Genomic DNA, 115,343 nt, shown 5'->3' on the forward strand with positions numbered 1-115,343 from the left:
TGACCTCCATCAAAGCAAAACTCAAACCAAGAGTGGGTGAACGGACCCCGGAAGGTAGGAGAAGGCTGCGGGTTGGTTCCGCAGCTGGGTTTCCCTGGCTGCGGACCAAACCTCGCCTACTTGCGGATCAGTGAGGTTTCGGTGAAGCCCCCCGGCGCCACATAGACCTTGTCGCCGCTGCGCCCCTTCCCCTTACCCTGCCCCTTGCCGTCAGAGGTCGCGCCACGGTCATGGCCCGTGCTCCCCGGCACAGCGACCGGTTGGCCGGCTGCGTCGTAGGCGTGCTGTTCCAATCGGTATTCGCGGGGTACGACCACCGGGTGCAGCGACTTCTTGTCGGCGGCGCTGACAAAGATGGTTGACTCCCCCGCCGGTCCATCGACGGTCACTGACGAGATCAGTGGCTGGAGCAGCAGCGCATCGATCGATGCTGCGCCGTCGACGACGGCGTTGACGCTGCGTTCCCCACCCTTCAGTTCCCGGTCGAGGCTGAACGGCTGCAGAAGCCCCGGCGCGTCGGTGATGCCCTGCTCCCCCGCCCCGCCGTTGGGGGTAGTGCCGAGCTTCCGTTTCCCCGACCAGCCGGTGGTCCCTGCGTCCCCGATAGTCCTGTTCACGACCGGGTACACGTTGCGATCCTGCTCGTGCACGGTAACCGGGATGCGCAGGCGTGCTCCGGTGTTGAGCTGCGCATACGCGCCACCCGAGATGTTGGCTTCACCGGTCCACGCGGATTCGGCGGTGACCATGGTGCCGTCGCCCTTGATGGTCCCGGTTTCAGCTTCGACCACTGTGAGCCCGTCGGTGGCTACCGTCTGGTCGATCCCCAGGGCCGCTTCCTTAAGCTCGGGGTTGGCATCGAGCACCAGCATGGAGAGTAGACCGTGGATGGTCGATTCTGCCCCCGAGTTGTAATTCACGGTCCCGTCCGCCTGCACGCCGTCGAACGTCACTCCGGTCGCCGGGTTGTAGGTGGGCTCACCGCTGCGGTTGGCACCGAAGTACCATCCGCCCATCACCGCCGCCAGCTCGTACAGGCCGGTGGCGCCGGTCGCTTCCGCGGTCGACACCAGGCTTTGCAGCCGCGAATCGACGCCGTAGGCGATCTGCACCCGCTCCGACGGCGTGGGAGTCCACGCGTTGTCCGGTCCGCCCGCGGTGATCAATTGCGCGGTGAACCCGGCAGTGTCCTGCACTGCAGCGTCGGCAAGGTCGGGGCGACCCAGTACCACCGACGCGTCAGCGACGGCGGCCGGAGCCATGCCGCCCCACGCATGCCAGAACGTCTGGGACTTGGTCCATGGGAGGATGGCCCCGAACGGCCAGGTCTGGGTGTCCCCCGATGACATCTCAGCAATACCCTCGGTGAGCTGGGACAGGGCGGTCCTCGCCACCGCGTCGGACGGCTCGGCGCCCACATACGCCGACAGGCCAAGCACTGCCTCAGCCGATGAGTCGGCGCCCTGGGCGATCAGCCAGGCGGGGACGCGGACACCGTCGGCCATTTCATACTGACCGTATTGGCCCAGCGACTGGCGGTTCAGCGCGTCCAGCGAAAGGTGCAGCCGCTCCTGCAGAAACGCGGCGAACTCGGGGTCTGCTTCGCTGAACGCCGCGTACCCTTCGCCGAGGGCCCACACCGTGCGGGCCACCCAGTAGGACTCAGCCGAATCGCTGGGATCCGGGAGTTCGATGGGCTCGGCGCTAGGGTTCAGGTCACCGTCGGTCTGCTGCCACAGCACCACGTTGCCGGCATTGGGGCCGTCAGTGGTCTGCAGGTAGGCCAGCGATCGTAGAGTCTGGAAGGCCAATTCTCGGCTGGCCTCGCTTCCGGTCTGCTGCCAGTGCCGGAGGTAGACGACGGCGGTGCGTGAAATGTCGTCGGCGTTGTAGGCACCCTGGCTCCAGTCACCTTCGGCGTCGAGGTTACCGCCGCCGATCTTTCGGTAAGTGCCGTCATCGTTCCGGTCCGCGTACGTCCACGGCGCCAGCGCCGTGGACTGCTCATCGGCGCGGTAGGTGCTATGCCCCTCAATGTCAGGCACCGGCACCTCCGCCAGCAGCCAGTCCAGGTGGGAGGTGTTGGTGAGCGGTGCGGATCCGGCGGCCGCTGACGGAGCCGGAAGAGTCAACGACGGCCCAGCGACCCCTGCGCCACCCGGCACTGCAGAGACCGGCGCTATTCCGACGCCGAGCACTGCAAGGGTGACGCCCGCTGCCAGGCATGGGATGCGCACTCCCCTGCCGGTCATGATGCGACCCGATCGAGGCGGGCCACACCGATTTTGGAGTCAGCCATGCCGTAGAAGACGAACAGCTGCCCGTCGATCTCCTCGATGGCTGTCGGGAAGACCACATTCGGCACGATGCCCGACTTCTCCTCAGCGGTTTCGGGGGCCAGCAGGGGTTCGCGGCTGCGGGCAATCACGATCGACGGGTCATCCGCCGAAAGAATCATCGCCGCCGCCGAGTAGTTGACCTTCTGCTGGTGGTCGAACGCCGATTTTTCCAGTGCCCCGGCCACGCCGTGGTGGATGATGAGCCAGCCTTCGTCGATCCGCAAGGGCGGCGGGCCACCACCGATTTTCAGTTCTTCGAACTCGAACTCGCTCATCGCGACGAGGGTGTGCTTGCCCATGTGAACCAGGTTGCGGATGTCTCTCTCGACGTCCTCGACTGACACGTAGGAGATCCAGATTCCGGGCCGGTTGTCCGTGATCCCGGCGGGCAGGTGCTCGCCCTCGCCCTCGCGGATCCAGCCAAGGTCCCACATGGGGCGGTGCAGGAGCGCATAGGAGGGGACGCCGTCGGGGTCGTTGACCGGCTCAGGGAAAAACACGCCGTCCTTATTCGGGAACAGGTTGAGGTCCATGGACAGCTCGGCCTTGTATTCGAAGAAGCAGGGGCCGAGCCGCTGCCAGGACCGCAGATCGGTGGAATGTGCGAAGGCCATCCGGGGACCCATGGGTCCGTAGGCAACGTAGGTCATCAGGTGCAGGCCGAGCGAGGGCACCCAGGTGGTGCGGGGGTCCTCGGTGCCTGAATTGTTGGTGCCGCGTTCCCAGCCTTCGTCCGGACTTAGGACCACGCCCATCCGGTCGACGCCGGTGGGCACCCCGTTCTCGATCACAATCTTGGCTAGCCCGACCCGGGACACGTTGCCCTTCGAGACCAGCCGGGGCAGCAGGTACAGCTCGCCGTCCGGGCCGCGGCCGCTGGCAGGGTTGAGCACTCCCTCGGCCTCCAGGTCGTTGCCTTCCTCTGGGCTCATGATGACGCCCGCCCGGGTCAGCGTGAACGGCACGGTGGGCAGCACGGTGGTTTGCGTGGTGGTGGTTTGCGAAGTCATTGGTGGTTAACCCTTTGCGCTTGATCCGATATTGGTGGAAATGAACTGGCGTTGGAAGAAAATGAAGAGTGCGACGGCGGGCGCCGCGAGCACGCACGCGCCGGCCAGGATGGCACCGAACGGGTTGGCGGCGGTTGCCGCAACGTTGGAGATGTAATTGGCGAGGGACACGGCCAGCGGCTGAAAATCGGTGTCCTTGGTGACCAGGAACGGCCACAGGAATTCGTTCCACGGCCCGATGAACGTGAGCAGTACAGCCGTCACGATGGCTGGCCGCACCAGGGGGACGGCAATCTGGGTGAGGATGCGCAGCTCGCTGGCCCCGTCGATCCGCGCCGCCTCAAACAGCGAAGCGGGCAACTGGAGGAAGTACTGCCTGAAGACGAACACGGCGGTGGAGTTGATGGCGAACGGCAGGATCATGCCCAGATAGCTGTCCGCCAGACCATAGTCACGCACAATCAGCACGTACAGGGGAATGAGCAGCAGCTGAAACGGGACAATCTGGACCAGCAGCAACAGGCCAAACACCATCCCGCGTCCGCGGAACTGCATCTGCGCCAGGGCATACCCGACCGGGATGCCGAACAGGACGGTGCAGAGGATCACCCCACCGGTGAAGATCCCCGAATTGATCAGGCCCCGCACCAGGCTGATCGACTCGTTGATCAACACATAATTCTGTCCGGTGATGTTCCCGAAGTTGGGGAAGGCGCCGGCCACTGAGGTGTCGGGTTGGGTCTGGAGTGACCCAATGAACATGTAGTAGAACGGGAACAGGAACACGAAGGCGCCCACCGCCAGCAGCAGGAAACTGAACGGGCGCAGTGCCCGCTGCTTCGCGGTCGAGGATTTTCGGTCCTGCTCTACTGGGTCAGCGGCAGGGTCGACGAGCGGTGGAACCGCCGCCGACTGGGTTGATTGGAAGTCCTTGGCCATCTCAATCGTCCTTTCCGCTGATAAAGCGGCGTTGCACCAGTGCCAGCAGCAGCACACCGATCACCAGGATGACGCCCAGCGCCGCGGCAGTATCCGGGTTGCCCTGGAGGATTCCCTGCTGGTACATCAGGAACACGGGCGACGTCGATGCGCCGTCCGGCCCGCCGCCACCAGTGAGGAGGTAGGGCTCGGTGAACAGGTTCGCACCCGTAATGGTGGCGAGCAGTGTGACCAGGAACGTGGCTGGCCTGACACTGGGAATGGTGATGCTGAAGAACTGCCGCACCTTCCCGGCACCATCAACCGACGCCGACTCGTACAGTTCCTCGGGGACGTTCTGGAGCGCGGCAAGGTAGAGCAGGATCGAGAATCCCAGCTGCTTCCAGGTCACATACAACGCCACGGTCGGCATGGCCAGGCCGGAGTTGACGAGCCAGGACGGGTCCGGTGCCAACGGGCCGAAAATCGAGTTGACCAGCCCGTCCTGTGCGAAGAGGAACAGCCATACCCCGACGACGGCGACGCTCGCTGTCACGTATGGAACGTAATAGCTGACCCTGAAGAAGGTGCGAAGCCGGGTGACCCGGTTCAGCGCGTTGGCGAGGACCAGCGAGAGCACCACCGTCAGGGGGACGTTGATGATCAGGAACACGCCAACGTTGACGAAAGAGCGCCCGACGTCCGGATCAGTGAGCACCGCTGCGTAGTTGTCGAACCCAACGAATGGTCGGTCGACAGCCACGCCGGGTGCGGTGAAGAAGAAGTCGTGGAATGAAATGTAGACGGCGTACCCCAGGGGAAACGCGAGCACCGCGAAAATGAAAAGTACATACGGTGCACTGAACGCGATTCCGAGGGGTTGGCGTCCCAGCGGTCTGTTGCGCCGGCGGGGGGCAGGATCCGGGCTGGTGCCCGGATCCCGCGACGTACCGACGGTGGATGAAGTAGTCACCGTCGGTCCGTCTACTCTTCGGAAGCGAGGCTGGAGATCTCTTCAGCGGCCGCGGTGAAGGCGTCGTCGACTGTCTCGTTGCCGAAGATCACCGAGGCACCATAGGCGTCACGGAAGGTCTGCCAGATTTCGACGGAGTTGGGCACGTTCGGGACCTCGACTGCCCGTGACGCCTGGTCGGCGAACTCGGTGTAGGCGGGGTTGGCGTCGAAATACTCGGAGTAGGCTTCAGTCAGATCGGCGCGGATGGGCATCTGGCCGGTCGCCTCAAGCAGCGCCCCGTCCTGTTCTTCACTAGTGGCGAACTTCATCAGGTCCCACGCGGTCTGCTTGTTGTCACAGGCCGAATAAATCGCCATGTTCTTGGCGTCGGAGAACGTGTGGCTCTCATCCCCCTCGGCGAGGCCGGGGACCGGCGCGGTCCCCCAGTTCACGTCGTCGCCATAGACCGGGATGGCCCAGGGGCCGGAGATCGCGATTGCTGCTTTCCCGTCCACGAACGAGTCACCGGTGTACGCCTCCTGAGAGGAGAGACCCTCCTCGTACATGCTTTGCCACATCCCGGCGACGGCTTTGCCCTCGTCGGTGTTGAAGGCTGCTTCGCCGTCGACCACCAGCTGAGACCCACCGGTGGCAGCGGCGAAGAAGGGGTAGAAGTCGAACCAGGATTGGTAGAACTCACCTGCGGGCGAGGGCCACATCGCGTAGTCGGCGGCACCCGATTCAACGAGGGTGCGGGAGGTTTCCAGAAGCTCGTCCTGGGTGCCCAGCGCCGGGTTCTCGGGGTCAAGCCCCGCCTCTTCGAACATGTCCTTGTTGTAGTACAGCACCACGGGGTTGGATTTCCACGGCAGCTGGTAGTACTGCCCATCCGCTGACTTGTACTGCTCCGCGACCTCACCGCTGCGGGATTCGACGTACTCGACTCCGTCCTCGAAGGTATCCAGCGGGACCAGCCCGCCCATCTCCTCGAACTGCGGGACGGCCACCGGAGCCGTGTTCATCACGATGCAGGGGGCGTTGCCGGCGGTGATCGCCGCGGCGATCACCTCCTCTGAGCTGGTACCGGCAGGGATCTCCTGCGCGGTGACCTCCTGATCGGGGTTGTCTGCGTTCCAGGCCTCGACCATCGATTCTCCCCAGGCAACTTCCTGCTGGTTGTTCGAATACCAGATGGTGATCGGGCCGCTGGTCAGCTCTCCGTCCCCGGCGGCGTCGCCCCCGCTGCCGCCGCAGGCTGCGAGGCCGAGACCCATCATGGCTGTGGCCGTGATGGCCAGTGCTCTCTTGGTGTATCGCGTCATTGCGTTTTCTCCTAGATCACTTTCACTTGCGTTGGATGCGTTACTTACTGCCGGAGGAACTCCGGTTGTGGGGCGCCGCGGTGGATCCGCGGGTAATAAGTTTGGGGGCGGGCAGGACGACGTCGGCGCCGTCGTGAGTGCCCTCGAGCTGGTTGAGCAGAACCTGTGCCGCGGAGCTGCCCCACAGGAGCGGGTCGCTGCCGATGCTGGTCAGTGCGGGGTTGAGGTACTGGGCGTACTCGGTGTTGTCATAACCGGTGACCGACAGGTCATCGGGGATCCGCAACCCCTGCTGCTGGGCGTAGGCCTGCCCGGCGGTGGCCATGATGTCGTTGGCGTAGACGATCGCAGTTGGTGCGTTGTCGCGGGCAAGCAGGTCAGCTGTCGCCGCGACCCCCTCGGTCGCACCAAAGTCCGCTTCAATGAACAGGTCGGCTTCCAACCCGTTGAGCTTGAGGGTGTTGGCCCAGGCGTTGCGGCGGCTCAGTCCATGAATGTAATGCTGTGTTCCACCGACATGGGCAATCCTGGTGTGACCCAGATCGACGAGGTGCTGAACGGCGTGACTGATCCCCTCGGTGTCGTCCATGCAGACGGCCGGGAAGGGTGAGGGCGTGTCCGGTCTGTTCAGGGTGACTGCCGCGAGTCCCAGTTCCAGCAGCAACGCGATGCGGGAGTCATCCGTGCGCATGTCGCTGAGGATCACACCGTCCACCCGACCCTCATGTGCCAGCCGCCGATAGCTGGCCTCCTCGGACCCCGTCTGGGTGGCCACGGTGAGGACCAGCGAATAGCCGCTGTCCGCGAGGGTGGTCTCAATCCCCGCGATGAAGGATGGGAAAAACGGGTCGGTCCCGAGCAGCCGCGGATTACGGGCCACCACCAGGCCGAGGGCGTAGGCCTTCGACGAGGACAGCGATCGGGCCCGCAGGCTCGGTGTCCAGCCCAGTGCGGCGGCGGTGCTGAGAATGCGGCGTCGAGTATCCTCGCTGACCCCCGCCTGCCCATTCAATGCATAGGACACGGCGCCTTTGCTCACGCCAGCAGCCCGGGCTACGTCGCTGATCGTTACCGGCATCCCTGTCGCCATCCTTGTCTCGTGGTGGGGCTAACAACCAGTTATTAGAGGGGTGATCCCCATCACTTAACCGGTTAAGTAAACTTAACTAAACCGGTTCAGTGACCGATAGTCAAGGAAGTTTTCGAGTTTTGAGGAATTCAAGCGGTCGGAACAGCAATCTTGCCGACCGCCGGGGCGAATAACACTTGAAGCCATCACGTCCAGCAATGATCAAAATCGTCCGGGAACTGATCCAGGACGTTGACCGAACGAGGCGAAACGGGCCCTGATCGAGATGCTGGGGATCTTCGCCTGCTGGGTGGACGCCAGGATTCTTGCGGAGGGCGTGGAACGTTCAGAAGAACTGGATACCCTGGTCAGTCTCGGCGAGCCAGCCCTAGCGGGCCCTAGCTGTCGGAGCCGAGCGGCCCCTCCGGCTCGGAGATGAAGCCCTGCTCCACCATGAAGTCGAAAGCGACGTCCGCGGGTTCTTCGCCCTCGACGTCGACCCGCAGGTTCATGGCCCGTAGCGCCTCGTCGGTCAGGGTCGGGGCAATTGCACCGAAGACGTCCTCCAGTCCAGGGTGCGCCTCAAGGGTTTCCGTGTAGAAAACCGGTGCCGCGTTGTAGGCGGGGAAGAAGCCGAGATCGTCTTCGAGGACCGTGAGATCGAGCGCGTCGATCCGCCCATCTGTGGCAAATACTTCACCGAAGTTGCAATCGCCGTTATCGGTAGCGGTGTAGACGGCGCCCGTATCGAAAATGCTGATGTTGTCATCGGGGACGCCGTCCGCTTGACCCCGCTCCATCCCGTAGTGGGCGAGCATGGGGTTCATGCCATCCGGGCGCGAGTTGAACTCCGCCTCGACGCAGAAGGTCCTTTCCTCCACCGGCAGTTCGGCGATTTCGGAGATGGTGCTGATGCCGCCGAGCTCCTCGACGGCCTCGCTGCGTACCGCGATCGCGTAGGTGTTGTTCAGGGGCGCGGTGTCCCCCCAGGTCAACCCGTTCTTTAGATCAGCCTCGTAGACTGCGGCGAACTGCTCCTCCTGGTTGGGGAACCCTTCGCTCATGCCAAGGTAGGTGAGCCACGCGGTTCCCGTGTACTCCCAGACCATGTCGGCCTGACCGGCGAGCACCAACTCACGCACGGGCTGGCTGCCGGGAACGTTGGTGAGGTCGGTGACATCGAATCCTGCCGCCTGGCCGGCGAGGACGGCAATCTTGCCGAGGATCAGCTGTTCGGTGAAGTTCTTGGAGGTGACGGTCAGGGGTTCGCCGTCGACAATTTCCGTAATGCTGCCAGGACCCGCAGCAGGGACGTAGGAGGTGGCTGGTTGCAGACCGCAACCGGTGGCCAGCAGCCCCGCGGACAGGACTGCCGCGGCACCGGCGGCACGCCGCAGCACCCGCCGGGGCAGGGCGCAGTTGGGTGGTGTGGTGCTGGGAAGCATCAGAGTCCTTTCGGGCGGGCGACATGTTCGACAACGCGCCCAATCCAGTCGACCAGAAGGGCCAGGAGTGCCACCAGGACCGAGCCCACAACGAGGACGCTGACCAGGTTGAGGTTCACTCCGGTGATGATGAGAATCCCCAGCCCACCGCCGTTGATGAATGCCGCGAGTGCGGCGGTGCCCACGAGGAGCACCAGTGCGGTGCGGATACCTGCGAGCATGACGGGGACAGCCAGCGGCAGCTCCACTTTGAACAGGACCGCTGCGGCGCTCATCCCCATGCCCCGGCCGGCCTCGACGAGACGCTCATCAACCTGGTTGAGGCCAACCATCGTGTTCCGGAGAACGGGCAGCAGAGCGTAGAGGACCAGCGCGATGATGGCGGCGTCGAAGCCGAATCCCTGCCACGAAGCAAGGAGCACAATCAACCCGATGGCCGGGGCCGCCTGCCCAATATTGACGACGGCGAGCACCGGACCGGTGAGCCGCCGGAACGGCCCGCGGGTCAACAGGATACCGAGCGGGATGGCAATTACCAGCACGATAACCGCTGACACAGCCGTCAGGGCAAGGTGTTCAAGCGTGTAGCCGAGCAGTGAGTCTGGGTTGAGGGTGTTGAGTTCGGTCTCCGACAGGTCAGCGGTCAGCGCCCAGATGATCAGCGCGGCAAGCGCCGCCAGGATGCCGGCGAGCTGATAGACCAGCGGACGCCAGGAGGGCCCGGCGATATCCGCTTCGGCGGCGACGGCCAGGGGATTCTGGGCTGGTGCGGCAGCGCTCACTGGCCGGATCCCGTAGCCGGACGGGACGGCTCGCCGTCGCCGACGGCGCCATCCTGCCCCTCAACTGCCTGCAGCGTCCCGGTGTTGACGCCTACCGGGCGCCCAGAGGAATGTGCTGAGCGGGCATGGGCGTGGGCGCGACCGATCGCGTCCATGATCGTTTCGACGTCGATCACACCGAGGAAGGTGTCGCGTTTCCCGGTCACCAGCGCGGCGCCAGCGCTGGAGACCAGCATGGTGTCCAGCGCATCGTTGAGCGTCGCCCGGTCGCCGACGACGGGGAGTTTGGCATCCCAGTCGTCGCTGACCCGGTCGATCCGGGTCAGCTGGCGGCGGGTGAGCCACTGGATTGGGCGGTTTTTCTCGTCGACGATGACGGCATGGTCGTGCTGTGCCTGGTCGAGCCGTGAGAGTACGTCGCTGGCGAGGTCGCCACTAGTGGCGACAACCGCCTCGGCAAGGTCCACCTCATTGACGCGGGTCAGCGTGAGCTGCTTCAGCCCGGCACCTGACCCAATGAAGTTTTCGACGAACTCGTTGGCGGGGTTCGCGAGAATCCGTTCAGGAGTGTCGTACTGCACCAGCTGCGCGCCGTCGGTGAAGATGGCAATCCAGTCGCCGAGCTTCACCGCTTCGTCGAAGTCGTGGGTGACGCAGACGATGGTTTTCTGCAGCTCCGCCTGAATATTCAGGAGCTCATCCTGCAGCCGCTGCCGGGTGATCGGGTCCACGGCGCCGAACGGCTCATCCATCAGCAGCACGGGTGGGTCTGCGGCCAGTGCACGTGCTACGCCGACGCGCTGCTGCTGCCCGCCGGAAAGCTCCTTGGGGAAGCGGTCCCGATACTGGGCGGGATCCAGGGAGACCAGTTCCAGCAGTTCATCGACCCGCGCGGCGATCTTCTCTTTGCTCCAGCCGAGCATTTTCGGCACAATACCGATGTTCGTGGCGACACTCATGTGCGGGAACAGTCCACCGGCCTGAATGACGTAGCCGATCCGGCGCCGGAGGTTGTCCCCGTTAATGTCGGTGACGTCGTCGTCGTCGAGGACGATCCGTCCTTCGGTGGGCTCGATGAGCCGGTTGATCATCTTGAGTGTCGTGGTCTTGCCGCAGCCGGACGGGCCCACCAGCATGACGATCTTGCCTGCCGGGATTTCCAGGGTGAGACCGTCGACGGCCGGGGCATCCTGGCCCGGATAATGCTTGGTGACCTTGTCCAACAGGATGCTGGCCCCGGTAATACCGGAAGGTCCGGACTTCCCGGTGTTGTCGGTTGCGGTGGAAAGGGTCTCAGACACGGATACCTCGCGGGGTGGTTAGTCGGCCGAGGCCGATGAGCAGGACGTCGAGCACAAGGGCAAGAATGATGACGGCGATGACGCCGGTGGCAACTGATTCCAGCGCGTTGGCGCCGCCCAACCGGGAGAGCCCGGAGAAAATAAAGCCGCCGAGGCCGGGGCCGAGCGCGTAGGCGGTAATCGCGGCGATGCCCATCACCATCTGGGCAGACACCCGGATGCCGGCCAGGATCACCGGCCAGGCCAGTGGTAGTTCCACCTGCAGCAGGGTGCGGAACCGGCTCATGCCGATCCCCCGGGCCGATTCGACGATCGAGTTGTCAATCCCGGTCAACCCCACCACGGCATTCCGGAGGATCGGGAGCGCGGCGAAGAAGGACACAACAATGACGGCGGGAGTCACCCCGAAACCGAAGGGCGCGATCATCAGCCCGATGAAGGCGAATGACGGGATGGTGAGACCTACCGCTGAAACGCTGTTCGCAATCGACCTGAAGGTGCTGCTGCGGTAAACCAGCGCCGCGATGCCCACCGCGATCACGGTCCCGAGAATCAGGCACTGGACAACCAGGGAAAAGTGCTGCCAGCTGGCGAACAGGATTTGAGGCAGCCGGTCTCCAAAGAAATCCAACAAATCAATACCCTCTTCACATTGGTTACGTGTCAGCCTGCAGGCAAAATTCCGGAAAAGTCCGAGGCACGGTGAATTGGCCTCTTTTACACCCTACGCACAGCAACATTAAGGAACCGTCACGCAGCGGTCACGATTGGCCTTCAATATTAATGTGACCTGGCTCACTTTATCAGCACCGTGAGTTTCTTTCTGGCAGCTCCGTCTTAGGGACAGGTGCACTTGACGTGAGGGCACCCGTTTGACCGGAACATTGACTGATATCGATCAAGGAGCCACCTCATGACTACTCAGCCCCAGGACAAGACCCAGGCTTCCAAGCCGACCACCGCGACCGTCGTCGGGAAGAGCCCGAATGACGATGGCCGCGGCACCACTGCCATCGCCGACAACGTTGTTGCGAAAATCGCTGGCATCGCCGTTCACGATATTCCGGGCGTTTACGCCGTGGGTGGCGGGGCCGCCCGCGCTCTCGGTTCCATCCGTGACGCGATGGGCCAGAAGGACCACACCCAGGGTATTTCCGTCGAGGTCGGCCAGACCCAGGTTGCCGTCGACATCACCCTGGTCGTCGAGTATCCGCACCCGCTCAAGGAGGTCGCCGGCCAGGTTCGCGACGCCATCTACTCGGCCGTTGAGGACATCGTGGGCATGGAGGTCACCGAGGTAAACGTGACAGTCACCGATATCCACGTCCCCGGCGATGACATCGATGACGACGACGACGCCCAGACCGCACCAGCAGAATCGCGCGTCTCATGAGCCCGACTACCACCGGCATCGCCGTCGGCGCCACCCTCGCGTTGACTGCACTGATCTTCGGCTTCTGGGGTTTCGTCCTGGTGGCACTGTTCATGGCGATCGGCGCCTTCCTCGGCCGCACTGCGGAGGGGAAGCTTGACCTTGGCTCGGTGCTCGATGCCCTGCGGGGCAGGCGCTCCTCCTCATGACCGCGGCGACCCCGGCCAAGGCAAACCCTGCCCGGGCCACCCCGGCCGGGCTTAACGGGACCGGACGTAACGGGCACACCCGCGTCACGAAGGCCGCGCTGACCCACACCACCGAAGCCGTCGTCGCTGAGGTCTTTGGCGTCCCGCGCCGGGACGTGCGGGTCAGCCTGGCCGACGACGGCGGCGCCCTCGGGATGGCCGTGTCGGTTCCACTGCCCGCGCCCACCCTCCTCCAGGCTGCGCGGAACCCGCAGGCGGTAGAGCAGGGCGGAGGGACACTGTTCGAACGGGCCGAGAATGCCCGCTCGAGGATCCGGGCAGCAGCCTCTCGGGTGACCGGGTCGGAGGTGGGCCGGATCGACATCCGACTCACCGGCATCCACCCACCAGCGGAACGGAAACTGGCATGAGCGAACTGCTGCACACCCGGCGGCTCCTGCGCCGTGAGACCCATTCCTCCCGTGCTGGCGCATCGGTGACAGCCGCCGTCGTTGGCCTCCTGGGCTTGGCCTGGCTGGGAACCGAGGCTGTGTTGTCCCTGCTGGATCAGCCTCCGCTGGTCGCGAATCCTCCGTCGATGCTTCAGTGGGCGGCGGACCTGCCGGAGTCGACGCTCCCCTGGGGCCTGGCAGCAGCCGGCATCGGTTTGGCTCTCATCGGGTTGGTGCTTCTGCTGGTCGCCGTGACACCAGGGACCAAGGCGTTGCACGTGGTCGACCAGGACCGGACGGCTGTTGTCGTCGACTCGGAGGTGATCGCTGCCGCAGTGTCGCGGCGCACCCGGCAAGAGGCCGGACTGGATCCGGATCAGGTGTCCACCCGCGTCGACCGGCGACGCATCACGGTGGACGTCCGACCGACCAGCGGGTCGCCCCTCGATGAAACGACCATCCGGTCGGCCGTCGAGGATGAGCTGTCGGGATACGGGCTTCGTCCGGAGCCGACGGTTAGGATCAACATCAGGCACGAAGGAGCGTTGGGCATATGAGTTCCACACACCGCTGGTTGAACCGCACGCTGCTCGCTGTCCTTGGACTGATACTGGTGGCCGTCGGCGCGCTGACCGCCGCGGCGGGCCTCGTGCCGGACGTTGCCGAGGCCTGGACCTCGATCGGCGCCACGGCGATCAACGGGCTCCCTGCCCTGTTGGCGTCCGCACCCCTGACCGCCGACACCAGTTGGTGGACCATCGCCGCGCTGGCGCTGGTCGTGGTGTGCGCTGCCCTGCTCATCGGGTGGATCGCTTCCCAGGGCGGCGGGCGGACCAGCACCGTGGGACGGCAAGGATCCGCAATGGGCAACACCACCGTAGAAACCTCGCTGGTGGCCGACGCGCTGCGGACCGCCCTGGAAGAAAACGGCCAGATCCTCGCCGTTGCGGTGTCCTCCTGGCGGGTGCGTCGCCAAACCGGCCTGCGGGTCAGGGTTCAGCCACGCCGTGGCGCCTCCCCGGGCGCCGTGGTCGCAGCAGCCAACGAAGCCATCGCCGGATTGGACACGCTGCTCGGCGAACGGATCCCCGTTCTGGTCAGTGTGCAGACCGGCGCCAGGACCCGGTTCACCCGCACCCGGAGAGTCGATTGACGGTCCCTGACCGTCCACGTCTCAACCTCGACGATGCGGCGGATTCGTTCCTGGTGGAGCGGGCCTCCGACGGCGACGTGTCCTCTTTCGAATCGCTCGCCCGACGCTACGGGCCACTAATGCGCGGGTATGCGCGCCGCCTTACCGGGTCGACGACTGACGCCGACGACGCGGTGCAGGAAACCCTCCTCCAGGCCTGGAACCAGCTCGGCAAACTGCAGGACGGCTCGGCCGTGAAGCCGTGGCTGATGCGGATTTGCGGCCGCAAAAGCATCGATCTGATCCGGAAGCGCAAGAACACGGTCAACCTCGACGACGTCGAACCGTTTGACCGCGGGCCCGGTCCCGAGCGGGCAGTCGAGCAGGACACCCAGATGCGTTCCCTGGTGGAAGCCCTGAAAAGGCTTCCACTGGAGCAACGGCAATGTTGGGTGCTGAAGGAAATGGGCGGGCAATCCTACGAGGACATTGCCAAGACGATGGACACCACGACCGACAGCGTTCGCGGTCGGCTGTCGCGAGCACGCACCACCCTGATGAAGGAAATGGAGGACTGGCGATGAATAACGAGCTCCCTGACCCCGGTTGTGGCCATAGCCTCGACGAGCTTGAAGAATACCTGCGGACCGGACAGTCCGCGGCCGAGCAACACTACCTGCGGTGCCCCGAGTGCCAGGCCGGGCTGGCGGGGCTTCGCTCCCTGCAGCGCCTCAGCGGTCAGCTTGCGGCAGCTGACACCGAGCAGGCCGGATCGGCTGACGAGCCGTGGCTGCAATCGATCCTTGGCAATCTCCGGTTGGAAATGCGTTCCGGCCGGAGCATTCCACTGTCCAGCGAATATCCCGAGGACGCCTTCTTCGAAACCGAGGGGAGCCTGCTGGCTCTCATCCGGCGAATTGGTGACGACGTCGACGGCGCAACCATCGGCAAATGCCGGCTGCACGGCGACATCACCACCCCTGGCGCCGACGTCATGATCGAAGTGAACGTGACAGCCTTCTTCGGCTACCCACTACCGGCGATGATCGATTCCCTCCGATCGAGGATCGCGGCGATGATCAGCACCCATTCAGAACTCAACCTCACGTCGGTCGACGTGACGGTAACCGACGTCCACGAGCATTTCAGCCCAGCCCCGAAGGGAGCGGTGAATGAATAAGAACCAACTAGCCCTTCGCGTCCAGGAGATCATTACTGGGGTGGAAGGAGTCGCTGGCCTGTATCCGGCGCGGTCGGCCGTGCTCGCCGGTATCGCGAGCACCCTCGGCGCCAACGAAACGGTGGTCGCCGTCGACACAGCCGATTCCGGGCTGGTCATCAGGGCACGGATTGCAGCGCTGACGGGCGCCCCGGCACCCCGGCTGGTCCGCGACGTGGCCGCCGCGGTCCGGGCGGAGCTGGGCGGTCTTGCCGGTGACGCCCGGGCGGGCTCGGTGGGCTCGGCGGGCTCGGCGGAGTCAGTGGAGTCGGTGACCTCGGTGGGGCCGGTGAGTTCAGTAGAGATCACCGTGTGCGGCTTCACCGACGTCCGGTTTTCCTAGCGTCCGGTTTTCCTAGCGGCCGGTCCCCCGGCGCTGCAGTCCCCAGCCAGAAACGGCGACCGGAGCCAGAAACCCCGGGGTCAGCTCCCGAAGAGAGGCGCGACGGCGCCGACCAACTGGTTGATGCCGAGCACAATGAACAGCAAGGCGACGACGGCGAGAGCGATATTGGTGTGGAGCTTGTTCGCGTACTTCCTGGGGATCCGCTTCCCATTCAGCAGTCCGAGCAGGGTGACGGCGAGGAACGGCATGAACAGTGAACCGAGGACACCGTACGCCAGGATCAGCCCAATCGGCTGACCCAGCGCAAACAGGATCATCGGCGGGAAAGTCAGCCACAGGACGTAGAACCTGAAGTATTTGCCGCCCACCCGGGTGTCGGGGTGGCCCGACTCTTTGCCCCGGATATTGCCCCAGAAATCGGCGAACATCAGTGACACACCGTTCCAGACGCCGATGATCGACGAGAACGATGCCGCCCAGAACCCAACCAGGAAGCCGATTCCGACGACGTCGCCGTACTCCTCGCGGAGAACCGTGGACAGGTCGAGCAGCCCCTCATCGCCGGCGCTGAGGCTCACTCCGGCGGAGCGGACCACTTCGGCGCCAACAATCAGCATGGCGATGACGAAAATGCCGGTCATCACGTAAGCCATCGAGTTGTCGATGCGCATAACCTTCATCCACTTGGGCGTGTACCAACCCTTTTCACGCAACCAGTAGCCGTAGGCAGCGAGCGTGATGGTCCCGCCGACACCGCCGGCGAGCGCCAGTGTGTACAGCAACCCACCCTCGGGAATGATCGGCACCAGTCCGGTCACCATCTCGGGGAGGTTAGGTGCCGCGATAATGGCCAGGCCCACCACGGTGACGAACATGATGCCCACCAGGGCTGCCGTGATCTTTTCGAAGGTGGCATACCGACCAAACCAGACCATCACGAACCCGGCCAGGCCCATGACGATGGCCCAGACCCAGAGGGGGAAGACCGGGAACAGCGCGGCGAGGGGCAGCGCCGCACTCGACATGGCCGTAGCCCCGTAGACGAAGCCCCAAATCATGATGTAGGGCCCGAAGTACCAGGTGGTCCACTTACCGAGCGAACGCCAGCCTTCGAAGATGGTGTAACCGGTGGCCAGCGTGAACCGTCCTGCGCCCTCCACCAGAATGATCTTGAGGAACACGCCGAGAATGACCGCCCATAGGAGGCCGTAGCCGTAGCGGGATCCCGCTACCAGGGTGGCGACCATGTCGGCGGCGCCAACACCGGTGGCAGCAACCACCAGCCCTGGTCCAACAATTTTCCACTTGGCGGGTTTGCCGCCGTCGTCGTCGACGCGGTCCGAATGGTTCAGCTTCTCACCCGACCCGTCGCGGGTGGCGGCAGACGCATGACCTTGAGATACGGGTCCGTGGTTGGGCTTCTCAGGGGGCATTTCGCCGGACATCGAAGTTCCTTCTGGGTTGGAGGCTAGTAGCTCGCGCCGTCGGCGTTCGAGCCCTAGGTATCCTCTCACGGTTGAGGTGACAGGCAGTGAGCTTACCCACATAGACGGGGGACGGTATCCCTTTTATTTGGTGCATGCAGTGCAATCAATGCATGCACTTTTGGATGGGGAAATGCATGCATCGCATGCACTGCATGCACGATTTGAAAAGGAGACACCCATGCCGAACATCACGCTTCGCCAAATAGAGCCCGCGGTAGTAGACCAGATTAAGGTGATAGCAGCGCAAAACGGCCGGTCAATGCAACAGGAACTGCGGCTGCTGGTGAACCGATTCGCCAGCCTACCGGCCGAGTCCCGGCAGGCACTCACTCCCCTGGCCGCTTTACAGGTGCCGGAGTGGTACGCGAAGCTCTGGAACATCCGTCTGGACATTGGCTCGGTTCCCGATGCCGCACTGCCGCAGCGGAGGTCCCCCTTCCGGCGACTGGAACTCAAACAACCCGAGCTCAAACAACCCGAGCCGAAACAGTTCGAAAGCAGTCAATCCACGCTGAACCGAGCGGCCTCCATGCAACCCGCTCCACACGAGTGGAGGGCCGAATCGTGAGCATTCTCGACTCGGACGTTCTTCTCGCACTCATTCGCTCGACCGAGGATGACGGTGTTGTCGAGTTTGTGAAGCAGTTTCCGTCTCGACCTCAAACAACCGCACTCGCTATTGCGGAAGTGACAGCCGCTATTTATGCGGCCACAGATCCCCGGCTGCGGTCGATCCGGGATCGGGCCTTGCATGATCTGCTGCGGGGGCTGCTGCATCGGCGAGTGCTCCCTCTGGACGCCGACAGTGCCATAATCCTGGCGAAGCTTGCGACGACGAAGAATGCGGCCGGGTCCTACTATCCCCTGGGCGTGCTTATTCAGGCGGCGATTTCCCGCCAGTTCATGATGCCGCTCGTCACGGGGCGTGCCGGTGACTACCAAGGGCTCGATCTTGAGCTTCATCCGCTCATCCTCGATCCGGTTCCCGCCCCCGATCCTGTCCCTGTCCCTGTCCCTGTACTTGCCCCTGTCTCCGCTTCTGACCGTCGACCCCCAGGTGCCGGCGGCACCGGCTGAGTGCCGTTGGGTTCCAGCTAGTGTTGGACCATGGACTCTCCTATTGAAAATTACCTCAAGCGCATTCATCGGGAGATCGCCGAGCTGAAGGATGGTAAGCCCTACAGCACCATCCCCGCAATGGCCAATGTCGATCCGAACAACTTCGGCATCTGCCTCACCACGGTTGACGGCTATATCTATGAGGTGGGAGACACCCGGGACGAGTTCAGCATCCAGTCCATCTCCAAGCCCTTCACCTACGGGCTGGCACTCGCCGACCTGGGGATGGAAGCTGTTGATGAGAAGGTCGACGTCGAACCCTCCGGCGATTCGTTCAACGAAATTTCCCTCGCCGAGGGCACCGGGCGGCCCTCCAACGCCATGATCAACGCTGGCGCCCTGACTGCTACCTCCCTGATCAAAGGGTCGGGCGGCAACGGACGGTTCAAGCGCATCCTCAACACCTATTCGGCGTTCGCCGGGCGACAGCTGAGCGTCAACACCGAAATCTACGAGTCCGAACTCAAGCACGGGCACCGCAACCGCGCGCTGGCCCACCTGCTGCGCTCGTTCAACATCATTGAGGACGATCCCACCCCGGTGATCGAGGACTACTTCCGCCAGTGCTCGGTCCTGGTGAACTGTCTCGACCTCTCGGTGATGGCCGCCACCCTGGCCAACAGTGGCCGCAACCCGCTCACCGGCCGTCAGGTGATGGAGATCGGCCCGATCGAACGGGTTCTGTCGGTGATGACCACCTGCGGCATGTACGACGACGCCGGGTCGTGGATCAGCACCGTCGGGATGCCCGCTAAGAGCGGAGTCGCCGGCGGCACCATCGCCGTCCTGCCCGGCCAGGTGGGACTCGCCGTCTACTCCCCTCCCCTGGACGAACACGGCAGCAGTGTCCGCGGCATGGCCACGAGCCAGCGCCTGTCCCGGGATATGGAACTGCACTTCGTCAGGGCCGCCCGCACCGGCAAGTCCGCGATCCGGTCCACCTACGACATTTCGGCATCACCGTCGGGCATCCGCCGCAACGACGAGGCGATGGACATCCTCCGGGACAACGGTCACCGCGCCCGCGTGATCGAACTCAACGGCGACCTGCTCTTCGCTGGCACCGAGTCGATGATCCGTGAGCTGAGCTCCCTCGACCAGACCATAGAGTTCATCATCCTCGACCTCCGCCGGGTCGACGAAGTCGCCGACGTCTCCCTGCGGCTGCTGGCCGAAGCCCGGGAGAACCTGGTCAGCGAAGGCAGGGAACTGGTGCTGATTGACAGCGACGGGGCCCTCGCCGACACCTTCGAGGACGTGGACCGTGAGGTTCCCACTTTCGACACACGGACCGCCGCGGTCGAGTGGTGCGAGGACCAACTCATTGCCGCCTACGGCGATAACCTCTTCCTCCCAACGCTGGTCAAGGTCACCGACTGCCCGGCTTTGAGCCCGCTGACCAGCGAGGACGCCTCGGCTCTCGCCGGTCGCATGGAAGAGCGCGAGTACGACGACGGGCACGTGATCCGCCGGGTCGGCCAGCGGTTCGGCGGCGTGTTCTTCATCCTGTCCGGAAAAATCACCACCTCGGTCCCCGGTCCCACCGGCGGTCGGGTGCGCCTGACCACCCTGAGCGCTGGCATGACGTTCGGTGAACTCGCACTCGGCAGCGACGACCGCCAGGAGACCACGGTGAAGGCTGAGGGCGGGGTCAAGGTCATGGTGCTCACCGCCGACGTAATTAGCCAGCTCGAATCCGAGGACCCGCGGCTCGCCGTCGAGCTCTGGAAGGCCCTGACCCGCGATGCGTACACCCGCGTGGACCTATACCTGCGGGAGACGGCCGTCCGCGTCCGCGACTAGGAAGCTAACTACCTTCAGTGCTGTCTTTATCGGCCGCGGGCTGGCGCAGCGCACGGTTCGCCCAACCGTCCGTGGAGCCGATTACCTGCCAGACTAAAGGCATGATCCTCGTTGCCCGACACACCAATGTCAGCTCATCCTCTTGCCGGCGAACCGGGGTGCAGCGGTGAGCGCCCGGTTCGAGGAACTCGACTGGCGCAAGACCCGGCTGGGTGAGATCAGCCTCCGACGGCGTTGGGACCCCACCTTCGAAAAGGAGGTCTACGAGGTCAAGCTCGACGACGACTTCCTCATGTCGAGCCTCTTCACCGTCGCCGAGATTGAGCTCACCGAGCTGGCTCTTGCCGAGCTGCCGGAGGACGGGCTCGACGTCGTCGTCGGTGGCCTGGGTCTCGGCTACACAGCTCAGGCGGTACTCGACAGCCCGCGTGCACGGTCGCTCCTGATCGTCGAGGCGCTCGGCGAGGTTATCGAGTGGCACCAGACCGGGCTGATTCCGGCCGGGAAGACGCTGACCGCGGACCCGCGGTGCCGTTACGTCCACGGCGACTTTTTCGCGCTGGCGGCATCGGCGGAAGGATTCGATCCCGAGGCCCCGGCGAGGCTGTTCCACGCGGTGATCCTCGACGTCGACCATTCCCCCCGGCACGTCCTCCACCCCAGCCACTCACCGTTTTACGATCCGGCCGGCACGCGGCGGCTGGCCGGGCACCTGCACCCGGGTGGGATTTTCGCGCTCTGGTCCAATGACCCGCCCGACGACGAGTACCTGGCCGTCCTCGGCGAGGTGTTCACCGAGGTACGCGCCGACGTCGTCAGCTTTGATAACCCGCTGCAGGGCAGGGACTCGACCAACACCGTGTATCTGGGCCGCAAACCCCGATAACGTCGCGCACCCCGGTTCCGACTACAGCCTGGCGATCCGTTCAATGTCTTCGCGGAATTCCTGCGCCACGGACGCCGACACGGTGGTCCGCGTTTCGGCGATCGCCGACAGGTAGTCCTCGCTGGACGGACCCGGGGCTGGCGTGCCACCGTCGACCGCGCCGAACACCGCCTGCTCCAGGGCCCGCTGGGACGCCTTGCGGGCAGCGAATTCAATGTCGGCCGGCGAGAATCCGTCGGACGACTTGACCAACTGGACGATGTCGACCTCTGCTGCCACCTCGGACGGGATGTAGCGCTGCCAGATGGCGTGGCGGGCGTCGTCGTCGGGCAGCCCGATGGGGATGACGTAGTCGAAGCGCCCGTGCCGGAGGAACGCCGTGTCGAGCGCCCGGATGAAGTTCGTGGCGCACACCAGCAGCCGGCCGGGCCGTTCCCTGAAGGCGGGAATGATCTTGAGCAGTTCGTTGGTCACACCCTGCAACGGCGACGGCGGCTCCCCCTGGCGCTGGGCGGCGATCTCCTCGACCTCGTCAATGAAGACCACCGCGTGTTCGAGTTCGGCGATCTCGAGGAAGGTCTCCCGCAGTGCACCCGCGAGGCCCTTGGAGTCAGCGGCGAGCCGCGAGGGGAACACCTCGACGAAGGGCCACTCCAACCGTGACGCAATCGCCTTGGCGAAGGTGGTCTTGCCGGTTCCGGGCGGGCCAAACAGCATCACCGCACGCGGCGGCACCACCCCGTACTGCTCGGCCAGGTCGGGGTTGGCCAGCGGCAGGACCAACCGGCGTTCGAGCAGTTCCTTCTCGCGTTGCATGCCGCCCACGTTGTTCCACAGGTTCCGCGGCATCAACCGTCCGCCGAGTTCGCTGAGCAGGCCCATTTCCTGGCGTTGCACGGGAATGTCACGTTCGAAGTACCTCAGGTGCTTCCGGTCCTGGAATCCCGAGTTGAGGAGGGCAGCCACCCGGTGTTCGGCGTCGGGCACCAGGGTGGAGAGCTTGGTCAGGCCGTGCGGTGCCATCCTGCCCTCGATGGCGGCGAGCAGCGCACTGCCGATCCCGTGGTTCCGCCAACCCTCGTCGATGGCGAAAAAGACAATCCAGCCCTGGTCGTGCGCGGCGCGGGCCACCGCGGTGCCGACCACCGTTTCACCGTGAACGGCGACGACGGCGTGATCCTTCTGGCAGGAGGCGAGGACCTCAGCGAGCGCGTACACCGGTTCGACGCCGGCGCTGCGGGATTCCTCCCACAGGTGGAGGATCGCGTCCATGTCAGCAGAGTGAAAGTCCCTGATTCTCCAGCCGGTCATACGGGTGACTCCTTTGTCGTGTGCTGATCGTGTCGGATGCGAAACGTGCAGTGCGCTGATCATGACACACCGCTGGACGGCACCGGAGATTGTGACTGTCTGAGGCGGCTGCCATGATGCTGTGATGCGCCTCGACCGTTTCCCCCTCCGGCGGGTCACTGCCCATCCGGCGTCCGAACTGGAGCAGGGGAGCTGGCCGGCCAACCTGCCGCCCGTGGCGCAACTATTGGACGACGGGATGACGCTCGGCTCCGCCACAGTCCTGGTCGGCGAGAATGGCTCGGGCAAATCGACGCTGGTCGAGGCGATTGCGTTGGCCTTCGGGCTGTCGCCCGAGGGCGGGTCGACCGGTGCGCGTCACTCAACCCGGCCGTCCGAGTCGGAACTGTCGGATCACCTCCAGCTGGTCCGGAACCCGGGCGCCAGCAAGCGAGGCTATTTCCTGCGGGCCGAGACCATGCACGGGTTCTTCACCTATCTGGAGCAGAATCCCGGCCGGTCGGGCAACGACACCCGGTTCCATTCGATGTCACACGGGGAGTCGTTCCTCGAACTCGCGGTGGACCGGTTTCGTGGACCAGGCCTGTGGGTGCTGGATGAGCCGGAATCGGCGTTGTCCTTCGGCGGTTGTCTGGCTTTGCTCGGGATCCTGAAAGAACTCCTCGCCGACGGGAAATCCCAGGTGCTCCTCTCCACCCACTCCCCTCTCCTCGCTGCCCTTCCCGGCGCCACAATCCTCGAGCTCGGGCCCTGGGGGTTCCGCGAGATGCACTGGGACGAACTGGATCTGACAGTCAACTGGCGTAGCTTCATGAACGCGCCCGACCGGTATCTTCGCCAGCTCTGAAACCGACGGCGGTCCGATAGGCTCTTGAATATGCGTCTACACCACCCCAAGCGCCTCGTCGGCTTCGCCAGCACCGTCGTCGGAAGAGCTGCGATGGTGCTCGGGGCTTTGCAGGCGGTCGTCGCCGCAACACTGGTGGTTATTGACGCGGTCGAGAAGAAGATCAGAACCAAACGTGAGGGATTCCCCAAGCCGGGGACCTTCGACGGTCACGTCGCCGGGTCGGCGACCACCGTCTTCACCTACGGCGAAGATCTTTACGAAGCGATGCTCGAGGCAATCCGATCTGCCGAGCACCAAATCCTGATGGAGACCTACATCTGGAAGGGCGACGCCGTCGGCCACACCTTCCGTGACGCCCTGAACGAGGCGGCAGCGCGGGGCGTGAAGGTGCATGTCATTTACGACGGCTTCGCGAACCTGGTGGTGCGGCCATCCTTTTACTCGTTCCACCCCGATGTGCAAGTCTTCCGGTTCCCGGTCCTGCGGCCGTCAATCCTTTTCACCAACATTCGCGGCACCGGGTTTGACCACCGCAAGCTCCTGGTCGTTGATGAGCGGATCGGATTTGTCGGCGGCTACAACATCGGCAGCCTGTACGCCACGAAGTGGCGGGACACCCACCTGCGGATTGTCGGGCCGTCAGTCTGGGATCTGCGCGAAGCCTTTGTCAGCGTCTGGAACATGGCCACCACACGGTCCCGACAACCCCTGGACGACACCAGTGCCGGCTTCTGGGAGCCCCGCCTCCGGGCAGTCAACAACATCCCCGCCAACCTGGTGTTCCCGATTCGCGGCGTCTACCTGGATGCAATAAATCGAGCCAAGGACCACATTTACATCACCACCGCCTACTTCATTCCCGATCAGCAGATTCTGAACGCCCTGCTGCGGGCCAGTAAACGCGGTGTTGACGTCCGCGTGATCCTGCCAGAGGAATCAAACCATGTGCTTTCTGACTGGTTGTCCCGCGGCTTCTATTCATCACTGCTGGAGAACGGCATCCAGATCCTGCTCTATCAGAACGCCATGATCCATGCGAAGACGGCGACCGTGGACGGGCAATGGTCGACAGTCGGCACCGCCAACATTGACCGGTTGAGCCTGACCGGCAACTATGAGATCAACCTGGAGATCTTCGACGAGGGGCTGGCACACAACATGGAGCAGATCTTCGCGATCGACAGTGGCAACAGCCGGATTCTCACGATTAAGGAATGGGAGCGACGGCACCTTGTGGCCCGAGTCAGCGAGGCGATCCTCGCTCCCCTCCGCCCGCTCCTCTAGCGACGGTCAGCGGGAAAAACCGTGGGGGCCAGTCTCAGGGGGTGGCGAAGCGGTCCAGATATCCCACCCGGGACTGGTGGACGTGCCCGGCCATCAGCCGTTCGGCGTCGACCGGGTTCCCGGCGTCGATCGCTGCCATGATCAGCCGGTGCTCGCCCCACGACTGCTTCCCCCGATGATCGACGTCCGTGGCGTAAAGCCATTCGATCTTGCCGGAAATCTGGCGCAGCAGGGCCGTCAATGAGGCGCTGCCGCTGAGATCGGCGATCCCCAGATGGAAGCGGATGTTCAGCTCGGGCAGCACCTTGAGGTTGCCCTCCGCCACGGCCTGGTCGCCGTCGTCGAGCAGGTCGGCGAGCAACCTGCGGGTCTTCCACCACTCGACGCTGGGCTCGCCCGCACTGAACTGGGCCAACGCCCGCCGCGCCGCACGCCGCGCGGTGGCAGCCTCGAGCGCTTCACGGACGGCGAAGAGATCGTCGGCGTCGTCCACCGGGATTTCCGACACCGTCGATCCGGCGTACGGCCTGGAATCAACGAAACCCTCAGCCTCCAGCGCACGCAGCGCCTCCCGGACAGGGATGCGGGAGACCCCGTACTTGGCGGCGAGCGCCGCCTCGGTCACGCGGGTGCCAGGGCGCAGGGACCCGAAGATGATGTCATGCCGGATTTCGTCCTGCACCCGCTGTTTCGGGGCAGGATCGACCGACTCTGGCTCAGGCGGCAAGAGCGGCACCGCGGATCGCTGCCGGCAGTTCCCGTGCGCCCCGCAGCTTAGCGTCCTGCCGCATAGCCTTGTGCTCCTCTGGGGTTGGCGGCGGCCTTCAGTACACCGGTTGCGGGGTCGCTCACAACCGAGGAGATGCGGCCGAGCGCCCAGTCGCCGGCCCTGGTCACCACGTGGCCGCGGCCTTCCAGATCGGAGATGATGTCGTCACCGAGGCGATCCTCCACCACGGCTCCCCCGGGTTCCCAGGTTCGGGGGAAGAAGGATCCGGGGATGGACGTGGTGTGCAGCGAGGGAGCGTCGATGGCCTGTTGTGGTGAGTAGCCGCCGACGATGGTGCGCAGAATGTAGAGCAGCTGCCACTGGTCCTGCTGGTCGCCGCCGGGTGATCCGAGCGCCACCACCGGGACGCTGTCCTTGAGGATCAGGGTCGGAGTCAAGGTGGTGCGGGGGCGTTTGCCGGGGCGCAGGGTCGACGGCGCACCGTCCTCCAGCCAGGTCATCTGTAACCGTGAGCCCAGGCAGAAGCCGAGTTCGGGGATGGTCGGCGAGGACTGCAGCCAGCCACCGGACGGCGTGGCGGAGACCATGTTGCCCCACTGGTCGACGACGTCGATGTGGCAGGTGTCGCCGCGGGTCTCACCGCTGCGGGAGACGGTCGGCTCGCCGACGCCCGCCATTGCGCCCACCCCGGCCAAAGCCGGTGCCGTGTATTCGGTGCGCAGCGGCGGGATGAAGGGTTCGCGCCCCGGGACGGTGCCGGGCCTGAACTCCGTCGACGCCCGGTCGGTGATCAGCGCCCGGCGCTGGGCTGAGTATTCCTCGGACAGCAGGTAATCCAGCGGAACGTCGGCGTCACCGTAGTAGGCCTCCCGATCATCGATCGCGAGCTTCTGCGCCTCGAGGATGGTGTGGGCGCCGAGCGCAGTGGACGGGTCCAGGTGCTCGTCGTCGTACCCGGCGAGGATGGCGAGGGTCTGCAGCAGGGCGGGTCCCTGCCCCCAGGCCCCGGTTTTCGCGATCGTGTGGCCGCGGAACTCGAAGGTGGTAGCGGGCTCGTAGGTGGCCTGGCAACCGGCGAAGTCCTCGAGGCTCATCACCCCGGCATGGTCGGTGCCGGACGAGTGGCGGTGCGGCTGCGCGGTGAAGGCGACGGCGGCCTGCGCCACGAAACCCTCGCTCCATTCGCGGCGGGCAGCATCAATGCGCTCCTCGCGGGTGGCGTCGGGCGCACCGGCAGCCACCAACCGGTCCAGCACTGCCGCGTAGGCCTCGTTCTTGATCATTTCTCCGGCCGCGGGGGCCGTGCCCTCAGGCATCCAGAGCGCTGCCGACGTGGGCCAGTGCTCGTTGAAGAGGTCAGCGACCGCTGAAATCGTCGCCCCCACCCGACCGACAATAGGGTGCCCGTTCCGGGCGTAGCCGATGGCGAAGTGCAGGACGTCGCCGAGCTCCCAGGTGCCGTGGTCACGGAGCAGCAGGAACCAGGCGTCGACGGCGGCGGGTACGGCTGCGGCGAGCGCACCGGAGCCTGGCACCAGTTCCAGACCCTCGGAGAGGTAGTGCTCGCGGGTGGCGGCGGCTGGGGCCGGGCCCTGCCCCATCAGGACGATGGGCTCGGACGGGTTTGCCGCCGTCGCAAACACGCCGGTCATATCCCCACCCGGGCCATTGAGGTGCGGCTCTACGACGTGGAGCACAAATGCGCTGGCGACGGCGGCGTCGAACGCGTTGCCCCCACGCTCGAGCACTGCCTGCGCCGAGGCGGTGGCCAGCCAGTGGGTGGAAGCGGTCATCCCGAAGGTGCCCTCAAGAGTGGGCCGGGTGGTGAAGGAAGCGGGCTGGGTATAGGTCATCGAGGTCCTTTTCGGTTCGTTGAGCGGGTCCGTGGACTGGGTTGGGGTCTTGATGGGTCCGGGTGCGTCACGCAGCCCGCTTCCACAAGCGACCGATTGCATACAACAATAGGCAGAAAGGTACATTTTGTATACAGGCCGACGGTGATGCGACGGTCCATCGACCCCTGGAGGATCCAATGAAGCGGCACCCCGTCTCCACCGACCGACTCCACCTATGGCTCATGCTGACGCTCACCTTTTCCACCGGGGTGGTGGACGCGGTGGGTTTCCTCGGTCTCGATCAGGTCTTCACCGGCAACATGACCGGCAACGTCGTTCTGCTGGGCATGGCCATCGCAGGCGGCAGCGATCTCCCGGTCCTTCGCCCGGCCCTGGCCCTGCTCTTCTTCATGGTTGGCGCCGTCATTGGCGGGCGCGTGTTGCGCACGGCATCCGAGGGTTGGAGCGGACGAACATCGGCAACCTTCCTGCTGGTGGCAGGGCTGACCGGGGGCCTGGCCCTGTTCACCGCCCTGGTCGACGTCACCGCCGACCACCTACTGGGCAGTATCACCACCAGCACCCTCGCCCTCGCGATGGGTATTCAGGCCGCGACGGCGAAACGCCTCAAGGTCGCCGAAATCACCACGGTGGTGGTGACCTCCACCATTACCGGGTTGGCCTCGGATTCGCGCCTCGCCGGTGGAAAGAGCCCGTTTTGGGTGCGCCGCGCACTCGCGATCTCACTGATTCTGCTCGGCGCCCTCGTGGGGGCGGCAGCGCTTCAACTAGACCTCTGGGTCGGCATCGCCCTCTCGGCGGTCCTGTCCGCTGTGGTGACCCTGATCGGCCAGCTCCGTTACCGCAAGGACAGGCGAGCCGCGGCGAACGAGCGGGAGCTGGAGCCTGCAGCCGCCGGGTAGCAAATTCTGGATCCTGCCAGTTCCGACTCTCCCACCGGATCCTGCCAGTTCCGACTCTCCCACCGGTCTGCCCTGGTCACTGGGATAATCTAGATAATCCCACTGACCGACCTCGACCGGTGGGATTTCTGCAGGTCCGGCGCCGTTGTAGGCTCGACTTTTAGGGTAGTTCGACCGGTTCGAGAAGGGTTCTGACGTGAGCGAAGGTAAATCTCCTCGGGGGACTGTACTGATTGCTGGATGCGGCGATCTGGGGACCGAGGCCGGGCTGAGATTCGCCGCGGCGGGGTACCGGGTGATCGGATGGCGGAGGTCAGCCGACAAGCTCCCGGCGGAAATTGCGGGCATCCCGGTGGATCTGACCGGCGAGTTGCCGCCGCTTCCCGCCGACACCCGCATTGTGGTGCTGGCGACCGCCGCGGACGGCCGTACCGAGGACGCTTACCGCGCGGCTTATCTCACTGCTACCGGCAACGTGCTGGACGCGCTGGACCGTGCTGGCATCGACGCGCAAGTGCTGCTGGTCTCGTCCACCGCCGTATACGGCGGCGACGAGGGCGAGTGGGTGGACGAATCGACTCCCGTGGCGCCCGGCACTGCAACGGCGAAAATCCTGGCCAGCACGGAGGAGCTGCTGCGTGACCGGCGACCGGCGGCCATCATCTTGCGGCTGTCAGGGATCTACGGTCCGGGCCGGACCCGGCTGATCGACCAACTGTCCTCCGGCACCGCGGTCCTGCCGCAGGAGGTCCAGTGGACCAACCGGATCCACCGCGATGATGCGGCGGCGGCCATCGTGCACCTGACCACCCAGGTCGGCGAGCCGGGTCCGGTCTATATCGGCGTCGACAATGAGCCGGTCGACCAGGGCGAGGTCCTTGAGTTTCTTGCCGCCCAACTGGGCGTGCCCACACCCCAGGTGGGGCCGGCGTCGACGTCGCGGACCGGAAGCAAGCGCCTGAGCAATGCGGCATTGACCGCCACGGGGTTCACTTTCACCTACCCCACGTTCCGGGAGGGGTACCTGGCCGTCCTCAATGGGGACGGAGTCAGGCACCCCTAGCCGTCCGCCTAGTGGACTGCCGGCACGCCGGCGCCGTCGATGGGGGCGTCGGCAGCATCAACGGGTGCCTCTTCGGGCTTCCGGATGAAGAACGCGGCAATCACGGCCAACATGAACACGATCGCGCCGCCTAAGAAGGCAGCCTGAATGCCGCCCGCCTCGGCAGCAACCTCGGAGGCACCGCCGTCGAGCAGGGCAGATGCCTGGATGGTCATCACCGAGATGAACAGCGCGGTGCCCGCTGCACCGGCGAGCTGCTGGACGGTGCCGACAATCGCGCTGCCATGGGAATAGAGCTGCGGCCGGACCGATCCCAGGGCCGAGGTCAACAGCGGCGTGAACATCAGGGCGAGGCCGATGCTCAGGAAAACGTGAGCCACCATCACCATCAAGAAGGGAGTGGTTTCGCTGAGCATCGTCAACCCCCAGAACACCAGGCTGACGAGGATCGCGCCGGGCACCACCAGGATGCGGGGTCCGCGCTTGTCGAAGATGCGCCCCACCACCGGGCCGAGCAGACCCATGGTCAGCCCGCCCGGGAACAGCAGCAGGCCCGCCACCACCGGTGACAGTCCCAGCACGTTCTGGACGTACAGGGGCAGCAGGATGATGGTGCCGAACAATGCCATCATGCTGACGGAGATCACCAGGATGGAGATGGTGAAGGTGCGGGACGTGAACGTTCGCAGGTCCAGCAGGGCGCGGTCGGCGCGCTGCAAGCTGCGCTGGCGGAGGATGAAGAAGACCAGCGCTACGCCGCCGACGACGAGGGGCAGCCAGGGGGGAACCGGTCCGCCGCCCTCGGCTGCTTCACCGAACTGGCTGAGGCCGTAAATGATGCCGCCGAACGCCAGGGCGGAAAGCATTACCGAGAGGACGTCGATGGGCAGGCGCCGCGGTGTGGTGACGTTTTGAATGCGGGTGGCGCCGAGAATCAGCGAGCCGACGGCGATGGGCAGGACCAGCCAGAAGAGCCAGCGCCAGTCCAGCACGCTCAGGATCAGGCCGGAGACGGTGGGGCCGATGGCCGGGGCCACGGAGATCACGATCGCGATGTTGCCCATGGTGCGCCCGCGTGAGGCAGGCGGGACCAGGGTCATCACGGTGGTCATCAGCAGCGGCATCATGATGGCGGTTCCGCTCGCCTGGATGATCCGACCGACCAGCAGGACCTCGAAGCCCGGCGCCAGCGCGGACACCAGGGTGCCGAGGCTGAAGAGGGACATGGCGGCCATGAAGACTGGGCGGGTGTGGAACCGCTGCAGCAGGAACCCGGTGACCGGGATGACCACTGCCATGGTGAGCATGAACGCGGTAGTCAGCCACTGGCCGGCGCTGACGGTGATGCCGAGGTCCACGGTCAGCGACTGCAGTGCCACGCTCATGATGGTCTCGTTGAGGATCACCACGAAGGCGGATACGAGGAGCAGCGAGATGACGAGCTTGTTGCGTTTGGCCTCCGCAGCGTCTTCCCGGCTCCCGGCCGGCTGGCGCTCGGTCGGCTGGCTCGCAGCTGGCTGGTTCTCAACCGGCTGGTTCTCGACCGGCTGGCTCGCAGCGGAGGGCGGGGCACTATGAGACACAGAAATTCCTTTGACGTGGTGTGGGAGGAGCAGATCCTAATAGCCGCAACGCACGAAAGAAGAGAATCTATTCCGCAGGAGAAAAGGTCGGGGTGCCGCGGTCAGCTGTCAGCACCAGAGGTTGGCACGTACCCGAGCGCCTTATCCACCCGGTGCGGCAACGGCTTTCCCGCATACCAGGTCAGGAAATTGTCTTCGAACTGGCGGGCCAGATCCTGCAGCCAGGAATCGGCGTCGCTGGCCATGTGAGGGGAGATGAGCACCTGGTCCATCCCCCAGAGCGGGCTGGCCGGAGGGAGGGGCTCGACTGCGAAGGTGTCCAGGACCGCTCCGGCGATGCCGCCGTCGTCGAGCGCCCGCACCAGCGCCGCCTCGTCGACGAGGCGGCCGCGCCCCACATTGATCAGAACCGCGGTTGGTGCCATCGCGGCGAGCACTTCGGCGCTGACCATCCCCTCTGTCTGGGCGGTCAGCGGGGCCACGAGGACGAGATAGTCGTAGGCGCCGACCACCGCCGTGAGGTGTGAGCTGCTGTGGACGGTGCCGAAGTCGGGGTCGCCGGTCCGTGCCACTCTGCCGGCGCCGTCGACGTCGGCGCCCGCCGCGCTCAGGAGTCGCGCAGTGCACCGGCCAATGCTTCCCGTTCCCACGATCAGGACCCGCGCGCCGGCGATGTTGCGGGTGGTTCGCCGGCCCCAGACCCGGTTGTGCTGTAGGTCGCGGGTCTGGCCGAAGTCCTTGGCGGAAAACAGCATGGCGCCGAGCACGTACTCGGCCATCGGAAGGTCAAACACGCCGTGCGCATTCGTTACTGTGACAGCGGATTCGATCAGGCCGGGGAAAAGGAGCTTGTCGACGCCGGCCGCTGCGACGTGCAGCCACGTCAAGGAATCGGCGTGTTCCCAGGCCGGCTCGACCGCGCCGGAGAAGAAGTCCCAGAGGTAAAGCACATCGGCTCCGCGGAGCGCCATCGGCAGGCCGGCTGCATCGGTTTCTCGAAGCTCCGCCAGCGCCGCAACCCGCTCCAGTCCGACCACCGGGCGGTCCCCCACGAGCACTGTCACAACGGGCTTGCGGCCGGACCGGTCGAAGAAGTTCATGCTCAGAATCCTCCCACGGCCGGCCTTCATGAGACTGCCCCGCTTTACTTGCTTGAATCCATGAGGTTGCATGTGTAGTCAGCGTTCGGGTGCCCGGACGCTCCCATCGGGAGGATACACCGTGACAACGCCGTCAACCGAACAGCCATCAAGCGAACAAGAGGTCGATACCTCGACTGCACCCGGCATGCTGGAGCCTGCCGAGGACCGACGGGTGCTGATGCGGAAACGGATCGGGCTGGTGGCCGGCGTCGTCGTCGCCATCATCATGTATCTGACCCTGCCAGCCGACCTTGAGCAGCCCGCCAGGGTGACCGCCGCCATCGCCGCCCTGATGGCGCTGTGGTGGATGACCGAGGCCATCCCGTTGGCCGCGACAGCGCTGCTGCCCCTGGTCCTCTTCCCGATTCTGAACGTGTCCACCATTGATGAGGTGGCACCGCCCTACGCCAACCCCATCATCTTCCTGTTTATGGGCGGGTTCCTTTTGGCCCTCGCGCTCCAGCGGTGGAACCTGCACCGGCGGATTGCGCTCGCGACCGTCCTCCTGGTCGGTACCAAGCCGAGCCAGCTCATCGGCGGTTTCATGATCGCCACCGGATTCCTGAGTATGTGGGTCTCCAACACCGCCACAGCCGTGATGATGCTGCCCATCGGCATCTCGGTTCTCACCCTGGTGGCAACCGTCAGTGACGGCAAGCCACCGAAGCGGTTCGGTATCGCGTTGATGCTGGGCATCGCCTACTCGGCGTCGATCGGTTCGCTCGGCACCATTATCGGCACCCCACCCAATGCACTCATGGTCGGCTACCTGGCCGAGACCCACGACATTCAGGTGGGCTTCGGCCAGTGGATGCTGGTCGGCGTGCCAATGTCCGTGGTGTTCATGTTCATTGCCTGGTTCCTCCTCACCCAGGTCATCTACAAGCCTGAGATCAAGGAGATCCCGGGCGGGCGCCAGCTGATCCGGGATGAGTACAAGAAGCTCGGCGCGATGAACACCGGTGAGAAGCAGGTCGGCGTGATCTTCGTGCTGGCAGCGGCTGCCTGGATCAGTGTCCCCCTGCTGTGGCCGGGATCGAACATTGCAGACGCCGTTATCGCCATGGTGGTCGCTGTCCTGCTGTTCGTGATCCCAGCGAATATCAAGAAGGGCGTGCCCCTGCTGGACTGGGCCAGTGCAAGGGCGCTGCCCTGGGACATCCTGCTGTTGTTCGGCGGAGGCCTCGCACTCTCGGCGCAGTTCACCGCCACCGGTCTGAGCGCCTGGGTTGGCACGCAGGTGGCCGGACTCGATGTGCTGCCGCTGGTCCTGATCATCGCCATCGTGGCTGGCATCGTGCTGCTGCTGACCGAGCTCACCAGTAACACGGCCACCGCCGCTGCGTTCCTGCCGCTGATCGGTGGGGTCGCCGTCGGGCTCGGCGTGGATCCGATGCTACTGGTGATCCCCGTGGCGATCGCTGCGACCTGCGCGTTCATGCTGCCGGTTGCGACGCCGCCCAACGCCATCGCGTATTCCTCCGGCCATGTCGAGATTGCCCACATGCTCAAGGCCGGCATCTGGTTGAACCTCATTGCGCTGGTGTTGACCACCATCACCACGATGACGCTGGCGGCCTGGGTCTTCGGGCTCGTGTACTAGGTCTTTTCCAGGCCGTTAAAGGAAGCTCAGGATCTCGTCCAATACGTCCGCCGGTGCTTCCTCGGGCAGGTAGTGGCCGGCGTCGAGCGCCCGGCCGGTCGCGTTGGGGGCCAGTTCGCGCCACAATGCCAGCGGATCGAACTGCTTGCCGACCACCCCGTGCTTCCCCCACAGCACCCGAAGCGGGGTGCTGATGTGCAGATTGCTGGCCCGGTCGTGGCGGTCATGCTCGAGGTCAATGGTCGACGACGCCCGATAGTCTTCGCACATCGCGTGAACTGCGCCGGGCCGGGAGAGGGCAGCAACGTACTGGTCGAGAACATCCCGCGGAAAGGGGGCGAGGCCCGCATACCTGCTTCCCATCAGATTCTCGATGTAGGCGCGCGGGTTGGCCTCTATGAGCGACTCCGGCAACGGCTGCGGCTGGATGAGGAAAAACCAGTGGAAATAAGCCTCGGCAAAGGCTCTATCGGTTGCTTCATACATGTCGAGGGTGGGGGCGATGTCCAGGAGCATTGCTGCGGTCACCAGGTCCGGGTGGTCGGTGAGCAGCCGGTGGGCCACCCGTGCACCGCGGTCATGGGCGCAGACCGCAAACTGCCGGAATCCGCGCTCAGCGCCGAAATGCTGCATCAGGAGCGCTTGGTCTCGGGCCATCGTGCGCTTGCTGTAGGTCTGGTGCTCCGGGTCGCTGGCCGGAATTCCCGAGGAACCGTAGCCGCGCAGGTCAGGCATCACCACGGTGTAGCGCTCGGTCAGCCGGTCGGCAATCTTGTGCCACATCACGTGAGATTCGGGATGCCCGTGCAGCAGCAGCAGCGCCGGCTTGGGTTCATCCGTGGGGCGGGAGATCCTGCCCGCAATGTCGACGCCGTCAACCGTCGTCGCGAATTCCGTAAAAGCCTCAAACATGCAGCTACTCTAACTTCTCGGCGGAGGGGTCGGGGTTAAAGGCAACTGACCGCCGGGGTCTCCCCCAGCGGTCAGTTGCCTTTAACCTATTTACTTTGCGGGAACCGGGAAGCGGTCCCAGACCCGGTGCTTGGACAGCAGCTCGGTCAGCGTGGTGAGCACTGGCGTCGCGTCGCCGACGACGACGCCTGGCGCCTCGGGGTTGATGGCGCTTGCCTGCAACACCGAGGCAACGTCGCCGACGCCGCCGATGGCCTTCGAATGCCTGAACGCCTCGGAGAGAAGCAGTGCGACACGGGGGTCGATAGTCACGCCCGGTGACCCGGCCTTGGCGTCCCGGCTATTGGCAGCGTCGTCGCCCGGGGTTGCCGCGCCGGCCACGATCAGCGCGTCGAACTCGGTGGATCGGGCGGTGAGGTAGGTCCGCTGGACGACCAGTCCGCCGTCGAGCTTGCCGCCCTTGGGAGCGATGATCAACGGAACCATTCCGGCGTCGTTGATCAGTGAGCTGAGCCTGGCGACGGCGGTGACGTCGCTGTTGGCGTCGGCGATCACACCGATGATCCGGCCCTCAACAGGCCAGGTGCCGCCGATCTGCGAAACCGTGGGGCTCGGCTCGTGATCCTCGACCTGTTCGATGGGTGCGGGTGCTGCCAGGCCGAGACCGTTGGCCACCTCGGCGCACAGACGCTCGTCGATGTTGGCGAGGTTCTGCAGCTGCCGGACGCGCAGGTTCTCTTCGTACACTTTTCCCAGTTCGAAGGTGTACGCGGAGATGACGTGATCCTGTTCCAGCGGGGTGAGGGACTTGAAGAACATCCGCACCTGGCTGAAGTGATCTTCGAACGTGGCCGGATTCTCGCGTACCTTGCGCGACGCCGGAAGTTCCTGCGGCACGTCGATGTAGGCGCTCATGTCCTCACCGGCGAGGAACGGGCAACCGCCGTCGAGCGAGTTCGGCCGGTACGGCGCCACTCCCCCATGGACTGCGGTCTGGTGCATGCCGTCGCGGAGCATGTCATTGACGGGAGCATGCGGCCGGTTGATCGGCAGCTGGGCGAAGTTTGGTCCACCGAGCCGGCTGATCTGGGTATCGATGTAGGAGAACAGCCGACCCTGCAGCAGGGGATCATTCGTGACGTCGATGCCCGACACCAGGTGACCCGGGTGGAACGCGATCTGCTCGGTCTCAGCGAAGTAGTTGGTCGGATTTGCGTTCAGTGTCATCGTTCCGATGATCTGCACGGGAGCCAACTCTTCGGGGACAAACTTGGTGGGGTCGAGCAGGTCGATTCCCTCGAACATCTCGTCTTCGGTGTCCGGGAAGGTCTGGATGCCCAGGTCCCACTGCGGGAAGGCACCGGCCTCAATGGAATCCGCCAGGTCGCGGCGGTGGAAGTCGGGGTCCATCCCGTTGATGATCTGGGCTTCTTCCCATACCAGGGAGTGGACGCCCTGTTTCGGCTTCCAGTGGATTTTCACCAGGGTGGTTTCGCCTGCCGCGTTCTGCAGCCGGAAGGTGTGGACGCCGAAGCCTTCCATCGTCCGGTAGGAGCGGGGAATGCCGCGATCGGACATGTTCCACATGGTGTGCGCCTGCGCTTCACTGTGCAGGGAGACAAAATCCCAGAACGTGTCGTGGGCGCTTTGGGCCTGGGGGATTTCACGGTCCGGGTGCGGCTTGGCTGCGTGGACGACGTCGGGAAACTTGATCGAGTCCTGGATGAAGAACACCGGAATGTTGTTTCCCACGAGGTCGTAGGTGCCCTCATCGGTGTAGAACTTGGTGGCGAAGCCACGGGTGTCACGCACCGCGTCAGCCGAACCGCGTGAGCCGAGCACCGTGGAGAATCGCACGAAGACTGGCGTCTCGACGTCCTTGGCGAGGAAGCCAGCCTTCGTGACTCCTGCTGCGGCACCGTTGGCCACAAAGGTTCCGTGAGCGCCAGCCCCGCGGGCGTGAACGACACGCTCGGGGATGCGCTCGTGGTCGAAGTGGGTGATCTTTTCACGCAGATGGTGGTCCTGGAGCAGTACCGGCCCACGTGGACCCGCCTTGAGGGAGTGATCGGTATCGGCGACCCGGGCGCCCTGGGCAGTGGTGAGGAACCGACCGCTCTGCGAATTGACGGTCTTGGCAGCGCCGGTGGGGGTACCAGTCGGTGACACAGTCTCGGGCGCATCCTGATCAGGCTTGGGCGGGAGCGGCTCGCGAGGATCCACCGGCTCAGCCAGGCTCGGCGCCTCAACCGACGGCGCACCAGGAATAGGGGGGTTGGTGATGGGGGAATTCTTCTCAGACATCGATTGCTCCAGACACTCGGGTAGCGCAGAGTTCCTGTCGCTACCCTGTCAGCCTACACGTAATACTAAGTAGGCTTCATATATAAGTGGGCGCTACACCGGGGTGAAAACCCCGACGGTTTCCGCTCCTTTGCGTCGGATCTGTTGCACTAGCCAGTCCATCAGCAGGCGGCCCGCCGAGGGGTGGGTGGCCTCGGGATCGTGCTGCAAAGCGTGCCAGCGCATCACATCCTCGTTGGCGGGACTGTCGTCGAGTAGCCCAGTGAGAGGACAGGCTGCCAGCGGACGCGGATGCGGCGCACCCAGCCGGGCGAACTGCCAATGGTAGGCCAACCCGCCCAGGTAGGTTCGCGGCGCATTCGGCTGCACGTCGAGGGTGAAGCCGCGTGCCCAGCCGGCAGCCTCCACGGCGGGCAGCGGCCGGGTGAGGTAGTACCCCTGCCCCAGCGGCGCGCCGAGGACGACGGCGGCCTCGGTGATCCCGAGATCCTCCAACCCCTCAATGGCGACGTTCATTTCGAAATCACGGCCCATCTGGATGAGGGACGCAATCATGCTCAGCGTCTCCACAGGCTTCCTGCGGATCTCGGTGAGCAGCTCGCGATCCAGCTTGATGGCGCTGAAGGGGAGCACCGACAGTCGTTTCAGGCTGCTGTGGCCGGCGCCGAGGTCATCCATGGCCAGCCCGACACCGAGGCCCACGAGCTGATCCAGGGCATCGCGCTGCACCTCCCACTCCAGGGTCTGTGATTCAAGCAACTCGAGACCCAACCGGTTCGGGGCAATATTATGGCGCTCCAGAGCGTCACGCACCAGAGTGAGACAGTCCGGATTCAGGAGCGTGCTCGGGGGAAGGTTCACCGAGATGTTCGCCTGCAGCCCTTCCCCATCCCAGGTGGCGACCCAGCCGAGCGCCTGATCAAGCATCCCGACAAAGAGCAGGTCAAGCTCATTTTTGGTCAGATAGGGAAGGAACTCGCCGGGCGAAGCAATCCGCCCGTCGGCCATCCGCAGCCGGGCCAACGCCTCAAACAGGTGCACCGACCCATCTCGGAGGTCAACCACCGGTTGCATGAACGCCTCGAGCCTCCCTGAGTGCAACCGCTCCCGGTAACTGTCGATGACGCTGCTATCCGGCCGCCCGCCGACGCCAGTCACGCCCGCTGCCAGATAATTCAGGTCGGACCCCAATCCGGCCTCCGGTTCAGCAGCAGCCAGCGTCCACCACCGGTCACGGTTGCTCTTCAACTTCTTCGACTGATACAACGCTTCATCGGCATTCCGCAGCAACGACGCCATGTCGCACCCATCGCGGGGATACAACGCGAGCCCCATGCTCATCCCCACCCTGATGCTTCTCCCATTGACGTTGAACGGCCGTTCCACCGCATCGTGCAGCGAATCCAGGATTCCAGCGAGCACTACCGGCGCCGCCGCGCGGTCAATGTCCTTCACCAGGAGAATGAATTCGTCGCCGCCCATCCGGCCGAGAAAATCGCCGTCGCGCAATATGGCCTGCATGCGCACAGCCCATTCTTTGAGGACGTGGTCCCCAGCTTCGTGGCCGAATGCGTTGTTGACGGCGCGGAAGTCGTCAAGGTCGATCATGCCTACGGCTGCCGTGACCTTGGTGTGGTCGCCCCGGGCGAACACGTCCTGGAACCGTTCGGTGAGCGCCACCCGGTTTGGCAGCCCTGTCACCTGATCATGCATCGCCTGGAACCGCAGTTGCTCGTTCAGGGCAATCCGCGTGTTGATGTCCCGTTGGACGCTGGCATAGTGGGCGACCCGACCGTCGGCGTCGCGCAGCGGGACCACGCTCAGGTCATTCCAAAATGCTGACCCGTCCTTGCGGTAGTTAAGGATTTCCCCGCGGAAGGGCTCCCCCGCGGCCAGTGCCGTCCTCATGACCCGTTTGGTCTCAGGATCAGATCCAGGCCCCTGCAGCAACCGGCAGTTCAGCCCCACCACATCCTCAGGGCTGTATCCAGTAATAGTGGTGAAGAACTGCGAAACGTGGACGATGTTCTGGCTGGCATCGGTGATTAGTGTGACCTCGGAGGTAGCTGCGTGGGCCTGCGCAAACAGCGACTCGGGCAATACCTCACCCTCGAACCGAGGTTCCCATTTGGTCGCCATTGAACTCATCCCCTAGTGTGCTTCGTTACTCCGACGTCGCACGCCAACGAACGTTTGGCGGCCCAGTCTTACGGTGGGCGATCCGTTTCCCCAGATCAATTCCTCTAGAGGAATGGTAGCGGCAATTGTGAGAGGTAGATCACCACGGTTACATTGGGCCAGACCCACCCGCGCTGAGGAAGGACACCGTGAGCGATCGGAAGCAATCCGAACACCCCCTGACCGAGGCTGCCGCTCACCTGTATGCCCTCCCCCTCGAAGAGTTCACCGCCGAACGCAACGCGCGGGCGAAAAGCGCCGATGACAAGCTGCTATCCGGTCAGATCAGGCGGCTCCCCAAACCTTCGATGGCAGCGTGGCTGGTCAACATGCTCGTCCAACACCGCCGGGACGCCGTTGACGAGGCCCTTGAGCTGGGGATGGCTCTGCGCAATGCCCAGGAAGAGCTAGATCAGAAACGGATGAAGGAACTCGGACAGCAGCGGCAGCGGCTACTCAGCGGGCTGGGCACGGTGGGCCTCTCGCTCGCGAAAGAACTCGGCCATGGTGTCAGCGCCACGGTCGCAGCCGAAGTGGAGCAGACGTTCCGTGCCGCCATGACCGACGCGGATGCCGCCGCCGCGGTGTCCACCGGGCGGCTTCTGCGCGTCCTGAGCGCCAGCGGCTGGGACGCCGTCGACCTCGAAGGTGCTGTGGGAGGGCCGTTTGAGCAGGCTAGCACCGCCACCGGCAGGGCCGGGGTTGGGAAGATCACCGCCGGAGAGAACGGGGTCGACGAGGAGCGCATCGACAGCGCGCGCACCGCACTGGAGGACGCCGAGCGCACTCTGGCGGAGGCCGACGACGACGCCGAGGACGCGGAACGCAGGATCGACAAGTTCCAGGACCGCCGTACCGGGTTGTCCACAGAGATTGAGGACCTGCAGCACCGTCTCGCCGAGTTGAGGGCAGACCTCAAGTCACTCGACCACCAGATCGACGACGCCGAACAGGAACAGTCGGCCGCGGTCCGCGCCGTCCGTGATGCGCAGCGCGCCGTGGACAGCGCCCGACGGCGGTTGGACAAGCTCCTCTGAGGCGGCACGGGGCAGGCCGGGATCCTTGCATCATTCGTAGTGCAGGGCCAGACTACGAGCATCCGCCACCTACCCCACCCTGGAGGTCCCGCCATGTCAGCAATAGCCACCTGCCTCTGGTTTGATGCACAGGCCGAGGAGGCAGCGAAATTCTACGTTTCGCTGCTCGACAATTCCCGGATCACCGATGTCTCGCGGTTTGGCGACAACGGCCCGCAGCCGGACGGCACGGCGATAATGGTGCAGTTTGAGCTGGACGGAGTCGCCTTTCAGGCCCTGAACGGTGGACCACAGTTTGCCTTCACCGAAGCGGTCTCGCTCTCGGTCAGCACCACGTCGCAGAAGGAGACCGACCGGCTGTGGGACGCGCTGACAGCAGATGGGGGTGAGGAATCGATGTGTGGGTGGTTGAAGGACAGGTATGGGTTGGCCTGGCAGATTGTCCCCGCCCGGCTCGGCGAGCTCCTGTCCGGAGCTGATGCCGAGGGAAGCGCCAGGGCCATGCATACGATGCTGAAAATGCGGAAGATCGACATAGGGGTACTCGAACGCGCCTACCTCGGCTAACGGCGCTCGGCAACGGATCTGTCCCGCCACCAGTTGACCGTTGCCGCCGCTGCTTCAGGCAACGGGGTGGGGGTCAGCCCCAACCGCTGCTCCGACGCTGTGGAGTCCATGATGAAGGGGTGCTCCGTCTGGTACAGCAGTTCCGTCAGCTCGCGCATCAAGGGCTGCACCCGTCCGAGTACCCGAACAAACCAGCCCGGCACCGCGACGACGTTGGGGGTCGGCACGCCCGCGGCCTTGGCGAAGGCGGCGACCAGTTGCCGTTGGGTGCTCGCGCGCAGGGTCGGCGCGTGCAACACCGTGTTCCACACCCGCTCGTCGCGGGCCGCGGTGATCAATGCGGCTGCGAGATCGGGGACGTAGGTGAAGGAATGCGGGGTGTCTGCGCTCCCGATCACGCTGATCCGCCGGCTGGCAATCACCCGGGGCACCACCCGCTCACCCATTTGGGACTGCAGCACCCGGGGGCCGAAAAAGTCGGCCGAGACAACGCTCACCGTGGGGGTCGGTGAGGCCTCCCGCGCCTTCAACAGGTCAGTGCGGACTCCGCGCTTACCTCCCGTCGCGTCGCGGGGACCGGCTTCGGTCATCACCTGTTCCGGCTTGCTGTAGGAGTAGAGGCTTTCGGGAAAGACGACGACGGCGCCCTCGCGTCCTGCAGCAGCCAGGATGTTTTGCTCTGACCGGGGAAGCTCCCGCCGCCAGGCGTCGGCGTTGTAGGCGGCGTGAATGCAGTGGAAGACGGCGGAGGCACCCTCAACGGCTTTAGTCACCGCCGTCGGGTCCGACACATCCACCGGCTGCCGTTGGATTAGCTGCGAGTCGGGGCCGGTGCCGTTCCTGGTCAGTATCCGCACCCGGTGACCGGCGCCAGCGAGCAACTCGGCTACCGTCCATCCGACCGGACCAGCCCCGGTAACCACCATCTGCTCCATGCTCGTTCCTTCCAGAAGGCATTGAGGGGCGAAACTATTGGCAGGAGTTGAAGGGATTATGTCGCATTCCCAGTTCGCCGTCCATGCCCCCGAAAGCGGCAATGCCCACGGGTCTTTAGTTGCTAACCGGCGCGAAACCTCGCGTTAATCCGCCGCTGTCACCATTGAAGTGACCCAACCGGCCTTCCAATGAGGAATCAATGACACGCATCGGCCTAATCAGGGTTCTCACTTCGAGTGATCCCCGACTGTTGAACATCCACGGTCGCGCGGTCCGCGACGCGTTCGGTGTGGAAGTTGTTTCGCGAGCGGTCCACGACCAGCCGGAAGGCGTCCACGACCAGTTGACTCACGATTTCGCGTCCCCCAAGGTCATGGCTCTCGCCGCCGACCTGGCACCCCACGTTGACGGCATCATGATTAGTTGTTCCTCCGATCCTGGGCTGGAGGACGTACGCAGCCTCGTTGATATTCCGGTGGTGGGCGCCGGCTCTGCAGGGGCGGCCGCTGCCCTCGCCCTGGGCTCCCGGATTGGTGTGCTCGCGCTCAGCACAGAGCCGCCGCTTGCCGTTGCCCGGGTGCTGGGTGAGCATTTGCATTCGGTTCAGGCGCCCGACGGCGTCACCCACACCCAGGATCTACTCACGCCGTCCGGGGTTTACGAAACCTATCTCGCGGCTGAGCGGCTGGTTGACGCGGGAGCCGACGTCATCCTGCAGGCGTGCACTGGGCTGACCAGCATGGGGGTCTCGCGCGAACTTCGCCGGCGGTACGGCCTACCCGTGGTCGACGCCGTCCTGGCGGCGGGGTCGACTTTGACCCTGCAGTTGGGCAGTTCCGACGCTCGGCACCACGCGGGCGGGGAGTTCGCCAAACTGGCCGGTTAGCCGTTGGTGTGTTCCCGTCCGCTGAGCTACCGGGGCTACTCAGGCTGCCCGGGGTGCTGGCGGCGCCCGAGCTTGGTGAGCGAGTCCCACCGCCGGGCCGCGAGACGGCGTAACTCACCGTTCGCATCCGTTGCCCGATTCTGAGTGCTCGATCGGCGGCGGCTGGGCCAGCTCACCGATTTTCCTTTGGGTGCGCTGGGGGAAGACGCCGCTGAATCGGGCCGTTCCACCGCCGGCCCGTCGACTTTTCGATTTTTCTTCATCATCCCTTTTGACCCCCAGTTAGACCTCTGATCTGATCATAGGGGCCAACGGTGGCCTGGTAAACACCCGACGGCCCTGTCCGTATTAGGGGCGGGTAGGAATGAAGGACCGTTCGCGTATCGCCAACCCATAATCGAGTAGTCGGCACGCGTTACATCGCCGCCGTGTCCTCCTAACCTGAAATCCCACGGGAAGACAGGACACCATGATCGACTACGCCATCGAATCTCTGCCCCTCTATTCCCCGGGGACGCTCAAGGACCTGGAACGTGAGCTCGAGAACCCTGAAGCCTGCAACGCCTTTGTCCAGATTTCCATCGGCATGTGGGATCAACGGTTCTACCGACTCAGTCGGGCCGCCGAAGATCGGGATGAGCGTCTCCTGATGGATGTCATCCTCAGTATCGAAAGCTCCAGCAGAATGCTGGGACTTCTCCAGCTCGCCGCCTTGGCGGGTGTGCTGAAAACCAGACTGAAGCATCAGGATCTGGACGGCGTAGTCGGTCTCCTGCCATCCCTCGAACAGTGCGGGACGCTGAGCATGCGCGAGCTGCGAGCGGCGTACCCCGCCTAGACCGGCGGCGATCCGGGACGGAACCTCGATGGCGCGAAGACCTGTCGAGGGACCACCGCCCGGATCGTTGCCACCCACACGATCGGGGGTTTACCAGTCGTGAATGGTCCCGTCCTTGAGCCGGTTGAACGGCAGGTAGGCGGGGGTGTATGGATGGGCCGCTGCAGCGTCCAGATCGAGTTCGACACCGAGTCCCGGCTGCTCGCCCGGGTGCAGGTAGCCGTCCTTGAAGGAGAAGGACTGCTGAAACACCTCGTTGGTGAGATCGCCGTGCCGCATGTACTCCTGGATGCCGAAGTTGTGGATTGCCAGGTCCAGGTGCAGGGCCGCGGCCATCCCCACCGGCGAGATGTCGGTGGGCCCGTGGATGCCCGACTTGATCTGGTATTGGGCCGCATAGTCGAGGATCTTCTTCATCGCGCTGATTCCCCCGGTGTGGGTGACTGCCGAGCGAACGTAGTCAATCAGCTGCTCGCGGATCAGGGTCTGGTAGTCGAACACGGTGTTGAACACCTCCCCGATGGCCAGCGGCGTGGTGGTGTGCTGCCGGACCAGCCGCAGCGCATCCTGGTTCTCCGCCGGGGTGCAGTCCTCCAGCCAGAACAGGTCATACGGTTCCAGCGACTTGCCCAGGCGGGCCGCCTCGATCGGCGTCATCCGGTGGTGGCCGTCGTGCAGCAGCGGCAGTTCCGGTCCGAACTCGTTGCGCACCGCCTCGAACACGGTGGGGATATGCCTCAGGTAGGCGCGGGTGTCCCAGTCCTCCTCGGCGGGAAGGGCCGCGCGCTGCGCCGGCTCGTAGTCGTAGCGGGTTCCACCGGCGCTCGGCTGGGCTGCCACCCCGTACACGGCATCGATGCCCGGCACGGCGGTCTGGATCCGGATCGCCTTGTATCCCAGCTCAAGGTGTTCCCGGACGGAGTCGAGGATCTCGGGGATGTCCCGCCCGCTGGCGTGGCCGTAGGCACGGATGCCGTCCCGTGACGCGCCGCCGAGCAGTTGGTACAGCGGCATGCCAGCGGCTTTGGCTTTGATATCCCAGAGCGCGACGTCGACGGCCGCGATCGCCGCCATGGTCACCGGCCCCCGGCGCCAGTACGCTCCGCGGTAGAGGAACTGCCAGGTGTCCTCAATCCGGTGCGCGTCCCGTCCAATCAGCAGCGGCACCACATGGTGTTCCAGATACGCAGCGGCGGCCAGCTCGCGCCCATTCAACGTGGCGTCGCCAAGCCCGGTCAGGCCATCCTCGGTGGTGATCTGGAGAGTGACGAAGTTCCGATCCGGACTCGACACGATCACTTCTGCGCTCTTGATTTTCACTTACGTCTCCTTGCTACGAACTTCAGACAAACGGATTGGGCCGACTAGCGGATCGTGCTGCCTGCCGATTGGGCGGTCAGGGCAAGTTCGCTGCGATACGGCAGGTTCTCCCAGTCGCCCGACCCGGAAACAGCAAACGCGCCGAGCGTCGCCCCGCGCAGCAGTCGCCCGGCGGTTGGCTCCCCATCGAGCAACGCTGAGAGATACCCGGCCGTGAACGCATCACCGGCCCCCACCGTATCCACCACCGGCACCGGGATCGCGCTCTGGTGCACCGGCCGCTCCCCCGCGGTGAAAGTCGAGGCACCAGCCGCACCGCGCTTAACGACGACGTCTCGCACCCCGCGCACGTGCAGGCCCGCCACGGCTTCGGCTTCCGAAACGCTGGGGGCCACGAGGGCCAGTTCGTCGTCGGAAGCGATGACGATGTCGGCCAGGTCAACCAGCGGGCCAAGCACCGCCGAAGCCTCGGAGACGGCCCACAGTTTCGCCCGATAGTTGACGTCGAAGCTCACCAGGATGCCCCGACGTTTCGCTTCACCCGCCGCCCACAGGGTGGCTTCAGCCGCAGACACGGAGAGCGCAGGGGTAATCCCGGTGAGGTGCAGGACCCGCGGGTTGCCTTCCAGCGCCGCCCGCAAGTCATCGCTGCAGAGCGCCGAACCGGCCGAATTCGCCCGGTAGTAGGCGGCCCGCGACACCTCAGCGATCCGCCGCTCCAGCAGCATCAGGCCGGTGGGGCGCCTGGGGTCGACGACGACGCCGTCGGTCACCACGGCCTCGGCGCGCAGGGTCCGCAATGCGAAGGTCCCCACTTCGTCGGCTCCGAGCCTGCCCACCCAGCTCACCCGGTGGCCGAGCCGGGCGAGCCCGATCGCGACGTTGGTTTCAGCGCCGCCGAGCGACATGGTCATCGCGCCCCCGGCACGCAGCAAGCCCGCAGCCCGGATCGACGCCATGGTTTCGCCGAAGGTGACTACCTCAATTTTTAAGGCGCATGCATTGCATGCAGTGCATGCACTTTCACATTCGGATTGTGCCTGCAATGCCTGCAATGCCTGCAATGCATGCACGTTTTCCGAAGGACTACCTCCCACCGCTCCTTCACTAGGAACCGAGCTACTCCCCGCTGGCCCCCTGTCAGCATCCGCACTCATCCGGCGACCGCCGCCGCGAGCTCCAGGTACCGCCGGGCACGCTGCCGCAGTTCGGTCAGGTCCCCGCCCGACGCCGAGTCCCCCACCAGCGGTGAGCCGACGCCGACGGCAACGGCGCCGCGGGCGAGGTAATCGGCGGCTGCTGCCTCGTCCACTCCGCCGACCGGCACAAACGGGATGGCCGGGAACGGGTCACGCAGGGCCGAAAGGAAGCGGGGCCCGCCAAGTGAGGCGGGGAAGAGTTTGATCGCAGTGGCGCCCTGGTCCATTGCCGAGTACACCTCGGTGGGGGTCAGTGCGCCGGCAATGACCGGCAGCTGGAGCCTGACGCCTGCGGCGACTGATGCGGAGACCGCCGGAGTCACGAGGAACTGTCCACCGGCAGCGGCGACCCGCTCGGCGTCGTCGGCGGTCAGGACCGTACCGGCCCCGACGGTCGCCCGGTCCCCCACCTCCTGACGCACCGCGGCAATGACGTCGACGGCGTCGGGGGTGTTCAGCGACACCTCGAGGTAGCGGACCCCCTCGTCGACCAGGGCTACGGCGGCACGGATTGAGGCATCCCGGTCGGTACCGCGGATGATGGCCAGCAAGCGGGAGCTGCTGAGTCCGGCAAGAAAGTCAGACATGGGTGGTCCTTTCGTAGGGCTGGAAGGCCGGTTTACCACTCGGCGTAGGAGCCGTCGTCGTGCCGCCACACGGGTGAACGCCAGGCGTGGCCGCTCTTGTCTGCCCGCCGGACGGCTGCTTCATCGATTTCGATGCCCAGACCCGGACCGGTGAGGCGCTCCACGTGGCCGTCCACGAACTTCAGCGGGGTCTTGTCGAGGACATAGTCGAGCACTTCGGCGCCCTGGTTGTAGTGGATGCCGATGCTCTGTTCCTGGATCAGGAAGTTGGTGGTCGCGAAGCCCACCTGCAGGCAGGCGGCGAGCGCCAGCGGACCCAGCGGGCAGTGCGGCGCGAGCTGGACGTCGTAGACCTCGGCAAGGGAGGCGATCTTGCGGACCTCGGTGATGCCACCGGCATGCGAGAGATCCGGTTGCGCGACGGCGATGCCCGCCTGCAACACCGGGAGGAATTCCTGCCGGTTGTAGAGCCGCTCCCCGGTGGCGATGGGGATGCTCGTGGAACTGGTCAGCCCACCGATCAGGTGCGAATTCTCCGGCACCGTCGGCTCCTCCAGGAAGAAGGGGTGCAACGGTTCCAGCAACGGTGCAACCCGCCGCGTGTTGGCAAGGGTGAACCGCCCATGGAAGTCGACGGCCACGTCCCGGTGCGGGCCGAGCACCTCGCGGGCAGCGGCGACGCGCTCCACCACGGCGTCGATCTCCGCAACGCTGCCAAGCGGGCTCATCCGACCGCTGGCATTCATCTTCACTGCGGTCAGTCCCACCTCAAGCTGGGCGGAGATGGAGTCAGCCACCTCGGCGGGTTCGTCGCCGCCCACCCAGCCGTACATCCTGATCCGGTCGCGGACATGCCCGCCGAGCAACTGGTGCACTGGCACGCCGAGCGATTTCCCGGCAATGTCCCACAGTGCCTGGTCCAACCCGGCGACGGCGCTGGCCAGGATGGCGCCGCCACGATAGAAGGAGCCCTTCGTCATGACCTGCCAGTGGTCCTCGATCCGGAGCGGGTCGGCGCCGATCAGCAACTCGGAGAGCTGCTCGACGGCGGTCCGCACCGTCTCGGAGCGACCCTCCACCACCGGCTCGCCCCAGCCGACAATGCCGCTGTCAGTTTCCACCCTGACGAACAGCCACCGCGGTGGGACGAGGAAGGTTTCGATCCTGCTAATGCGCATGAATATTGCTTTCGGAGAGGTACGCGACAATGTGGTCAACCATTGCCTGTGGTGGGAGGGAAAGGTCGACGGTCAGGCCGCGTTCGTCGTCGCCCAGGGTCTGCAGGCTCTCGTACTGGGAGGCAAGCAGCGACGGCGGCATGTACTCGTGTTCCCGCTCGGAGATCCGTGCGGCCACCAGTTCAATGGTGCCGTGCGGGTGCACCACCACCAGTTCTGGGACGTGACCGCGGAGCAGGTCCCGGTACGCGAGTTTGAGAGCCGAACAGGCGACGACGACGCCGGCTTTCCGGCCTTCGGCGAGCACCGCACCGACGGTGTGTAGCCAGGGAAGCCGGTTGTCGTCGGTGAGGGGCGTCCCCGCGGCCATCAGGGTTTTGTTGTCCACCGGGTGCAGGTCATCACCGTCAACGAAGGCGACGCCGAGGCGTTCAGCGAGCAGCGACCCGATGGTGCTTTTGCCAGAACCCTGCACCCCCATGACCACGATCGGCGGCGTTTTTGAGTCTGCCATGACCTAGCCTTTGGTCGCGCCGGCGGTCAGGCCGGAAACGATGTACTTCTGGGTGAACAGCGCGATCACCATGATCGGGATAGTGACCACCACGGAAGCGGCCATCAGGCCTCCCCAGTCGATGCTGGCGTAGGCCACGAAGTTGAAGATGGCCACGGGCAGCGTCTTCGTCTCGGCGCCGGAGAGCACCAGGGCGAACATGAAGTTGTTCCACGAGAAGATGAAAGACAGGATTCCGGCCGTTGCCACGCCGCCGATGGACAGGGGCAGGGTGATCCGCAAGAAGGCGCCGATGTGGGTGAGTCCATCCACCCGGGCCGCTTCCTCGAGCTCAAGGGGCATCGAATCGTAGTAGGACATCATGATGTACACGATCAGCGGCAGGGCCACGAACATGTGTGAGAGGATCAGCACCCCGTACCCGCCCACCAGGGACAGGTTGGAGAACACGTAGTACCAGGGCACCAGCAGGCTCACGCCCGGGATGATGCGGGCCATCAGCACCACCAGCGCTGAACGGCGCATCGCGAACCGGCTCATGGAGTAGGCCGCCGGGACGCCGATAATCAGGGATAGCGCCGTCGACGCGAACGCCACCCAGAAGCTGTTGAACACGAACGAGAAGTAGTTGTTGCGGCCCAACACCGTTTCGTAGTTGGCGGTGGTGGGGGTGAAGATCAAGGTCTTGCTGGCGTCGTAGATGTCGACGTTGGTCTTCAGCGAGGCCAGGAACATCCAGACCAGCGGAGCGATGAACGCGAGGACCACGAGGGTCAGGGCGACAACGCGGAAGATCTTGTAGCCCTGCCGGCGAAGTGGTTTCTTCCGGCGCGCGGGAATGCCGGTGGGCTTGGTGCTGCCCTGGCTGAGGTTGGGGGCGATGGTGCTCATGAGCTACACGTCCTTCCGGCGCCGGGTCAGAACCCACATGGCCGCGATGATGATGAGGAAGAAAAGGATCAGGACGGTTGAGGACAACCCGTAGTCGTTGTAGTCGAAGCTAAGCCCGTAGGCGTAGATATTCAGCGTCTCCACCTCGTTGAAGGATCCACCGCCGCGCCCCTTGGTGGCGTACAGCAGGTCGAAGGTTTTGAGCGCGTCGATGCTGCGCAGGAGGACCGCCACAATGATGGTCGGCATCAGCAGGGGGACGGTGACGTAGCGGAACCGCTGCCACGCGTTGGCGCCGTCGATCCGGGCCGCCTCATCCGGCTCCTCGGAGAGGGAGGTGAGCCCGGCGAGCAGGATGATGACCACCATGGGGGTCCACTGCCAGATGTCGATGAAAATCACTGTGGGTAGCGCGGTCGCCTGACCGGAGAGCCAGGGCTGGGGCGGAATGCCCACAAAGCCGAGCACCTGGTTGGCGAACCCGATGTTGGGGTCGAAGATCAGCCGCCACATCATGCCGACGGCGACCGGGGTGGCGACCAGGGGCAGGAGGATGGCCACCCGGACCCATTTTTCGCCCTTGAACGGGCGCCACAGCAGGAGTGCGATGCACATGCCCAGGATCATCTGGACGGCGAGCGCCACAGAGGTGAAGGCGAAGGTGCGCCCGACGGCGGGCCAGAAGCGTTCAGTGTCGGTGAGCACTTCGGCGTAGTTGGCGAAACCGATGAACTCGGATTCGGCGCGGACCGACCCTGAGGAGTCGGTCAGGCTCAGGTACATGGTCCAGCCGAGCGGGAAGATGATGAGGATGCCGACGAAGATCATGGCCGGCGCCGCGAACAGCCACTTCCGGTGGTTGTTGGCCCAGTCGGAGTAGGCCTTGTAGTGGGTGTTCCCCGGCCTGCGGTCCTTCGGCGGGTTGATCCTCGGTGGGGAGGCGACAGTCATGGTCAACGTCCTTGGTGCGCTAATGGCAATGGTTGCAAAGGTGATGGGTGGAGCGCGTCAGGGTGAGGCGGCCGGCCGGTCAGCGGGGCCGGTGGTTGCGCCGCCCAGCGGAGGTTGTCTCCGCCGGGCGGCGCCGCATCACAGGGCGGCTACGGGAGCCGCCGTCGAACACTATTCGCGTTCGTCATCCAGGAAGGCCTGGAAGGATTCGCTCGCTGCATCAGCTGCCGCGTCGACGTCGCCGCCGGTGATGCCGATCACGATCGGATCGCCCACCACTTCACGGGCTTCAGCCACGTTGATGACGAGCGGGCGGTCGTAGCCGACGCCGTTTTCGGCGCTGGCTTCGATGGCGGCAGTAAGATCCTCGGGGTAGGTCGAGGTGCCTTCAGGGTCGGCCCAGACCGAGGTACGCGGTCCCGGGACGCCTTCCTGCTGGATTTCGAGAACCATTTCCTTGCTGGTGGCCCATTCGAGGAACTTCCAGGCGTTGTCCTGGTTCTTCGACGCCTCGTTGATGCCGAGGCCCCACGATGGCACGTTGTAGGGCTTGGAACCGGCCGGACCCGCGGGCAGTGGTGCGAAGCCGACGTTCTCGGCAACCTGCGAGTTCGCGGGGTCGGTGGCGTTCTGATAGAGGCTGTCAGCCTCGGTGTAGAAGGCTGCACCGCCCTGGGTGAAGATGGCCATGGCTTCGGGCCAGCTCATGTCGGTGCTGACATTCTCTGGACCGTATTCGTTGATCATGCGGCCGTAGTACTCGTAGGCTTCCTTGGCTTCCGGTGAGGCGATCGCTGAGTTGCCTTCCTCATCGATGAAGTCGCCGCCGAAGCTGTAGAGGAAGCTGGAGAACTGGGTGACTGCCGGTGACTTGCCGGTGCGGGCGACGAAGCCTGCGACGTCTGGGTTCTCTTCGCTGATCTGCTTCGCGGCGGCTTCCAGCTCTTCGAGAGTCTCCGGGACCTCAAGGCCTGCAGCCTCGAGGATGTCGGTGCGGTAGTACAGCACCTCGCGCTCGGTGATCGTGGGAATGCCCACGACCTTGTCCTCGAACGTGGTGGAGTCGACGGGTCCGCTCTGGAAGTCGGACCATTCCCAGTCTGCGTTGGATTCGACGCGTTCGGTCAGATCCGCCAGGTAGCCGTTCTGGGCGAACAGCTTGCCTTCCTGCAGTGGCCGGTACATCATGACGTCGATCTCATCGGTGCCGGCGTTGAGCTGCACGTTGTACTGGGCCGATAGCTGGTCTTCGCCGAGCTGCGTCAGTTCAACCGTCAGACCGGTCTCTTCCTCAAATTCAGGGATGGCCTCGATGATCTTTTCGGTCCACACATGGTTGGCGAGGGTGACCCGCAGAGTGTCGGACGCTTCGCCGTCGCCGCCGCCGCCTCCGCCGCATGCTGCAAGGGTTCCGCCCAGCAATGCCGTCAATGCCAGTCCGGCTACCCGCATAGTTTTGCGTTGCACTGTTGCTCCAGTTCTCTTCGTTGAGGACACCCGCAATAGTCGGGGCCAGGAGTAGATGATCGGTTTACATCTGCTAATAGCCACGATAGTAGTGACAAAGATCATACTTATGCAACCCCGTTACTCAAATGGGATGCTCTTGATACGCTTCACTTCATGCAGCCAACTGAACCCCATTCCACCGGTGTCATGCCCTCTGGCCTGCATGCGTCAGTGGTTGATCAGATGGGACTGGCGATCGGGGCCGGCGAATGGGCCGCCGGATCGGTGATGCGGATCGAAGAGCTCGAGGAGCGCTACGGCGTCTCCCGCTCGGTCATCCGCGAGGTGCTGCGTGTCCTTGCCTCCATGGGAATGGTCGAATCACGACGGCGGGTGGGCGTTCAGGTGCTGCCCGCCACCGAGTGGAACCTCTACGACCGCCAGGTCATCAGGTGGCGCCTCGCCTCCCCGGGGCGGGTCGCCCAGCTTCGCTCATTGACCGAGTTGCGCACGGCCGTGGAGCCGCAGGCCGCCCGGCTGGCAGCACTGCGGGCGCCGCTGGCCGACGCCAGCGAGCTCATGGGGCTGGCCGGAAAGCTGTGGGCCGCCGGGCAGGACGGCGACACTGAACTGTTCCTGACCCTCGACATCCAGTTCCACCGCCTGGTGCTATCCAGCTCCGGGAACGAGATGTTCGGGAAGCTCAACTCCCTCGTCGCCGAGGTTCTGACCGGGCGAACCCACTATGGGCTCATGCCCGAGCACCCGCACGACGAGGCACTGCAACTGCACGTCGACGTCGCCAGCGCCATCCAGCGCGGCAACCCGGTCGATGCCCACCACTCAATGCTCGCCATCATGGAACGTGCCATGACCGAAATGAGCACGCTCTGGGATGAAGCAGCGCACAAATAGTAGAACGACAGGGCCGCCAGGACAGCCCCAAAGGCGTAAAATTGCAGGTCACAGAGATGAAGGAGGATCACCCATAACCCACCACCCGCAGCACCCTTTGACGCTGCACAAGCAAGGAGGACAGTGATGGAAAGAAACGCGGAGGACCCACATGTAGTGGTCGGCGTCGACGGCTCGGGGCCCTCAATTCTGGCCTTAAGGCTGGCCGCCAAACTGGCTCCGGCTCTCGGAGCTGAAATACACGCCGTCGCCTGCTGGGATTATCCGAAAATGTATGAGGAGTACGTTCTGCCGGATATGACGGTCTTCGAAAAGGGTGCACACAATCGTCTCGACGAGGCAATCCAGGAAGCCTTCGGCGACGACCCGCCTCCTGGGTTCACCAGCACCACCGTCCGCGGGCATGCTCCGACCAAGTTGGTTGAAGCCGGCGCCAAAGCACAATTGCTGGTACTCGGGCGGCGCGGCCATGGTGGCCTGCGCGGCCTGCATCTGGGATCGGTGAGCAACGCCTGCGTGGCCCGTGCCGTGTGCCCCGTCGTCGTCGTGCATGAAGACGGCAAATCCGAGCCCCACCACCGCTGGAGGGACCGTTACCGCCAGAATGTCCCGCTGGAGCCCTATGATCTAATCTGACAGCTACACAGGAGCCAACCAATCGTCGTCGTGATGTAATGCAACTGGTGATGCCGCGCCGGGGAGAGGATTTCGCCGCCGCGTGACCGCGTTTCGTCAGAGAGGACGAAGATGACTGACTCACGGCTGGGGCCGGATCCGTTGCTGCACGACGTCTGGCGGGTAGACGGGGCGCAGGAGCGGCTGAACACGGTGGCCGATCTGGCACGCGACCTTGCCGGAAGGTTTGAGCTGCAGCCACTCCTTGAGCGGATCCTCGGGCATGCCGCAACCCTGCTGGGCTGCGCATCGGGCTCCCTCTCGCTCGTCAACGAGGCGAGCGGAACCTATGCGAAAAAGGTGGATTTCGGCGTCGGCTGCCAGGAGGGCCAGACGTTCTCCCTCGATGAAGGCGTCACCGGGCAGGTGGTGCGCGAGCGCTCGACAGTGATCCTCAGGACCTACAGCGACGTCGCGAAAGGCCACATCTCCCCCGACGATCCACGGTGGAACTGCGCGGTCATTGGCGTGCCCATCCAGTGGGATGAGCGGGTGATTGGCACCTGCATCATCTTCGGGGCGAACCCTGAGCGGGTGTTTACGCCCGACGACGCCGCACTGGCTGAGCTTTTCGCCAGCCATGCAGCAATAGCGTTGAAGAATTCGGAGCTGCACGCCATCGCGTCCGAGCGCGAGCAGGAGGCCGCGATCGGCGTGGAACGGGAGCGCGCCGTCCGCGACGTTCACGAAACCATCGGCAGGTCCCTCGCCAGCCTCCTCCTCAGCCTCGACGACGCCGACAAAGCGGTCCGGCAGCACGGCTTTGTCGGCGCTGCGTCCCGGCACATCGGCACCGCCCGGAACATTGCCCACGATGCGCTGGCCGAAACCCGCCGCACCGTTCTCGGGATGGGCCCGGCGTCGCTCGCGGGCCGGGATCTCGACGCGGCGGTCGCCGCGGAACTGACCTGGGTCGAATCGATGGGCGCCGCCGAAACCCAGCTCACCGTCATCGGGGCGCCGCGTGCCCTTGCCCCCGAAATCGAGCATCAGGCGTTCAAGATCATCCAGGAAGCGCTGGGCAATGTGGTGTTCCACTCGCGGGCCACGAGCGTGCGGGTGGGACTGGTGTATGACACGGATTCACTCGCCGTCCTGGTGGAAGACAACGGGCGCGGGTTCGATCTGGCGGCGACCCACGGGGATCACTCCGCCCTGCCCTCGGGCTGCCTTGGCCTGCATGGGATGACCTCGCGGGCTGTCCACCTGGGCGGGGACCTGCACATTGACACCACACCGGGTTGGGGCACCAAGGTCCGCGCCACTCTTCCGGATAAGATTCCGGAGCGGGGCGGACACCCGCAGTCGCGATGGAAGGTGCTGATCGGCAACGACAAGCCCCTGATCAGCGCCGGCCTGGTCAGGCTGCTGCAGCTCAGTGAGCCAGCAGTGCAGATCGCCGCCGAAGTCAGTGCTGCTGCGCAGCTACTGGACGCTTATGAACTGCTGCGGCCTGACGTCCTGGTGGTCGATTTGGCCATGATCCAGACAGCCACGCCGGATTTGCTCGCCCAGATCAGGGAGCTGGACCCCTACGCCGCCATCGTGGTGCTCACAGATAATCCGACAGCGGATCAGGTTCGTTCAGCCAAGCAGGCCGGGGTGCGCGGCTTCATCAGCCGCTCGGCCGACGGCGAAGCGATCGCCCGCGTGATTGTGGCGGCCGGCCAGGGCCAGGCCCTGGTGGAAGGGGACATCTTCGATTCGTTGATGTCGTCCGCTCCGGAGGACCCCGCCCAGGACAACTTCACCGTGCGCGAGCGCCAGGTGCGGGACATGGTGCTGCAGGGCATGGCCGATAAGCAGATAGCCCGTGAACTCCAGATTTCGGCGAAGACCGTCGAGAAGCACGTCGGTTCGCTGCTCCGCAAAACCGGTGCCAGCAACCGCACCATGCTGGTCAGCATGACGGCTTCCTAACCGATTGCTGCCCTGGTTCGCTTCCTAGCCGTTCAGTGCCCGGGTTCGCCCTCCCCTGTCCCGCTTCCCTGGAACGCTTCCGTTAGAACACCCGCATCGCAATTTCGGCGGGGTCGCCCAGCAGCGACTCGATTTCGTCGTCGAGCCGGACCAGGGTGATTGACGCACCGGCCATGTCGAGCGACGTGCAGTACTCACCGACATAGCTGCGGCCGACAGTAATTCCCTTGGCGGCCAACTGCTTGTGGGCCTGCCCGTACAGGAGATAGAGCTCGCTGATGGGAGTGCCGCCGAGGCCGTTCACCATCAGGGCTACTCGGTCGCCGTCCTTGAACGGCAGGTCGTTGACCACCGGCTCAAGGATTTCGTCGACAATGTCGTTGGCTGGCATCATCTTGGCCCGCCGCCGGCCCGGTTCGCCGTGGATGCCCACGCCCACCTCGATCTCGTCCTCGCCCAGCTCAAAGAGCGGACTGCCCTTCGCTGGTGGGGTGCAGGCGGTCAGTGCCACGCCCATGGTGCGGGTCACCGAGTTCACCTTTTCGCCCACCCGGATCACCTCGTCGAGGTCCGCGCCGCGCTCGGCCGCCGCGGCCACCGCCTTGATCACGAAGAAGTTGCCGGCGACACCGCGCCGGCCGATCGTGTAGGTCGAGTCCTGCACCGAGACGTCGTCGTCAATGAACAGGGTTTTCACGTTCACGCCCTCGGCTGCGGCCATCTCCTGGGCCATGTCGAAGACCATTTTGTCGCCGGTGTAATTGTTCACCAGTAGCAGCACGCCCTTGGGGGAGGCCAGCAGTTTGGTCGTTTCGAAAACGTAGTCGAACGGGGGCGCGGCGAACACGTCACCCGGGCAGGCGGCGTCGAGCATCCCTTTGCCCACGGCCATCACGTGTGCCGGTTCGTGGCCGGACCCCGATCCCTGGACGATCGACACCTTGTTCTCATTGGGGCTGTCGGACCGCATGATCAGGTTGTATTCCGGGACGTACCGCAGTGTGTCGGGGTTCGCCAGGGCAAGGCCTTCGAGCATTTCCGGAACAAACTGCTTGGGATCATTGACGAACTTTTTCATGAGGGCTCCACATCGTTGTGTTGAAATAGCAGGTCTGGGAAGGGGCTAGCGTGCCGCCCATTCAGAGGTCAGTCGTTCGATCATGATGGCTACTGCCACCGCGCCGGCGTCGGGAGAGCCGATGCTCCTCTTTCCGCTGTAGCTGGCCCGTCCGCGCCTGGCCTCCAGCGAGCTGGTGGCGTCGGCCGCGGCCCGGGCGGTGTCGCAGAAGACTTTGAGGCAGCCGGCGGCGTCGGTTCCCTTGCCGAGTTCTCGTTCGAGCTCGTCGGTCGCCGGGACGATCGCGTCGAGGAGGGTCTTGTCCCCCAGCTCGGCACTGCCGCGCGCCTTGATGCCATCGGTGGCAGCGCGCAGCATTGCCACAACCGTGGCGCCGTCCATGATTCCCGACGCCTTCGCCGCAGCCGAAGCCCTGAGGAACGCGGTCCCCCAGAGCGGGCCGGAGGTGCCGCCAATACGGCTGGAAATGGCCAGCGCAATCTGCTGCAGGAAGGTGGCGGGGTCGTCGCGTTTGAAGGTATCCCAGTCGGCCAGGACTTTCTCGAAGCCGCGGGCCAGCGAGTAACCGAGATCGCCGTCGCCGACGACTGCATCAAGGTCCCCGAATTCCTTCTCCTTGTCCACTGCCGTCTGCGCAATGGAGTGGACCACAAATTCGACATTCTTGAGGTCAGTGGATGTCATGATGCCTCCGGACTGGTTACGGCGGACGGGGAGTCCAGTAGCTGGTGCAGGGTGGCGAGGGTGACGACGCCGGCCACCTCGACGTCGAGCGGGTTAGCCAGCACCTCGGAGGCCTCCCCGGAGTCCCCGGGGTCCCGGTGGTCTCCTGGGTCCCCGAGCGAACTGACCACCAGGGACGCGCCGGTGAAGTCCTCATCCCGGGTGAACCCGCTGACAGTCACCACGGTGCGCAGGCCCGCGGCGACGGCGGCGCGGAGCCCGTTCGAACTGTCCTCCACCACCACAGCGTCATCGGTGCCAAGGCCCAGTTCCTCGAGTGCGAGCAGATAGATGTCCGGGGCCGGCTTTTTGCGGGGCACCACGTCGCCCGCAAACACGGCAAAGTGGGCGGCAAGATCCTGCCCAACTGCGTGGGTCAACACGGCCCGGACCGCAGGTTCCGCGGAGGTGGAGGCAACGGCGAGGCCCCAACCGGCGTCGTGGGCTTCACTGACCAGACGGGCAATTCCCGGCCGCGCCGGCATCACACCTCCGTCCACCAGATCCGTGTAGATTGCGGTCTTGCGTTTGTGCCAGGCAAGGATCGCGGCGTCCTTGGCGGCGTCGTCGCGCAGTCCAAGTTGGCTGCTTACGTCGTCGGTGAGGATGCTGCGCATGCGTTCCTTGCCGCCGCCAATTTTCACCTTCTCCGCGTAGTCCTCGACGCTCCACTGCACGGGAACTGAGAATTCCTCGAAGGTGCTGTTGAAGGCGGGGAGATGGCCGAATTGCTCGGTGTCGGCGAGCACACCGTCGCAGTCAAAAATCAGGGTGGGCATGGGCTGTTATCTGCCTTTCCCGGCGCTGCCGAACTGGTCGGCGAGCTCCTTGACCATAGCGATCACGTCGCTGCGGGTGTGTATGAACAGTGAGGGTGGATCCCACTTGTTGTTTTGCTCGGCCTGCTTAAGGAAGGTCAGGCTGGACTGCATGAACTTTTCCTTCAGCGCCGTGGAGATGTTGACCTTGGCACAGCCGCGGGCAATCAGGTCCTGGAACTGTTCAGGGGTCAGCCCGCTGCCGCCGTGCAGGGCTATGGGTATCGAACGCGCTTCAACAATTTCGCTGACCCGATTGACGTCCAAGACGGGTGCGGCCTTGTAGGTGCCGTGGGCGTTGCCGATTGACGGTGCGAAAACGTCGATGCCGGTAGCGTCGATGAAGTTCAGGGCCGTTTCGAGGCTCTGCTGTTTGGCGACGTCGTCGGAACCGTGGTCGTCCTCGACGCCGGTGATCGCCTCGATTTCCCCTTCCACCTGGGCACCGTAGCTGCGTGCCTCGCGGACCACCTCGATGGTCTGGCGTTGGTTTTCCTCGACCGGGAGGGCTGAGGCATCAAACAAAACCGAGTTCCAGCCGGCCTTCAGACACTCGGTCACCACGTCGCGGTCCGGGCAGTGGTCCAGGTGGAGGGTGACCGGCACCTCGATGCCACGGGTCATTGACTCCCACATCTCAAAAAGGACCCGGGAGCCAATGCTGCGCACGGTTTTCACTGATGTCTGGAGGATCACCGGGGAATTGCATTCGACGGCGCCAGCGAGCACCGCCTCCATGGTCAGGTCATTAAAAATGTTGATCGCCGGCACTCCGTAACGCGCTGCGAACGCCGGATCGACAATGTCCTTTAAGGGCACAACACCCACGGCAAAACCTCCTTGTTGGCTGGTTCCACGGTAGGCGAGAACCCCGCCTGTCGGTATGAGGGAACACCCACCCCCTCATGGGGGTAATCACTACTTGGCAAGCCGCCAAATGCCAACAACGCTGTCCAGAGCACAGAGCTGTGCTGACCCACGTTGAGGAAGAGGAAGCTCATGGCAACTGGAACCGTGTTGGAGACTGTCACCCTTGAAGAGGCCCGCCGCGTGATCGACGCCGCCGCCGAGAAAGCCACCGAGATTGGCCAGCCCATGGATATTGCAGTGGTCGATGCCGGCGGCAACCTGAAGTCGCACGTCCGGATGGACGGCGCGAATATCGGCAGCATCACCATCGCGATCAATAAGGCCTACACCGCAATCGCCTTCCAGTGCGAAACCGGAGTCCTCCAGGACATGACCAGGCACGATGGGCCCATCTTCGGTCTCAGCGACGCCCACGGTGGCCGGCTCGTGGTGTTCCCGGGTGGCATTCCACTCGTGCGGGATGGAAGCATCGTGGGTGCTATCGGCGTGTCCACGGGATCGATTGACCAGGATCAGCAGGTGGCCGAAGCGGGCGCCGCAGCGTTCTCTGCGGTGCCTGTGTCCTGACCCCCAATGTTCTGACCCAGGTGTTCTGACTCCAGGCGTTCTAACCCCCAGGTGTTCTGACTGCTGGCCACCTCGCCAGGAGCACCCAGACAAAAGGGCATCCGGGCAAGGTCCCGAAGGGGTAGCCCGAATTAAAACGTGCATGCATTGCATGCAGTGCATGCACTTGGCTGATCAGAGAATGCATGCATCGCATGCAGTGCATGCACTTTTTCTGCGCAACACCCCTCCCACCCCGTCGAGTCAGCGCTGCCGCCTTGGGGCATCCGAACGGTGATCAGTTGGCCAGCACCCGCGCCATCAGGGCTGGATCGACGGATCCACCCGACACGACCGCCGCGACCGTTGCACCGCGCGGCGCCAAGTCGTGCATCCAGGCTGCGGTGGCGACGGCGCCGGACGGTTCGGCGACGAGGCGTCCCTCCACCGCGATGTGACGCACCGCCGCAAGAATTTGTTCCTCGGAGACTGTCACAACGTCGTCGACGTAGCGCCGGATGTGTTCCCAGGGGTGGACGCCGACGGCCGGCGTGCGGAGCCCGTCCGCGACCGTGCGGTAGGTGAGCTTGGTGTCCCAGGTGATGCGGCGCTGCTCGCGCAGGCTTTCGGCAGCGTCGGCCGCGAGTTCGGGTTCGACGCCGATCACCTGCACCTCGGGGCGCAGCGACTTGATGGCAGTCGCGATTCCGGAAATGAGCCCGCCACCCGAGATGGGAACGAGGACGACGTCGAGGTCGGGCAGCTGCTCGATGAGTTCCAGGCCGACCGTGCCCTGACCGGCGATGATGCGGACGTCGTCGTAGGGCGGTACCTCAACGTAGCCGTGTTCGGCAGCGAGTTCCACGGTGCGGCTGTCCCGTTCAGATGCTGGCACAAGCACCACTTCGGCGCCGAGCGCGCGAACGGCTGCCACCTTGGTGGGCGGGGCGGCGTCGGGCATGACGATGACGGCGTGCAGGTCGAGCCGTTTGGCCAGCCAGGCGACGGCGCGGGCGTGGTTGCCTGAGGACTGGGCGATGATGCCGCGTTCGCGGGACTCATCGAGTACCTGGGAGATGGTGTTGTAGGCGCCGCGGAGTTTGAAGGCGCCGGTCGGCTGCAGGGATTCGGCTTTCAGGTGCAGGATGTCGGACGGTCGGTCCGGATGAGGCAACGCGATGATCGGGGTGCGTAGCACCAGGTCCTGGATTCGGTCGGCGGCGGCTCGGATGTCGTCGAGAGTAACCAGCTGGGTTTCGGTGCCCGAGGTTGGCTTGTCCGCTGTGGCATAGGCGTTATCCATAGGTGGATCCTACGCGGTGGTGTCGGAGCGGCAAGCGGTTGCCGAATCTGTTAAGGATCCGGTCGCTATTCGCAGCCCACCCCGTCGCCGTCTCGGTCCAGATGGGTGCCGTAGCCGGGCTGCCCCCGGTAGACCGGCGCAGCTCCCGCATTCCGGGCGGCCGTGCAGTTTTCGTAGTAGGCCGCAGGGGCTGGGACGGGAACCGGTTCAGGCACGGGTGCGGGTGCGGGTGCTGGTGCGGGTGCTGGGGCGGGCTCGGGAGCCGGTGCTGGTTCCGGTGCTGGCGCTGGTGCTGGTTCCGGCGTGGCGACGGGCGCGGCCTGGCTGGTGGGTGCCATCGTGTCGGAGCAGTCAGCAAGAACTCGGGCCATGGCGTCGCGCTCGGCCTGGGTGACCCAGAGCGTATAGGTGGCTTTCACCGAGATCTGCCGGGCCACATACTCACAGCGGAACGACTGGTTGGGCGGCAGCCAGGTGGCGGCGTCGCCCGCCCCCTTTTGAGCGTTGGTGGGACCGTCGGTCGCCTGGAGGTTCAGCGGATCGTTGGCGAAGGCAAGCCGCTGGCCGGCGCTGAGCTGCTGGGCGCCCTTCTGCCAGGCATCGGACAGTGCCACCACGTGGTCGATCTGGACGTCGATGCTGGTGGACTGCCCACGGAAGAAGTCGATGGTGGTGCCGGTATACGGGTCGTCGAGGATACCCGATTGGACCTTACACGGCACCGAATTGGCGTGAACGATCGCTGTCAGGTCTCTGTTCAGCATGTCGTTACGTGTATCGCAGCCGTTGCGGTCGACGTCGGCCCAGGCTTGACCGAACTGGTCGCGGTCGTAACCGGTTTTTGGTGCCCTGCCCTTCACAGCCAGGGTATCCAGCAGATCGAGGGCACGAGTGCCGTACTCGGGCTGGTTTTCGGGTGCGCTCGGGTCGCCGTCCGCGGCAACCACTTCGGCACTGTCGAGCGGAGCAACATCCTGGCTGGGTGTCGGGGCCGGGGTGGGAGTCGGGGTGGCAGTCTCCCGGGGAGTGGCGGATGGGGTTGGAGACGCGGTGACGTCGTCGACCGGGGCCGAGGTGGTCTCTTCGGCGACCGCGGCGGGTGTGGTGTCGCTCGGCGGTGCCAGGACCGCTCCGACCATGAAGGCGACCAGCGCCGCCGCCATGGTGATGGCACCCATCTTGCGGCCGGCGATGCCAGCCCATGACGGCCGATTGGTGACCACTACATAGAGACCCGTAAAGAACGTCACCAGACCTGCCATGGTGACTGCGCCGCTGAGTCCACTGCTCAGGAATCCAAGCACCACGAGGAAGAGGCAGGCACCCGCTGCCACCGCCGTCGAAATCTTGATCTTCGGCTTGTCCGTCGGTGGAGTGGATGGGGGTGGCGTGTTTGAGGCAGGCGGCAGCGACGGATAGTTCAAGTGGTTCCCCCAGGATAGTGATCGTTTGGGTAGCCTACCTGTTGCCTGGGCGCACCAGTGTCAGGCCAGTCCGTCCTGTCGGGCAATGATGGCGGCTTGCGTGCGTGACTGACAACCGAGCTTGGTCAGCACCCGCGACACATGGGTTTTCGTGGTTCCCGGGGAAATGCCCAGGCGCGCGGCAATGTCCCGGTTGGAAAGCCCTTCGGCGATTAGGCCCAGAACCTCGCTCTCCCGCTCAGTCAGCTGGTCCCCCGGGATATCAAGGTCGTCGCTGTTGTGCAGGGCGACGGCGGCGGGCAGCTTCTGGGGTTCGGCTAGCCCTCTTTTCGTTTCCCGATCGAGTGAAACATACGCGTCGAGCAGCCGCCGAGTGGCTTCCGGGGCAATCACAGCGTCTCCCGCGGCCACCCTGCGCACAGCATCGAGCAGTGCTGCCGGTTCTGCCGTCTTCAGCAGGAACCCGGCCGCACCGGCTCGGAGCGCGCCGAAAATGTACTCGTCGACGTCGAACGTGGTGAGGATGAGGACCTGTGCCAGACCCGCGCCGATGATGGCCTGCGTGGCCGCAATCCCATCCATTCCCGGCATCCTCACATCCATCAGCACGACGTCGGGGTGCAACGCGGTTGCGTTGGTGAGTGCTGCATGACCGTCTGAGGCTTCGCCCACCACCGCAACGTCCGGCGACGATTCAAGGATGAACCTCATGCCTGCCCTGATCGCCGAGTGGTCGTCGACGATCAGCACCCGGATGGGCGCATTTTCCGGGGTCATGGCGCAACCATAGTGCCGATTGAGGCCAGCGGGAGGGTCGCCGTCACCGTCCATTGGCCGTCGCTGCTGCTCGCGGATACCTGCCCGCCGATTGACGCTGCGCGCTCCTTCATGGAGATCAACCCCAGGCCCAGACCGGGTGGAGTTCCCAGGCCAGGGCCTGGACCGGGGGCTTCGCCATCCTTGAGCGGGTTGCGGACCCGGATACTCACGTCGGCTCCTCCTTCAACCGTGGCCACTTCCAACAGCACCTCGCTACCGGGAGCGTGCTTTGCCGCGTTGGTGAGCGCCTCCTGCACGATCCGGTAGCCCACCAACTCGGTCGCTGCGCTGGGCCGTGCGGCCGGACGGGCCGACAACCGGTCGGTGGCGGTGACCGACAGCCCGTTCTCCCGGGCCTGGTCCAACAGCGGTTGCAGGTGGGAGAGCCGGGGCAGGTGGGCGACGGCGTCGTCGGCCTTCGACCTGGCGCCGGTAGTGGAACCGGCCCAGCCGTCCGGCTCAGGGACCGTTTCAGTGTCCGCTTCAGTGTCCTCTTCGGTGTCCCCTTCGGGGGCGCGAAGCAACGTGATCATGGTGCGCATGTCCGCCATGGATTCGAGAGCTGACCGGCGCACCTGGGCAAGGGCCGCGCGGTCCTTGGCTTCGGCCGCCGGGGTGGCCAGAGCACCGCCGGAATGAAGGGCGATCGCCGAGAGATGGGAGGCGACGACGTCGTGCAGGTCCCGGGCGAGGGAGTCCCGTTCCTGCCGGATGGCCTGCTGTCGGCTGGCCAGGGAGAGCCGTTCGACGACGTCGGCGCGGGCGGCGGCGACGGTCGCCAGTTCGGTTTTGCGTCGCACATCCATCGCCCACCACAGCGGGCAGATGAACAGGACCGCTTGCTGCAGGCCGATCAACACGGTGAGTCGGAGGTCGGCGGTTTCGGCGAGTCCATAGATCATCGGCGCGGCCACCAACGCGCCGCCAACACCCCACAGCGCCCGACGTACCCGCACGGAGCAGATCAGGGCCGCCGTATAGAGGAGGTCAAAGAACGGCAGGAGGATGGCGATGCTGCCACCGAGCAGAAGGTCGACGGCGAGCGCCAGGAATCCGACGACAAGTGTGGCCAGGGGTGCGCGCCGCTTATAGACCAGCGCCGCACAGGCCACGGTCAGCGGGATCGCGAACCACCAGCGGTCGGTTCCGGTTAGTTGCACCAGCCCTGCCTGGTCGCCCCACACTTCGGTGAGTCCCAACCCGATCAGCACTAGACCGCAGACGAGGGTGATCGTTGCGGTGAGTGCATCACGGCGTTGGCTGGTGTTGTCCATCAGTTCATTGCATCATGTCGGCGTTATGGGCGGGTCAGTCGAAAGAGGTATAGGCAACGTCGGGGTCATCCTTTCCGCAGACGACGTCGGGCCGCGCAGGTCCGTAGTGTCCTTCGCATGACCCTTGCACTTGCCGGAGCACTGGCTGCCCTCGCCTTGATCGACTCCACCAGTTTTGGCACCCTGATGATTCCGCTGTGGTTGATGCTGGCACCGGGGCGGATGCGCGTTGGCCGCATCGTGGTGTTTCTGGTGACCGTCGCTGCCTTCTACTTTGGGGTGGGGCTGGCGATCATGTTCGGTGCCGAGGCAGCGGCGGCTCAGCTAGGAGACTTCTTCAGTTCACGCCTCGCCCTCACCGTGCTGTTTGCCGCCGGTGTCGGGCTGGTCATCTGGAGTTTCCAGTTGGAGGCGAAAGCCAAACGGGAGAAGAAGGAGGGTGCGCCGCCGTCGGCCCGGATCCTGCGATGGCGTGACCGGGCGGTCGGGTCAGAATCATCCGGTGCCGCAGGCGTCGTCGGGTCCGGCAGCGTCGGCGGGTCCGGCAGCGTCGCCCTGATGGGCCTGGCGGTGGGAGCCGGGACCGTCGAGGTGGCAACGATGCTTCCCTATCTGGGGGCGATCGGGCTGCTGACCACGTCGGACGTGGGGTGGCCGATGACCGCCGGGGTACTGGCCGGGTACTGCCTCGTGATGATCCTTCCGGCGCTGGCCATTTTGGTGCTGCGGCTGGTGGCGTCTCGTTGGGTTGATCCGGTGCTGAGGAAACTTGACCGCTGGTTGACCCGCAACTCCACCAATACCCTGTCCTGGGTGGTGGGTATCCTCGGCGTCCTGTTGGTGGTCAACACGGCGGGAGAAGTGCTCTAGCTCGGGAGACTGAATTTCGTTGTCCCTGTTCCCGGCAACTGGCAGTATGTGGCGATGGACGAGAGCGAGATTATTGAGTTCGTTTCCGCGCTGCCGGGCGTCGTGTCGCTCACCGCGAGTGCTGCGGATGGTTCGCCCGAGAGCGCGTGGGGAGATACCTTCTTCACTTACGATCCCGACGGCGACATCCCCGCCACTCACCGGTTCCCTTTTGCGACGATTGTTGGCTCCAATTACAAGGGATTCGATGAGGCGTCCGATCTTGACCGGCCGGGGGTCTTCAGGGTTAATGTCGCAGTCGGTCGATCGTGCTTTGAAACGCTTTTCGGGCGGTCGCCGAAGGATGCGGCCGAGCACCTTTCGCAGTACGACGTCGCAGCGTCGGACGTCCTGTTTCCGCACCCGAACTACGCGTCGCAGGCCTGGGTGTCAGTCATCAATCCGGCGGAGCAGACCACGGCTGAGCTGAGGTCACTGCTGGAGCTGGCTCACGATCTCGCGCGGAAGCGGCACGACCGGCGGGGCTAGAGGTGCTCACTAATGGGACGGATATCCTTTCCACCGGCGCATACCTGGTTGGCGAGCGAGTTCGCTCCACCCCAAGCGACAAAGAAGTGATCCCGGTTGAGGTGCCCCATCTCGGCTTCTCGCTGCTGAGCTGCCGGTAGCGGAAGAACTGGCACCGCGAGGACATGTGTTGCCGATAATCCCACACCGATGTCCGGGTCGACCACTCCTGGCCCACGGTTGCCCCTAGCCGCCAAGCTCAAACCGGAGTAGACAGTGGCTATGAGCAAATCACGGGGGGCCGCAGCACTATTGGCCGAGGCGCTGGGGATTGTCTTGGGAACCGAACAGATCCCGCTTCGTCTGCGGGCCTGGGACGGCTCGGAGGCCGGCCCGGCAGAGGCGCCGGTGATTGAGTTCCGGTCCCGGCGAGCACTGCGGCGAATGCTTTGGTCTCCCGGCATGCTGGGTCTAAGCCGGGCCTACGTCGCCGGTGATATCGACGCTCCCGGCGACCTCTACGCAAGCTTCACCGCTCTGAGCGCCGTCGGTAAATTCGCCGAACTGGAACCCTTCAGCCCCCTGACCCTCCGCGAGCGCGCCAGGTTGCTGCGCATAGCGGTCCGGCTCGGTGCCATTGGCCGCAACCCCGCGCCCCCGCCCGAGGAAATCACGATCGACCGGGTCGGACGGAAACACTCCAAGAAACGCGACGCCGTCGCCATCTCCCATCATTACGACGTCGGCAACGACTTCTACGCGCTCGTCCTCGGCCCGTCCATGGTCTACTCCTGCGCGGTCTGGGACTCCCCCGAAACCGGTCTTGACGCGGCTCAGGAGGCGAAACTCGATCTGGTCTGCCGGAAACTCGGCCTGGAACAGGGGATGCGGGTACTCGATGTCGGCTGCGGTTGGGGCAGTTTCGCGCTGCATGCGGCGGAACGCTACGGGGCCGACGTCGTCGGCGTCACCCTGTCCGCCGAACAGGCGGAGCGTGCCCGCAAACGGGTGTCCGAGGCCGGGCTCACCGAGCAGGTGGAGATCCGGGTGCAGGACTACCGCGACGTTGACGACGGCCCTTTCGACGCGATCAGTTCCATCGGCATGTCCGAGCATGTGGGGCGCGACCAGATTGCCGGGTATTCGGGCCACCTGTTCGGCCTGCTGCGCCCCGGCGGTCGACTGCTCAATCACGCCATCTCCTGGAATGCCGGTGACACGATGCGCCCGGACCCCGATTCGTTCATCCCCAAGTACGTCTTTCCCGACGGCGAGATGCTCAGCCTCACGGTGATGGTCGGTGCCCTGGAGTCGGCGAAGTTCGAGGTGGTCGACGTCGAAGCGTTGCGTCAGCACTACGCGCTTACCCTCCGCGCGTGGGTGCAGAACCTTGAAGATCATTGGGACGAGGCGGTCGGCCTGACAAGCGAGGGTCGGGCCCGGGTGTGGCGCCTCTATATGGCGACCAGTGCACTGGGATTCGAGAACGGGCTGACTGGCGTGAACCAGGTGTTGGTGCAGCGTCCCGGCGGGGCCCAGCCGCCGCTGCGGCGGACGGATTGGCTGTAGGCTGGCCGCTAAACGCCTGCAGCGCCTGGCTGCGGTCAACCCGCGAAAGGCAGCAATGACGCTTGCGACAGTCTTGAGGAACGGCCACGTGTTCGACGGCGAACGCTTCCTCCCCGGCCAAACCGACGTCGTCATCCGCGACGGGATGATCGAAGCTGTGGGCCGCGACGCCGGTTCAGTCGACGCGTATGCGGAGGCCACGGTGGTGGATTGCGCTGGTCATACGGTCCTTCCCGGCCTGATCGACCTGCACGTTCACGTGATGACCTCCACTCCCGGCTCCATCCAGGCGATGGTCGATCCCTACTCGCTGCAGTTCTACGAGTCCGTGCGGAACCTCGAGGCAACCCTCCGCGCAGGTGTCACCACCGTGCGCGACGCCGGTGGCGCTGACCTGGGTGCGAAACAGGCGGTCGAAACCGGGGTTGTCAAAGGTCCACGGCTCCGCATCGCCGTCAGCATCATGTCCCAGACCGGTGGTCACGGCGATCTGTGGCACCCGTCGGGACTCGACTCCCCCGACTTTGGGCCTCATCCCGGCCGTCCCAGCGGCATCGCCGACGGCGTCGAGGAAGTCCGGAAGGTCACTCGCACGCTCCTGCGGGCCGGCGCCGACCAGATCAAGATCTGCTCCACCGGCGGGGTGCTCTCGCCGACCACCGACCCGAGGCACTCCCAGTTCACCCCCGCGGAGATCGCCGTCGTCGTTGAGGAAGCCGGGATGCAGGGCAAATACGTGATGGCCCACGCGCAAGGCACCGCCGGGATCATCAACGCGCTGCGGGCGGGCGTGCGGACCATCGAGCACGGCATCTATCTCACCGACGAGGCAATCCAGCTGTTCCTGGACACCAAGGCTTACCTGGTGCCCACCCTTTCAGCTCCGCTGGCTGTCATCCGCAAGGACGAATCCGGCACCAGCGGCCTGTCGCAGCAGGTCATCGACAAAGCCCAGCAGGTGGCGGAAGACCACCGCCAGTCGGTCGCCCGTGCCATCGCCGCGGGTGTCAGGGTTGGCATGGGCACCGACGCGGGGGTCGGCGCGCACGGGGACAATCTGGAGGAACTCGCCCTGATGGCCGACGCCGGCATGACCCTTGAGCAGGTGTTGGCCGCTTCCACGTCGGTGCCGGGCGAACTCATCACGCCCCTCAACTCCGTGGGCCGGTTGGCAGAGAAGCACCTGGCCGACGTCGTTGTGCTTAACGGCCAACTGGAATCGGCGGAGCAGTTGGCTGGTCTGAGCTCCATGATCGGGCAGGTCTATCAGGGTGGCGTGCTGCAGTTTCCGGAGGGGTAGCGGTCACGTGGCCTTGCGGGGGTAGCTCGCCTATCGAGTTCTCGTAGGTAGGCTGCTTCCCTCATCTTCACAATTGGCTGACCCTTGGCACGGACAATCAAGTGGGGTCACGCGGGCTGTATTGAACGCAATAGACGGCTCGCAGAGTCATTGTTTGGGATCGAATATTTGTTCGAGAGATTTGTCCACATAGCCTCGAAATCCGCAGGAATGTCGGTGCGGTTTGGGACAATAGAGGTATGGACGGCAGCGCAGCTCCATCACCGCAACGGAAGGGAATCCCCTCCCGGATAGCGGCTCCGCCCGGAGGTGCTGGTCGGGTGAGCGGGCCAGACGGCGGCGCCCGTTCCGGTGCTACTTCTGCGACCGCGTCCTCGGCTGGAAGTGCTGGTAGCAGCATTGTTGTCGGGGACATGAGGGCGGTGGCGGTAGCTTTGTCGTCATTGGAGCCGGCTGGTGATGCGGCGGGGTTGATTGATCAGCTGCGTGAGCTGGAGGATCTGAAGTCGGCGATCGCTGGGGTGCAGGCCCACATCACTGTCGCGGTCGACGTACTGGAGCGCCAGGCTCAAACCCTGGCCGGGGTGCCCGTTACTGAGCGGGGGAAAGGGGTGGGGGCGCAGATCGCGTTGGCCCGCCGTGAGTCCCCGTCCCGGGGTAGCCGCCTCCTTGGATTGGCGAGGGCCCTGGTCACGGAGATGCCCCACACCCTCGCCGCCCTGCATCAAGGCCAGCTCAATGAGTGGCGTGCCACCCTGTTGGTGAAGGAAACCGCGTGCCTGTCCGCTGCTGACCGGACAGCCGTCGACGAGGACCTCGCCCCCGACACCGGGGTGTTCGAGGGGTGTGAGGATAAGACGATTGTCGCGGCGGTGAAAGTCGCCGCGTACCGGAGGGATCCCCGGTCGGTGGTGAACCGGGCCGCCCGTGCGGTGACGGAACGGTGCGTGAGTATCCGCCCCGCACCGGAGACCATGGCCTACCTCACCGCCCTGCTGCCGGTGAAGGAAGCCGTCGGCACCTATGCGGCCCTGACCCGCCGCGCCGACACCACCCGGGCCACCGGCGACCCACGGTCTCGGGGCCAGATCATGGCCGACACCCTGGTTGAACGCGTCACCGGGATCTCTGGGGGTGTCAGCCGGGTCGAGTTGCAGGTCATCATGACCGACCGTGCCCTCTTCCAAGGCGACAGTGAACCAGCCAGGATCCCCGGCTACGGCATCATCCCCTCCCGCTGGGCCCGGAACCTCCTCACGGTGGCAGAGATGACGGCCGACGGATCGACCGGCTTGAGCACCACCGAGCCCGGGCCTGGCAGAAACGGCCCAGACCCCGCCACAAAGGACCCGGCAGAATCGACCGGCCCGGCAGAGCCGACCCAGTCCGGGAAAATGGGTTCCGCCTTCGATGTGTGGGTGCGCCGGCTCTATACCGCCCCTTCGACGGGGGAGTTGGTGGCGATGGACTCCACTGCACGGCGTTTCACGAAAGCCCAACGCCGGTTCATCACCGCCCGGGATGACACTTGCCGGACCCCGTATTGTGATGCCCCGATCCGGCACTTCGACCACATCATTCCGTGGCATCGCGGCGGGCCCACCACCATTACCAACGGGGCAGGGCTCTGCGAAGCGTGCAACCACACCAAAGAACTCCCCGGTTGGACGGTGCGGCTGCAACCCGGTCAACGACACAAGTCTCGACATGCGCTACGGCTCACCACACCTACCGGCCATAGCTACGACTCCATCGCCCCACCCTTACCCGGAACTGGGATTGGCGGTGCCGGCAGTGGCCGCAAACTAACTGAGCGAGTGCAGCTGAAGGCTTTGAGGAGAATTCGATCTCGTCCTTGATTACGCCCGCCGTTGATCATGAAGGTTACACATCACGCCGTTGGCATTGTCAGCCTCGGACTTCACGACTGCGGTAACGCGTTGCACTCGCTCGGCCACCGCTCACCTCGATACAGGACGGTCCTGCATCTCACACTTCTTCACCACCAAGGCCGGTCAAAAGGTTCTAGGACGAAAGCAGCAACGGTTATACGAGTAGACGCTGCAAATCGACAAGTACTCGCTACTCTGCCGCTTTCGTTGAATACTCAATAAGTTCACTTCTGAACGATCCACAACATTTGTCTCGTTCGTCTCATTCGTCTCAGGAGTCTCAATGCCAATCAATCCGAGTAACAGTCCCGCGCGCCGTCTCGCCATCGCAGTGATCCTGCCTGGTCTTCTCTCGGGAATGCTGGTGTTTTCAGCACCAGCCGCCGCGGCACCGAACACCCAGTCAGGTATCTGCAACGGGGTGGTAAACCAACTGGCGCATCGCGGCACAGTGCAAGGGAACCTCCTGAAGGCGGCAGCCAAGAAGAACGTCGAAGCTATTGCGGCATTGCAGGCTGAGCGGACCACGCTGCAGACCACCGCCCAAAAGCTGGCGGCGGAAATCGCCACTGCTGACGCGTCAATTGCGGCGTTGGATACCAAGGCAATTGAGCTTGACGCAGACATCATCGACGCCCGGGAAAAGCTGGCAGCTTTGGCCCTTGAGCAATCAGCAACAGCGCAGGACATCACCGACGCCAACAAAGCAATCGCCGAGCTTGAAACCTCCCGATCGAACACTGGGGAAGAACTCGTACCGCTGCAACTAAGCCTGGCAACCCATCAAGGGACCGCCGAGGGCTTGGCCAAGGAGGCGATGACCGTCGGAGAGCAGCTCGACCGGAAGCAGATTCTGCTCGCTGCAGCAGAAGAGGAATTGGCCGAACTGACTTCGGTCGCGGATGCCTCAGCAGCCGACGTCGATGCCAAGCAGGGGACGCTCGGCGCAGCCCAACGCGATCTGGTGGCGTTGGAAGAAGCTTCGGCCAACACAGCTGCCGCGGTCCAGAGCGCAACCATCGCCGTCAGCGACGCGGAAGCTGAACTCCAACGACTCGACGACGCCGGCACCTCAGCACAGGATGACCTCGATGCCCAGTCGGCCGCCATCGCAACGGCGATAGCGGAACTGACAAAGCTTCAGGACGATGCGTTTAAGACCGCTGACGCCCTGACGGCTCAGAACACCGCGGTCAGCGAGGCGGAGATCGCGCTTCGCGATGCTCAGACCGCCGCTGACTACGACGCCGACGCGGTTGCAGCAGCCTCCCAACAGATTGCCTCCGCCGAATCGGCACTTCTGGACCTGCAAGACGACGCGGAGCAGGCGGCTTCCGCGGCCGCAGCGAACGCTGCCGCGCAGCAGGCCGTCGGGACCCAAATCCTGGACCTGCAGAGCGAAATTGCCACAGCGGATAAGGCTATTGCCGCGTTGAGGAGCAAAATAACGGATGCACAGGACTCGCTCAGCGTCCTCACCGCGAGTAAAACAGTCTTGACCGAGCAGATTGCCACGCTAACAACCCAGATCGACGCCATTAACGGCAATTCCAGCGCCAAGCGGGATCTTCAGAAACTCCGTGCCGACAAGCAGACTGAGTTGACAGCATTGAATGTTCAGATAACCGACAAGACCAGCACCATCTCCGGTCTACAGGGCGACCTTGCGACACTTCAGAAGAATGTGGATGCCCTCAACTCCGACCTTGTCCTCAAGCAGCAGGAAAGCAGTTCACTGCAACAGGAGGCGGCACCACTTCAGGCAGCACTTACCGCTGCGAATGACGCCGTCCTCGCTACCAACAGCCAGATTGCAACACTCCGTACCCAACTTCCGGCGCTGGAAGAGGCAGCAGACAATGCTCAGGCAGCGCTGACAACACGGGAAGATGAGCTCGCGTCACTGCAAAGCGAACTTGATGAGTTCGCGTCTGCCGCGTCGGAGGCAGCAAGCAAGGCAACAGCGCAGGAACAGATCGTTGCTGATCTACAACAAGCACTGCCGGCCCTGAGCGATGGCGTGGCTGAAGCCGAACAGGCGATTGATGATCAGCAATTGATCCTTGACGGATTGCGCTCCGACCTCACCGCGGCCACCACTGCCGCCGACGCTGCAGCGGAGTCGGTGGAGCAGAAGAAGACTGAAGTCGCGGGGCTGGACGCTGAACTGGCGAAGCTGCAGCAGGCAGCGGATGATGCCGCTGCAGCGGTCATCTCCAAGCAGGGCGAGGTATCCACTCTGAGCACCCAGGCGGAAGCACTGGTGGTCACGCTCACCGGATTGAACTCCCGGATCACATCGACGGAGGCTGAGGTCCTCGCATTGCAAAACCGGGTGGCCCCGCTGCTGGCGCAGTTGAACAATCTCAACGGTGAGATCAGCGCCGGTGAGACACAGTTGAAGACTTTGCAGGGACAGTTGGTTGCACTCGATCAGAAGGTGACCGATACGCAGACCACGCTGCGTGGATTGGAGGCACAGAAGAAGCAAGACAAGGACGCGATCAAAGCTCTGAAATCGACGCTTATCGGGTTGCAGGGTCAGCTTGGCGAGGTTCAGCAGCAGATCCGTGCGATCGACGGCCAGATCGCCCTCGGAGGTTGCGTCGCCTGAATCCTTCTAGGGATGCGCAGTCCTGGTAGCGGCTGACCGTGCTGAAATCGAACCCAGCACGGTCAGCAATACCAGCACCCCCGCGGCCCACGCCAACCCGGCATAGCCAATCAGCACCAGAGCCACACCGGAAGCCGCTCCCCCTGCAGCGCCGGCAAGGTTCATGATGAGGTCGGTCCGGCCCTGAATCTTCGGCCGGGCAGCACCGGTCGCAAGATCCGCCACCAGAGCCGACCCCGCGACAGTGGCCGCACTCCAGCCCAGTCCGAGGAACACCAGTCCCACGGTCACCAGGACCGGATCGTCCTCGCCCAACGCAACGATCGGCAGCGACACCGCGAACAGGCCCTGCCCAATCAGGATGGTCGCCACCCGGCCCACCCTGTCGCTGAGCCACCCGAAGACCGGCGACAGCGCAAACATCCCAGCAATGTGCAAGCTGATGGTCAGCCCAATAATGGTCAGCGTGACACCGTGATTGATCAGGTGCACAGGCGTCATGGACATCACCGACACCATCACCGCGTGGCTGATAGCGATGGAGCCAATGGCAAACACCAGCGGACCCCGCCCATGGATGGCGCCGGGAGCTGCCTCACTGGCATTCTCGGGAGCGTTGGATTTACTCAACAGATACGGGTCGGGGCGCAGGGCCACCAGGTAGACCGTCGCTGCGGCCAGCTGGGCAAACACAGCGATCAGGAAGGACCCCGTGAGCGACGGCATCTGCAGCGTCGACGCGATCGTCTCACCCGGCCCGATCAGGTTCGGCCCCAGCACAGCGCCGATCGTAGTGAACCAGACCACCAAGGAGAGGTCCCGCCCCCGATGCTGCGAACTCGCCAGGTCGGTGGCTGCGAATCGGGCTTGAAGATTCACCGCGGTGCCCACGCCGAGAAAGGCGAAAGCAAGCAACAGCAGAGGGAACGAGCTCAGCCACGCGGCAACGATAGCCACCACCGATCCCGTCGCCGCAAGAAGCGCACCAGTGGTCAGCGCCCGACGTCGGCCCAGCCGTTGCGCGAGCCGCGCCAGCGGAATGGCACTCGCCGCGGCACCCAGGGTGCTCAACGTCGTCGCCGTACCGGACAGCGCATCCGACCCGGAAATGTTGGCGGCCATCACCGCCCCGATCGAAACGGTGCACCCGATCCCGATCCCGCCCAGGATCTGCCCGACAATCAGCACCCAGACGGTACGCCGCTGGACGGCGACGATGTCGACCGTCGCCGTTACCGCCGATGTCGATCTCGATGCGGATGGCCCGGCGAACGCTCGCTTCGGTGGTTGGCTGCTAGTCATGGGAAGAGCGTAGCGGGAACCGGCTACGGGTGCGTGGGAGGGTATGCGTTTGAAAAGGCGCATGCGTTGCATGCGATGCATGCATTCTCAGTTTCGAAAAGTGCATGCAATGGATGCAGTGCATGCACAGTTTGAATCGGATATAGCACCGCACCTACCAAACCAGGCCCTCTATACCGACCGAAGGTGGCCGCCTTTTCGTCCAGCAGCGCCGACAGCTGCCAGCGCGGCCATGTAACCCTTGATATGCACAGCCGAGCCAAACCCGGAGCCCGGCTGAACCTTGGTCGCATCCACATGGCCGGCGAGCACCGCCTGCAGTTGATCCAGGATCTCCTCACGACCCAGCCCCTGCGTCCGCAGTCGCTGGGCTGCTTGCCACACTTGAGGTGGTTCATCGTTCCACAGCTGGGACACCACCAGTTCACGCAGCGCAGCGCTCCACACCGGAGAACCATCGGGTGCGGCACTGGAAGGATACTCGTCCATTCCCACCGTGTGCAGTTCCTTCAGCTCCCCCAGCACCAGCAACCGCAATTCGTGAGGCTTGTTCGCGTTCAGCTGCGGGTAGTCATCGTCGCCAATCCAGGTGCCAAAGTACGGCATCGCCAGTTGTCGACGGTCCATCGCAGCCTGCGCCTCCTCAAGGTTCGCCAGATCCAGTCCTTCAAGAAAGGCCATCCCCGGTGACCGTTCGTCCTCATCCGAGTTCCTCAATTCTTCAGCGTCGTCGAGAGCTTCCCCGACAGCATCCACCAGCAAGTCCACGGCCGCCTCGGGGAGCCCCATCTGCGCGGCGCACCAGTCAACCCACGCGTTGAGGAACCAGGGAAGTGCCTCCAACTCGACGTCGTCGAGCATCACTTTGCGCGGAAGGAACCATCCAACAAATGTGTCCATTTTCGGCGGACTCACACGCACCAGCCGGCCGCCGTCGTAGTCACGGCCAAAGCCAATCGCCAAGTCGGCAAGGCGAATGAACTGCTCTTTGAATGCCCGCGCCGATGCAGGAGCTATGTCCTGTTGAATGTCCCGCATGAACGTGGCAACCAACCGCTCGGACTGAACCTCATCAGCTTGAATTTGCGCCTTTTCTTCGGCTTCGCTCTGCGCCCTCCGCGTATTGAGGTCGACGACGCCGCTCTCCGGCAGCGCAAGTAACCGCTTCAGCGCCAAAGCCCGGTCCTGGTCGTAGGTGGGACCCACCTCCGGGTTGCTGGTGATGTCAGTGGCCGCGATGGCATCAAGGCCCAGCCGGCGTGCTTCCGACAGCCCAACCGGCACCACCGCTGCCCCAGCCATTCTCCATGCCGAGCGTTCAAGGGTCTTGAGGAGATTGCGTGCACTGTCGCTGAAGACCACCTCAGTGGCGTAGCCGCCCAGATGGTTGGTGTCGATGCTCAGGTACAGACCATGTTTACGTCGCCCGGCGCGGAACTCGATGACAATTTCAATGAAGTCACCGAATACGTCAGTAAGCATCCAGGCCGCAGTGGCTTCCAGTTTCCGCAGCGGGGCAAGCCAGGCAGGCGGTTCGACCCCGGCCTCGGCCAGCCGTCCGGCGGCGGCTGCGGCCTGGGCGTCACCGGGCGCATCGACTACCTGCGCCATCGCCCACAGCACCGCGGCTGAGGTCCGATTAGCTTGACGTTCAGCGTGGCCCACCCAGTCGCTGAACAATGTGTTGTCGATGCCTGCGCCCAGATTGGTGGTCTGGTGCATGCCTGCGTAGACGGCCGACGCCATCTGCTCCGATTCCAACGACGACGTCTGGTCCAAGTCCGCAGCGAAATGCGGCGCGACCCGGCGGTACAGTTCGGCGATGGGATTGGGCGGAGGGGCGTTTCGCCTCTCCTTGCCCGCTGATTTCGGCTTGCGCGTGCGGCTCTTAGGGCTCATCAATCGATGATGCCACCCTTGCCGCCCAAAAGTCTCGGATGAATAATTGTTGAACAATCCGTTAAACTCGTGCATCCTAGAGAGACCACTCAGGAGAGACGAGGATCACAATGGTGTACATCGACCTCAACAGCGACGTCGGCGAATCGTTCGGAAACTGGACCATGGGCGACGACGCCGCCATCTTCCGCTCCGTTTCCAGCGCCAACGTCGCCTGCGGCTTCCACGCCGGGGACCCCTCCACCATCGCGCAGACCTGCCGGGACGCCGTCGAAGCCGGCGTCACCATCGGCGCCCATGTCGGATACCGGGACCTGGCCGGATTCGGCCGCCGCTTCCTCGACCTCTCCTCCACAGAGCTCGCCGACGACGTGCTGTACCAAATCGGCGCCCTCGACGCGATCTCCCGGGCCGCAGGCGGCACCATCAAATACGTCAAACCCCACGGCGCTCTCTACAACACCATCGTCACCCACGAGGTGCAGGCCCAGGCAGTGGTCGACGCCGTCAAGGCGTTCGGCGGCGACCTCCCACTGCTGCTCCTCCCCGGGTCGGTAGCCCTCGACGCAGCAGAGAAGGCGGGCCTCCGCGGCGTGGCCGAAGCCTTCGCCGACCGCGCCTACAACCCCGACGGCACCCTGGTCTCACGCCGCGAATCCGGAGCCGTCCTCCACGACGAGGACGAGGTCGCCGCCAATATGGTCCGCCTCGCCACCGAGGGAGTCATCATCGCCCGCGACGGCTCAACCCTGAAGACCACCGCCGAAAGCATCTGCCTCCACGGCGACACCACCGGCGCGGTCTCCATGTCCGCCGCCGTCCGCCGCGATCTTGAGGCCGCTGGCATCGACATCCGGAGCTTCGTGTGACCCCTCCCGAGATTCGCTGGGCCGGGCCCCGTGCCCTCCTGATCCAGCTCGAATCGCTCGAATCGGTCCTCGCGGTCCACGCCCACCTGCAGCAGCACCCACTCCGTGGGCAGGTCGACGTCCTCGCCGCCGCCCGGACCGTGCTCGCCGTCTTCGACTCCGGCACCAGCGCCCGCGCCGCCCGGACCGCCGTCGCGCAACTGGACACATCACCGGCCGCTGACTCAGCGCCGGTCGGCGATCCGGTGCGGATCGAGGTGGTGTACGACGGCGACGACCTCGCCGAAGTGGGCCGCCTCACCGGCCTCGACCCTGACGGTGTCATTGCCGCGCACACCGGCCAACTGTGGACGGCTGCGTTTGGCGGCTTCGCCCCCGGATTCGCGTACCTGGTCGGCGAGAACGAGACGCTCACCGTTCCCCGCCGCACCTCACCACGCACCGCCGTCCCCGCCGGAGCGGTGGCGCTGGCCGGCAACTTCTCGGCCGTCTATCCGCGACGCTCCCCCGGCGGCTGGCAGCTGATCGGCAGGACCGCGTCCCGCCTCTGGGATCTGGGTCGGGACCAACCGGCCCTGCTCCGTCCGGGCACCGCCGTGCAGTACGTGGCTGTGCGGGAAACGGTCACGGTGTCAGACCCAGCAGCCGGTGCGGGGGCGTCGACGGACGCGCCCAGCGAAACCGGTCATTCGCTCGAGGTCCTCACGCCAGGACCGCAGTCACTGATCCAGGATCTGGGCCGACCCGGCCTCGGCGACGTCGGCGTCTCCAAAGCCGGCGCCGCCGATACCGCGAGCGCCCGCCAAGCCAACCGGCTGGTCGGCAACGCACCGGGCGACGCGGTGATCGAAACCATCCTCGGCGGCCTCACCGTCCGGGCCCACGGCGAACTCACGCTCGCCCTGGCGGGAGCCATCACACCCGTCGAGATCACCACCACCAACGACGCCGGCGGCGACAGCACCCGCACTGCACCGATGTGTTCACCGTTCGCGCTGCACGACGGCGAAACCCTCACCCTCGACCAGCCCGACGCCGGGCTACGCACCTACCTGGCCATCCGCGGTGGAATCGATGTGCCCGAAGTGCTGGGCAGCCGGTCCACCGATGTGATGTCGGGGATCGGACCGGATCCCCTCGCGGCCGGGGTGGTCCTGCCGATTGGGGCAATTGACCAGGGCCGCACGGTCGGCGCAGCGGAACCGTCGACCCTTCCCGACGCCGTCCGGCTGGGTTTGGAAACCCCTGTGCTCCTGCGGATCACCGGCGGCCCCCGGCACGACTGGTTTACTGACGAATCCCGGACCGCAATCACCAGCCAGACCTGGACCGTGACCGCCGAATCGAACCGGATCGGCGTCCGGCTCGCCACGGACGAGAACCAGGAAGCCGCAGAGCCGCTCGAACGCCTCACCGCCGATGAACTTCCCAGCGAAGGAGTCGTCGCCGGATCGCTGCAGGTGCCGCCCTCGGGGCTGCCCGTGCTGTTCCTGGCCGACCATCCGGTGACCGGCGGGTATCCGGTGATCGGCGTCGTCGTCCCCGATGACCTGCCGATCGCCGCCCAGCTGCCGCCCGGAACAGCGTTGCGGTTCCAGTCCGTCGACCCGGAGACTCTGCAACCCCTGACAAAGATACAGACCCCGATCACCACCCGACGCTCGTGAAAGTAGCAACCATGAAGAAGGTCCTGATCGCCAACCGCGGGGAAATCGCTGTCCGCATCGCCCGCGCGTGCACCGACGCGGAGCTGACCTCGGTGGCCGTGTACTCCGAGCCCGACGCCGACGCCCTCCACGTCCGGCTCAGCGACGAGGCCTACGCGCTGGGCGGGTCGGCCAGCGCCGACACGTACCTCAACATGGACAAGATCCTCGCCATCGCGAAGCAGGCCGGCGCCGACGCCGTGCACCCCGGCTACGGCTTCCTCTCCGAGAACGCCGACTTCGCCGACGCAGTGCAGGACGCCGGATTGATCTGGATCGGCCCGTCACCCGATGCCATCCGCAGCCTCGGCAACAAGGTCACCGCCCGCGAGATCGCGGTCAAGGTCGGCGCCCCGCTGGTCCCCGGTTCCGACGGACCGGTCGCCAATGCCGAGGAGGTCAGGGCCTTTGCTGAGGAGTTCGGCGTCCCCGTCGCCATCAAGGCTGCCTATGGCGGCGGCGGTCGCGGGATGCGGATCGCCCACCGGATGGAAGATATCGACGACGCGTTCGAGTCGGCGGTCCGCGAGGCCACCGTCGCGTTCGGACGTGGCGAGTGCTTCGCCGAACGGTTCCTCGACAAGCCGCGTCACGTCGAGGCGCAGGTGCTCGCCGATACGCACGGCAACGTCGTCGTCGTCGGCACCCGCGACTGCTCCCTTCAGCGTCGCAACCAGAAACTTGTCGAAGAGGCCCCCGCCCCGTTCCTGACCGATGATCAGCGCAGCCGCATCCACGAGTCGGCCCGCGCCATCTGCCGCGAAGCCGGGTACACCAGCGCGGGCACCGTTGAGTATCTGGTGGCGCCCGACGGCGTGATCTCCTTCCTGGAGGTCAACACCCGCCTGCAGGTGGAGCATCCGGTGACCGAGGCGACGTCGGGCATCGACCTGGTCCGCGAACAGTTCCGGATCGCCGCCGGCCTGCCCGTCAGCATCACCGAGGATCCGGCGCCGCAGGGCCACGCCATCGAGTTCCGGCTCAACGCCGAGGACGCCGGCCGCGGGTTCCTGCCCTCCCCCGGCCCGATCGACGTATTCGAGGCGCCCACCGGTGCGGGCATCCGCGTGGACACCGGGGTGCGCTCCGGCTCCAGCGTCCCCGCCGAGTACGACTCCCTGATGGCCAAGCTCATCGTCCACGGCGAAGACCGGCCGCAGGCCCTCCGCCGGGCCCGCGCTGCGCTCGACGAACTGCGGATCGAAGGCCTCCCCACGGTGATTCCTTTCCACCGCGCGGTGGTGCGGGACCCCGACTTCACCAACCCGGAACGGCTCGGCGTCTACACCACCTGGATCGAGAATGCCTTCGCTGAACGGTTGGACGCTGCGTTGTCGAGTGGCACCACCGGTCCACTCGCCCGCAGGGAAACCCTCACCGTGGAAATCGACGGCAAAGCGGTCCAGCTGGGATTGCCTCCCGAGGTCTTCGCCGCCCTGATGAACGGTGGCGGCAACGCTAACGGAAGCGCCGCCGCACAGTCCCCCGATACTGCAGCGAACGACGACGGCGCAGTCACCGCTTCGATGGGCGGCACCCTGGTGAAGTGGCTGGCCGACGACGGCGCCACGATCACCGCGGGCCAGCCAGTCGCCGTCGTGGAGGCCATGAAGATGGAAACCGAGGTGCTCTCCACGTCAGCCGGCACGTTCCAGCGCGGCGGGCAGGAGCCGGGTGGCGCCGTCGCGCGCGGAGAAATCCTGGGGAAGGTTCTCAGCACGGTCGGCTAACATCTGTTGGTGACGAGGGTGGGGGAAAACAATGGCTATCGAAGCAGCCACGGAGCTGGATAACGGGGCAACAGGATCGGGTTCGGGTTCGGGTTCGGGTTCAGGATCGGGATCGGCAGGCTCAGGGTCGGCCGAGCACGCGCACACGGCGGCGTGGATCGCGACCGTCCTGCGGGGTCGGATCGCCGCCGGCGAGCTGACGCCGGGGTCCAAGTTGTCGGAGCAGTCGTTGTCGACGGCGCTCCGCGTTTCCCGCAATACCCTGCGTGAAGCGTTCTCCACGCTTGCCAGCGAGTCGATTGTGACGCGGATTCCCAATCGCGGCGTGTTCGTGGCATCCCCGGGAGCCGAGGAGGTACGCGAGATTTACCGCGTCCGCCGGATGATCGAACCCGCCGCCGCCCTGTGGGGCGAGGTCACCCCCGAGGTCCTTGAGAACATGGAAGCCATTGTCCGGCGGGCCCAGGCGGCGCGCGACGCCGGATCGGTGCCCGACATGGCCGACGCCAACCAGGCGCTGCACAGCGCCGTCGTCGGCCTGACCGGCAGCGAATCGCTGCGCACGCTGATGGACCGGGTGCTCGCCGAGATGAGGCTGGTGTTCCACGCGATGGCGTCGGCCCCTGACTTTCACAGCCACTATGTGGACCGCAACGTGCAGCTGGTCGAGCGGCTCCGGGCCGGGCAGCGTGACGAAGCCGCTGCAGGGCTGCGTGCCTACCTGGACTCGGCCGAGGCCGAGCTCCTGGGCCACCTCGCCGACGAAGCGTCCTAGGACACCAACAGTCAGGGCACCAGGTAGTCGCTGTCCCGGGCGTCCGTGATGAGCATGTGTCCCGGTGCGTGGCCGATTGCCAGCGGCGGCCGTGACTCCATCACCGCCGCCTGCGGGGTGACCCCGCAGGCCCAGAACACCGGAAGATGACCCTCGGGGATCTGCACCGCGTCCCCAAAGTCCGGTGAACCCAGGTCGACACCCAGCTCCTCCGGATTCCCCACGTGTACGGGTGCTCCGTGGACAGCGGGATACCGGGAGGTGATGCGGACGGCGTCGGCCACCTGGGCTGCCGGAACCGGACGCATGGACACCACCAGCGGCCCGGACATGGCACCAGCCGGGGCTGCCTCCCGGTTCGTCCGGTACATCGGCACGTTCACGCCCTGGTCGATGTGCGCAATCCGGACGCCGCCGTCCTGCAGCGCGGTCTCGAAGGTGAAGGAGCAGCCGAACAGGAATGTCACCAGGTCATCGCGCCAGTGCTCGGTAATGTCGGTGGGCTCGTCCACCAGGACGCCGTCGTGATAGACGGTGTACTTGGGGACGTCGGTCCGGATGTCGCCGCCGGCCAGCAGCGGCCCGGTGGTTTCGCCCGGCTCCAACACTCCGAGGATGGGGCACGGCTTTGGATTCCGCTGGGCGAACAGGAGCAGATCGAACGCCTGCTCCCGCGGGATCGCCAACACGTTCACCTGCGCGTAGCCGCGGGACCAGCCCGACGTCGGGCTCACCAGTCCGGCGCGGAAGGCGGCACGCGCGTCGGCGGGCAGCATCGCGGCCGGGTCAACCGGCAGCTTGATCAGCCCCACAGCTGAGCCAGCCCGGTGATGGAGGTGTAGCCGAGAAACAGGGTGAGGAACCAGGTGATGATGCCGACAATCAGCAGCCACTTGGGGTAGACGTAGCCGTGCATCAGGTCGCGGCGACGCCAGGCGACAAAGAGCAGCACGCCGAAGCCGACCGGCAGAATCAGCCCATTGAACGCGCCTGCGAAGATCAGCAGTTCCTGTGGTGCCTGGCCAAGGAACAGGTAGGCCACGGCGCAACCGGCGATGAACGCGACGGTGATGAGGTTCCGCTTGCGTTCGGGTGTCTTTGAGGTGGTGATGAAGGAGACCGAGGTGAACGCGGCTCCGATCACCGAGGTGATTGCGGCGGCCCAGAGGACGATGCCGAAGACCCGCATGCCGATCTCACCGGCCGCAATACCGAAGGCCTCTGCGGCCATGTTGTCGCTTGTCAGTACCGCACCGCCGGCGACGACGCCGAAGATCGCGAGGAACAGCAGCACCCGCATGACTCCGGTGACCAGGATGCCGATCACCGAGCTGCGGGTGATTTCTCCCACGTTGTCCGGACCGGTGACCCCGGAGTCGAGCATGCGGTGGGCACCGGCGTAGGTGATGTAGCCACCAACGGTGCCGCCCACCAGGGTGGTGATGATGAGGAAGTCGATCTGTTCGGGGAGGATCGCGTTCTTGAGGGCTTCACCGACGGGAGGAGCGGCGACAATGGCCACGTAGATCATCAGGAGGATCATGATGGCGCCGAGGAACACCACAATCCGGTCCAGCGCCATGCCAGCCTTTTTGCTGACGAAGATCATGATGGCGATGACGGCGGAGATCGCGCCGCCAATCTTCGGGTCGATACCGAGCATCGCGTTGGCGCCGAGCCCGGTGCCGGCGATGTTGCCGATGTTGAAGACCACACCGCCAATGAAGACCAGGCCGGCCAGGAACCAACCGACGCCGGGAAGGACCTTGTTGCCGAGCTCATGGGCACGCAGCCCGGAAACGCCGATGACCCGCCAGACGTTCATCTGCACGGCGATGTCGATGAGGATCGACGCCAGGATGGCGAACGCGAACGCTGCGCCGATCTGGGCGGTGAACACTGTGGTCTGGGTGATGAAGCCCGGCCCAATGGCGCTGGTCGCCATGAGGAACATGGCGCCCAGGAGCGCGGTGCGCCGAGCAGAGGAGCTCAGCTTCGGTTTGTTCTCGGTATCTGCCATGGGCCCGTCCGTAACTTCAAGGTGACTGGAGTCACATTTAGTAGTGGAGACGACCCTACAGGTTGTTGAACAATCTGCGCAAGGTATTGTTCAACAATTTTGGGATCATGAGCGTGCCAACAAGTTAATCTCTGCCCTCTCCCCGCGGTAGGAATCAGTGACTTCCTAGGTAGGATCAAACAGGCTTGGTACTGCGTTCTGGGTTGGGGTGACATGCTGCGAACTGCGGATTACCGGCATTTATGAAAGGAACTACAGCATGACCTTTGGTCCTGTCCGACATCTTCCAGGATCTTATGATGTCTCGCCGTTGGCTAAACAGCTTCCCATTGCTGTGCTTTTCTTGGCCGCAGCGCTGATGAGCAGTTTCATTTCGACCCTCACGGTCAGTCATTGGCCGTCCCTGGTTGCTGGCACCGTGCTGATAGTCGCGGCAACGCTGTGGGCTGTGATCGTTTCGCGGCAGTCCACGCCGCGTTTGTTGCTACTCATTCCTGCGGCGGATTTCCTCGCAGCAGGGCTGCTTCGTCACGGGAGAGGTGACAGTCAATCAATCTATGCTTCCCTGGTGCTCCTTCCCGTTCTGTGGCTGGCCGCGATCGAAGGTCGACGGTATATTCCTTACGCTGCTCTCGGCGCTGCGGTCGCTATTCTCGTCCCCTTCGCCCTGGGTGCTGGCACAGAGGACAACCCGAACGAGCTACTTCGTGGTTTTTACAGTGTGATCGTTTTTTCGCTGGCTGCGGGAGTTGTCAATGAGTTGGCTTCCAGGGCCCGCAGACGCCTGAGGTCCGCAAGGGCACAGGCTGCAGCCTCAGCTGACGAACTGAGCCGGGCTGCTGAAATTCAGGGCTATCTCTTGCCAAAAGAAGCAGCACTGTTGAGTGGTTACGAAACCGCCGGCGCGTGCGTCCCCTCCAAGGCTGTTGGCGGAGACTTTTTCGACTGGTATGAAATCAAAGGAGGTCTCGGATTCACTCTGGGGGACGTCATGGGCAAAGGTGCAGGCGCAGGAATGATCGCCGCAACCACCCGCGCAGTGATCCGCAGCGCGAGAAACAGCGAAGATCCGGCCGTCGCACTTAGCCTCACATCAGATTGCCTGACGACAGAACTAAGCCAGGCAGCCTCATTCGCCACGATCTTCCACGCCCGCCTCCGCGCCTCGGACGGGCGAGTCCTGTTTTCAGACGCGGGCCACGGGCTGACTTTGCTCATCCGGGCAGACGACAGTTGGGAAAGGCTCTCTTCAAAAGAACTACCCGTTGGACTACTCCCGGATTCCACCTGGAATTCTTTCGAGATTTGGTTGGCTCCCGGAGACATGATTGTCAGCCTCAGTGACGGAGTGCTCGACCTGTACGACGGCACCCTGGCTGCCATCGACGAGATCGCTCAGCTTGCACTCACCGCCACCTCGGCCAAAGACATAGTGGAGATGGTGCAAAAACTTGCTCTCACCACCAATAACCCTGATGACGTGGCCGTCCTCGCCGTCCGCAGAACTGTTGAGCAGCCAGCGTGGCCGAATGATCTGGAGCCAAGCGGCCATCAGCTGGCCGGCAGCTCCTGACAAAAGTCGCTTGAGGTTTGATCGACGTGAACAAAGAACGGTTACGATCGATTTGTATTAACCGGATCAGCCGCCCTCGCGGCCGACACTATGAAGGGCAAGTATCCGCGTGAATGAGTCCGTGCTCGACATCCCGAGACGGGACCTCCCTGCGCTACCAAAGGGTGAAGCTGAAAGACTCGAATCTCTCGCCGACACGGGGTTACTCGACACGCCAGCCGAAGAGGGTTTCGACCGGATCACCAGGCTTGCCCAGAAGCTCTTCGGTGTCAGCGCCGCTTCGGTCTCGCTCATCGCCGAGGACAGGCAGTTCCTCAAATCGATCGCTGGCAACCTGGAGGTGAATGGGCCAAGGGCTGAATCATTCTGCACCCACACCATAATGACCCCCGACACCCTCGTGGTTGAGGACGCCGAGGAGGACGACCGGTTCAGGACCAACCCCTATGTTGTAGGCCTACCCAACATCCGATTCTATGCAGGACAGCCTCTGCAAGGTCCAGGCGGTCATAACATTGGCACGCTTTGTATCAGCGACCAGGAGCCCCGCGCGTTCAATGGGGAACAGGAAAAAGTGCTGCAGGATCTTGCCGCTATCGTCCAACGCGAGATCAATGTCCGCACCGATCTGAGGAACGGCGCCAGAATCCAGCAAGCGCACCTGCCCGAGCAGGCTCCGCCTATCCCCGGTTACACCATCACCGCCGCATTCCGCCCGGCCGGTGATCTTTCCGGCGATTTCTACGACTGGGACCTCGTGAACGGCCGATTCCGTTTTACCTTGGCGGATGTCATGGGCAAGGGCACCGGCCCAGCGATCCTCACCGCCACTATCCGGGCTGGCCTGCGGGCTACCGCGGACGTTGATCCAGCATCAGCCCTGACCACGGTATCCAGGGAACTCATCGATAACCTCGCGCGGACTGAAAGTTTCGTCACTGCATTCCACGGCGAACTCGACCCTGTCACAGGGATAGTGACCTATGCGGATGCAGGTCATGGACTGGCGCACTACGTTCCGGCTGGCGCCGGAGCCCGCCGACTCGCTACCGGCAGCGGCCCCCTCGGTATCATGCCGGGCCTGCAGTGGAACACCCACGCATTTACCCTCGACTCGGGCGATGCGCTCATTATCCCCAGCGACGGACTCCTTGAACTGCTTAACGAAAACCTTGACGAGCTCGCCTGCGAGTTGGCGAAACTATCCTCCAGCGACGACCTCTCTGCCGATCTGGACCTGCTCCTCAGCAGCGCGGGCACCCCCACCGACGACGTGACCGTTTTGATCCTGCGCAGAGACTGACCCCAATTCGTTTGGATGCATCACTAATGGCGTAGCTCATGTAATGCTTTAGAAGATTCTTTTCGCCCGTGGCAAGCCGTAGGTATGTGAGGTAATAAGTGAAATTTAGTTACGAAACCAGGGAGACATACGCCGAGGTCAAGGCGGACGGTCGCCTGAATATGGTCTCCGCCCCGGAATTGCGGGAATTTGTGTCCGAGCTGATCTCTGATGGATCGACACGCATCGTGGTCAACCTGGAACAGGCGGTGTTCATGGATTCATCAGGGCTAGGAGCGCTTATCGGCTGCCTGAAGGCCGCACGGCAGGCTGGCGGCGACCTGAGGATTGCGGCCGTTCAGCCGCAAGTGAAGATGGTGCTTCAACTCACCAGCATGGACAAGGTTTTGACGCCATATGCGACAGCTGCAGAGGCTTTCAGCAATGACTGACATCCTGGCTTCTCGGACCTATCGCGGACTGGCTACCGAAAGCGCCGTGGAGGCGGTTCACAACGAGCTCGATAGCCTCTGGGTTGAGCTCCCTCTGATCCAGGACATGGACCAGATGACCTTCACCACGGCAGTTATTGAGTCCGCCTCCAACATTGTCAAGCACGCAGAGCCTGCCGGTGAGGCCCCACTGGAAATTAGCGTGGACCTAGAAGTCCGGCCTACCCAGCTACGGGCTTGCCTTAGTGCCTATCATGCCAAGCCACCGTATGGATCGATGGAGCCGATGACCCCGGACCAGGACGCAGAGTCGGGCCGCGGTTTGGCACTCATTCAGTCGCTGGTCACCACCGTCACATTTGAACGGCAGGATGCCACCAACACCTGGGTGCTGTCTCGAACATCACAGAACTGAAACATCACAGAACTGAGCTGAGGCCGGCTGGCCCCTTTGTCTATCCTGTGGAAACCCTGCACTAATGCTTATCGATTCCGTGGGACCTGGTGACCTTCCCGCGAGACAATGAGAACCTCGACCACAACGGATGGTCGGGGCATTTGGGCAACCGTCTTGATGTAAAAGGCAAACCCGGTGTGAGCCGGGGACGCAAAGCCACGGGGCCCCTACGGGTCAGCCGGGCTACCAACTCCCGAAGGTGCCGCCAGCTATGGTCTCTGCCGTGTCGCTATCCCCTTCCGCCCCTCGAGGGCTGACTCGTCGAAACCCTGTCGTGAGTATCCTGCTGCTGCTCTGCACCGTCATGATCTTCGCTCTTGGAGTTGTTCCCGCAGCCCAGGCGGGAGCAGCAATCAGCCTCAGCCACTCGTCCGGGCAGGCGGGGACATCTGTGACGGTTACCGGTACCGGTTTCCCCAAAAACACCAAAGGATCTGTGGTTGCTGGCACCACCACCACTGTGATGCGCACCAATGCAACGGGGGCTTTCCAGATCGCCGTCGTGATTCCGGCCGGGGCCTCTTCTGTGGTTGTTACCGCGAAAGTTGGCTCAGCATCAGCCTTCTCAGTCTTCACTATTGTGGCTGCTGCTCCTGTACCGGACGCCGGGGCTACCTCCCCAAAGGGAATCCGGTTCGGGGTGGGGACAAACGGTGGCCCGGCCGCCACCATGGAGCTCGATGAGGTGGCGGCGATGGCCGGCGAGGCGCCCTCGCTCGTCCTCTCATATAAGGACTTCAACCAGGCTCCGCCCTTGGCCGAGCTTGACGCGGTGCGTGCACGGGGAGCCGACACCTTGTTGACGTGGGAGCCGTGGGCGTGGGGGAACGGGGTGGAGCAACCTGCATACTCCCTGGACCGCATCGCCTCAGGCGATTTTGATAACTATTTGCATCAGTGGGGTACGGCGCTAGGCAAGTGGGGCCACCCGGTCTACCTACGATTCGGTCACGAAATGAACGGCGACTGGTATCCCTGGTCCGAAGGGGTCAATGGCAACGGGACAGGCGACTACGTTGCAGCCTACCGGCATGTGCACGACGTCCTCGCCTCTACTGGAGCAACCAACATCCGCTGGGTCTGGAATCCGAATGTACCTTACTGGGGGTCAACTCCGTTGACCCACCTGTATCCGGGCCCCGGCTATGTCGACGTGGTGGCGCTCGACGGCTACAACTGGGGCACATCTCAAAGTTGGAGCGCGTGGCAGGAACCGAAAGACCTCTTCGGTGAGGGGCTGTCACAAATCAGGCAGCTCGCCCCCGGTAAACCCATCATGATCGCCGAAACGGCGTCGTCTGAACTCGGCGGATCAAAAGCCGCCTGGAATACCGAGCTGTTTAGCTACCTCTCAGCGCAAGCAGATGTTGTGGCGCTCATCTGGTTCCACATCAACAAGGAAGCCGATTGGCGCATCAACAGCAGTGACTCCTCAACCAGTGCTTTCAAAGCGGCCCTCGCCAGCCGCCGCTGATCATCGAATGAGCGACAACTACAGGTTCCAATCTGGCTGCCCGACTATCGGGTCAGGCTTTCAAGGCCTTCACTGTTTTCTCGTCTGAGGTGAATCCTTCATAGCGCACGGCCTTGAACAGCACGCTCAGCACAATGAGGTCATAAACTACCCAGAACACGTTCACGGCTGTGCCCAGGGGTTCGTTCAAACCGACCGCCAGGCGAACCAGACCGACGACGGCAGCTGCAACAAGCAGCCCCATCGCAACCAGTTGAGGGCGAATCAAGTGCCAATCGTGGCTGCGGTCCTGCTTCACCTTTGGAGTGACAGCAAAATCCAGGGGTCGGCCGAACCACACGTTCCGCGCTGCGGTGGTACAGGCCTTGATCCAGATCGGGAACAAGGCAAGGCTGTACTGCTGGCCACGCCACGTTTTGGCGCCGCGCCCGGCCACCATGAAGAGCAGTTGGTTGACGATCATGAACGGAATGAAACGAATAAAGAACTCGGAGCTGAGGCTATTCACCGGAAGAATGCCCAGCAGCAAGTAGATAATTGGGGCCGCAATGTACACAACTGCCGCGAACCCGGATAGGTAGCTCCACATCGTCGCGAAGTACATCAGCCGTTGGGTCCATTTCATCCCCTTCTGCGAAAGAGGATTCTCTCGCAAAAGCACCTGGATAGTGCCTTGCGCCCAGCGCAGCCGCTGGGTGAGCATGGTTTTGAGGTCTTCTGGTGCGAGACCTATCGCGAGAATCTCGTGGTGGTACACACTCTTCCAACCAAGTGAGTGCATACGCATTGAGGTAGCCATATCCTCGGTCACGGATATCGTGGCCAGCGGCATAACCGGTTGGGCCTCGGCACCGCGCTCAACCGAGATGGCTTCCAGCACCACCTGAACCGACTCCAAAGCTCCCAACGGGGACCATTCTCGCGAAGACAGGTGCGCGACCGCCTCGTCAACATCGGCCGGGGTCAACGGGGCGCCACCGTTGTCCAAGCCCATCGCCATGATTTCGGCCAGGTCGGCCTGAAGCACCGAGAAATCCGCTGCTACGAGCTCCTGGACGGCCGCGTCGACCGTGCGTCGCAGGTTATAAGTGATCTCGCTGAAGGACTTGCCGGCTTTGAGCTCGGCACTGGCCTTCTCGGTGGCCACCTCCACGTCATCGAGCAGTTGGGCCACCATTGGCGCGGCTGCTTCGTTGGATTTTCGCGCCTTGCGCACCGCTGCCCGGGCACCCTTGAGCGCCGACCGGATATTGCGTTCCACTTCGGCTACGTAGCCCACTAATCCCAGCTGCATCAGCGCCTCGCGACGTAAAAGTGCGTTGGAGCCACAGAAGAAGGCAGCATTCCATCCGTCTTTGCCTTGCTGAAGCGGACCGTAAAAAAGTGGTGCTTGACTACCTAGTGGATCGTCGTCGGGAACATTGACGAACCATTGGGGTGTCTGGACCAAGGAAACCTTGCGGTTATTGAAATAGCCAAGCGTCCGATCCAGTATTTCCGGTTTGGGGATCTGGTCCGCGTCGAGAATAAGCAGGAATTCACCGCGCGTCGTCATGAGTGCGTTGTTCAGGTTCCCGGCCTTCGCATGTCGCGGGCGATTTGCCCACTCTTCCCCTCGAGTCAGATAGCCGATCCCGTGCGCTTCGGCCAGCAACCGCAGCTCATCTCGGGCTCCGTCGTCGAGGATCCAGGTTGCGTGAGGGTAGGTGATCCGCTGGGAAGCCAGGGCGGTGTTCATGACCATGTCGAGCGGCTCGTTGTAGGTGGTGATGAACACATCGACGGCCAATCCCTCAGGAGCCGGCGGAGGCGTTCTTTCCCTGGTTCGCCAGGTTGTCAGCCCGAAGAGCAGAACGTCGATCAGGCTGTACGTTTCCGCGATAATGAGCGGAACAGCGATCCACCAGGCCGACCAGTTCAGGGATTCCAGCCACCGCCAAGCGACATAGTTAACCCCCAGAATCAATGTCAGAACCACCAGCAAGCGGATTAAAAAACGATGCACATGAGCCCCAGTCTTACGCCGTGAGCGGCGATCCCCCCGCTCGTCAGAGTCAAGAATATAGGAATCGACTGAAATAACCGGGCTGGTTACGTGGGGTACTCGGGATGGGCGATCCCCCCAAGAACCGCCCATCCACGCTATTGGGGAAGCCGTGCTGCCAGGGTGCGTCCGGGCAGGAACGATCCGACCAGCGACTCATGGCGGACCGGCAGCTTCGCGTCACCGACCATTTCCTCGTGAATGATTTCCATGCCGCGCCTGGCCAGCGCCTCCACAGGCAGCCGCACCGTGGCCAGCCCCAACAACTCGGTGCCGGGGAGCAGGCCGTCAAATCCCGTGGCGGAAACGTCCTCGGGGACCCGGATGCCGGCTTCCTGGGCGGCCTTGAGGAAGCCCAGCAGTTTCATATCAGAGGTGAAGAGGGCCGCAGTCACCTGCTGGTCCCGCACCAGGTCGATGACCTGCCGGTGAGTTGATTCGATATCGGCCGACGACAAGGAGGGCGTATCAACGGTGATGACGTTGGCTCCGGCTTCCCGGAGGTGGCGGGTCAGCCAGGTGCCACGCAGATGCTCGATGAGCAGACCCGAGTGGTTGGTTTCGGGGAAGGTGACAACGATGTCTTGATGCCCGCGGGCGAGGATGGCGTCGACAATCAGCCGGGCGTTGGCAACCTCGTCCAGCGAGACGGTGTTCAGGGTCGGATGTTCCTCGGGCCGACCCAGGACGACCGTGGGAACGTCACGGACAAACGAGGACAGCTCATCGGGCGCGATGGTACCGGTGGCGACCAGGATGCCGCCGACCCGTTGCTCGAGCAGCCGGCGGAGTCCGAAGTTTTCAGTCATCGGGTTGAACCCCGGAGGGGATGCGACGGTCAGCAGGTGGAGTTTATGCTCGGCCGCACCGAGCTGCAGTTCGGAATGCAGGATTCCGTAGTACGGGTTGTTCGGGTCGCGGATCAGCAGTCCGACGGTGTCGGAGGTTCCGCGTGCCAGCCGCGTGGCGGCCTCGTTGCGGATGTATCCGGTCTTCTTGATCGCCTCCATCACCTTGGCCCTGGTGGGTTCCAGGACCGGCACCATCCCGTCGAGAAACCGGGACACGGTTGCCGTCGACACGTTGGCTTCCCGTGCGACGTCGGACATGGTGACCTTTGACCACGCAGAGGCCGGTTTGGCGTCGTCGTTCTTCTTCTCTGCCAAGCGATCCATCCTCACCGCTAGCTCCGCTGCATTGAGTGTGCACTTGATTGCCAGCTTAGTCCGCGGATATCCCGGCCAAGGTAGGCGTTCAGCAGCGCAGGCCAGTCGGTCTGGATAACGTCGGCGCCAAGGCCGACGAGGCGCCCCCAGCCGTCATCCGGGTTGCCGGTCACCGAAAGATTGTCATCCCAGCCGGCCATCAGAACGGTTCCGTCGCTGAGGTTCAAAGCATTCAGGTAAACCAGCAGTCCCCGGTCCTGGAAGACCTTGGCCACGGCCGGATCGCAGAACGCGTGGGCGGGGCTGTCCGCCAGCAGCTCGACCCCGACGAGATTGATCTCCGGGTCCTCGAGCACCGCGGCCAGCTGTTCCTGGCTGGAGACGATGGCCACCAGTGGATACTTCACCGGGTGGGCGCGGAGGAGATCCATCGCCGCCTGTGTCGGGGGAGCCTTGAGGATGAGCTGCTCGGCCATGTCGAACTGGTCAAGCCAGGGCAGCAGCAGGTCCCAGTAGAACCAGGAGCGGTCGATGTTGAACAGCACGTTGGGGAAAGAGGTCAGGGTGTGCTCGAGTTTCTCGACGTGGACCCGGGGCGCCGCGGTCTTCTGGGTGTAGACCAGTTCGTCAACCTCAACAGTGCTGAGGGTGGTGATGAGGTGATCGATCCCGAAGTTCTCCGGTTCGGTGCCGTCATGGAAGACGTAGAAATCACCGTCGGTGGATTGGATGACGTCGATTTCCACCATGTCGGCGCCGCTGCGGAGCGCAGCCGTCACGGCATGCGAGGTGTTCTCGACGATCATGCCTAACCCTGTCCCGCGGTGCACGGCCACCAGGGGGTTCTTCTCGGCGAACCTGTTGTTGAGCAGCGAGTTGATGGAGTGGAACTGGTCTTGCCCGAACATGGACATCCTTAGGTTGTGAATGGATCAGGGCAAGCTGTCGTTGCGAACAGGTGCCTTGTCGGCGGGTTCCACCGTTGACGACGCCGGGCCCTGCGACCCGGCGGCAGCCTTCCGTTGGCGCTTGTTGGCCCGGTCGCTTGATGACTTCCGCCCATAGACCAGCCACATGGTGAACGTGGAAATGATCATCAACAGCACCGTGTAGACGAAGGTCAGCGCGGTGGTGTCGTTGATCTGGTCCCCGGTGGTGGCGTTGCGGATCACCACGCCCAGCGGCTGATAGATCGGGTGCGAGAGGAACACCGCGGTGTCGTAGTCGTCCAGCAGGCTGTTGAAGTTCAGCGCGGTGATGGCCGCAGCCGCCGGCAACACCAGCGGAACCAGGACCCTGCGGAACGTATACATCGAACCGGCGCCAAGAATCGCTGCGGCGTCCTCGACGTTGTCGGGGACCCCGGCGAACGCCGCCTTCAGCAACCTGAACGTGAAGGGTATTTTCACGATCACGTACGCGATCGCGAGAATCCCGACCGTTCCGGTGAGGACCTGACCACCCACCAGAGGTTGGGCGTGGTCGAAGGTCAGGATCAGTCCCAGCGCAATCATCGTGGTTGGCAGGATCCAGGGGATGTGCAGCAGGTATTCCATCACAATCGTCAGCTTGTTCCGGTACCGCTGGATCATCCGCGCGGTGAAAAGCATCAGGACAATGACGACGACGGCGGTCACCGCACCGTAGCCAATGCTGACCAGGAAGGGCCGGTAGCCGCGCTCTTCGGTCAGGACATTGATGTAGTTCTCCAGGGTGAAGCTGTCCAGGCTGATCGTCCCGGAGTTGATGGAGCGGGCGTCGGTGAAGGAGAACAACACGATCAGTGCTGGCGGCAGGACGTAGATGAGGAACAGGACGTAGGCCATCACGTGCACCACGATGTTGGCGGTACGGTTCTGGATCTTCTGCTTCTGCAGTGCCACGGGCACCTTGGAGACGGAGAAGTACACGCCGCCCTTCTCGAAGCGGTTCATCAGCGCCAGCAGGGCGATGGTTGAGATGCCCAGGATGATGGCTAGCGTGGCGGCGAGGTCCCGTGAGGTTGGACTGTTGGCGAAGGCGAGGATCATCGGGGTGATGGTCTGGAACTCACCGCCGAGAATCTGTGGGGCGGCGAGCGCGGCCAGTCCGGCGAGGAAGGTCAGGATGGTGATCGCAAAGATGATCGGCTTCAGCATCGGCAGCACCACCCGGCGCAGCACGGCCCAGTCGGACCCGCCCATCATCCGGGCGGCTTCGACCGTCTGGTAATCCACCCGGGCAATTGCTGCCGACATGAACAGCAGGTGGTAGCCGGTGGACGAAATGGTCATCACGAAGATCACGGCGATCATCCCGGAGAACCATTGCGGGTCAATGCCCGGCAGCACTGAACCGACGACCTGGGTGAGGACACCATTCGGCCCGTACACCGTCTTGTAGCCGGCGACCAGAACCACTCCCCCGTAGATGAGGGTTGTCGCGTAGCCGAGCCACAGGATGCGCCCGCCCTTGATGTCATAGAACCTGGTGACGAGGACGATGAAAATACCGACGATGTTGACCGTCACCGAGAGAACGACGGCGAGGACAAAGCTGTTGCGCAGTGCGTCAACGGCTCGTTCGGAGGACAGGAGGCGCTCGACCGATCGAAACGTCAGGCTTCCCTCGGGCGAGACGAAGACCGACCGCAGGATCGCGAAGTTCGGCATCAGGAGGAACGTGAAAATGAACCAGGTCAGGAACAGCGTCAGGACCAGGAAGAGCGGGTTGCGCAGCATCTGGCGCACGTTCGTCACCGGAGGACTGCCTGTCCATCGGATTTTTCGGCTGTCTGGTTGCCTGTTCCCTGCAGACCGGAGCCAGGACTGGCCTGATCGCCGTCGGGGTATTGCAGGAGATGGTCGGGGTGCAAGGCCAGTGTCACCCAATCCCCGGTCCGGTAGTCGGTGTCGTCCTCCCGCATGATGGTTCGCAGCATTCCGTTGTCGCCGCAATCCACTGAGTAGGTGGAGCTGGTGCCCTGGTAGGAGCGTTCCGTGATGGTTCCGCCGATGGTGTAGGCGGAGGCCCCTGCCTCGTCGGGGACGATTGTTACCCGCTCGGTGCGAAGATAGGTGACGGCGTCGGGCTTTAGCTCAGAGCCTGGCGCCGCAGCGAGGCGTTCCACCAGCTGGGGAGTGAGCCGGTTGACGTCGCCAATGAAGGTGCAGACAAACTCGGTGGCCGATCGGACGTAGATCTCGTGGGGGGTTCCTACCTGCTCGATCCGCCCCTTGTTGAGCACCGCGATCCGGTCAGACATTGAGAGGGCTTCGTCCTGGTCGTGCGTGACGTAGACGGTGGTGATGCCGAACTGGCGCTGCAGGTCTTTCAGCTGACCGCGGAGCTGCTGGCGTAGTTTCGCGTCCAGGTTCGACAGCGGTTCGTCCAGTAGCAGGATTTTTGGCCGCAACACCAGGGACCGCGCGATGGCCACCCGCTGCTGCTGGCCGCCGGAAAGTTCGGCGACGTTCTTTTGAAGTTGTTCGGGTGTCAGATCCACCTCGCGGGCGATCTGCGCGACGGCGTCGTTCACCTCAGCCTTCGGCTTGCGTTTGGCCCGGAGCCCGAAGGCGATGTTTTCGAAGACGCTCATGGAGGGGAACAGCGCGTAGTTCTGGAAGACCATGCCGAGCTCGCGCTGGTCGCTGCGCAGCCGGGTCACGTCCTTGCCGGCGATGGAGATGGAGCCCTGCGAGGGGGCGATGAGTCCGGCCAGGGTGCGCAGTGCGGTGGTCTTGCCGCAGCCGGACGGGCCCAGGAGGGTGAAGAATTCGCCCTCCTGGACCGTCAGGTTGAACTGGGGCAGTGCGAGGAAGTCTTGAAAGCGGACCTCGACGTCGGAGTAGGTAATCATGGGGTGCTCCTTTTCGGGTAGAACGGCGCCGACGGCGAGGTCGAGGGGTTAGAGCTTGATGTAGTTCAGTTCGATTTCTTCCATCCAGGCGTCGACGTTTTCGGCGACGACGGCCCAATCAATGTCCTGTTCGTTGAAGGCGCTGGTGGCTTCGACTGCCTCAGCGTTGGCGTCCTCGATGGCGGCGGCGTTGGTCGGTGCGGTGAAGAACTCCTGGGACCAGGCGGCCTGGACTTCGGCGGAGCCGAACCAGTCGATGAACTCCTGTGATACTTCCTGGTTCTCGCTGCCGGCTACCAGACCGATGTTCTGGTAGACGAAGGGAACCCCGGTCTCGGGGTTGGCGGCCTCGGTGGTGATTCCGTATTCTTCCTCGCGGCTGAACTTGCCGGCGAGCCACATCTGGCCGGCGTTCACCTCACCGTTGGCCATGCGTGCGAACAGGTCGGTTCCTTCAATGGAGGGGTTGCCGTTGGCAAAGAACTCTTCGATAGCGGTCCAGCCCTCATCGCTCACCCCGAGCTTCCCGTTCTCGTCAAAGTAGGGGGCCAGGATGCCGGTGATCACCATGCGGGTGGTGCCACCGCCCAGGACGGTCTGGGTTTCGTACTTGCCGTGGAACTTTTCGTTTTCCCACAGCTCGGGCCAGCTCTGGGGGCCTTCACCGGCGGGGTAGGCCTCGGTGTTGTGGATGAGCATGATGGGTTCGCGGACGATTGGCCAGAATGCTCCGTCCTCGCCACCCGCCACGTATTCTTCGACCTCGCTCGCCCACTCCGGCGTGTAGTTCTCGAGTACTTCAGCTTCCTTGAGGCTCTCAAACTGAACGTTGGTGGGACCGAAGGCGACGTCGGCCGCGGGGTTGCCCTTTTCGGCGATCAGCCTGTTCTGGATGTCACCGGCGCCCAGATCGACGAGTTCGATGTTGAAGCCTTCGGCTTCTGCCCGGTCGGTGAGCCATTCGCCGCGTCCGTCGCTGACCGAGTTGGAGTAAACAATCAGGGTGGTGTCTTCGCGTGAGGCTCCGGATTGTGAATCCCCGGAATCGTCACCCGCCCCACAAGCGGTCAGGAGAAGTACCGAGGCAGTTAGCACCGCAGCCTTGGACCAGGAAAAAGCAGCTTTGCTCATCGTTGCGTTCCATTCGTAGAAGACAAGCCAAGGACCCGAGGGTTTTGGCGTGAAGAAGTTCAGTCAATGTATGCGCATACATCATGTCCCAACCAATGAAGGAACGAGAAATGTATGCGCATACATAGTAACCATGTAAATGTGACTGCGACCATACTTTTGGGTGAATGGGTGGTAAACGGTCCGTGGCGGGTGGGGTGCTGACTCTGCGACCTATTGTTTTCCCTCCAGCCCAGCCCTACCGTAAACAGACTGACAACCGAAGTGCAGGTGCGGCATGCGGAGACCATCCTGGTCCTCACTCTGCCTCGTGATGTGCGCTGCGATGTGCCTTGTGGTGTGCCTTGTGGCCGCCGGATTCCTCGGCGGCGCTCCCCCGTCGGCAGCTGCCTCTCCGGCTGCATCATCGATGCGGGCCGCAACCCAAGAGCAGGTGTACGCCGAACTTGACGCCTACCTTCAGGAACAGATCGAGGATCTGGGACTCCCGGGGGCGGCGATCGCCGTCGTCGAGGATGGAGTCCAGGTCCACACCGCCGCCTTCGGCCACGCCGATAGCTCCGGGCGACCCATGACCCCACAAACCCCGGTGCTGCTGGCATCCACCAGCAAGACCTTCACCGCCATCGCCGTCATGCAGCAGATCGAAGCTGGCCGGTTACAACTGGATGAGCCGGTGCAGACCTACCTGCCGTGGTTCACGCTCGACGACGGCCGCTCGGCAGAGATCACCGTCCGCCACCTGCTCCATCAGACCAGCGGCATGGCCTCCAGACATACCGCCTTCGAATACTCGGACGCGCAAGGTGCCAACGCGCTCGAAGACGGGGTGCGGGACCTCGCGGATTCCCCGCTGGCCAGCGAACCGGGCGCACGGTTCCGGTATGCCAGCGCCAACTTCAACATCCTGGGCCTCCTGGTCCAGGATGTCACCGGCCAGCCCTTCGGCGACTACCTGGAGCAGCACGTCTTCGACCCGCTGGCCATGGACAACAGTCATCCGACCCGGGAGGGAGCGCGAGCGAACAACGCCGCCGACGGTTACTCACTGTGGTTTGGCAGCTGGTGGCGCCAAACTGAGACTCCCGCCCCGACCACCGGCATGCCGTCCTCCACCCTGTATTCATCGGCCGAGGATCTCAGCCACCAACTGATTGCCCTGCTCGACGACGGCCGGTACGGCGGCTCCCAGATCCTGCCGCCCGAAAGCATAGAGACGATGTTCGAGCCCCGGGCACGGACCAGCGGATCCACGCGCTACGCCATGGGCTGGTTCACGAGGCCGCTGGTGGAGTCCACCGATCCGGCAGCACTGCCACCCGCGGAGCGGACACTCCCCCGTCTGCTCGAGCATCAGGGCGAATGGGGCAACAGCCACACCTACCTCGCCATGGTTCCCTCCGACGGGCTGGGCCTTTCCTTGGTCGTCAACGGCAATGACACCGCAGCCCCATCACGGTTGAAAGCGATCGACAGCAACCTCCTACGGATCCTCCAAGGCCAGACACCGGTACCCGCAGTAGTGCAGGAAGACTGGCTGCAACGTTCCAGTTGGGCGGTCGCACTCGGACTGCTGCTGGCTCAGCTGCTCAGCCTGGGACTGACGCTGCGGCTCCTTCGGCCCGGCGGAGAAGCCTCTACCCGGAAACCGCAGACCCTCCTGGCCTGGGCTGCCGCAGCGCTCGCCCTCGACGGACTCACGCTGTGGCTATGCCTCAGCTACGCCCCTACCCAGTTCGACACCCACCTGTTCGTCATCATCCGCCAGTTCCCCGACGTCGGCATCTCCCTGATCCCAGTGCTGGCGCTGGCCATCCTGTGGCCGGTCCCGCGCACCAGCTGGCTACTGCTCGCCAGCCAGAAGCGGCACAGGGAAGCGGGCGTTACCCGCCCACGGGTGACCCCGAAATCGGCCTAACAGGGCTCCCCGACCGGCGCCTGACAACTCAGCGCGGCCAGCACCGCCGCGGCATCCACCGGCCTGTTCGGGTTATACCCGGTGAGCTGCTCAAACCGGGCCAGCCGGTTCAGGACCGTGTTCCGGTGGCAGTAGAGCTCCTTGGCAGCATCCGAGACCGACCCGGAGCTGAAGTAGGACTGCAACGTCTCGATCAGCCGTTCCCGTTCATGGTCGGAGATCGCCGCCAGCGGGCCCAACACCGTCTGGGCAAGCACCGGGCCGAACTCCCCCATCTGGGCCGCAGCCACATGCCCCCAGGTCTCACGGATGGTTTGCCGTCCCGATGCATCGGCAGTCACCGCCTCGACTGCCTGCAGCGCGATTCGCAGCATCAACGGAACCTCCGCGAGCGATCGGGCTGGTGGAGCCAGGAAACAGCCCTGTTGGTCCAGCCAGGGTCGGGTGCCGGCCGGTTCCTTCCCAGCACGGGCCGGCAGGTCCTCAAGGATCAGAATCAGCGCGCCTTCGCGCTCGTGGAGGTGCTGCCCGACGCCGGCCGCCATCGCCCGCTCGCGGAACGCCTGCTGCGCGTGATCGGCGGCGACGGCGACAATGAACTGGCTCTCCGGGTCCACCCCGAGTGCGCGGGCGGCCTGCCCCAGTAGCTGCTGGTCCTTCCCATCACTGGTCAGGAGCCGGGAGAGCAGGAAGGCTCGTTGCTGCTCCTTGGCCTGCGCCATGCTGGCGAGCTCATCCAGGTAGCCGGCGTGGACGCGGATGGTGTGGAACTCGACCGCTTCCCAGACCCGCACCGCATCCTTGGTGAAGTCAGGCAAGGACGCTGCGGGCACCTTCTCCAGCATCGCCACCCACAGCAACCGGAAGTCCATCCGGACGGCCTTCAGCAAGGATTCGAGTGGAACACCCTGCCGCGCGCGTCGGTGACCCAGGGCATTGGACACCCCCGTCAGCCGCTCGGGTAGCGGTAACTCCCCCACCAGGCGCAGGAGGAGTTCGAGGGAGGCGACGGCCGTATCCCGCAGGTCCTGGCCATCGACTGTCGATCCGGCGTAGCCCTCAATCTCCTGGACATCCAGCAGAAACTGGTCGGTAATACTGTCGATGTCAGCTAGACAGTCAGCAACCACATCGGACACCACTGACCGCATGGGCAACCTCTCGGGGGTGTCGGGTGCATCATTGGGCATCTGCCCATTCTAGCCGGACGGGTGAAGGTGATCACCCATTGTTTGGCGGCGTGATCCAGACCACCATTGAGTAAGCCAATTCACCCCTTCCGGCATTATGCCCTCTAGCCCTTGGATGTTGATGCTTGATCTAAAGCTCGTCAATGCCAGCCTGTTCACGCTGGCCGAAGCCACCCCCACCGCTACAGCGATGGGAGTCCTGAACGGCCGGATCGTCGGCTTCGACGATGACATCATCGATCTCCAGGCCTCCCGCACGCTCGACTGCGGAGGCGCCGTCGTCGTGCCCGGGTTTGGCGATTCGCACAACCACATGGCGTGGTTTGGGCAATCGCTGACCGAGCTGGATCTCTCCGGCTGCACCACACTCGACCAGGTCTACGCGGCGGTCACCGAGTTCGCTGACGGGCTCGACGACGACGCCTGGGTGGTCGGGTCCGGCTACGACGACACGGTGCTCCGCGCCCACCCGCACCGGGACGACCTCGACGCTGCCGCACCCGGCCGTTCGGTCTGGCTCAAGCACCGCTCCGGCCACATGTGCGTGGTGAACACTCCGGTGCTGGAACGCGCCGGGATTCTCGACCGCTCGGTGTCGACTCCCGAGGGCGGCACCGTGGTCGTCGGCGAATCGGGCCCCACCGGCCTGCTCGAGGAACAGGCCCAGAAACTGGTCACCGCGCTTGTGGTCCCCTATCCGATTGCGGATCTTGCCGACGCGATCGGCGCCGCGAGCGCCGTCTACGCTTCCGAGGGTCTGACCCACGTCACCGAGGCGGGCATCGGGTCGGGCTGGATCGGCCGCAGCCCGGTGGAACTCGCCGCGTACACCGAAGCCCGCCGCCGTGGCACCCTGAACACCCGGGTGCAGCTGATGTCCGCCAGCGACGCGCTGCACCCGCTGACCTCCGCGGAGGAGGACCGGATCAGCTTCGGCCTGGACCTGGGACTCACCACCGGTTTCGGCGATGACCATATCCGCCTCGGCGCGATGAAGATTTTCGTCGACGGGTCGCTGATTGGCCGGACAGCGGCCGTCACCGAAGCGTTCTGCGATCATGAGCATTCCACCGGCAGCTTCCAGCTCTCCATCGACGAGCTGACCCGCCGCATCATCAACGCTCACTGCTCCGGCTGGACGGTGGCAGCGCACGCGATCGGGGATGCCGCCGTCGACGTCGCGCTCGACGCCTTTGAAGTGGCCCAGAATGATTGCCCGCGCCCCGGCGTCCGGCACCGGATTGAGCACGCCGGGATCGTGCGGCCGGACCAGCTGGCCCGCTTCGCCACCCTCAACGTCACGCCTGTCCCGCAGGCCCACTTCCTGTACGAGGTGGGCGACACGATGGCCGCGGCCGTCGGCGTCGACCGCGAACCGTGGGTCTACCGGCACCGCTCCTTCCTGGACCAGGGGGTGCGGGTTCCCGGCAGCTCGGACCGGCCGGTGGCCTCCGGGGCGCCGCTGCTCGGCATGCAGTCGATGGTGTTGCGGCAGAGCTCCGGTGGAGCGGTGATTGGCCCTGAGGAACGGGTCGACGCCGAGACTGCTCTCCGCGCCTATACCGTTGACACCGCGTGGATGGCCGGCGACGAGGACCACCGCGGCACCCTCGAGCGCGGGAAACTCGCCGACTTCGTGGTCCTCTCCGACCATCCCGCCGACGTCCCAGCCGAGCAGATCGGCGCTATCACCGTCCTCGCGACGGTGATCGACGGCGTCGGCGTCTACGGCCTGGACTACCTCGACACCCTTGACACTTCACCGACCGTCCGTCATATAGAGCACGAATCCACCACTGAGAAGCAGGAAGTTTGAGCATGCAACCACATGAGGCAACCCAGGAAGATAAGCCGGACATTCCGGTAGTCAGCGGCAAGGACGCGGGCAAGATTGCCCGCGCCGCCTTCGTTGGCACCGCCCTGGAATGGTACGACTACTTCCTGTTCGGCACCGCGGCAGCGATCGTGTTCAACCGGCTGTTCTTCACCGAGCTCGACCCCACGGCGGCGACCCTCGCGGCGTTCGCGACCTTCGGCGTCGGCTTCGCTGCCCGTCCGATCGGTGCGGTGCTCTTCGGGTACATCGGTGACCGGGTGGGCCGCAGACCGGCCCTGCTGATCACCATCGTCATGATCGGTGTCGCCACCGGGCTGATCGGGTTCCTGCCGGACTTCGGCAGCATCGGCCTCGCGGCTCCCATCATGCTGGCCGTCCTGCGCCTCATGCAGGGTCTCGCGGTCGGTGGTGAGTGGGGCGGTGCCATGACGATCGCCGTCGAGCACGCACCGATCGAGAAGCGCGGCAGGTACGCGGCGCTGGTGCAGGTCGGTTCGCCAGTTGGCACGCTGATGTCCTCGGGTGCGTTTGCCCTGGTGCTGCTGCTGCCGTCCGAGGCGTTCGACGCCTGGGGCTGGCGCCTGCCGTTCCTGGCCGCGTTCCCGCTACTCCTCATCGCCCTGTACATCAGGTTGCAGGTCGAGGAATCCCCCATCTTCCGTGAACTGGTCAAGCTTGAAGAGCGCGCCAAGATCCCCGCCGTCGACGTGTTCAAGCAGGCCTGGGGCCGGCTGCTCGTCGCCATCGCCGCAGCGTTCCTGGGCGTCGGCGGGTTCTACGTCATGACCACCTTTGTGATCAGCTACGGCACCACCACCCTGGGCATGGACCGCCAGCTGATGGTGAACGCCACCCTGGTGGCCGCCGTCGTGCAGATCGGCGTCGTCCTGCTGGTCGGCAGGATCAGCGAGAAGGTTGGTCCGGGTCGGATGACCTTCTTCGGCGGATTGGCGACGGCGGCGGGCGCGTTCCCGCTGTTCTGGATGATCGATACCCGCAACCCTGGGGCCATCATCCTCGCGGTGACCATCGGCATTGCGCTGGTTTCTCTGGCCTACGCCGTCACCGGCGCGCTGCTCACCGAGCTGTTCCCACCGCACCTGCGGTACAGCGGTGTAGCCCTGGGCTACAACCTGGCCGGCGCTATCAGCGGGTTCCTGCCGCTGATCGCCGTCGCACTGCTGGGTGCCACCGACGGCGGCTCGTGGACCGCTTCGCTGCTGCTGATGGCCGTGTCCCTGATTACCGCTGCTGGCGGGTTCTTCGGCGAGAAGCTCCGCGTCAAAGACAAAGCGATTGTGCAGTAGTCCTGCATGCTGACACCAGAGATCACGCAACGGATCACCGACGCCGTCGACGCCGCCTTCGACCGCCAGCTCGAGTTCACCGCCGAGCTGGTGCGGCACCCGTCACTGCGGGCCGAGGAGGCCAGCGCGCAGGATCTGATGTTCGCCGAAATGGAGGCCCGCGGGCTCACCATGGACCGGTGGCAGCTCGACGAGGAAACCCTCTCTGAGCATGTGGGCTACGGGCCGACGACCGTCGCGTTCGAGGACCTCACCAACGTGGTGGGCACGTACACTCCGGCCGCGCCCGCCACGGGGCGGTCGCTGATCCTGAACGGGCACATCGACGTCGTCCCCACCGGGCCGGAAGACACCTGGTCACGGAGTCCCTGGGACGCCGAGATCAAGGACGGCTGGATGTATGGGCGGGGGTCCGGCGATATGAAGGCCGGGCTGGCCGCGAACCTGTTCGCGTTCGATGCGCTGCGGGCTGCCGGGCTCGCTCCGGCGGCGGTCATCCACATGCAATCGGTGGTGGAGGAAGAGTGCACCGGCAACGGGTCGTTGGCTGCTCTGCAGCGCGGGTACACGGCGGAGGCCGTGGTCATCCCCGAGCCGGAAGAGAACATGCTGGTCCGAGCCAACGTGGGAGTGATCTGGTTCAAGGTGCGCGTCTCCGGGAAGCCGACCCATGTGCGGGAGATGGCGACCGGGTTCAACGCGATCGACGCCGCGTACACGGTGATGGGCGATCTGCGGGAGCTGCAGGACAAGTGGAATGCCGATAAGGGCAGTCACCGGTACTTTGAGGACCTGGATCATCCGATCAACTTCAACATCGGGATGATCTCCGGCGGTGACTGGCCGTCGAGCGTGCCGTGCTGGTGTGAGTTCGATGTGCGGACGGCGTTGTATCCGGGGGTAACCGCGGCCGATGCATGGGCGCAGATCGAGGACTGCCTGCGTGACTCCACGTCCGGCGCGGAGGTGTCGGCGGTGCGGAGCGGCTTCTTCTCGGAGGGCTACGTGCTGGAGGAGGGGTCCGACGCTGAGGGCGTCCTCGCGTCGTCGCATCAGGAGGTGTTTGGGTCGGCATTGGAGTCGTTCACGACGCCGGGCTACCTGGATGGCCGGGTGTTCACCCTTTACGGCGGGATCGCGGCGTTGGTGTACGGGCCGGTGTCCGAGTCAATCCACGGGTTCGATGAGCGAGTGCATATCGAGTCGGTCCGGAAGGTCACGAAGGCGATCGCCTTGTTCATTGCCGACTGGTGCGGAGTGACGGAGACCCGATAGGTCGCACGACACGGCCAGTATTGGATTGGAGCGGCCCCAGACCTTGTAGCGCCCTTTGGCAGCTTCAAATGGTCGGGGACCGTCGTAGTCAGCGTTTCCATAGATTGCTCCGGCAACTGCTCCGCAGTCGAAGTGGTCCGTCAACGTCAAATAGGATGAACCGGTGATCACAGGCGAAATCAAATCTCAGGTAGACAAGGTCTGGAACGCGTTCTGGACTGGCGGAATATCCAACCCGTTGGAAGTGATCGAACAGATCACGTACCTGCTCTTCCTTAAGCGCTTGGATGAGAACCAGACGCGTTCTGAGAACAAGTCCAACCGCACCGGCAAACCGGTCGAAACACCGGTCTTTCCCAGCGGCGTGGATGAGAAGGGCCGCTCGTACCAAGACTTCCGCTGGAGCAGGTTTAAGAACTTCTCACGCGACGAGATGTACACCGTCTTCGCCGAACACATCTTCCCGTTCCTGCGCACCGAGTTGGCTCAGCCGGGCAACGGCGAAGAATCGTCCTACGCGCAGCACATGAAGGATGCCCGCTTCACCATCCCGAACGCCGGACTGCTGGAAAAAGTCGTTGACATCATCGATGAAATCCCTATGGACGAGCGCGATACCAAGGGCGACCTCTACGAATACATGCTTGGCAAGATCGCCTCGGCCGGCACCAACGGGCAGTTCCGCACGCCCCGCCACATCATCGATCTGATGGTAAAGATGACTGCGCCCCAGCCCCTTGAGGCCATCTGCGACCCGGCCGCCGGCACCGCGGGGTTTCTTGTCCAGTCCGGCGAATACCTCCGGCACCACAACCCAAACCTGCTAACCACTCCGGATCAGAACCGATTCTTCCACCATAATCAGTTCCACGGGTACGACTTCGACAGCACCATGCTGCGCATCGGTTCGATGAACATGCTCCTGCACGGGATCGAGAACCCGGACATCGCCTACCGGGATTCCCTAGCCGACCTTCACGCAACCGAGGAGGAAAAGTACGACGTCATCCTCGCCAACCCGCCCTTCGCTGGCAGTCTGGATTACGAGAACGTCGCCAAAGACCTACTCTCAATGGTCAAGACAAAGAAGACAGAGCTGCTCTTCCTTGCCCTGTTCCTGAGGCTGCTGAAGCCCGGTGGCAGGGCTGCGGTGATCGTGCCCGACGGCGTCATGTTTGGCTCCTCCGTGGCGCACAAAGCACTGCGGAGAATGCTCGTGGAGAACCATAAGCTCGACGGTGTTGTCAAACTTCCCTCTGGTGTCTTCAAGCCCTATGCGGGGGTTTCCACAGCGATCCTATTCTTCACCAAGACCAACTCAGGCGGGACAGACAACGTCTGGTTCTATGACGTCACCTCCGACGGCTTCAGCCTCGACGACAAGCGCAACCCGCTGGACATCTCCGACCTCGAAGATGTCCTGGCGCGCTGGCAGCAGCGGACGACGACGGAGGCCGGACGCTCTCGTAAAGACCAATCCTTCCTCGTCCCCAAAGCTGAGATCGCGGAGAACGGCTACGACCTCTCACTCAACAGATACAAGGAAGTTGAGCACGAAGTGATCGATCATAAGGAACCCGCCGGAATCATTGCCGACCTCGAGTTCCTCGAATCCGAGATCATAAAGGATCTGGACAAACTGAAAGAACTTCTGAAATGACAGCACTAGGCGAAGTTTTTCGACCTGTAGCCCGAAGGGAGGTAGAGCATGTGCCGCTCAGCTCTGTGGCGCGCATTGTTTCCGGTGGCACGCCGAAAACCAGGGAGTCCAGTTTCTGGAATGGCGGCATCCCATGGGTGACACCCAAGGATCTAAGCGGCCTAGATTCAGTGGAAATCCATTCCACTCCCCGATTGATCACGGAAGCCGGATTACGCAATAGTAGTGCTGAGTTACTCCCTGAGAACTCAGTCCTGTTTAGCTCGCGGGCGCCCATAGGTCTTCTTGCTATCAACACAATTCCGATGGCCACTAATCAGGGTTTCAAGAGCTTCGTTCCGGACCCGAAGAGACTGGACAGCCGATACCTCTTCCGGTGGCTCGAAGCGAACCGGCCCAAGCTTCAAGATATGGGTGTCGGGGCGACTTTTAAAGAAGTTTCCAAAGCAATCGTCTCCCGCCTCGTGATTCCTCTACCGCCGTCTCTTGATGAGCAGCAGCGTATTGCGGCCATTTTGGACAAGGCCGATGAGCTTCGCAGGAAACGACGGCAGGCTCTCGCCCATCTCGACGTCCTCACCCGTTCCCTCTTCCACGAAATGGTCGGCGATCCCGTCAGCAACTCGCGAGGATGGCCGCAACAGAAGCTGAATACTCTTGGTCGCATTACAACTGGCAATACGCCATCCAGGACTGTGCCTGAAAATTTCGGTGACTACATCGAATGGGTGAAGACCGACAACATCAACACTCCCGAGACGACCGTAACTGGCGCGAGAGAATGCTTGTCGGAACGAGGAGCCCAGAAAGCGCGTATTGTCCCTCCGGGATCTGTATTAGTCACGTGTATTGCCGGTAGCCCTGGCGTTATCGGAAACGTCGCATTAGTGGATCGAACCGTTGCATTCAACCAGCAAATCAATGCCTTCACCCCCAACTCCGGCCCAGGCCTCTATTGGTACGCACTCCTCAAATCGATGAAGCCCCTCGTTCAGAATGCGTCGAGCGGCGGAATGAAAGGGCTGGTCAGTAAGTCTGCACTGAGCGCGATTGACATAATCGTGGTTCCTGAGGCCCATCAGACGAGATTCGCGGAATGCCTCGCCTCTGTCGAACGTCTCAAGGCCTATCACGGTGGACAGCTCGTGAAAATCGATGCGCTGTTCGCCTCGCTGCAGCACCGGGCCTTCAGCGGAGATCTCTGACGAACGAGGCTACGTCTCCCGTCCTTGACTCTGAGGTGCCGATCTGGCCTACCTTTGTCGCTCACGTCCTGCGGGCCCTGTCCGGAGGGGAAACCTTGCACCGCCGTGATATCGTGAGCCGCGCCGTTGCCTCTGCGAATCTATCGGAAGCGGCGCAAGCGGAGACACTGAATACCGGTGGACTCCGCTCCGAGCAGAGGCTCGGCTGGGCCATCAGCAACCTTCTCAAAGCCGGATGGATTGAACGGCCGGTTCGGGCCAACTACCGCATCACCGAATAGGGTCGGGAATGGTTCTCCAAACACCCTGAGGGGATCAGCGATTTTTCCACGGCAAGGAAGCTGTTCTCGCCCTTCTGGCCACAGTCCGCTGCTCGAAAGCCGATGATGTCCGTCGTTGACCAGACTCTCGTGGAGGATATTGACCCGATCGAGCAGATCGAATCCGGTATCAACCGGATTCACTCCGACGTGGGTGACGCGCTCCTAACCCGCCTCCGAGAGAGCCATCCTGATTTCTTTGAGCAGGCCGTGGTTGATCTGCTCCTCAGGATGGGCTACGGCGGCGCTGAGCAGCGTGGGAAGCGTATCGGCGGCAGCAATGACGGCGGCGTGGACGGGGTCATTGACCAGGATGCACTGGGGCTGGATCGCATTTATGTCCAGGCCAAGCGGTACGCAGATGGCAATACGGTAGGCCGTGAAGCTATCCAAGCCTTCGTGGGCGCACTGCACGGTGTCGGTGCGTCGCGCGGTGTCTTCATCACTACCAGCGCTTTCAGCTCCGGCGCTCGGAATTATGTACAGGCTGTTCCGTCGCGCGTTATCTTGATCGACGGTGTCCGACTCGTGGGGCTGATGATCAAGTACCGTGTGGGAGTTCAGGTGAAGCAGAGTTATGACATTGTCGAGCTGGACGAGGACTTTTTCGAATAGCCATAAACAAGAATAGTGATCGAGGCGGTTTTGAGGTTTAAATGGAATTTAGTGTCGATCAACAGGATGCGGGGCCTCACCATCTAGGCTGACTCTAAAGACCGACAAAGGGGATGGCATTGGGGGATGTGAACAGCAACTTCGCTGTACTACATGCGGAGTGGCCAAATATTGCAAAAGAGGCGCGGCTGGCCGAGCTGTATTCACGACGCGATCCTCGGTCCTCGCTCCTCTATGCAAGGCGTTCGTTGGAAGCGCTTCTGGAGTGGCTCTACGATGCTGACGGGTCGCTCACGATGCCATACAAGAGCGACCTCAACGCGCAGATGTCAGAGCCGAGTTTCAAGCGACTCGCAGGCGAGACAATCGTTAATAAGCTGCACACTATTCGCAAGGTCGCGAACAGTGCTATCCATACCAATGCGCCGATTACGATCCATCATTCAGAACAGGCCATTAGAGACCTGTTCCACATCTGCATTTGGCTTGCACTTCGATACACTCGTGAACCCACCAATCGACCAACTTCAACCGTCACATTCAATGGGGACTTTCTTAGCCCGCCCCGTAAGCCCGGCCTCCCGACCCATACCGAGAAGCCGCGAACCGCCGACCAGACAGCGAAACTTGCCGCGGAACTGGCGGACAAAGATGCGTCTTTGGCCGAGCAGAAGCAAGACAACGAGCAGCTTCAGGACCAGCTGACCGCGCTGCGCGAGGAGATTGCCCGGGCGAAGGAAGAAAACAAAAACCTCCCCGACAGTCATGACTATTCCGAAGTCGAAACCCGGGTCTACATCGATCTGTATCTCAACGAAGCTGGTTGGGCGCTTGACATGCCTGAGGACCGAGAGTTTGAAGTCCGCCACATGCCCACCCACGCCGGCCCCACCACCGGTACCGGGTTCGCAGACTACGTCCTGTGGGGATCCGACGGCAAACCACTCGCCGTCGTGGAAGCCAAGCGGTCAGCTAGGTCGCCCTACGAGGGGCAACAGCAGGCCAAGCTCTATGCTGATGCGCTGGAGACCGAGAAGGGCCAGCGTCCGGTCATCTATTACAGCAACGGTTACGAGCACTGGATCTGGGACGATGCCTCCGGGTACCCACCGCGACCGGTGCAGGGCTTCCATGCCCGGGACCAGCTACAACTCATGGTGGATCGGCGTACAACCCGTAAGCCTCTCACCACGGCTGTCATTGATACCGCGATTGCTGGCCGCATATACCAACAGGCAGCGATCCGCGCAGTCACTGATGCCTTCGAAAAGGACAAGGAACGCAAGGCGTTGCTCGTTATGGCGACGGGCTCGGGTAAGACGCGCACCGTCGTCGCGCTCTCCAGCTTGCTGATGCAGGCAAACTGGGCCAAACGCGTCCTGTTCCTGGCCGACCGGGTCGCCCTGGTAGACCAGGCCGCACGCGCCTTCAAAACCAATCTCCCGGGATCATCCCCGGTAGTGCTGGGACGGGATGTGGAGGCGGACAGCCGCATCCACATTGCCACCTACCCGACGATGATGAACCTGATCAACGAACGGACCGACGACGGCACGGTCCTGAAGCAACGGTTCGGCATCGGCCACTACGACCTCATCATCATCGATGAGGCGCACCGCTCCGTGTACCAGAAGTACCGGGCCATCTTCGACTACTTCGACGCGTATCTGGTGGGCCTTACGGCCACGCCGCAGTCCGAAGTGGACCGCAACACCTACTCCCTCTTCGACATCGAGGACCACGTCCCCACCTTCGCCTACGAGCTGACGCAGGCCATCTCCGACGGCTACCTCGTGCCGCCCCGGACCGTGTCGATTCCGCTGAAGTTCCCGGTCCAAGGAATCCGCTACGAGGAACTCTCGGACGAGGAACAGGAGGACTGGGACTCCGCCGAGTGGGATGAAGACGGCGAGATCCCCGACGCCGTAGATCCGGCTATCCTAAACACCTGGCTGTTCAACGCCAACACCGTAGACAAAGCACTCGAAGTGCTCGTTACCCGCGGGCATAAGGTCGCCGGCGGAGACCGCCTCGGGAAGACCATAATTTTCGCAAAGAACCAGAAGCATGCCGAATACATAGCCGAACGGTTCAACAGCAACTATCCCCAGCATGGGGGCACTTTCGCGAAGATCATCACGCATAGCGTCAACTACGCCTCCACCTTGATCGACGCCTTCGCCCGCGCGGAGGACAGTCCACACATCGCCGTGTCCGTGGACATGCTGGACACCGGGATCGATGTGCCCGAGGTGGTCAACCTGCTCTTTTTCAAGGTGGTGCGATCTAAGACAAAGTTCTGGCAAATGGTGGGTCGAGGTACCCGCCTCAGGCCGGACCTATACGGTCCGGGCGAAGACAAACAGGACTTCTTCATCTTCGACGTCTGTCAGAACATCGAATACTTCAACGCGGAGCTGCCCGGTTCCGAAGGCTCCCTCGGACAGTCCTTGGCACACCGCAGTTTCGCAGTCCGGACCCAGCTGCTGGCCGAAGCCCGCTCCGCTAGTCTCGACGGCGACTACATCCCGGCACTTCAAACCGGGCTGGTGGGACAAGTGGCGGGGCTACCCCGGGAGAACTTCCTGGTGCGCCCGCAGTTGGAGTGGGTGGAGAAGTTCTCGAAGCCCGCCTCGTGGGGCACCCTTGGCACGCAGGATCTGACTGACCTGCGGACAAAGCTGGCCCCCTTAGCGACGCTGGCATCCGCCGCCGATACAGAGGAAGCGAAACGCTTCGACCTGCTCATGTATCAGGCCCAGTTGGCTTCACTGACCTCAGCAGCCGCCGTCGAGCCGTACCGTCGGAAAATTGTCGAAATTGCTTCCGCATTGCAGGACCAACCAACGATTCCTGCCATTGCTGCGCAGCTCCGCCTCATCGAGTCGATCCTGGGCGGCGGGGAATGGGGGCAGGTCTCCCCACAGTGGCTCGAGCTGATCCGAGCTCGGTTGCGAGGACTAGTGCACTTGATCGAGAAGAAGCGCCGAAAGGTGGTCTACACCAACTTCGAAGACACCCTCGGGGAGATCGTCGAGGGCGAGTTAAAGGGGACCGTGACCGGATCAGTAGATCTGGCCCGATACCGCGAAAAGGCGCGGGTTTATTTGCAGGGGTTTCTTGACCACATGACCATCCACCGACTCCGTCGTGGATTGCCACTGACCGAAACTGATCTTGAGGAATTACAGCGCATGCTGATTGAAAGCGGCGCGGGTTCCTTGGAGGAGCTTGAAGCTGCTTCTAAACAGGCCGAAGGTCTAGGTCTGTTCGTTCGGTCACTGGTCGGAATGGATCGGCAAGCCGCGCTGGATTCGTTGTCTGAGTTCGTGGGCGACAAGACCCTAAATGCCAACCAGCTGCATTTTGTTGACATGATCGTTCAGCAACTCGCTGAGAGCGGAGTTGTAGAGGTCGGCGCACTATATGAGTCGCCATATAGTGACGCCGCACCAGCAGGGCCCGAGAGTTTGTTCTCCGAAACAAAGGTAGACGTGCTCGTTGATGCTCTCCGTAGGATCCGCTCCTCAGCCATTGCAGGATGACCTCAGTAGAACAATTGACTGACAGAGTTCGGGTGCCAACGTGCCTTGAAGATATCAGTGGTCGTCGAGCGCGCCCTCGCAGAGGCTTCGCACGACGTCAGTCAGAACGTGCAGGCCGGTGACGATGTCCTGGTCGGTGGTGTACTCGTGTTCGTTGTGGGAGATACCGTCGACCGAGGGGACGAAGAGCATGACGGTCGGAACGATGTCCTTCATGTTCGTGGAGTCGTGTCCGGCCAGGGTCTTCACCCGGGCGTGGGTGACGCCGCGATTGGCGGCAATCTTCTCCGCGAGGGCGACGCCTTCTGGTTGGTAGGGCATGACGGGCCAGCAGTGCGAGCCGACCTTCTCGATCTTGACCCGAGCGGAGCGTTCGATCTGTTCGAGGATCTCGTGCAGCATCCGGTCTGCTTCCTGGAGTAGCGCCTCGTCAGCAGAGCGCAGGTCGAGCAGCAGGTTGACGCGCGACGGAACGACGACGGGCGAGTTGGGGTAGACGTCCAGCTGACCAACCGAGGTGTGGACGGCACCGTCGGGGAAGTGGTCTGCAATTTCCCGTGCTGCGACGACGAGCAGGGAAGCGCCGAGGAGGGCATCATGGCGGTCAGCGATGACGGTGGAACCGGTGTGCGCCTGTTCACCGTGAACTACGAACTCGTACTTGTTGGCGGCCCAGTTGGAATCGACGACACCGATAGCGATGCCGTCGCGTTCCATGCTGCGGCCCTGTTCGATGTGAATCTCGGCGCAGTAGGCTGCCTGTGGCCCGACGCCTTCGCCAAAAGCGTTGGTTGATACCAGCGCCTCACGGACGGTAATGCCTGCTGGGTCGGTGGTGGCCAGTGCCGCGTCAAGGGTCATCTTGCCGGTGTAGACGGAACTGCCCATCATCGACGGCTTGAAGCGGGACCCCTCTTCGTTGAACCAGTTCACGACTGCGAGGTTGTAGCGGGGGCTGACGCCGTTCGCCTGCCATTCGACCGCGAGACGGGACGCCGCGTGAGCTGCGGCGAGGACACCATAAGCGCCGTCATAGCGCCCGGCGGTAGGCTGGGAATCGAGGTGGGATCCGACGACGACATACGGCTTACCGGCTTCGAATTCCAGCAGTCCGAACTGGTTACCAATCTGATCGAAGCTGACGGTGAATCCGTTCTCAGTGAGTAGCTGGGTGAACCAGGCACGCTGCTCCCCGTCTGCTGTCGAGCCGGCCTGACGATCGACCCCTCCCCTGGCGGTGGCGCCGAAGGTGCTCAGCGTGGCGAAGTCCTTGAGGAAGGTAGCGTCTGCCCTCTCGAACTCGGATGGATCGGTTTCGGGTACGGCGCCGTTGCTCATTTGATGGTCCTTGTCTAATTGTGGATCCGAACAATCGTCGCAGTGGACCGTCTCAGAAGCACTGGAGGTTATCAACCGTTTACATGCCGCGCGCTGTGTGCCTGCACAACCCAATTGTGTCAGCCCAGCTGATGCGAACAAGGGTTCAAATGCCACCCTCACCGCGGCTAATCCGCCATCGTTGAGGCACTGGACGTCCAACTCTCCTTTGGCAGCCAGAGGAGACTTTATGACAAAACTCCACCACGTTCCGCTACCGAATAACGTGTGGAGACCGCTATGCTATGGAGCTGCTGGCCGCAATCCGGCCAAACGCTTGCTCTTTGTTGTGAAGGGCCGAGTGGCCGACGACGGGAGCTTCCTGTGCCCTCGGACGGCTGGCTGGCGGGGGAGCCTGTACTGGATTCGAAGGGGGTGCACTCACCTGATGAGTGGCCGCCCCCCGGCGCCGTGCTTTGCCGACCGTGATAACCTCACTGGCACAAGGCTCTAGAGATTATGCCGTAGGGCCGGACAAACTACGTTGAGCACAACCCAACATTAAGTTGGGCGGATGACAAGTACCGATCTGCGTGGTCAAAGCGATAAGACGTGAGGACCCGAATAGACGAGCTATCGAAGGCATCTCCGGGAATATGCTTCGCTACAGCACCGTCGCGGTCGTAGCGATATGGTGCGAGATTTGCTGGCGTTTGTTATACGTAGGGCTCGTTGGAGTTCGGGTTGCATACTGCGCTCGATAGCTGGCAAGCCCCGGCGTGGTGATGAACTTGGATGGGTTTGCCCTATCAGACGTGTCCAGCTTGGTCATGGCCTCCAGTAGCTTGCTGGGCTGAGACCCTTCAAACTGCCGCTTCTCGTCAGAGACAAAATGCTCCACCCAAAGCGCCCTGCTCGCGGTCTCAACGAATGTAAGGTGAATGACTGCGGCTCCGAGAGGACCCCCGGAGTCGTTGAATTTTCCTGGCAGCAGGGTGTAGTCAGAAAAGCCTGGGCGTCCTTCGTGCGTGAAGTAAAGGTGAGCGGTTGTGAACTGCTCAGTTCCCAAATAATCTGCATTGCGCACCTCAGTACGGAAGCTATCGCGAACCTCCACTGATCGACTAGAACCGACGGCAGCCGAATAACCTGCTGGATCGGCGCTTGCATGCAAAAAATGAAGAACTTCATGTCCTGACGTAGCTGCAGAAATACTAGCTGCGGGAAGATGCGACGACCGTATTGAAAGGCCAAGACTCCGGTTAGGGTGATCTCCCAAAAATGTATGAATGTCAGCCAAGCTTGTGCCGGCCCTAACTTCTAGTGTTGGTCTCGTCACCGACGCATCAGCCAAGAACGGTACGACATCTGTAAGCCAAGCACCCACCGCAATACTGTTTTCGAACCCCTTCTTCGACGGATTGACGATTAGATAGATCTCCATACCTGACTGCTTAAAAGCTGTGAGAGCTCTAATAAGGTCTCTGCATTTTACGGCTACAGGTTCCAGAATCGGGAAAACGTTCTGTACGCCGATGCCCGGCCTTGCCGCAACATCTTCTAATGCTCGGCACTCACCTTGGCGCGCGTACAGGTATGGAAAGTACATGGTCCCCCAGAGTTAGTTGTAACCTATATCACATCATCACTCATGAATGGAGATATTCAAAACTCATGGTCCTGCAGGGGCGTGAGTAGCCTACGGGCTAATCGTGCACGAGCTGCAGCAGTCATTTCTGTTCCGTACGCTAGTGCTCGAAGTGATGGAGGAAAACCAATAGTCGAGGCTAAAACGGCGCCACGCATTCCTCTTCTTTTCAACTGACAAAGGGCTTCCTCGTGAGCGACTTTGACCGGAAGAGTAGCAAACAGACCCTTGGTTCTAAGCCACAAGTCCCCCGAAGGTACATCGACTTCATAGCCAATGGTCCGCCTTAAGGCATCCAGAGCTTCTTTCTGCCTGAGTAGTTGGAAGATCGAATCTTGCTTTAGGGCGGACAACCCACTATTGCCGGGCCTGACAACCGATAGTGAACCGCTCCGGCGAACTCCAATTATGCCAACCCCGAGGGGTACAACCTTCTCGGCTTCAGTTGCCTTCTCCATAGACGTCACCACGTTGACGTATTCGAAGCGTGACCTGTAATCGTTTAGCTGAGAGGGCAAACGCGAGAAACTATCGAAATCTGTCTTAATCTCATAAGCCGTGGAAGTCCCATTAAAGATCACAAGATCTGCGATCGAGCGTCCAGATGGGACCTCTAAGAGTGCAGACGCTGTTCCCGGGTTATGTATCCCGAAGATGATTTTAGAGACGAGCTTGTTCTTGAAGAAGTACTCGTTTCGGTAGGACGAGCTGAGCGCATCGTGCGCGGCATTAAACGCATCACCTAGCGTAATCGAGGGATCTTCGGCAACTTTCATCTCACTCAACACTCTGAGTCGAGTAGCTGCAGCCGACCCCAAGCCCAAACCTCCCAGACTGGAAAAGACAGAGGTGGAGAACACCGAAGACAGACGGCCTGCAGCTCTCGCCCGAGTCATTTTGTTCCTCCATGTTCCACCCATGGGAGTATAGGCTCTCGTACCATAGCTTCATTCTAGGATCGCAGGAAGTGCGGCGTCGCGGCAACGAAGCCCTCGAGCGTTCACCGGAAGGACCCCGATCGACGCTGATCCTGCCCCTAGATGCATCAGGAGGGCGACGGTGCTATGAGACCGTTTGATAGCGCAAGCCTCTACTATCTAAGACCTGAGACCCTCAACGGCGAGGGAGCTGGTCTTCGGGGGTTGAACCTCAGCGGCGGCTACGTCGATACGTCCACCCCGATGGGCTCAATGTTGTTCACGATCATGGTGGCGCTGGCGCGGATGGATCACGACATTAAGCGAGATCGGATCGTCGACTCGATCGGGAAGCGGCGGGAAGGACCTAGGAGGAAGGGACGCCTAATCGGTGACAGTAAAATCCGAAGCACTCTCAGGCTCGTTGAGAGTGGTGAGCCTGCCTCGTAGGTCGCCCGCGACCTTGGGATGTCCCGCGCAACCTCCTACCACCCGTCACGAGAGCTGAGCGCGAAGTAGAAGACGCCCTTTACCGCTG

The 115,343-nt window shown here is 63.7% G+C and carries 100 protein-coding genes and 1 riboswitch; of the genes, 50 read left to right on the forward strand and 50 right to left on the reverse strand.

Features of this window, described 5'->3' with window-relative positions; genetic code table 11:
* Positions 1-116: 116 nt before the first annotated feature.
* The 10 genes from ACX80Z_RS05420 to ACX80Z_RS05465 all read right to left on the reverse strand — a co-directional run bounded on the left by ACX80Z_RS05420 (position 117) and on the right by ACX80Z_RS05465 (position 11,775).
* Positions 117-2,252 carry a hypothetical protein gene (locus tag ACX80Z_RS05420; protein ID WP_459315154.1) on the reverse strand — a complete coding sequence of 712 codons (2,136 nt, stop codon included), beginning with the start codon at positions 2,250-2,252 and terminating at the stop codon, positions 117-119.
* Complete coding sequence (locus ACX80Z_RS05425) at positions 2,249-3,349, reverse strand: glycoside hydrolase family 130 protein (RefSeq protein ID WP_459315155.1); 1,101 nt, start codon at positions 3,347-3,349, stop codon at positions 2,249-2,251. Before ACX80Z_RS05425 ends, ACX80Z_RS05420 begins: the two co-directional genes overlap by 4 nt.
* Positions 3,350-3,355: 6 nt before the next feature.
* Positions 3,356-4,111: a carbohydrate ABC transporter permease gene (locus tag ACX80Z_RS05430; RefSeq protein ID WP_459315300.1), complete on the reverse strand. Its 756-nt coding sequence runs from the start codon at positions 4,109-4,111 to the stop codon at positions 3,356-3,358.
* Between the two features lie 178 nt (positions 4,112-4,289).
* On the reverse strand, positions 4,290-5,240 hold the full coding sequence (locus ACX80Z_RS05435; RefSeq protein WP_459315156.1) for a carbohydrate ABC transporter permease: 951 nt from the start codon (positions 5,238-5,240) through the stop codon (positions 4,290-4,292).
* A gap of 11 nt (positions 5,241-5,251) precedes the next feature.
* Positions 5,252-6,544, reverse strand: a complete 1,293-nt coding sequence (locus ACX80Z_RS05440) for an extracellular solute-binding protein (RefSeq protein WP_459315157.1) — start codon at positions 6,542-6,544, stop codon at positions 5,252-5,254.
* 40 nt (positions 6,545-6,584) lie between these two features.
* Entirely contained in the window at positions 6,585-7,622 is a 1,038-nt protein-coding gene (locus ACX80Z_RS05445) for a LacI family DNA-binding transcriptional regulator (RefSeq protein ID WP_459315158.1), read from the reverse strand.
* Between the two features lie 389 nt (positions 7,623-8,011).
* Positions 8,012-9,058, reverse strand: coding sequence for a glycine betaine ABC transporter substrate-binding protein (locus ACX80Z_RS05450; RefSeq protein WP_459315160.1), 1,047 nt, complete (start codon positions 9,056-9,058; stop codon positions 8,012-8,014).
* Entirely contained in the window at positions 9,058-9,840 is a 783-nt protein-coding gene (locus ACX80Z_RS05455; RefSeq protein ID WP_019481955.1) for an ABC transporter permease, read from the reverse strand. Before ACX80Z_RS05455 ends, ACX80Z_RS05450 begins: the two co-directional genes overlap by 1 nt.
* Positions 9,837-11,141, reverse strand: coding sequence for an ABC transporter ATP-binding protein (locus ACX80Z_RS05460; RefSeq protein WP_459315161.1), 1,305 nt, complete (start codon positions 11,139-11,141; stop codon positions 9,837-9,839). The genes ACX80Z_RS05455 and ACX80Z_RS05460 overlap by 4 nt, the downstream gene beginning before the upstream one ends.
* A complete protein-coding gene (locus ACX80Z_RS05465) occupies positions 11,134-11,775 on the reverse strand; it encodes an ABC transporter permease (protein ID WP_019481953.1) in 642 nt (213 codons plus the stop codon). The genes ACX80Z_RS05460 and ACX80Z_RS05465 overlap by 8 nt, the downstream gene beginning before the upstream one ends.
* A 279-nt stretch (positions 11,776-12,054) precedes the next feature.
* Here ACX80Z_RS05465 and ACX80Z_RS05470 point away from each other — a divergent pair, with 279 nt between their 5' ends.
* From ACX80Z_RS05470 to ACX80Z_RS05505, 8 genes are read left to right on the forward strand one after another with little or no spacing between them, the layout of a single operon-like run.
* On the forward strand, positions 12,055-12,534 hold the full coding sequence (locus tag ACX80Z_RS05470; RefSeq protein ID WP_024476639.1) for an Asp23/Gls24 family envelope stress response protein: 480 nt from the start codon (positions 12,055-12,057) through the stop codon (positions 12,532-12,534).
* A complete protein-coding gene (locus ACX80Z_RS05475) occupies positions 12,531-12,722 on the forward strand; it encodes a DUF2273 domain-containing protein (RefSeq protein WP_019481951.1) in 192 nt (63 codons plus the stop codon). Before ACX80Z_RS05470 ends, ACX80Z_RS05475 begins: the two co-directional genes overlap by 4 nt.
* Positions 12,719-13,132 carry a hypothetical protein gene (locus ACX80Z_RS05480; protein WP_243400523.1) on the forward strand — a complete coding sequence of 138 codons (414 nt, stop codon included), beginning with the start codon at positions 12,719-12,721 and terminating at the stop codon, positions 13,130-13,132. Before ACX80Z_RS05475 ends, ACX80Z_RS05480 begins: the two co-directional genes overlap by 4 nt.
* The gene (locus ACX80Z_RS05485) at positions 13,129-13,710 is read left to right on the forward strand and encodes a DUF6286 domain-containing protein (protein ID WP_459315162.1); all 582 of its coding nucleotides are present in this window, start codon (positions 13,129-13,131) and stop codon (positions 13,708-13,710) included. Before ACX80Z_RS05480 ends, ACX80Z_RS05485 begins: the two co-directional genes overlap by 4 nt.
* The gene (locus ACX80Z_RS05490) at positions 13,707-14,306 is read left to right on the forward strand and encodes a hypothetical protein (protein WP_459315163.1); all 600 of its coding nucleotides are present in this window, start codon (positions 13,707-13,709) and stop codon (positions 14,304-14,306) included. Before ACX80Z_RS05485 ends, ACX80Z_RS05490 begins: the two co-directional genes overlap by 4 nt.
* On the forward strand, positions 14,303-14,869 hold the full coding sequence (locus ACX80Z_RS05495) for an RNA polymerase sigma factor (protein ID WP_459315164.1): 567 nt from the start codon (positions 14,303-14,305) through the stop codon (positions 14,867-14,869). The genes ACX80Z_RS05490 and ACX80Z_RS05495 overlap by 4 nt, the downstream gene beginning before the upstream one ends.
* Positions 14,866-15,465, forward strand: a complete 600-nt coding sequence (locus tag ACX80Z_RS05500) for an Asp23/Gls24 family envelope stress response protein (protein WP_459315165.1) — start codon at positions 14,866-14,868, stop codon at positions 15,463-15,465. Before ACX80Z_RS05495 ends, ACX80Z_RS05500 begins: the two co-directional genes overlap by 4 nt.
* A complete protein-coding gene (locus ACX80Z_RS05505) occupies positions 15,458-15,847 on the forward strand; it encodes a hypothetical protein (RefSeq protein WP_459315166.1) in 390 nt (129 codons plus the stop codon). The genes ACX80Z_RS05500 and ACX80Z_RS05505 overlap by 8 nt, the downstream gene beginning before the upstream one ends.
* 80 nt (positions 15,848-15,927) lie before the next feature.
* Here the strand turns inward: ACX80Z_RS05505 and ACX80Z_RS05510 are convergent, their stop codons facing one another.
* Complete coding sequence (locus ACX80Z_RS05510) at positions 15,928-17,295, reverse strand: Nramp family divalent metal transporter (protein ID WP_459315167.1); 1,368 nt, start codon at positions 17,293-17,295, stop codon at positions 15,928-15,930.
* Positions 17,296-17,515: 220 nt separating this feature from the next.
* Between ACX80Z_RS05510 and ACX80Z_RS05515 the strand changes: the two genes are divergently transcribed.
* From ACX80Z_RS05515 to ACX80Z_RS05530, 4 genes are all read left to right on the forward strand, one after another.
* The gene (locus tag ACX80Z_RS05515) at positions 17,516-17,905 is read left to right on the forward strand and encodes a FitA-like ribbon-helix-helix domain-containing protein (RefSeq protein ID WP_459315168.1); all 390 of its coding nucleotides are present in this window, start codon (positions 17,516-17,518) and stop codon (positions 17,903-17,905) included.
* Positions 17,902-18,414 (forward strand): PIN domain-containing protein, encoded by a 513-nt coding sequence (locus ACX80Z_RS05520; RefSeq protein WP_459315169.1) that lies wholly within the window; start codon positions 17,902-17,904, stop codon positions 18,412-18,414. The genes ACX80Z_RS05515 and ACX80Z_RS05520 overlap by 4 nt, the downstream gene beginning before the upstream one ends.
* A 30-nt stretch (positions 18,415-18,444) precedes the next feature.
* Positions 18,445-20,259, forward strand: a complete 1,815-nt coding sequence (gene glsA, locus ACX80Z_RS05525; protein WP_459315170.1) for a glutaminase A — start codon at positions 18,445-18,447, stop codon at positions 20,257-20,259.
* A 166-nt stretch (positions 20,260-20,425) separates the two neighbouring features.
* Entirely contained in the window at positions 20,426-21,145 is a 720-nt protein-coding gene (locus tag ACX80Z_RS05530; RefSeq protein WP_459315171.1) for a polyamine aminopropyltransferase, read from the forward strand.
* Between the two features lie 21 nt (positions 21,146-21,166).
* Here ACX80Z_RS05530 and ACX80Z_RS05535 read toward each other — a convergent pair whose 3' ends face one another.
* Positions 21,167-22,456, reverse strand: coding sequence for an ATP-binding protein (locus tag ACX80Z_RS05535; RefSeq protein WP_459315172.1), 1,290 nt, complete (start codon positions 22,454-22,456; stop codon positions 21,167-21,169).
* A gap of 124 nt (positions 22,457-22,580) precedes the next feature.
* Here ACX80Z_RS05535 and ACX80Z_RS05540 point away from each other — a divergent pair, with 124 nt between their 5' ends.
* Together ACX80Z_RS05540 and ACX80Z_RS05545 are read left to right on the forward strand one after the other, a co-directional pair.
* Positions 22,581-23,303, forward strand: a complete 723-nt coding sequence (locus ACX80Z_RS05540; protein ID WP_116778252.1) for an AAA family ATPase — start codon at positions 22,581-22,583, stop codon at positions 23,301-23,303.
* Between the two features lie 93 nt (positions 23,304-23,396).
* Positions 23,397-24,590: a phospholipase D-like domain-containing protein gene (locus tag ACX80Z_RS05545; RefSeq protein WP_459315301.1), complete on the forward strand. Its 1,194-nt coding sequence runs from the start codon at positions 23,397-23,399 to the stop codon at positions 24,588-24,590.
* 34 nt (positions 24,591-24,624) lie between these two features.
* Here ACX80Z_RS05545 and ACX80Z_RS05550 read toward each other — a convergent pair whose 3' ends face one another.
* Both ACX80Z_RS05550 and ACX80Z_RS05555 read right to left on the reverse strand, forming a co-directional pair.
* Positions 24,625-25,326, reverse strand: coding sequence for a GntR family transcriptional regulator (locus ACX80Z_RS05550; RefSeq protein ID WP_459315173.1), 702 nt, complete (start codon positions 25,324-25,326; stop codon positions 24,625-24,627).
* A gap of 38 nt (positions 25,327-25,364) precedes the next feature.
* Positions 25,365-27,173 carry a gamma-glutamyltransferase family protein gene (locus tag ACX80Z_RS05555; protein WP_459315174.1) on the reverse strand — a complete coding sequence of 603 codons (1,809 nt, stop codon included), beginning with the start codon at positions 27,171-27,173 and terminating at the stop codon, positions 25,365-25,367.
* A gap of 179 nt (positions 27,174-27,352) precedes the next feature.
* Here ACX80Z_RS05555 and ACX80Z_RS05560 point away from each other — a divergent pair, with 179 nt between their 5' ends.
* Both ACX80Z_RS05560 and ACX80Z_RS05565 read left to right on the forward strand, forming a co-directional pair.
* Entirely contained in the window at positions 27,353-28,078 is a 726-nt protein-coding gene (locus ACX80Z_RS05560) for a YoaK family protein (protein WP_459315175.1), read from the forward strand.
* A gap of 196 nt (positions 28,079-28,274) precedes the next feature.
* Complete coding sequence (locus ACX80Z_RS05565) at positions 28,275-29,141, forward strand: SDR family oxidoreductase (RefSeq protein ID WP_459315176.1); 867 nt, start codon at positions 28,275-28,277, stop codon at positions 29,139-29,141.
* A gap of 8 nt (positions 29,142-29,149) precedes the next feature.
* Here ACX80Z_RS05565 and ACX80Z_RS05570 read toward each other — a convergent pair whose 3' ends face one another.
* Entirely contained in the window at positions 29,150-30,724 is a 1,575-nt protein-coding gene (locus ACX80Z_RS05570; protein WP_459315177.1) for an MDR family MFS transporter, read from the reverse strand.
* A 101-nt stretch (positions 30,725-30,825) separates the two neighbouring features.
* Entirely contained in the window at positions 30,826-31,824 is a 999-nt protein-coding gene (locus ACX80Z_RS05575) for a D-2-hydroxyacid dehydrogenase (RefSeq protein WP_459315178.1), read from the reverse strand.
* 121 nt (positions 31,825-31,945) lie between these two features.
* On the opposite strand from ACX80Z_RS05575, the gene ACX80Z_RS05580 reads away from it, so the two are divergent.
* The gene (locus ACX80Z_RS05580) at positions 31,946-33,469 is read left to right on the forward strand and encodes an SLC13 family permease (RefSeq protein WP_459315179.1); all 1,524 of its coding nucleotides are present in this window, start codon (positions 31,946-31,948) and stop codon (positions 33,467-33,469) included.
* Positions 33,470-33,484: 15 nt separating this feature from the next.
* Here ACX80Z_RS05580 and ACX80Z_RS05585 read toward each other — a convergent pair whose 3' ends face one another.
* From ACX80Z_RS05585 to ACX80Z_RS05595, 3 genes are all read right to left on the reverse strand, one after another.
* Positions 33,485-34,381 (reverse strand): alpha/beta fold hydrolase, encoded by an 897-nt coding sequence (locus ACX80Z_RS05585; protein WP_459315180.1) that lies wholly within the window; start codon positions 34,379-34,381, stop codon positions 33,485-33,487.
* 90 nt (positions 34,382-34,471) lie between these two features.
* Positions 34,472-36,685 carry a catalase gene (locus ACX80Z_RS05590; RefSeq protein ID WP_459315181.1) on the reverse strand — a complete coding sequence of 738 codons (2,214 nt, stop codon included), beginning with the start codon at positions 36,683-36,685 and terminating at the stop codon, positions 34,472-34,474.
* A gap of 93 nt (positions 36,686-36,778) precedes the next feature.
* Positions 36,779-38,824 carry a putative bifunctional diguanylate cyclase/phosphodiesterase gene (locus tag ACX80Z_RS05595; protein ID WP_459315182.1) on the reverse strand — a complete coding sequence of 682 codons (2,046 nt, stop codon included), beginning with the start codon at positions 38,822-38,824 and terminating at the stop codon, positions 36,779-36,781.
* Between the two features lie 188 nt (positions 38,825-39,012).
* On the opposite strand from ACX80Z_RS05595, the gene sctO reads away from it, so the two are divergent.
* Both sctO and ACX80Z_RS05605 read left to right on the forward strand, forming a co-directional pair.
* Positions 39,013-39,900, forward strand: coding sequence for a type III secretion system stalk subunit SctO (gene sctO / locus ACX80Z_RS05600; protein WP_459315183.1), 888 nt, complete (start codon positions 39,013-39,015; stop codon positions 39,898-39,900).
* Positions 39,901-39,993: 93 nt separating this feature from the next.
* On the forward strand, positions 39,994-40,467 hold the full coding sequence (locus ACX80Z_RS05605) for a VOC family protein (protein ID WP_459315184.1): 474 nt from the start codon (positions 39,994-39,996) through the stop codon (positions 40,465-40,467).
* On the opposite strand, the gene ACX80Z_RS05610 is transcribed toward ACX80Z_RS05605, so the two are convergent.
* Entirely contained in the window at positions 40,464-41,402 is a 939-nt protein-coding gene (locus ACX80Z_RS05610; protein WP_459315185.1) for an NAD-dependent epimerase/dehydratase family protein, read from the reverse strand. The genes ACX80Z_RS05605 and ACX80Z_RS05610 overlap by 4 nt on opposite strands.
* A gap of 200 nt (positions 41,403-41,602) precedes the next feature.
* Here ACX80Z_RS05610 and ACX80Z_RS05615 point away from each other — a divergent pair, with 200 nt between their 5' ends.
* Entirely contained in the window at positions 41,603-42,289 is a 687-nt protein-coding gene (locus tag ACX80Z_RS05615) for an aspartate/glutamate racemase family protein (protein WP_459315186.1), read from the forward strand.
* A gap of 469 nt (positions 42,290-42,758) precedes the next feature.
* Positions 42,759-43,127 (forward strand): hypothetical protein, encoded by a 369-nt coding sequence (locus ACX80Z_RS05620; RefSeq protein ID WP_459315187.1) that lies wholly within the window; start codon positions 42,759-42,761, stop codon positions 43,125-43,127.
* 90 nt (positions 43,128-43,217) lie between these two features.
* Here the strand turns inward: ACX80Z_RS05620 and manD are convergent, their stop codons facing one another.
* From manD to ACX80Z_RS05660, 8 genes are all read right to left on the reverse strand, one after another.
* Positions 43,218-44,447, reverse strand: coding sequence for a D-mannonate dehydratase ManD (manD, locus tag ACX80Z_RS05625; protein ID WP_024475764.1), 1,230 nt, complete (start codon positions 44,445-44,447; stop codon positions 43,218-43,220).
* Between the two features lie 44 nt (positions 44,448-44,491).
* Positions 44,492-45,493 (reverse strand): sugar kinase, encoded by a 1,002-nt coding sequence (locus ACX80Z_RS05630; protein ID WP_459315302.1) that lies wholly within the window; start codon positions 45,491-45,493, stop codon positions 44,492-44,494.
* 107 nt (positions 45,494-45,600) lie between these two features.
* Positions 45,601-46,233 (reverse strand): bifunctional 4-hydroxy-2-oxoglutarate aldolase/2-dehydro-3-deoxy-phosphogluconate aldolase, encoded by a 633-nt coding sequence (locus ACX80Z_RS05635; protein ID WP_459315188.1) that lies wholly within the window; start codon positions 46,231-46,233, stop codon positions 45,601-45,603.
* A gap of 32 nt (positions 46,234-46,265) precedes the next feature.
* The gene (gene dgoD, locus ACX80Z_RS05640) at positions 46,266-47,411 is read right to left on the reverse strand and encodes a galactonate dehydratase (protein ID WP_019481918.1); all 1,146 of its coding nucleotides are present in this window, start codon (positions 47,409-47,411) and stop codon (positions 46,266-46,268) included.
* Positions 47,401-47,925 (reverse strand): gluconokinase, encoded by a 525-nt coding sequence (locus ACX80Z_RS05645; protein ID WP_459315189.1) that lies wholly within the window; start codon positions 47,923-47,925, stop codon positions 47,401-47,403. The genes dgoD and ACX80Z_RS05645 overlap by 11 nt, the downstream gene beginning before the upstream one ends.
* Positions 47,926-47,928: 3 nt before the next feature.
* Complete coding sequence (locus tag ACX80Z_RS05650; RefSeq protein WP_116778220.1) at positions 47,929-48,816, reverse strand: carbohydrate ABC transporter permease; 888 nt, start codon at positions 48,814-48,816, stop codon at positions 47,929-47,931.
* 3 nt (positions 48,817-48,819) lie between these two features.
* A complete protein-coding gene (locus ACX80Z_RS05655) occupies positions 48,820-49,767 on the reverse strand; it encodes a carbohydrate ABC transporter permease (RefSeq protein ID WP_459304460.1) in 948 nt (315 codons plus the stop codon).
* A gap of 171 nt (positions 49,768-49,938) precedes the next feature.
* On the reverse strand, positions 49,939-51,234 hold the full coding sequence (locus tag ACX80Z_RS05660) for an ABC transporter substrate-binding protein (RefSeq protein WP_459315190.1): 1,296 nt from the start codon (positions 51,232-51,234) through the stop codon (positions 49,939-49,941).
* A gap of 156 nt (positions 51,235-51,390) precedes the next feature.
* Between ACX80Z_RS05660 and ACX80Z_RS05665 the strand changes: the two genes are divergently transcribed.
* The 3 genes from ACX80Z_RS05665 (at position 51,391) to ACX80Z_RS05675 (ending at position 54,726) form a co-directional block, all read left to right on the forward strand.
* Positions 51,391-52,131 (forward strand): FadR/GntR family transcriptional regulator, encoded by a 741-nt coding sequence (locus ACX80Z_RS05665; protein ID WP_459315191.1) that lies wholly within the window; start codon positions 51,391-51,393, stop codon positions 52,129-52,131.
* A 126-nt stretch (positions 52,132-52,257) separates the two neighbouring features.
* Entirely contained in the window at positions 52,258-52,767 is a 510-nt protein-coding gene (locus tag ACX80Z_RS05670; protein WP_459315192.1) for a universal stress protein, read from the forward strand.
* A gap of 111 nt (positions 52,768-52,878) precedes the next feature.
* Entirely contained in the window at positions 52,879-54,726 is a 1,848-nt protein-coding gene (locus ACX80Z_RS05675) for a GAF domain-containing protein (protein ID WP_459315193.1), read from the forward strand.
* 82 nt (positions 54,727-54,808) lie between these two features.
* Here the strand turns inward: ACX80Z_RS05675 and dhaK are convergent, their stop codons facing one another.
* The 4 genes from dhaK to ACX80Z_RS05695 are packed head-to-tail and all read right to left on the reverse strand — an operon-like array spanning position 54,809 to position 58,173.
* Positions 54,809-55,804, reverse strand: coding sequence for a dihydroxyacetone kinase subunit DhaK (gene dhaK / locus ACX80Z_RS05680; protein WP_459315194.1), 996 nt, complete (start codon positions 55,802-55,804; stop codon positions 54,809-54,811).
* Positions 55,805-55,849: 45 nt separating this feature from the next.
* The gene (dhaL, locus tag ACX80Z_RS05685; RefSeq protein ID WP_459315195.1) at positions 55,850-56,488 is read right to left on the reverse strand and encodes a dihydroxyacetone kinase subunit DhaL; all 639 of its coding nucleotides are present in this window, start codon (positions 56,486-56,488) and stop codon (positions 55,850-55,852) included.
* Positions 56,485-57,306, reverse strand: coding sequence for an HAD-IA family hydrolase (locus ACX80Z_RS05690; RefSeq protein WP_459315196.1), 822 nt, complete (start codon positions 57,304-57,306; stop codon positions 56,485-56,487). Before ACX80Z_RS05690 ends, dhaL begins: the two co-directional genes overlap by 4 nt.
* A 6-nt stretch (positions 57,307-57,312) precedes the next feature.
* Complete coding sequence (locus ACX80Z_RS05695; protein WP_459315197.1) at positions 57,313-58,173, reverse strand: class II fructose-bisphosphate aldolase; 861 nt, start codon at positions 58,171-58,173, stop codon at positions 57,313-57,315.
* Between the two features lie 171 nt (positions 58,174-58,344).
* On the opposite strand from ACX80Z_RS05695, the gene ACX80Z_RS05700 reads away from it, so the two are divergent.
* Positions 58,345-58,782 carry a GlcG/HbpS family heme-binding protein gene (locus tag ACX80Z_RS05700; RefSeq protein ID WP_459315198.1) on the forward strand — a complete coding sequence of 146 codons (438 nt, stop codon included), beginning with the start codon at positions 58,345-58,347 and terminating at the stop codon, positions 58,780-58,782.
* Between the two features lie 277 nt (positions 58,783-59,059).
* Here the strand turns inward: ACX80Z_RS05700 and ACX80Z_RS05705 are convergent, their stop codons facing one another.
* From ACX80Z_RS05705 to ACX80Z_RS05720, 4 genes are all read right to left on the reverse strand, one after another.
* Positions 59,060-60,064, reverse strand: coding sequence for a threonine ammonia-lyase (locus ACX80Z_RS05705; RefSeq protein WP_459315199.1), 1,005 nt, complete (start codon positions 60,062-60,064; stop codon positions 59,060-59,062).
* Positions 60,065-60,129: 65 nt separating this feature from the next.
* Complete coding sequence (locus ACX80Z_RS05710; protein ID WP_459315200.1) at positions 60,130-61,488, reverse strand: GmrSD restriction endonuclease domain-containing protein; 1,359 nt, start codon at positions 61,486-61,488, stop codon at positions 60,130-60,132.
* 60 nt (positions 61,489-61,548) lie between these two features.
* Positions 61,549-62,265 carry a response regulator gene (locus ACX80Z_RS05715; RefSeq protein ID WP_459315201.1) on the reverse strand — a complete coding sequence of 239 codons (717 nt, stop codon included), beginning with the start codon at positions 62,263-62,265 and terminating at the stop codon, positions 61,549-61,551.
* The gene (locus ACX80Z_RS05720; RefSeq protein WP_459315202.1) at positions 62,262-63,581 is read right to left on the reverse strand and encodes a sensor histidine kinase; all 1,320 of its coding nucleotides are present in this window, start codon (positions 63,579-63,581) and stop codon (positions 62,262-62,264) included. The genes ACX80Z_RS05715 and ACX80Z_RS05720 overlap by 4 nt, the downstream gene beginning before the upstream one ends.
* Positions 63,582-63,698: 117 nt before the next feature.
* Between ACX80Z_RS05720 and ACX80Z_RS05725 the strand changes: the two genes are divergently transcribed.
* From ACX80Z_RS05725 to ACX80Z_RS05750, 6 genes are all read left to right on the forward strand, one after another.
* The gene (locus ACX80Z_RS05725; protein ID WP_459315203.1) at positions 63,699-64,451 is read left to right on the forward strand and encodes a GAP family protein; all 753 of its coding nucleotides are present in this window, start codon (positions 63,699-63,701) and stop codon (positions 64,449-64,451) included.
* A gap of 54 nt (positions 64,452-64,505) precedes the next feature.
* Entirely contained in the window at positions 64,506-64,979 is a 474-nt protein-coding gene (locus ACX80Z_RS05730; RefSeq protein ID WP_459315204.1) for a DUF6194 family protein, read from the forward strand.
* Positions 64,980-65,240: 261 nt separating this feature from the next.
* Positions 65,241-66,527: a class I SAM-dependent methyltransferase gene (locus ACX80Z_RS05735; protein ID WP_459315205.1), complete on the forward strand. Its 1,287-nt coding sequence runs from the start codon at positions 65,241-65,243 to the stop codon at positions 66,525-66,527.
* Between the two features lie 55 nt (positions 66,528-66,582).
* Positions 66,583-67,827 carry a metal-dependent hydrolase family protein gene (locus ACX80Z_RS05740; RefSeq protein ID WP_459315206.1) on the forward strand — a complete coding sequence of 415 codons (1,245 nt, stop codon included), beginning with the start codon at positions 66,583-66,585 and terminating at the stop codon, positions 67,825-67,827.
* 413 nt (positions 67,828-68,240) lie between these two features.
* Positions 68,241-69,686, forward strand: a complete 1,446-nt coding sequence (locus ACX80Z_RS05745) for an HNH endonuclease (RefSeq protein WP_459315303.1) — start codon at positions 68,241-68,243, stop codon at positions 69,684-69,686.
* A 316-nt stretch (positions 69,687-70,002) separates the two neighbouring features.
* Positions 70,003-72,333: a coiled-coil domain-containing protein gene (locus tag ACX80Z_RS05750; RefSeq protein WP_459315207.1), complete on the forward strand. Its 2,331-nt coding sequence runs from the start codon at positions 70,003-70,005 to the stop codon at positions 72,331-72,333.
* A gap of 6 nt (positions 72,334-72,339) precedes the next feature.
* Here the strand turns inward: ACX80Z_RS05750 and ACX80Z_RS05755 are convergent, their stop codons facing one another.
* Both ACX80Z_RS05755 and ACX80Z_RS05760 read right to left on the reverse strand, forming a co-directional pair.
* A complete protein-coding gene (locus ACX80Z_RS05755) occupies positions 72,340-73,635 on the reverse strand; it encodes an MFS transporter (RefSeq protein ID WP_459315208.1) in 1,296 nt (431 codons plus the stop codon).
* A gap of 171 nt (positions 73,636-73,806) precedes the next feature.
* Positions 73,807-75,534 (reverse strand): hypothetical protein, encoded by a 1,728-nt coding sequence (locus ACX80Z_RS05760; protein ID WP_459315209.1) that lies wholly within the window; start codon positions 75,532-75,534, stop codon positions 73,807-73,809.
* 110 nt (positions 75,535-75,644) lie between these two features.
* Here ACX80Z_RS05760 and ACX80Z_RS05765 point away from each other — a divergent pair, with 110 nt between their 5' ends.
* Genes ACX80Z_RS05765 through ACX80Z_RS05780 form a run of 4 tightly spaced genes read left to right on the forward strand, consistent with a single transcriptional unit; the run spans position 75,645 to position 80,614 of the window.
* Entirely contained in the window at positions 75,645-76,403 is a 759-nt protein-coding gene (locus tag ACX80Z_RS05765) for a LamB/YcsF family protein (RefSeq protein ID WP_459315210.1), read from the forward strand.
* On the forward strand, positions 76,400-78,070 hold the full coding sequence (locus ACX80Z_RS05770; protein WP_459315211.1) for a 5-oxoprolinase subunit B/C family protein: 1,671 nt from the start codon (positions 76,400-76,402) through the stop codon (positions 78,068-78,070). The genes ACX80Z_RS05765 and ACX80Z_RS05770 overlap by 4 nt, the downstream gene beginning before the upstream one ends.
* An 11-nt stretch (positions 78,071-78,081) precedes the next feature.
* Positions 78,082-79,839, forward strand: coding sequence for an acetyl/propionyl/methylcrotonyl-CoA carboxylase subunit alpha (locus ACX80Z_RS05775; protein ID WP_459315212.1), 1,758 nt, complete (start codon positions 78,082-78,084; stop codon positions 79,837-79,839).
* 31 nt (positions 79,840-79,870) lie between these two features.
* Entirely contained in the window at positions 79,871-80,614 is a 744-nt protein-coding gene (locus ACX80Z_RS05780; RefSeq protein WP_459315213.1) for a GntR family transcriptional regulator, read from the forward strand.
* An 11-nt stretch (positions 80,615-80,625) separates the two neighbouring features.
* Here the strand turns inward: ACX80Z_RS05780 and ACX80Z_RS05785 are convergent, their stop codons facing one another.
* Both ACX80Z_RS05785 and ACX80Z_RS05790 read right to left on the reverse strand, forming a co-directional pair.
* Positions 80,626-81,390 (reverse strand): putative hydro-lyase, encoded by a 765-nt coding sequence (locus ACX80Z_RS05785; RefSeq protein ID WP_459315304.1) that lies wholly within the window; start codon positions 81,388-81,390, stop codon positions 80,626-80,628.
* Positions 81,391-81,416: 26 nt separating this feature from the next.
* On the reverse strand, positions 81,417-82,634 hold the full coding sequence (locus tag ACX80Z_RS05790; RefSeq protein ID WP_459315214.1) for an NRAMP family divalent metal transporter: 1,218 nt from the start codon (positions 82,632-82,634) through the stop codon (positions 81,417-81,419).
* Positions 82,635-82,992: 358 nt separating this feature from the next.
* Between ACX80Z_RS05790 and ACX80Z_RS05795 the strand changes: the two genes are divergently transcribed.
* From ACX80Z_RS05795 to ACX80Z_RS05815, 5 genes are all read left to right on the forward strand, one after another.
* Positions 82,993-84,207: a PP2C family protein-serine/threonine phosphatase gene (locus ACX80Z_RS05795; RefSeq protein ID WP_459315215.1), complete on the forward strand. Its 1,215-nt coding sequence runs from the start codon at positions 82,993-82,995 to the stop codon at positions 84,205-84,207.
* 109 nt (positions 84,208-84,316) lie between these two features.
* The gene (locus ACX80Z_RS05800; protein ID WP_459315216.1) at positions 84,317-85,510 is read left to right on the forward strand and encodes a PP2C family protein-serine/threonine phosphatase; all 1,194 of its coding nucleotides are present in this window, start codon (positions 84,317-84,319) and stop codon (positions 85,508-85,510) included.
* A gap of 98 nt (positions 85,511-85,608) precedes the next feature.
* Positions 85,609-85,941 (forward strand): STAS domain-containing protein, encoded by a 333-nt coding sequence (locus ACX80Z_RS05805; RefSeq protein WP_459315217.1) that lies wholly within the window; start codon positions 85,609-85,611, stop codon positions 85,939-85,941.
* A complete protein-coding gene (locus ACX80Z_RS05810) occupies positions 85,934-86,356 on the forward strand; it encodes an ATP-binding protein (protein WP_459315218.1) in 423 nt (140 codons plus the stop codon). The genes ACX80Z_RS05805 and ACX80Z_RS05810 overlap by 8 nt, the downstream gene beginning before the upstream one ends.
* Before the next feature lie 157 nt (positions 86,357-86,513).
* Positions 86,514-86,589, forward strand: a riboswitch (cyclic di-GMP riboswitch).
* A gap of 83 nt (positions 86,590-86,672) precedes the next feature.
* Complete coding sequence (locus ACX80Z_RS05815; RefSeq protein WP_459315219.1) at positions 86,673-87,872, forward strand: glycosyl hydrolase; 1,200 nt, start codon at positions 86,673-86,675, stop codon at positions 87,870-87,872.
* A 52-nt stretch (positions 87,873-87,924) separates the two neighbouring features.
* Here the strand turns inward: ACX80Z_RS05815 and ACX80Z_RS05820 are convergent, their stop codons facing one another.
* The 6 genes from ACX80Z_RS05820 to ACX80Z_RS05845 all read right to left on the reverse strand — a co-directional run bounded on the left by ACX80Z_RS05820 (position 87,925) and on the right by ACX80Z_RS05845 (position 96,051).
* Positions 87,925-89,877, reverse strand: coding sequence for a glycosyltransferase (locus tag ACX80Z_RS05820; protein ID WP_459315305.1), 1,953 nt, complete (start codon positions 89,875-89,877; stop codon positions 87,925-87,927).
* Positions 89,878-90,014: 137 nt separating this feature from the next.
* Positions 90,015-91,082 carry a LacI family DNA-binding transcriptional regulator gene (locus ACX80Z_RS05825; RefSeq protein ID WP_459315220.1) on the reverse strand — a complete coding sequence of 356 codons (1,068 nt, stop codon included), beginning with the start codon at positions 91,080-91,082 and terminating at the stop codon, positions 90,015-90,017.
* A gap of 17 nt (positions 91,083-91,099) precedes the next feature.
* Positions 91,100-91,990 carry a glycerophosphodiester phosphodiesterase family protein gene (locus ACX80Z_RS05830; protein WP_459315221.1) on the reverse strand — a complete coding sequence of 297 codons (891 nt, stop codon included), beginning with the start codon at positions 91,988-91,990 and terminating at the stop codon, positions 91,100-91,102.
* A 24-nt stretch (positions 91,991-92,014) separates the two neighbouring features.
* Positions 92,015-93,802, reverse strand: coding sequence for an ABC transporter permease (locus ACX80Z_RS05835; protein ID WP_459315306.1), 1,788 nt, complete (start codon positions 93,800-93,802; stop codon positions 92,015-92,017).
* Positions 93,803-93,816: 14 nt separating this feature from the next.
* Positions 93,817-94,920 (reverse strand): ABC transporter ATP-binding protein, encoded by a 1,104-nt coding sequence (locus tag ACX80Z_RS05840; protein ID WP_459315222.1) that lies wholly within the window; start codon positions 94,918-94,920, stop codon positions 93,817-93,819.
* Positions 94,921-94,968: 48 nt separating this feature from the next.
* Positions 94,969-96,051, reverse strand: a complete 1,083-nt coding sequence (locus tag ACX80Z_RS05845; protein WP_459315223.1) for an extracellular solute-binding protein — start codon at positions 96,049-96,051, stop codon at positions 94,969-94,971.
* Between the two features lie 277 nt (positions 96,052-96,328).
* On the opposite strand from ACX80Z_RS05845, the gene ACX80Z_RS05850 reads away from it, so the two are divergent.
* On the forward strand, positions 96,329-97,969 hold the full coding sequence (locus ACX80Z_RS05850; RefSeq protein WP_459315224.1) for a serine hydrolase domain-containing protein: 1,641 nt from the start codon (positions 96,329-96,331) through the stop codon (positions 97,967-97,969).
* On the opposite strand, the gene ACX80Z_RS05855 is transcribed toward ACX80Z_RS05850, so the two are convergent.
* A complete protein-coding gene (locus ACX80Z_RS05855) occupies positions 97,966-99,159 on the reverse strand; it encodes a PucR family transcriptional regulator (RefSeq protein ID WP_459315225.1) in 1,194 nt (397 codons plus the stop codon). The two genes, ACX80Z_RS05850 and ACX80Z_RS05855, sit on opposite strands and share 4 nt — an antisense overlap.
* 121 nt (positions 99,160-99,280) lie before the next feature.
* Between ACX80Z_RS05855 and ACX80Z_RS05860 the strand changes: the two genes are divergently transcribed.
* The 8 genes from ACX80Z_RS05860 (at position 99,281) to ACX80Z_RS05895 (ending at position 110,923) form a co-directional block, all read left to right on the forward strand.
* Complete coding sequence (locus ACX80Z_RS05860) at positions 99,281-100,975, forward strand: amidohydrolase (protein WP_459315226.1); 1,695 nt, start codon at positions 99,281-99,283, stop codon at positions 100,973-100,975.
* A 2-nt stretch (positions 100,976-100,977) separates the two neighbouring features.
* Positions 100,978-102,303: an MFS transporter gene (locus ACX80Z_RS05865; protein WP_459315227.1), complete on the forward strand. Its 1,326-nt coding sequence runs from the start codon at positions 100,978-100,980 to the stop codon at positions 102,301-102,303.
* Positions 102,304-102,309: 6 nt separating this feature from the next.
* Positions 102,310-103,578, forward strand: a complete 1,269-nt coding sequence (locus ACX80Z_RS05870) for an ArgE/DapE family deacylase (RefSeq protein WP_459315228.1) — start codon at positions 102,310-102,312, stop codon at positions 103,576-103,578.
* A 163-nt stretch (positions 103,579-103,741) separates the two neighbouring features.
* Entirely contained in the window at positions 103,742-105,238 is a 1,497-nt protein-coding gene (locus tag ACX80Z_RS05875; protein ID WP_459315229.1) for a type I restriction-modification system subunit M, read from the forward strand.
* The gene (locus tag ACX80Z_RS05880; protein ID WP_459315230.1) at positions 105,235-106,443 is read left to right on the forward strand and encodes a restriction endonuclease subunit S; all 1,209 of its coding nucleotides are present in this window, start codon (positions 105,235-105,237) and stop codon (positions 106,441-106,443) included. Before ACX80Z_RS05875 ends, ACX80Z_RS05880 begins: the two co-directional genes overlap by 4 nt.
* A 35-nt stretch (positions 106,444-106,478) precedes the next feature.
* Positions 106,479-106,724: a winged helix-turn-helix domain-containing protein gene (locus tag ACX80Z_RS05885; protein ID WP_459315231.1), complete on the forward strand. Its 246-nt coding sequence runs from the start codon at positions 106,479-106,481 to the stop codon at positions 106,722-106,724.
* A 129-nt stretch (positions 106,725-106,853) separates the two neighbouring features.
* Complete coding sequence (locus ACX80Z_RS05890; protein WP_459315232.1) at positions 106,854-107,378, forward strand: restriction endonuclease; 525 nt, start codon at positions 106,854-106,856, stop codon at positions 107,376-107,378.
* Between the two features lie 113 nt (positions 107,379-107,491).
* Positions 107,492-110,923, forward strand: coding sequence for a DEAD/DEAH box helicase family protein (locus ACX80Z_RS05895; protein ID WP_459315233.1), 3,432 nt, complete (start codon positions 107,492-107,494; stop codon positions 110,921-110,923).
* Between the two features lie 54 nt (positions 110,924-110,977).
* On the opposite strand, the gene ACX80Z_RS05900 is transcribed toward ACX80Z_RS05895, so the two are convergent.
* From ACX80Z_RS05900 to ACX80Z_RS05910, 3 genes are all read right to left on the reverse strand, one after another.
* Positions 110,978-112,261, reverse strand: coding sequence for a M20 family metallo-hydrolase (locus ACX80Z_RS05900; RefSeq protein WP_459315235.1), 1,284 nt, complete (start codon positions 112,259-112,261; stop codon positions 110,978-110,980).
* A gap of 643 nt (positions 112,262-112,904) precedes the next feature.
* The gene (locus ACX80Z_RS05905; RefSeq protein ID WP_459315236.1) at positions 112,905-113,849 is read right to left on the reverse strand and encodes a sce7725 family protein; all 945 of its coding nucleotides are present in this window, start codon (positions 113,847-113,849) and stop codon (positions 112,905-112,907) included.
* A gap of 56 nt (positions 113,850-113,905) precedes the next feature.
* A complete protein-coding gene (locus ACX80Z_RS05910) occupies positions 113,906-114,664 on the reverse strand; it encodes a sce7726 family protein (protein WP_459315307.1) in 759 nt (252 codons plus the stop codon).
* A gap of 288 nt (positions 114,665-114,952) precedes the next feature.
* Here ACX80Z_RS05910 and ACX80Z_RS05915 point away from each other — a divergent pair, with 288 nt between their 5' ends.
* On the forward strand, positions 114,953-115,255 hold the full coding sequence (locus ACX80Z_RS05915; RefSeq protein ID WP_459315237.1) for a recombinase family protein: 303 nt from the start codon (positions 114,953-114,955) through the stop codon (positions 115,253-115,255).
* Positions 115,256-115,343 lie beyond the last annotated feature (88 nt).

Source organism: Arthrobacter sp. TMT4-20 (assembly GCF_054510775.1).

What these genes read in the sequence shown, in the direction of transcription:
- ACX80Z_RS05610 (WP_459315185.1), bottom strand. Translation starts at nt 41,402, where the DNA reads ATGGAGCAGATGGTGGTTACCGGGGCTGGTCCGGTCGGATGGACGGTA.
- ACX80Z_RS05420 (WP_459315154.1), bottom strand. Translation starts at nt 2,252, where the DNA reads ATGACCGGCAGGGGAGTGCGCATCCCATGCCTGGCAGCGGGCGTCACC.
- ACX80Z_RS05665 (WP_459315191.1), top strand. Translation starts at nt 51,391, where the DNA reads ATGCAGCCAACTGAACCCCATTCCACCGGTGTCATGCCCTCTGGCCTG.
- ACX80Z_RS05555 (WP_459315174.1), bottom strand. Translation starts at nt 27,173, where the DNA reads ATGACCTATACCCAGCCCGCTTCCTTCACCACCCGGCCCACTCTTGAG.
- ACX80Z_RS05740 (WP_459315206.1), top strand. Translation starts at nt 66,583, where the DNA reads ATGACGCTTGCGACAGTCTTGAGGAACGGCCACGTGTTCGACGGCGAA.
- ACX80Z_RS05575 (WP_459315178.1), bottom strand. Translation starts at nt 31,824, where the DNA reads ATGAACTTCTTCGACCGGTCCGGCCGCAAGCCCGTTGTGACAGTGCTC.
- ACX80Z_RS05760 (WP_459315209.1), bottom strand. Translation starts at nt 75,534, where the DNA reads ATGAGCCCTAAGAGCCGCACGCGCAAGCCGAAATCAGCGGGCAAGGAG.
- ACX80Z_RS05830 (WP_459315221.1), bottom strand. Translation starts at nt 91,990, where the DNA reads ATGTTCGGGCAAGACCAGTTCCACTCCATCAACTCGCTGCTCAACAAC.
- ACX80Z_RS05745 (WP_459315303.1), top strand. Translation starts at nt 68,241, where the DNA reads ATGAGGGCGGTGGCGGTAGCTTTGTCGTCATTGGAGCCGGCTGGTGAT.
- ACX80Z_RS05705 (WP_459315199.1), bottom strand. Translation starts at nt 60,064, where the DNA reads ATGGATAACGCCTATGCCACAGCGGACAAGCCAACCTCGGGCACCGAA.
- ACX80Z_RS05720 (WP_459315202.1), bottom strand. Translation starts at nt 63,581, where the DNA reads ATGGACAACACCAGCCAACGCCGTGATGCACTCACCGCAACGATCACC.
- ACX80Z_RS05860 (WP_459315226.1), top strand. Translation starts at nt 99,281, where the DNA reads ATGCTTGATCTAAAGCTCGTCAATGCCAGCCTGTTCACGCTGGCCGAA.
- ACX80Z_RS05895 (WP_459315233.1), top strand. Translation starts at nt 107,492, where the DNA reads ATGGCATTGGGGGATGTGAACAGCAACTTCGCTGTACTACATGCGGAG.
- ACX80Z_RS05880 (WP_459315230.1), top strand. Translation starts at nt 105,235, where the DNA reads ATGACAGCACTAGGCGAAGTTTTTCGACCTGTAGCCCGAAGGGAGGTA.
- ACX80Z_RS05635 (WP_459315188.1), bottom strand. Translation starts at nt 46,233, where the DNA reads ATGTCTGACTTTCTTGCCGGACTCAGCAGCTCCCGCTTGCTGGCCATC.
- ACX80Z_RS05835 (WP_459315306.1), bottom strand. Translation starts at nt 93,802, where the DNA reads ATGCTGCGCAACCCGCTCTTCCTGGTCCTGACGCTGTTCCTGACCTGG.
- ACX80Z_RS05515 (WP_459315168.1), top strand. Translation starts at nt 17,516, where the DNA reads ATGCCGAACATCACGCTTCGCCAAATAGAGCCCGCGGTAGTAGACCAG.
- ACX80Z_RS05430 (WP_459315300.1), bottom strand. Translation starts at nt 4,111, where the DNA reads ATGTTCATTGGGTCACTCCAGACCCAACCCGACACCTCAGTGGCCGGC.
- ACX80Z_RS05780 (WP_459315213.1), top strand. Translation starts at nt 79,871, where the DNA reads ATGGCTATCGAAGCAGCCACGGAGCTGGATAACGGGGCAACAGGATCG.
- ACX80Z_RS05425 (WP_459315155.1), bottom strand. Translation starts at nt 3,349, where the DNA reads ATGACTTCGCAAACCACCACCACGCAAACCACCGTGCTGCCCACCGTG.
- ACX80Z_RS05445 (WP_459315158.1), bottom strand. Translation starts at nt 7,622, where the DNA reads ATGCCGGTAACGATCAGCGACGTAGCCCGGGCTGCTGGCGTGAGCAAA.
- ACX80Z_RS05545 (WP_459315301.1), top strand. Translation starts at nt 23,397, where the DNA reads ATGGTGCTCGGGGCTTTGCAGGCGGTCGTCGCCGCAACACTGGTGGTT.
- ACX80Z_RS05735 (WP_459315205.1), top strand. Translation starts at nt 65,241, where the DNA reads ATGAGCAAATCACGGGGGGCCGCAGCACTATTGGCCGAGGCGCTGGGG.
- ACX80Z_RS05850 (WP_459315224.1), top strand. Translation starts at nt 96,329, where the DNA reads ATGCGGAGACCATCCTGGTCCTCACTCTGCCTCGTGATGTGCGCTGCG.
- ACX80Z_RS05715 (WP_459315201.1), bottom strand. Translation starts at nt 62,265, where the DNA reads ATGACCCCGGAAAATGCGCCCATCCGGGTGCTGATCGTCGACGACCAC.
- ACX80Z_RS05725 (WP_459315203.1), top strand. Translation starts at nt 63,699, where the DNA reads ATGACCCTTGCACTTGCCGGAGCACTGGCTGCCCTCGCCTTGATCGAC.
- ACX80Z_RS05475 (WP_019481951.1), top strand. Translation starts at nt 12,531, where the DNA reads ATGAGCCCGACTACCACCGGCATCGCCGTCGGCGCCACCCTCGCGTTG.
- ACX80Z_RS05500 (WP_459315165.1), top strand. Translation starts at nt 14,866, where the DNA reads ATGAATAACGAGCTCCCTGACCCCGGTTGTGGCCATAGCCTCGACGAG.
- ACX80Z_RS05620 (WP_459315187.1), top strand. Translation starts at nt 42,759, where the DNA reads ATGATCGACTACGCCATCGAATCTCTGCCCCTCTATTCCCCGGGGACG.
- ACX80Z_RS05440 (WP_459315157.1), bottom strand. Translation starts at nt 6,544, where the DNA reads ATGACGCGATACACCAAGAGAGCACTGGCCATCACGGCCACAGCCATG.
- ACX80Z_RS05645 (WP_459315189.1), bottom strand. Translation starts at nt 47,925, where the DNA reads ATGGCAGACTCAAAAACGCCGCCGATCGTGGTCATGGGGGTGCAGGGT.
- ACX80Z_RS05535 (WP_459315172.1), bottom strand. Translation starts at nt 22,456, where the DNA reads ATGACCGGCTGGAGAATCAGGGACTTTCACTCTGCTGACATGGACGCG.
- ACX80Z_RS05615 (WP_459315186.1), top strand. Translation starts at nt 41,603, where the DNA reads ATGACACGCATCGGCCTAATCAGGGTTCTCACTTCGAGTGATCCCCGA.
- ACX80Z_RS05470 (WP_024476639.1), top strand. Translation starts at nt 12,055, where the DNA reads ATGACTACTCAGCCCCAGGACAAGACCCAGGCTTCCAAGCCGACCACC.
- ACX80Z_RS05915 (WP_459315237.1), top strand. Translation starts at nt 114,953, where the DNA reads ATGAGACCGTTTGATAGCGCAAGCCTCTACTATCTAAGACCTGAGACC.
- ACX80Z_RS05480 (WP_243400523.1), top strand. Translation starts at nt 12,719, where the DNA reads ATGACCGCGGCGACCCCGGCCAAGGCAAACCCTGCCCGGGCCACCCCG.
- ACX80Z_RS05655 (WP_459304460.1), bottom strand. Translation starts at nt 49,767, where the DNA reads ATGACTGTCGCCTCCCCACCGAGGATCAACCCGCCGAAGGACCGCAGG.
- ACX80Z_RS05490 (WP_459315163.1), top strand. Translation starts at nt 13,707, where the DNA reads ATGAGTTCCACACACCGCTGGTTGAACCGCACGCTGCTCGCTGTCCTT.
- ACX80Z_RS05750 (WP_459315207.1), top strand. Translation starts at nt 70,003, where the DNA reads ATGCCAATCAATCCGAGTAACAGTCCCGCGCGCCGTCTCGCCATCGCA.
- ACX80Z_RS05755 (WP_459315208.1), bottom strand. Translation starts at nt 73,635, where the DNA reads ATGACTAGCAGCCAACCACCGAAGCGAGCGTTCGCCGGGCCATCCGCA.
- dhaK (WP_459315194.1), bottom strand. Translation starts at nt 55,804, where the DNA reads ATGAAAAAGTTCGTCAATGATCCCAAGCAGTTTGTTCCGGAAATGCTC.
- ACX80Z_RS05730 (WP_459315204.1), top strand. Translation starts at nt 64,506, where the DNA reads ATGGACGAGAGCGAGATTATTGAGTTCGTTTCCGCGCTGCCGGGCGTC.
- ACX80Z_RS05510 (WP_459315167.1), bottom strand. Translation starts at nt 17,295, where the DNA reads ATGTCCGGCGAAATGCCCCCTGAGAAGCCCAACCACGGACCCGTATCT.
- ACX80Z_RS05810 (WP_459315218.1), top strand. Translation starts at nt 85,934, where the DNA reads ATGACTGACATCCTGGCTTCTCGGACCTATCGCGGACTGGCTACCGAA.
- ACX80Z_RS05450 (WP_459315160.1), bottom strand. Translation starts at nt 9,058, where the DNA reads ATGCTTCCCAGCACCACACCACCCAACTGCGCCCTGCCCCGGCGGGTG.
- ACX80Z_RS05670 (WP_459315192.1), top strand. Translation starts at nt 52,258, where the DNA reads ATGGAAAGAAACGCGGAGGACCCACATGTAGTGGTCGGCGTCGACGGC.
- ACX80Z_RS05650 (WP_116778220.1), bottom strand. Translation starts at nt 48,816, where the DNA reads ATGAGCACCATCGCCCCCAACCTCAGCCAGGGCAGCACCAAGCCCACC.
- ACX80Z_RS05560 (WP_459315175.1), top strand. Translation starts at nt 27,353, where the DNA reads ATGAAGCGGCACCCCGTCTCCACCGACCGACTCCACCTATGGCTCATG.
- ACX80Z_RS05790 (WP_459315214.1), bottom strand. Translation starts at nt 82,634, where the DNA reads ATGGCAGATACCGAGAACAAACCGAAGCTGAGCTCCTCTGCTCGGCGC.
- glsA (WP_459315170.1), top strand. Translation starts at nt 18,445, where the DNA reads ATGGACTCTCCTATTGAAAATTACCTCAAGCGCATTCATCGGGAGATC.
- ACX80Z_RS05910 (WP_459315307.1), bottom strand. Translation starts at nt 114,664, where the DNA reads ATGAAAGTTGCCGAAGATCCCTCGATTACGCTAGGTGATGCGTTTAAT.
- ACX80Z_RS05785 (WP_459315304.1), bottom strand. Translation starts at nt 81,390, where the DNA reads ATGCTGCCCGCCGACGCGCGTGCCGCCTTCCGCGCCGGACTGGTGAGC.
- ACX80Z_RS05900 (WP_459315235.1), bottom strand. Translation starts at nt 112,261, where the DNA reads ATGAGCAACGGCGCCGTACCCGAAACCGATCCATCCGAGTTCGAGAGG.
- ACX80Z_RS05840 (WP_459315222.1), bottom strand. Translation starts at nt 94,920, where the DNA reads ATGATTACCTACTCCGACGTCGAGGTCCGCTTTCAAGACTTCCTCGCA.
- ACX80Z_RS05845 (WP_459315223.1), bottom strand. Translation starts at nt 96,051, where the DNA reads ATGAGCAAAGCTGCTTTTTCCTGGTCCAAGGCTGCGGTGCTAACTGCC.
- ACX80Z_RS05605 (WP_459315184.1), top strand. Translation starts at nt 39,994, where the DNA reads ATGTCAGCAATAGCCACCTGCCTCTGGTTTGATGCACAGGCCGAGGAG.
- dgoD (WP_019481918.1), bottom strand. Translation starts at nt 47,411, where the DNA reads ATGCGCATTAGCAGGATCGAAACCTTCCTCGTCCCACCGCGGTGGCTG.
- ACX80Z_RS05485 (WP_459315162.1), top strand. Translation starts at nt 13,129, where the DNA reads ATGAGCGAACTGCTGCACACCCGGCGGCTCCTGCGCCGTGAGACCCAT.
- ACX80Z_RS05775 (WP_459315212.1), top strand. Translation starts at nt 78,082, where the DNA reads ATGAAGAAGGTCCTGATCGCCAACCGCGGGGAAATCGCTGTCCGCATC.
- ACX80Z_RS05585 (WP_459315180.1), bottom strand. Translation starts at nt 34,381, where the DNA reads ATGTTTGAGGCTTTTACGGAATTCGCGACGACGGTTGACGGCGTCGAC.
- ACX80Z_RS05905 (WP_459315236.1), bottom strand. Translation starts at nt 113,849, where the DNA reads ATGTACTTTCCATACCTGTACGCGCGCCAAGGTGAGTGCCGAGCATTA.
- ACX80Z_RS05505 (WP_459315166.1), top strand. Translation starts at nt 15,458, where the DNA reads ATGAATAAGAACCAACTAGCCCTTCGCGTCCAGGAGATCATTACTGGG.
- ACX80Z_RS05590 (WP_459315181.1), bottom strand. Translation starts at nt 36,685, where the DNA reads ATGTCTGAGAAGAATTCCCCCATCACCAACCCCCCTATTCCTGGTGCG.
- ACX80Z_RS05690 (WP_459315196.1), bottom strand. Translation starts at nt 57,306, where the DNA reads ATGCCCACCCTGATTTTTGACTGCGACGGTGTGCTCGCCGACACCGAG.
- ACX80Z_RS05865 (WP_459315227.1), top strand. Translation starts at nt 100,978, where the DNA reads ATGCAACCACATGAGGCAACCCAGGAAGATAAGCCGGACATTCCGGTA.
- ACX80Z_RS05855 (WP_459315225.1), bottom strand. Translation starts at nt 99,159, where the DNA reads ATGCCCAATGATGCACCCGACACCCCCGAGAGGTTGCCCATGCGGTCA.
- ACX80Z_RS05595 (WP_459315182.1), bottom strand. Translation starts at nt 38,824, where the DNA reads ATGGCGACCAAATGGGAACCTCGGTTCGAGGGTGAGGTATTGCCCGAG.
- ACX80Z_RS05870 (WP_459315228.1), top strand. Translation starts at nt 102,310, where the DNA reads ATGCTGACACCAGAGATCACGCAACGGATCACCGACGCCGTCGACGCC.
- ACX80Z_RS05675 (WP_459315193.1), top strand. Translation starts at nt 52,879, where the DNA reads ATGACTGACTCACGGCTGGGGCCGGATCCGTTGCTGCACGACGTCTGG.
- ACX80Z_RS05795 (WP_459315215.1), top strand. Translation starts at nt 82,993, where the DNA reads ATGAGCAGTTTCATTTCGACCCTCACGGTCAGTCATTGGCCGTCCCTG.
- ACX80Z_RS05765 (WP_459315210.1), top strand. Translation starts at nt 75,645, where the DNA reads ATGGTGTACATCGACCTCAACAGCGACGTCGGCGAATCGTTCGGAAAC.
- ACX80Z_RS05540 (WP_116778252.1), top strand. Translation starts at nt 22,581, where the DNA reads ATGCGCCTCGACCGTTTCCCCCTCCGGCGGGTCACTGCCCATCCGGCG.
- dhaL (WP_459315195.1), bottom strand. Translation starts at nt 56,488, where the DNA reads ATGACATCCACTGACCTCAAGAATGTCGAATTTGTGGTCCACTCCATT.
- ACX80Z_RS05700 (WP_459315198.1), top strand. Translation starts at nt 58,345, where the DNA reads ATGGCAACTGGAACCGTGTTGGAGACTGTCACCCTTGAAGAGGCCCGC.